The sequence below is a fragment of the Thermophilibacter sp. ZX-H3 genome, from assembly GCF_052599055.1.
This window is the reverse complement of sequence record NZ_JBQXES010000005.1, coordinates 1-91,515: the sequence shown is the minus strand read 5'-3', so window position 1 is coordinate 91,515 and position 91,515 is coordinate 1. Positions and strand designations below refer to the sequence as shown.

Below are 91,515 nucleotides of genomic sequence, written 5' to 3'. Positions count from 1 at the left end.
GGCGTGTAGTCCACGGCCTGGTGCTGGGTCGCCGCACTGATGGTCCAGCGCGGCGACGGGTCCCACACGCAGACGTCAGCGGCGGCGCCCACGGCCAAACGGCCGCGCTCCGGCCACAGGCCGAACGTGCGCGCCGGGCCCTCCGACAGCAGGCGGCAGAGCCCCTCGGGGCCGAGCTGGCCCTCGAAGGTCGTGGCCATCACGGCCGGGCGATGCTCGATGCCGGGGCCGCCGTTGGGGACCTTGGTGAAGTCGCCACCCTGGTCCGGCCGGCCGCGGTCCTTCTGGCCGCGCAGGTTGAACGAGCAGTGGTCCGTCGCGATGGAGTCCACCTCGCCGGCGAGAACCGCGCCGCGCAGGGCGCGCACGTCGGACGGCTTGCGCAGCGGCGGGCTCATCACGTACTTGGCGCCCGCGAAGCCGTCGTCACCGCCCTCGAGGTAGCGCGTGTCGTCCAGCGTGAGGTACTGCGGGCAGGTCTCCACGTAGATGCCCTTCTGGCCGCGCTCTCGGGCGGCGCGCACGGCGAGAAGGCCGAGCTCCGTGGACAGGTGCACCACGTTCACCTTGGCGCCTGCGATCTCAGCCAGGTAGAGCAGGCGGGAGACGGCGTCCGCCTCGGCCTCGGCCGGACGGGAGAGCGGATGCCCCTCCGGGCCCGTGATGCCGGCCGCAAGCACCTGGCGCTGCAGCTCGTTCACCACGTCGCCGTTCTCGCAGTGCACGCAGAGCACGGCGTCCAGGTCGCGCACGACCTCCAGGCAGCGGAGCGTCTCCGCGTCCGAGAGGCGCAGGTGGTCGTAGGCGAGGTAGGTCTTGAAGCTGCTCACGCCCGCCTCGCGCATGCGGCGCATCTGGGCGGGGCTGTCCTCGCCCCACTCGGCGATGGCCATGTGGAAGCCGTAGTTTGCCGTGCAGCCCGCGCCGCTCTCCGCGCGCCTGTGCCACTCGGCCAGCGCCTCGTCCATCGTCACGCCGCGGTCGGCCGTGGCATAGTCCACGATGCAGGTGGTGCCGCCGCAGGCTGCGGCGCGCGTGCCGGTCTCAAAGCTGTCGGCCGTCCAGTCCATGCCAGTCCAGCACTGCAGGTGGGTGTGCGCGTCGATGAAGCCGGGGAACACCCAGCAGCCGCTCACGTCCTCGACCTCGTCGCCGGGCGCGGGCTCGATGTGAGCCGCCAGGCCCACGATCTTGTCGCCCTCCAGCGCGAGGTCGCCGCGGCGCAGGCCCTCCGGCGTGACCAGCGTGCCGTTTGCCAGAATCCTCCTCATCGGCCCTCCTTCCTCGTGAGACAAAGGGGACAGGTTCTTTTGTCTCATTATTATTGAAATGAGACAAAAGAACCTGTCCCCTTTGTCTCACATTCCAGGCGCGCGAGGTCCTCGGGCGTGTCCACGTCGGCGAGCTCCCACTCGTCGGCGGCCTCTACCAGGCGCACGCGGTCCATGAGCTCGGCGTGGCCGTCGAGAAGGACGCGCCCTCCCGTGTCGCCCTCCAGCCTTGCCAGCGCGTCGAGCGTGTCGTTTGGCCAGAGCACCGGGTTCGCCGCCCTGCCCCGCCACGCCAGGCGCACGATCGCCGTGGGCTCGTGCGTGAGCGCCGCGACCATCGAGCGCACGCTCTTCTCGCCAAGGAGCGGCTGGTCGCCGGTCACGAAGAGGCAGCCGGCGCGATGCCCCAGCGCCTCCAGGCCCGCGCGCATCGTGTCGCTCTTGAGCGGGCCCGCCGCTCGCACGCAGCGCACTCCGAGCCGCCGGCACAACTCCTCGACCGCGTCCCAGCGCGTGACCACCACGACGTCCAGGAGGTCCGCCGGCAGCGCGGCGAGCGTGCGCTCGAGCACCGGCACGCCGGCCAGCGGAGCCACGAGCTTCTCGCCCGGCGCGCCGCCGAAGCGCGCGCCCTCGCCGGACGCCATGACCACGCAGCCCAGGCGCGGCACGTCGGCAAAGCCCGAGAAGCACGTCTCGTAGGACGCTGAGAGCGCCCAGCGGCTCGTGCGCTCGAACGCGCGGTAGCGCTCGATGAGCTCGCGCGCCTCGGCCGTGAGCTGGGACCCGCCTCCCCCGGATCCGCCCACGGTCCGCTCGGTGAGCGCAAAGCCGAAGGCGCGCTCCGCGTCGCGCACGAGGCGCGTGGCCTTGGTGTAGGCCATGCCCATCTCGATGGCCGCGGCGCGCAGGCTGCCCAGCTCGCCCACGCGCTCCAGCAGGTCGACGGGGCCGGGCCCGAAGACCCGGTGCCCGTCGTCACCCAGAAGATATGCCCTGAGGTCAGGCCTCATGCCCGCGCTTCACCGTCCTTCTCGCCGCGCCGTCGTTCTTCTCGCCGCGTCGTCTCTCGCCGCGCCGGCGTTCTTCTCGCTCATTTTCGCGCAGAATCCGCAATGCGCGAACATCTCAACTGCGGCTATACGATATTGAAGCGGATTCTCGCGATAATCGCGCACGGGCGAGAAGAACCCGAGCTCAGCGACCCTACCCACGTACGATGGTACCCGTCTTCCCGGCGATGCCGTCGGCCGCGCGCTCGAGGAGCGTAATCAGCGACGAGCGGCCGGGCCCGGACTGCGCAAAGGCGAGCGCGGCCTGGACCTTCGGCAGCATCGAGCCGGGCGCGAACTGGCCCTCCTCGATGTAGCGCGCGGCTGTCTCGGGCGTGAGCTCGTCGAGCCACTGCTGGTCGGGCTTGCCAAAGTTCACGGCGACCTTCTCCACGGCCGTGAGGATCACCAGGAAGTCGGCGTCAAGCTGCTCGGCCAGGCGCGCCGCCGCGAAGTCCTTGTCGATGACCGCCGCCGCGCCCTTGAGGTGGTTGCCCTCGGTCTTGAACACCGGGATGCCGCCACCGCCGCAGGCCACGACCACGTGGTTGGTCTCCACGAGCGAGCGAATGGTGTCCAGCTCGACGATGCCCACCGGCCGCGGCGAGGCCACCACGCGGCGGTACCCGCGCCCGGCGTCCTCCACCACCTCGTAGCCGCGCTCGGCGATCATGCGGTCGGCCTCCTCGCGCGTCATGAAGGCGCCGATCGGCTTGGTGGGGTTGGCGAAGGCCGGGTCCTCCGGGTCCACCTCCACCTGAGTGAGCACGGTGGCCGCGCCCACGTCGATCCCGCGGTCGAGCATCTCCTCGCGCAGCGCGTTCTGCAGGTCGTAGCCGATGTAGCCCTGGCTCATGGCCACGCACACGGAGAGCGGGCACGGGATGTACTTCTCGGGGTCGGAGCGCGTGAGCTGCGTCATGGCCTCCTGGATCATGCCCACCTGCGGGCCGTTGCCGTGGGCCACCACGACTTCGTTCCCCTGCTCGATGAGGTCCACGATCGCGCGCGCCGTGTGCTTGACCGCCTCCATCTGCTCGGGCAGGTTGTTGCCCAGGGCGTTGCCACCGAGGGCGATGACGATTCTCTTACCCATGGTTCCTCTCCTGAATAGAAAAGTTGCCTAAAAGGGGCCTGTCCCCTTTTAGGCAACTCTGGGGAATCGAGCGATTAGGCCTGGTTCCAGCGGGGCTTGCCGGCGGCCTCGAGCGCCGCGAGCGTGGCCACGGGGTCCTTGACCTTCTGGAGGAAGATCATGGCCGCGATGGCGTACGGCTTGTAGCTGGCCTCCTTGTACATGCCCACGCGGTGCATGTCAAAGACGTCGGCCATGACCTCGCCGTGCTCGCAGGAGACGCCGGAGATGTCGGCGGGCAGCGGGTGCATGTAGATGGTCTCGTCGCCGTGAGCGGTCTTGGCCATGAGCTCGCGCGTGGAGCACCAGTCCATGTGGGTGGCGTTCTGGGCGAGGAGCTCCTTCTCCAGGGCCTTGATGCCGGCGTCGTCGCCCTCGGCGTAGAGGTTGGTGCGCTTCTCCATGGCGGCATAGGGCGCCCAGCTCTTGGGGATGACGATGTCAGCGCCCTCGAAGGCCTCGGCCATGGTGTTCACCTGCTTGAAGGTGCAGCCGGACTCGGCGGCGTAGGCCTTGGCGGCCTCCACGCGGTCGCCCATGAGGTCGTAGCCCTCGGGGTGGGCCAGCGTGACGTCCATGCCAAAGCGCGGCAGCAGCGAGATGAGCGACTGCGGGCAGGAGAGCGGCTTGCCGTAGCTCGGGGAGTACGCCCAGGTCACGGCCACCTTCTTGCCGCGGAGGTTCTCCAGGCCGCCAAACTCCTCGATGAGATAGAGCATGTCGGCGGAGGACTGGGTCGGGTGGTCGGAGTCGGACTGCAGGGAGATGAGCGTGGGACGGTGGTCGAGCACGCCGTCCTTGTAGGCCTCGTCGACGGACTCGGCGACCTCGGCCATGTAGGCGTCGCCCTTGCCGATGTACATGTCGTCGCGGATGCCGATGACGTCGGCCATGAAGGAGATCATCGTGGCGGTCTCGCGGACGGTCTCGCCGTGGGCGATCTGGGACTTGCCCTCGTCGAGGTCCTGGAGCTGGAGGCCGAGCAGGTTCGTGGCCTTGGAGAACGAGAAGCGCGTGCGCGTGGAGTTGTCGCGGAAGAGCGAGACGGCGAGGCCAGAGTCAAAGATGCGCGAGGAGATGTTGCGCTCGCGGAGGTTGCGCAGGGCCGCGGCCACGGCGTAGAGCGCGCGCAGCTCGTCGGTGGTCTTGTCCCAGGTGTGCAGGAAGTCGGCGTTGTACATGCCGGAGAAGTCGTAGCCCTTGAGCTCGTCGAGAAGCGCGGAGAAGCCCTTGGCCATGTTCGTTTCCTTTCTTCGTGAGACAAAGGGGACAGGTTCTTTTGTCTCATCCTCTGTCAGTCTTACGGGCGAATGTGGCGGCCGTGGGGCAGATGAGACAAAAGAACCTGTCCCCTTTGTCTCACGGCCGCCGAGTGCCTACTTGATGTCGTTGTCGGTGGCGCCGGCGCGGAAGACGGTGACGTCGCCGGTCTTCTTGGACGGGTCGTAGAGGTTGAGCGCGGCGGTGTAGAGCGCGGCGCAGGTCACGAGGTCCTGCTTGTAGGTAACCTCGTTGGGCGCGTGCGCCTGGCTCTCGGCGCCGGGGCCAAAGCCCACGCACGGAATGCCATAGCGGCCCTGAATGGACACGCAGTTGGTCGAGAAGGTCCACTTGTCCGTGAGCGGACGGCCGGCGCGCTTGTCCATGGACGGCTCGCAGCCGATACGCTCGTCGCCGTACAGCGCGTGGTGCGCGTCAACGAGGGCCTGGACGTGAGCGGCGCTCTCGGCGTTGATCCACGTGGGGAAGTAGGCCTCGGTCTCGTATACGGTGCCCTTCCAGCTCGGGCGGTCGTACATGTACATGGAGACCTTGACGTCGTCACCGTACTTCTTGACGGACGGCAGGTCGCGAATCTCCTGAAGGCAGGAGTCCCAGGTCTCGCCGGCGGTCATGCGGCGGTCGATGGAGATCGCGCAGCTGTCGGCCACGGCGCAGCGGCTGGGCGAGGTGTAGAAGATCTGCGACACGGTGCAGGTGCCGCGGCCGAGGAACCGCGCGTCCTCGAAGTGCTCGGGGTTGTACTTGGGGTCGAGCATCTTGACGAGGCCCTTGATGGCGGTTGACTCGTCGCAGCCGTTGTTGTTGAGGGCGCGGACGTCGGCGATGATGTCGGCCATCTTGTAGATGGCGTTGTCGCCGCGGTCGGGCGCGGAACCGTGGCAGGAGACGCCGTGCACGTCAACGCGAATCTCCATGCGGCCGCGGTGGCCACGGTAGATGCCGCCGTCGGTGGGCTCGGTGGAGATCACGAACTCGATCTTCTCGCGCGCGTCCTCGGGACCGTCAAAGTACTTGTTGACGATGTACTGCCAGCACATGCCGTCGCAGTCCTCCTCCTGGACGGAGCCGACGACCATAATCTTGTAGCCCTCGGGGATGAGGCCCAGGTCCTTCATCATCTTGGCGGCGTAGGTGGCAGACGCCATGCCGCCCTCCTGGTCGGAGCCGCCGCGGCCGTAGATGAGCTCGTCGGTCTCGTAGCCCTCGTAGGGGTCGGCCTCCCAGTTGTCGCGGTTGCCGATGCCCACGGTGTCGATGTGGGAGTCGATGGCGATGATCTTGTCGCCCTCGCCCATCCAGCCGATGACGTTGCCCAGGCCGTCAACCTCGACCTTGTCAAAGCCGAGCTTCTCCATCTCGGCCTTGATGCAGGCCACGACCTCGCCCTCCTCGCAGGACTCGCTCGGGTGGGAGATCATGGCGCGGAGAAACGCGGTCATGTCCTTGCCGTACGCCTCCGCCGCGCTCTTGATCTGCTCGAAATCCAGTTCCTTGGCCATTTTGCTTACGTCCTTTCTGACGCCCTCGTTACCAGTCTTCTGCCGAGAAGAACGCGTTCTTCTCGCTCTCCCCTACTCGGCGGGGTACGCGCCGTCCCACACGACCTTGCGGTAGTTCACCGGGTCCGTGTCGCCCTCGGTCGAGAAGAGCAGCACGGAGCTCTCCGCGCTGAGCCCGATTGCCTCGCGGAGCTCGGCGTACTCGTCGGACTCCATGAGGGTCGTGATCAGGCCCGCTCCCACGGCGCCGGACTCGCCGGAGATGACGCGCGGGTCGCCCTTCCTGGGGGCGCCGAGCACGCGCATGCCCTTGGCGGCCACCCAGTTGGGGCAACTCACGAACACGGACACGTGGTTGCGCAGGATGTCCCAGCCCAGCGTGTTGGGCTCGCCGCAGGCCAGGCCCGCCATGATCGTGGGCATGTCGCCGTCCACGATGCGCGGGTCGCCGTCGCCGGCGAGGGCGCCCTTGTAGAGGCAGGCTGCGGTGTCGGCCTCCATCACCACGAAGGTGGGCGGGTTGTCGGGGAAGAGGTTGGTGAAGTAGCCCACCACGCCGCCGGCCAGGCTGCCGACGCCGGCCTGCACGAAGACGTGCGTCGGGCGCTCCACGCCGGCCGCCGCGTACTGCTCAGCCGCCTCGGAGGCCATGGTGCCGTAGCCCTCCATGATCCAGGACGGGATCTCCTCGTAGCCGTCCCAGGCGGTGTCCTGGACGATGACGCCGTTCTCGCAGGCCTCGGCCTCGGCGGCGGCCATGCGGACGCACTCGTCGTAGTTGACGTCCTCGATCGTGACCTCGGCGCCCTCGGCGGCGATGTTGTCAAAGCGGCTCTTCACGCTGCCCTTGGGCATGTGCACGACGGCCTTCTGGCCCAGCTTGTTGGCGGCCCAGGCCACGCCGCGGCCGTGGTTGCCGTCCGTGGCGGTGAAGAACGTGGCCTGGCCGAAGTCGCGCGCGAGCTCGTCGCTCGTGAGGTAGTCGTAGGTCATCTCGGAGACCGGGCGGCCGATCTTGCCCGCGATGTAGTTGGCCATGGCGAAGGAGCCGCCGAGCACCTTGAAGGCGTTGAGGCCAAAGCGGTAGGACTCGTCCTTCACGGCCAGGTTCTTGAGGCCGAGCTCGCCCGCCAGCACGTCGAGCTTGGCGAGCGGGGTGACGTCGTACTGCGGGAAGCTCTTGTGGAAGCTGCGCGCCGCCTCCACGTTCTCGAGGGACATGATGCCGAGGTGGCGGTCGTCGCTCTTAGGCATCTTGTTGGCGACCCACTTGATCTTCTCGCTCAACGCTTCCTCCTTGTGCTCTGGCGCTTGCCGTGCTTGCCAACTTTTTGTTTGCTTACCAAACTAAAAGTTTGTTAGCCCATATATTCCCACTTTTCAAGCGTGTTTCAAGAGGAAATTTTGCGATGTCGCAGACGGTACGTTTGCGGCTGCGAACGGCATGCCGAGAAGGACCACTCCACGACCATCACACGACTTTGCGCGCCCTCTCGTCTACACTCGTACGCGTTGTGTGAGAGAGCGCCAAACCGCTAGGGAGCCTGTCATGTCCACCCGCTCGATCGCCCGCTGCGGCGTCCTCGTTGCGCTCCTTGCCGCGAGCGCGTGGATCACCGTGCCGCTGGGGCCGGTCCCGTTTACCATGCAGACCTTTGTGCTGGCGCTTTTGCCCCAGGTCCTGGGCACGCGCGACGCATTATTCACCGTTGTAATCTACCTGCTGCTGGGTACGGTGGGCGTGCCGGTGTTCTCCGGCTTTCAGGGCGGGCTCGGCGTGCTCATGGGCCCCACGGGCGGATACCTCCTGGGCTTTGCGGCAGGCATGCCCGTGGCGGGCTTCGTTGCCCATGCGGACATGCTGCCGAGAAGGGCTCGCGGTGTGGCTGCCGGCATCGCGCTGCTGGCGGTGAGCTATGTGCTGGGGACGTTCCAGCTCATGAACGTCTACGGGATCGACGCGCCCGCGGCGCTGGCCGTGGCGGTGGCGCCGTTCGTGGTGCCTGACGTGGTGAAGGTTGTGGCGAGTGTGGGTGTGGCAGAGCGAATCAACCGCGTGCTGGGAGCGACGGCAGAGCGATAGCCGTATGCCCTACACGAACAGCTCGTCCAGCGCCACGAGCACACCGTCCTCGTCATTGGAGGGCACACGCGGTCGGCCGCGGCCTTCACGTCGTCGGGGGTGTCGTCCATCGCGTAGTCGATGCCGCATAAGCACAGCATCTCCACGTCGTTACCGCCGTCACCGAAGGCAACGCACTGCTCCGGGGAGATCCCCCAGCGCTCGGCCAGACGCGCCAGGCCCGAGGCCTTATGGCAGCCGGGCGTGATGAGGTCGATGGCACCATGTCCGCTCGTCGGGCACGCTGGCCGCAAACTTGAGGATCTGGTCGCCCGTGGTCTTGAAGTCGTCCACCCAGCTCAGGCGGCGGCAGTAGCGTTTCATCTCGGTGAAGAACTCGCGGTCACCGCGCCGCACTCGCAGTAGGCGCCCTCCATGCCTCAGAGCACGTTCCAGACCTCGTCGGCGTAGTCGCGACACAGTTTGACGACCGCGGAGACCGTCTCCTCCGGCATCGTGCGCACGTAGGCGAGCTCGCCGCGGTCCATGACGTAGGCTCCGTTCTCGGCGACGAAGCACAGCTCGTCCTCGTGCCCGGGGAAGTGGTCGCGCAGCTGCCAGTACTGGTTGCCGCTCGCCACCACAAAGTTGCAGCCCGCCTCTTGCATGCGCGCCAGGAGGCACTCGAAGCACGGGACGTCGTAGGTGTAGTTGGAGCGAATGAACGTGCCGTCGATGTCGACGGCCACAAGCTTGATGTCCGGCGTCATGGCGAGAAGAACCTCCCTGTGGGCGAGAAGAACGCGGGGTCGGGGGCTAGTCTAACAGGGGGCGAGGATGGGATTTGTTGCGTTGTTCTGCCGGGGGGGGGGATGATTGCTGTTGGGACAGACACCGACTTACTTTCCGCCATCCAAAAACATGCTGCACCTCATCTGCCGAGTTCCCCATGGATGCCAAGGCCATCCGATATGGCAATCGACAGTAGCTGTCCATGGATGTGGCGAGGCTCTTGCACGAAGGGGTTATGGCTTTAGTTGTTGGCCGCATCCCCGCCGTCTCGTAGAATACTCACTACCGATTTAGCCGAACAACCAGCCAAACAATGAGGGTCTATCACCGTCATCACTCTTTTGCTGGGCGGCTTGTTCAAGGGCCGGTAGCGCGTCGACTAGATTGCCTTGCAAGGGAACCTTGCCGTCCGTTGTTTGAAAAAGGTGATAGACCAAGTCCTTAGAGCCGGTCTGATAAATCAGGCCCGTTCCTTCGGCTAACATGAAACGCTGTATCCACTCCGTATGTGAATCATTCACTCTCCGCCCGCTGCAGTACAGCCTCTTGAACTCTCCGACTGGCATCTCCCTATCCCCGAGCATAAAGTACGTACACCCCATTGCTGCCATGGCGCGATCAATCCCAAGGGCGTTACAGAGATTGACGACCCTCTGAGCTTTCTGCTGCCAAGCACGATAATCTGTCAGCCACTTCTCAAACTGGGCGTCTTTCCTGCCGCCCATACGGTAGAGCTTATCCGCCTTGTCAACGAAGTCATCGCGATACGGCAGGCACCAGCCAGGTCGTCGCGCAACGAAGTCTAGGCTAAGCTTCCACGAGCGGTAATCATCGGGATAATCGAAAGTTGCAGACAAAGCTGCATTCTCAGCCTTATGAGCCATGCCCGCCTGAAAGTACTTCTCGCACTTTGCCCTGAGTGCCTCAATCGGGTCTGCCTCCTGTGCAGTGGACGCCTGGCCCTTCAGAGCTTTCCCTGTCACGTAGGCCTTACCGCAGTAGGGACAGATCCCCGCGTCAGTTTGAGGGTCGACGGGTATCGACATGCTGCACAACGGACATTTTCCTTCTACCATCGCTGTCCCAATCAAGTAGCGCGACCAAGCGGTTCCTGAACGCATTTCCGATACGAACTCCTAGGGTAATTGTAGCCCAGCAGGGCTGGTGCGCCTCGTGTAGGCCGCCCAGATCCTTGCTTGACCAACATCAGTCCGGGCCGTCTTTGGAATGCAGGCAACTGCCGTTTCGAGTGCCGTCCGTTCGAACTCCCGCCGCGCGGCGACAACGCTCTTCTCGACATCCTTCGCTGTGATGGCTCGAATTCCATACCGGCACGGACCTGCGCAGCACGCCAGACGTTGTAGCCCACTAGCTGAATGAGATAAGCGTATCCCGCAGTCGAGTCAGCGGCCATTGCGAGTGCGCCCTCGTCAATCCGGACGCCGTTCTTCTCGAACGTTGCCCAGAGCGCTGTCTTGACCTCGTCTACTGGAATGGTGTCCAGCTCTTCCGGGTACGCACGCCTCAAGAACGTAGGCCCGTCCTCCCCCAGCAGATTCATCACTCCCGCAGTCAGCCCAGCAAAGACAAAGGCGATGTTGCGACGCTCCCGGATAAGATGCTGAATCGCTACGGCAATCTCGCGAACGTCCCCAACGCAGGCGTCCTGAATCTCCTCAATCGTCACGAGCAGGCCTTTGCCCTTCTCGGTCATATTGCCGGCGACGCGCTCCAAGGCTTCATAGATGTCCTCGGGTCTGTGAGGCTCGTCCTTCTGGGCCTTCGCCTTTACGACCATGAGATCAAGCTCTACCGAGTAGTCAACGCTGTCCGTCTTCTCGAGGCAACGACGAATCAATTGGGGAAGGTGCTCCGCCGCCGTCACGTCCACAACGCGCCAGCCGCGCTGCCGGGCTATATCGCCCAGCTCAGTGAGAAGAACGGTCTTGCCCGAGCCCCTTGGGCCGGTAATGCGCATGAGCCTGCCGGGAGCGCCGACGCCCTCTTCCAGTCCAATCTCAAAGTCATCGAGAACCGCATCACGACCTGCTAAGACTGGGGACTCCGCACCCGCGGTCGGCTTGAACGGGTTGACCTTCCTCATGGCGACTCCTCGCGTCGAGGGCTCCGTTTTCGTTTTTTTATCCGTTTTCGTTTTTTATTATTTCTCGTTTTTGTATTTGAGATGAGAGGCAATCAGGAGCAGCCGGATTCCCGTCGGACGAGATAGACTTTCACTTCTCCCCCCTGCCGGGACGGACTCGTTTGCCCATGAGCCAGCTTGTGCTGTCCTAAAACATCGCAGAGGAACCTACCCTACCCTCACATACCGCTGGAACTTGCTCCTCGGGACGTCCGGCATAGTGAGCGCGAGCTTTCCCGCACGCACCAGCGGTAGGATGCGCGTGCGTCGAGCGGTCTCAACCTGAATCCCGAGCTCCTCCGCGATCTCCTCCCTGGACCGGGGCTCGCGACAGAACTCGAGGATTCGCTCCTCGTCGGCAACGACCCCATCGTTCTTCTCGGCACTCCCGCCATAGAGCGTGCATATGAACGTGCCCCTGCGCTCCGCGAACTCCGGCTCCCTGAGCCCCGCGGCGCGCATCGCATCGCGCATCGCGGGAATCCCCGAGTGCCGGTTCTCCACGTCATGCGTTATCTCGAGCAGGGAGATGAGCGTGGGGTTTCTCGTTGGGAGGCTCTCCCGGCCCAAAGCCTCCACGCTGTTTCCGCCGAAGATGCCGCCGGGATTGACGCACTCGATCCGGTTGGAGTACACAACCAGACGGACAGGAGTGCCTATCGCATAGGGGCCATAGTCCCTATGGACAAGGGCGTTCGCAATCATCTCCCTCACGGCGACCTCCGGGTACTCCGGGACGTTGTCGCGCTTGAGGCCCCTCACGACGGACGAGACACGAACATTGCGAGCAACGAATGCCCACGCGTCCTCCAGCATCTGTGGGATGGTACCCTCGATGGTCCGGTTATCCAGGAAGCGCTGGCCCTCCTCGCCGGTGCCCATATGCTCCCCCGCCACGGCGACCGCGGTGATGCAGCAGTTTCGGTAGAGCCTCTGGGGGTAATCGCCAAGCGTCATCATTCCCGCAAGCGTCGGGGCGTCATCGCGCAGGACCCCCGTGAGGCGGAGCACATCATCGTCGCTGCGACCCTCGAGGCGGGGACGATCCCTTCGGGCGTCGAGGATGTATCGGGCCGTGGAGTCGGCGTCGAACATGTCACGCGTGGCGTCGGGATGTACCGAGACATCGTCGGAGACACCCTTCTTGAAAGCGTCAATCTCGTACAGCTCGGCGTCGGTCATGCGCTCGTCAGCATCGCCAACGCGCACGTAGGACCCCTTGAGCATGCCCGACGTGCGCCGGTACGCAGGACGCTCCCCCATCATGAGACCGCGAATGTGAGCGACGACAATCGTCTTGCCGTCCAGCTCGCCAGTCTGAATGAACGGATGGATCTGCGGCTCCATCTCGCGACACTGTTCGACGACGCTCTTCTGCAGCGCCTGGGCGTCGTAAACACCGCACAGCTCAAAGCCATTCGCCTCGTCGATTCCAAAGACGATGGCGCCACCCTCTTCCTGGTTCGAGAACGAGGAGAGCGTGTCATATATACGCGGAGCGCCCTGTGCGGCAGCCTTCACCTCAATGGTCTGCGTCTCACAACGCATAGAGAGGACGTTTTGGATTAGCTGGTTAAGGGACTCCGGCATAGTGACCACCGCCAAGGTTGGTTATTTCTCGGTACCGTAAATATACCGTAAAACCGTATCTCTATACCGTTCTTTTACCTTCGATACCGTAATTTGGCTAAAAATACCGTTAACTATACCGAAAAATCTCGCTCAATACCGAAAAAGGCTGTCACACCTCGGTCCCTCGACGCAAGCAGCGCCTTGCGATTCCCAGCCAGAAGCCCCCCATAACCGAAATCGTGGTTTTATCCGCTTTCGTTATTTTATTTTTTCTCGTTTTTTTATTCGAGAAAAGCGGCTCACTGGGCGCGACCGAAAAGCGCCCGCCCTCAACACAAAACGGGCCCAAAAGCAACTCCCTGGCCCGTGAAGCCCAGCGCTACCGTGCGACTACCAATCATGAAAGTCGTCCACCAGCGACCACGTACCGGCCAGGAAGTCGACGGGCTCGGTCGTCTCCTCTATCCGCACGCCGATTCGCTCGAGGAAGCCCCGGTACTGCTCGTCCACGCCAAAGAACGGGTCCGTGTCCGCGCCGCTCGGGATCCCCTTCTCCAGGAGGGCGAGGCACAGCTCGCGCTCGTCCTCCCATCGCTTACCGCGCCGCCACACGTCATGGATGCGCGCGTCAGGACTCGGGAGGATCCAGACCGTCCTGTCCTTCCGGTTGTGGAACCCAGCGCACTCCGCGATGTCGACGACGTCGATGCGGACGATTCCGCGGCCGTCCCCGTTCTTCTCCTTGTCCGGCATGAACGAGGTATGGAACAGGCGCCCGCCGGCAGCGAACACGTCGCTCTTGACCGGATGCAGGTAATGGTGGCGCGCGACAAGAACCGACACGACCACTAGCACGGCAAACACGACGAACACGGAGCCGCCGATCGCGGCGAGCCACGTGACGTCCTGATTCCCGAACTCGCCATGCAAGACGCCGTCGACGAGCGTCACGATGACGATGGCGAAGACGATGAGGAAGACCAGGGCGAAGGCGGCCACCCCGAGCGCCGTGCTGTCGTGCGCGTAGGAGCGCCCGAACGTCTGGGCGGCCCTTGCCGCGGCCTTCTCGCCGTCGGTCGGCTCGACGATCTGCGCCAGACGCTGCCTCGACCGCTCTTGTCCCCTACTCATCTCCATAGCCTTTCCGAACGCGCCTACTCTCCCACCAGCGCAAGAAAGCCGTCCACTGAGAGCGCCGCCACAGGAGCGTGACGCAGGAGCGCCTCGTCGCTGGTCACGAGATAGTCGGCCTTCGCACGCTGGGCTGCCGCCAGCACCATGCAGTCCTCGAAGTCCGCGTGGATGCGCTGGTACTTTCGCGCGAGCCAGACATCTGAGGAATCGGCGCCCACGGCCGTCGCGATCTCGTCCATGTTGGTGACGCAAGCCGCGGCGTACGCGGCTATGGCGCGGGCCTGGCCCTCGGAGAGCGCCGTACCCGCTGTCCGTGCCTGACGCTTGAGCGAGGCGCCCACGAGGTAGAACACGTCCTTCGACGTGCCAACCGCGTAGAGCAGATCAATCCCCTTGCGCACGCAGACGTCGATCAGCTCGCTTGCCTCGCGGGAGCGCGGACGTGCCCCGTCGAACGCGTCGAGCCAGACGTTGGTATCGAGAAGAACGCGCGAAGGCTGTGACATCTACGCCTCCCTGTCCAGGCGCTCGTCATACCAGTCCTCGCGGAGGTCGTCCCAGGATGGGATGTCCGCCCCGTCGCTTCCGGGGATGCCGAGCTCGTGGGCCGTCTGTGCGTACAGGGAACGCAGGCTGGTAATCGCGGATGCCTTCCGAGCCGACTCGTCAGAGAGCGCAGAAGCCGCACCGGGCTCGATGACCTTGCGCACGGACGCGGCGTCATCCTGGTGGTCCACCACAAACTGCCAGAGCCCGCGCACCGCCGCGGACGGCGAGTAGCCAAGCCGTGCGAGCACGGCGTCCCCGGCCTCCTTGAGAGTCGCGTCTATGCGCGTGTTCATCTGCATCTGACGCGCCAACGGCGCTGCGGTTGTCCCTGGCATGTTCATCACCTCACATTTGTATAGCAGTATAGCAGAGGCCTAGCACACGATGACCTTTGCTCAGAAAAGTTGACTCAAAACTTTTGACTCAACTTTTCTGAGCAAAACAAAACAACCGAGCAAACACACGCATGTCGAAAAAAACAAGCACGTCTCTCAGAATAGGCACGCCTCAATGATGTCCTTGCCCCGCAGCTTGTTTAGCCACTCGGCAGGGATCCCCTCGACGCCGTAGACGATGCCCGCGAGTGCGCCGGCGACGGCGGCCGTGGTGTCCGTGTCGTCCCCGAGGTTCACCGCGGCGAGCGCGCACTCGGCGTAGCTCGTCGTGTTGGCCAGGCACCAGAGCGCCGCGTCGAAGGTGTGGCGCACGAAGCCGCCGGAGCGGATGTCGTCCACGGGACGCGCGGCGACGTCACCCGCCACGTCCGCCGGGCTCGCGCCAGCGGCGAGGTCCCGCGCGATATGCACCATGGCGACGCACGCCTCCGTGGACGTAGGGTGCGCGTGCGTGATCGCGGAGACGGCGCGCACCTCGTCGTCGGTGGCGTCGGTGAACGCGATCGGGACCGTGCGCATGAGCGAGCCGTTGCCGTTGTCCCACTCCCCCGCAAGGCCGTGCCCGCGCTCGAGCGCCTCGCGCGTGGCGTTGCCGATGTCGAAGAGCCCGTCGACCGTGTAGGCGCCCTCGCGATACCACCGCACGAAGCGCTCGCGGATGTCATCGACGTCAATGCGTCCCAGCTCGCGGTAGCTGTCGCAAATCGCGAGCGCCATCGATGTGTCGTCGCTCCACGTGCCCGCCGGCTGATTGTGGCTCCCGTGGCCAACCATATCCATGCAGCGGAACGAGCCCCGCGGACGGAACTCGTACGGCACGCCCAGGGCATCGGCCACCGCCTGGCCGTAGACGCAGTCGCGAAGTGTTGGCATGGTTGCCCCTCTCAAAACGGCACCTCAAACAATACGTCAAACGAGACAACTCACCCGCGCAGCTCCGCTTCAATCTCCTCGATGGTAAGAAGCGAGCCACGAAGTTCCTCCGGCATCAGCTTGGAGAGCTCGTACTCGGATATGCCGATCGGCTGGCTGGAGCCCTCCACCGCGTACTGTGCCAGCACATTGCCTTTGCCTTTGCAGATAAGAAGCCCGACCGTTGGCTGATCAATCTCGCTCTTCAGGATGTGGTTGACCGCCACGACGTAGGTCCCGAGCTGCCCCACGTACTCCGGCCTGAAGTCGGTGGCCTTAACCTCAATGACCACATAGCATTGAAGTGCGGCGTGGTAGAAAAGAAGGTCGATCCACTGTTCCGTCTTCCCCACCACCAGACGGTACTCCCGACCGAGGAGAGCGAAGCCCATTCCCAGCTCCATCAGGAACTGGGAGATATTGGTCATCAGGGCATCCTTGAGCTCACGCTCGTCGTAGTCGTCGCGAATGGCGAGAAAGTCGAACTGATAGGGGTCGCGTGTGATCTCCCGAGCGAGGTCGCCCTGCGGGGCGGGAAGCGCACTCGTAAAGTTGTTTACCGCCTTGCCCTGACGCTCATAGAGACCGCTGTCCAGATGGTTGAGCAATACGGCGCGTGACCAGCCGTTCTCCACGGTCTTGCGGATGTAGAACTCCGCTTTCTCGCGGTCGCCATGACACTTATCAATGATTGTTCTGATATGGCCCCATGGGATTGAGAACAGCCCCTCGCTGGGCGGCAATTCTGCCACAACTTGTGACAGAATTGCCGAGCCCACAGGAAACAGCTCGTAGAAACGCTTCATGTACCTAAGATTGCGTGGCGAGAAGCCCTTGGCATCCGGAATCTCCTTCTTAAGATCCCTGCTCAGCGTCTCGAAGAATCCCGAGCCCCACCGACTCTCGACATGCAACTCGGCAATGTCTTTTCCCAGCCGCCAGTAGAACAGCAGCATCTCGCGGTTTACCGAAACCGCAGCCTTAATCTGGTTGCATAATTGCATCATTTTCAAAGCAATTAAGTTAAAGATGACTATCAAAGCAATTCGCTGACGTAGTGTTCTACGCCATGTCAGCCGTTTTTAAAACGCCATCTATACCTCACTGTATTCGGCCGCAAGATAAAGTCGATCCAGCAAACTGTTTTCAACACATCTGATATGACGGACATAATGCCGGCACTACACCTCGTGCCTCGTCTTCATGGAGTTAAGCAGTTTCGCGCCGAGCTCCAGCGTCCAAATAATGGAGTCGAAAGAGTATTTATCAATATCTCCGTGTGCGGCCCCGTTAAGCGGTGGTATCAAGTCTCGAAGGAGCGAATACTCGTCTGTATTAATTAAATTGGTATTGTACAGAAGACTGGCAAGCTTGCCCAATCCATACCTGTTGAACTGAACATTGTTCTTTTCAGCAATTGCTCGTAGCGTTTTTTCAAGCTCTATACGTAGTGTAACTAGGGCAAGATTTGGATCGCTCTGGACAATATCATCCAATGATCCATCAGTCCTCTGAGCCGTCAGATTGTCCGCTTCAGCTGTCTCAAGATTTAAATTCTGTATATTTTCCTGCATTTTTTCATGTGTTTCCCTATCAATTAACTCAACTTTTCCGATACCGCTAATCTCCAAAGCCTTTATATAGGGAATTAACCACGGTATAAAGGCTATAATTATTAGAACGATGAATGTACTGTCAATGCTGGCCTTAGGGAAAACTACATGAAGAACAGCTAGGGCGACAAACAGAGCAGAGAGAATAACGCTTAGTGCAATCTTCAGCTTCTTCATATTAGTCATGAAACCCCGATTCCCGTCCCATTCATAAGCACCTGTATAGAGTATCAATTATCAGTCCTGAAAGGGTAATCGACTACGGAGCGTCAGGACCTTGAAATCACGCTCGGGCAGCCGCTCGGCGTGAGTGCAGGTGACGCTAGCGTCCCACACGTCTAGTTCTTATAGCTCCTTGGAGATTACCAGATAGTCCTGGTCAAAACCGCCCTTGAGATGCGCCTTCTTCTCCGCAAAGGGCGCGTCGGAGAGTTCAGAGTTGCACGCCGTGAGCGTGAGGTTGCCCAGCGTGTTGATGGACTCTTCATAGACGCGCTCGCGGTCATCCCCGAGCATCTCGCGCCACTCCGCACTGTTGAGCGCATTCTGCGGCATGATGTGCTCGATGGAGAAGCTGCCGCCTGAGAAGTCCAGCGGGTCCTTCGCGTGCCAGCTGTTCTCGAGCGTGGTGAGCAGGTAGAAGCCGCGCTTGAATGCGTAGCAGTCGCGCGTCCTGAGCGCCCGCTCGAACTCCGCGTCGCTCGGCATGCGTCGAGCCGTCCCCTCCTCTCCCAGGAGAATCGCCTCGTAGGCCTCGCGAACGTTGCCGCCGTCGTCCCGCACCGCGTTCAGCCGTGCGATTACGGACGAGAAGAACTTGTTCAGGCTGTTCGTCGCGACGTCACACACAGAGCGACGGAAGAGGTAGCTCTCCGTGGTCCTCAGCATGGAAGCGAAGTCATCATGCGAGAGGGAATCGCCAACATAGTCCTCGAAGAAGGACATGAGTAGCGGATTCACGACGGAGACGTCGAGAGCGTGGATGCGGGCGAGAAGAACGCGAAGCTCCTTGCTCAATCAAGGGCCGCCCCTTCTATGTTTAGGACCATAATCTCCTTGGCTTTGCACCCAGCGTGCATCAGGTTACGCCCGGAGTTCAGGCACCCTGTAAACAATAGCTCATGCTTAATCGTTAAGGGCATTATCGACTGATGTCACAAAACATTATGCTTCATGCCGCACAGCGGCCATTGCGGCAGCTCCTCAAGTAAAATGTCAAATCTAAGATCTATGAAGCAGCGTGTAAGGACTCGGCATTGGAAACTAGGGAAAAGACCTTAGAGACAATTGTCTCTCAATGGCTTGGCAAACAACCAGAATGGTACTCATATGCCCTGCATATTGCCCTGATGGGTGAGTTCTCGGAAGAAGACGTCAACGCTCTGGCACGAGAGGTATGCAAGACACACGACATTGAGCTTGATGTTGTGGCGAAATCCGAAGAGCTAAAGCCTTTCAGGACGACAGATCTCGCAAGTGCCGGGATTGTTCACCGTGAGATTACTTTGGAAGCCATCAAGGCGGTAAGCGGGGTCAACGCGATAGCACCTGGCTCAGAGCTTCGCTTGTCCCCGATCGGCATTACCGTTGTCTACGGCAACAACGGCTCTGGAAAGTCCGGATTCAGCAGAATCATCCGCAACGCAAGCACGTCGCGATCGGGTCCAGAAACCATTCTCTCCAATGTGTTCGATGCGAACGGAAAGACAGCCGTACTCATCGAGGCAACAATAGACGGGAGCAGGAGAAAGCTTTCCTGGACGGAAGGCGATGCCGAATACCCATCGCTTCCGGAAGTGGCTTTTTTTGACTCCGCATGCGCACTGCAAGAACTGAGCGGCAGGGACGGAGAGGTGCTGTATGCCCCACCGATCATTTCTGCGCTGGAGCGTTTTGCCCGGCTGATTACCGCCGTGTCTGTAAAAATCCAACAAGCCGCCAATGCCCTGGTCTTTGAGGTCAGCGAAACGAGCGTTCCTTCTGAGCTCAGGCGCGCCCCACAAATCACCGAAGTGCTTTCCTGCAACAAACAGGCAGACGCATTCAAACTCGTCGCGAAGGCAACGCTTAACGAGGAGGAATCGAAGCGGCTACAGTCTCTGCCCCAACTAATTGAAACCGATCCCACCAGAGAGATACCAAAGATTGAGCGGCGACTCGAGCAGCTCAAAGGAATGCGAAAAAGGCTGGCGAACCTGTATCTGTGCACCCAAGCCCCATATATTGATGAGCGCACCAATGCGACCAAGAAGCTGGCGGAGGCCGAAGAGGCGTCCAAGGCGGCAAGTTCGCTCGTTAAGCAGGACTCATGTTTGGAAGGCGTTGGCAGTGAAGCGTGGAAGGCTCTTTGGGAAGCGGCTCGCTACTACTCCAATGTTATCGCCTATCCCTTGACGAAATACCCCGAAATGCCTCCGGGCGCGCTTTGCCCACTATGCCACCAGCCGCTTGGTGAGACAGCGATGCACCGCCTACACTCGTTCGAGACATTCGTCACGGGAGCTGCGGAAAGGAATCTAAAAGAGAGCCAAGAGGTTCTCGAGGGCATACGCACTCGACTCTCAAGCGCCATCGCCGCGGTCAAGGGCGACGAGTCGGCCGTCGGCATCTTGTCAGAAACCGACGCTCGCGATGCCATGGACCAACTAATTAAATGCATCAAAGATTTAGCAGATAGTCCCGACGACCACACGCTGAGCAAAGTGTCCGATGCGGTCAGCCGTGCGGGAGGGTATGTCCGCAAGGAAATCGATAGCCTAGACAAGCGTTTAAGCATCGCCAAGGAGAATCTGGATCCAGGCAAGATCACACAGCAAAATGTAGAGCTCATCATGCTCAAAGCCAGATCATGGATAGCCCAAAACGCCATACCATTGCGGGCTGATGCCGAGAGGAGAGAGCGCAAGACCGCCTTGTCAGAAGCAGTAAAAGAATGCAGCTCCCGCTCGGTTTCCAATCTGGTTTCCACGGTTTCAAAGTTGGAAATCGTGGAGAAGATGCAGGAGCGATTCTCCTCTGAACTGGCTAGGCTAAAGGCCTCGAACCAGCGTGTATCCATCACCTCTCGCGTCAAGTCAGGAAGGGACTACCAGCAGATAGCCCTCGATGGCTCCAAAGAGAAGACGCGAAGTGTACTGAGCGAGGGTGAGCAGAAAATCGTCGCCCTAGCAAGTTTCTTCGCCCTCCTTGACGTTTTGCCGGGAAAGTCAACAGCCGTCCTCGACGACCCCGTGACGTCGCTCGACCACCAGTGGAGAGAAGTGGTCGCGTCCCGCATCGTCGAAGAGGCAAAATCCCGCCCCATTACCGTGTTTACCCACGACCCCTTCTTCTGCATGCTCCTATCTGAATGCGCCGACCGTACGGGAACGGCGATTGAATACAAAACTATCGACAAAAGGGGAAGCTTGTCCGGCATTGTTAGCGATGGACTTGAGTGGGGCGCCAGCAAAGTAAAAGAACGAGTATCAATTCTTCGAAATGACGCAGCGGAATTGAGACGAAAGCGCAAGGCGGATGCGTTCGAATCAGATGCCGAATTCGCTTGGGCAATAACCTCATGCTACAGCCGTTTGCGCGCGGCATGGGAGAGAGCCGTTGAGGAGGTTCTTCTGGCAGGCGTCGTCTCCAGAGCAGAAAGACCCGTTCATACTAACAGCCTCAGGCACCTAAACGACATAACGGATGAAGACATCTCGGTAGTCAACGAAAACATGTCGAAGTGCTCAAAGGTTACAGAGGCACATGACGACCCGCTCGCGGCGCCTTCAATGCTGCCAACAATCGAAGAATTTGAGACTGACGTCGAAACTCTTGCCACTTGGGTGAAGAGGATAAATAAACGTCGAGGCAGCTGATGGTGATCACGATAGGCGTAAGGCGTACGGCTAGCTCAACAAGTTCTGGATTGCGGCCTGAAAGAACGGCAGCATGACGCCAGCAAGCGTCGAGGCGCTCTTTGCTATGCTCGCGGCACGCTCGAGCTTCTCTGCGAAGCCCGTCTTGTCCTTTGACTTGGCAGCGCAATCAAGTTCCTTGAGTGCCGCCTCCGCCTCCTCTTTGAGGCTGTCCTCGATGTCCATGTCGATGAGCGCTTGAATCGTCATGCCCAAGGTGACGGTGGTGCTCGTCTCGGCTGTGGCGCTGGAGCTTGACATTGCGCTGGGCCCATAGTTCACGTTGTTGAACGTAGGATTGTTCTCAATCTTCACTGCTGCCTCCAAAGGAAAATCCCCTTCAACGTACTCTCGCCCCATATCCGTGATTTGGACGTGATAGGGCTTGTCATCCGCCCACATAACCTTTATCAGACCCTTTCTGCTAAGGGCTTGATAATCGCTCAGTCGATCTTCGTAGCACTCAGGTGGTATGTCGCCGCCGTCCCTGTCGCAATCGGAGACAAGGCGACCGATTAGCTCGTCCGCGGAATCTCGAAGGTGGGCGAAACCCTTTCGCTCTCTGCGAACGTTCTGGTAATGCTCACGCCCCCCGGGAAGGAGCCTCTGAACGAATGCCAAGGTGTGGCTCATGTCGGTCTGCATGTCAATCATTCCGCAATCGCGCAGCACGATGAGGTCGTTACTTATGTTCCAGGCGGTAAGGTCAGCTGGCAACGAGTCCTGCGCCATCCAAATGCGGGCGAGCGCGTTTTCTTGGCGATTGGTAAGTCCGTTCAAACTATGAACCTCCGCATATAGCTTCGTTTCGATCGATAATTCGTTAAGTATCTTCTTGGAATCTAGTTCAGGCGCCCCGTATCTTTCCTCCACAGATACGTGTCCCACAGATACTCGACGAGGGTGATGCTAGAACCAACCGCGAGCTTGGCGTGGCGCACGAAAAGTGGCTCGAAGTCAGAGGCCTTGCCGTGGCCGGATCCCCAGCTATTCCGATACTCCGCAATCCCTCCCACAAGCCCGGTGAGGCTCCCGAGAATTCTCTTAACCGTCTGGGCCTCGGGAAGATCGCTGGAAACGCTCTCGGTGTCTATGTCGAGTTTCTTCTTAGTTGCCTTAATCAGCTCATTCATATCCCAGCTGCTGGGAACCTCGACTCCGGTCTCCTTGAGGATGGTCTTGCAGCAACTCTCCACAAGCTCCTTGGCCTTCCCGATGGCCTCGGTCGGGTTTGTCTCGCGCATATTCATGAGGGAGTCGATCTGCGCAGTCATGTACTCGGAGGAGAACTGTTCCTTGAGGTACTCGGACGCCCCCTCAAACGGATTGCGCCCAGCGTTTTCCCGGTCGAGGATAGCGCGAGCCTTGCGATAATATCGGGCATGCTCAGCGGAGTAGCGAACGGAACTGTATGAGCCGCTTCCGTTCTCGTCAGGCCTGGTGTACTCGCCTTCATAGTGAAGCTCGTAGTATTCAAGCAGGTCGTTTAGTAGCTTGAGGGCATCTCCGTCCGGGCATTCGTTGAGATAGGCGGTGAGAGACTTCCCCTTGGACAGCTGGTAGCGTTCGCAGAGAGCGACCCCGACGCTCATAAGCGTGAAGTTGTCGAAGTCGTTGGTGGAGAAGTCGAGCACGTATCCACCCCTGTTGAACAGGGAAAGGAAGATGCCCTTTTCAAGCTGGTTTATCGCCAACAGTCCTCCCTGCCTATCCCAACATCTCCGACCCGAACTCCGCAAGCGTAAACGCGTTATCCGCATCCGGCGCCTCGTGCTCGAACACCATAAAGTACCGGAACCCGTCGCCGGCCTTGTCGGCCCATCTCGTGCCAAGCCTCAGCTTTCGCTTGGCATCTTCTCCAAGGTGCTCGCCCTTGGTCTCGATGGCCATGAGCGCTCCGTCGTACGTGAGCGCGAGGAAGTCCGGGTAGTGGTTGACGAACCCGTTGATGTAAAACTCGCCGGCCTTACGCTCCACCACGCGGTGCCACCACCTCACGCGCCGGCTGTTCGCGAGCAGGTCCACCATCTTTCGCTCAAGGCCGTCGACGCGCCCGTCCTCGGCCTCGTAGAGCGCCCCGTCGTAGCTGGTCATCGGGCTCGCCTGTACGAACGACTCGGGGAGCCGGTACGACGGCTCGAGCCGCACGTCGCCCCGCGAGAGGAGCTTGCCGAAGCGATCCTCGCAGAAGTCGTCGGCGAGCACGCGCACGGCGTCCATGACGGCGCGTGCGACGCCGCCCACGCTGTGGAGGCACGCGTCCACGACTGGCGACTCCATGTCGTCCACCACGCGGGCGATGTAGCCCGTGAGCTGGGCGCTCCCGAAGGTGTTCTTGAACTGTGACGACATCGCCTGAAGGACGAGCGCCTTCAGGCTCTCGCGCTTGCCCTCGTCGGACATGTTGGCGAAGAGCATCGCCATGTTCTTCCTGACGTCGTCCTCGAGCCAGCGGATGCGGTACTCGTCGGAGTCCGAGGCGAGGTCGACCTCGCGCGCCTCGGAGAACGTGCCGGGGTCGACCTTCACGTCCTCGATGCCGTACTTGGACAGCCTGAAGTCCGCGAGAAGGTCCTCGCGGTCGAGCGGCTTCCACGTCTCGTCGTCGGTGAACAGACCCCCGTCCACGCGAATCACGAACTGCGGGATGGTCAGTTCCCTCACCGAGTCAGCGACCGCCTCGCGCATGCGGTACACGTTGGATCCCCCTCCCAGGCCGCCGAGCAGGGTGCCGGCGCCATCCGAGCCGGCCTCCTCCTCGAAGCGCTCCTCGACGCGCTCGGAGGTGCCGATGATGTCGTCCACGGACGCGGGCCCGGTGGCGCCGCCAGCGCCATCGGGCACGGTCAGGTCGGGCCCCTCGAGGTCGAGGCCGTCTTCCTCGCCACCCTCGGAGCCGCTTGTCGGTTCGTCCGGGAAGTCGATCCGGTCTTGCTGCGCGGGCGTCGCAGGCGACGTCCCGGCGGTCTCCACGTCCTCGCGCGAGAAGCCCACGCCGTTGAGGCCGTCGACCACCTGCGTGAGGGTCGCGTCGAAGTCCGCGGACGCCGTGAGCACGTAGGCGATGTTGAGGCTGCGCGCCCCCGCGCGAGCCGCGTGGGGCTGCCTCAGCACGCGTCCCACGATCTGCTCCACGCTCACCTGCGAGCTCTTGTTGGCCACGGTGGCGAGCACGTAGGCGAAGGGGCAGTCCCAGCCCTCGGCGAGGGCCTCCACAGTGATGATGAAGCGTATCGGGCACTCGCGGCCCATGAGGTCGGCCCCGCCGATCTCGTCCACGTCGCCCGTCCGCACGGCTATCTGCTCAGGCGGTATGCCGCCCTCGACGAGCTTCTCCTTGAGCCTCTGGTAGGTCTCGGCTCCCTCGGCGCCGCGGCGCTCGGCCTGGAAGAGCACGATGGGGCGGATGTAGCGCCCGGTCCTCCTCTCGTCCTGCTCGGCGATGGCCTCCAGCCTGCGCTGGAGCGTGACGGCGTCGGCGATGGTCGTCCGCTTGTCGGGGCGGCGGTACACCACCACGGGGAGCTTCACCATCTCCTCGCGCTTGAGCTGGCGCGCGGTCGCCTGCGCGATCACGTTCGCGCCCCTGGCCGGCGTCGCCGTGAGCTCGAGCACGAAGCGCGGGTTTAGGTTGCGCAGCATGTCCAGCGAGAGCTTCGAGCGCGCGTGGTGGCTCTCGTCCACGATCACGATCGGGTTCGTGCCCGCGAGCGCGGTGATGAGCGCGGTGTCGTCGGCGCCCTCCACATCCACCGCCGTGCCGGCGTCTCGCTGGAACGCCGTGAGGCCGGCGAGCGCCGAGTTCTCCGCGTAGGCGCGCCGCCCGTCCTTGTTCTTGAACGAGTCGTAGGAGAGCACGAAGAGCGTGAGCTGCTCGCTGACGGTCGACGCGGTGAACGAGCGTCCGCGCAGGCCGTCCTCCTTGTCGAGCACCTCCACGCGCCCGCCGAAGTCGCGGTCGAGCGCCATGCGCAGGAAGTGCTCGGGGTTGCGGAAGTTCCTGAGCGTCTGCGACAGGATCTCGCGCCTCGGCACGAGCCACACCACGACGTTGGCGGCCGAGGGCAGCGCCTCGGTCAGAACGCGCACGGCGCTCGCGCCGATGAAGGTCTTGCCGCCGCCCGTGGGCACCTTTACGCACACCTTCGGCGCGCCGCTGAGGTCGTCGCGGTAGCGCTCGACCCCGCCCTGCCCGGGCGTGAGCCCTACCGCGTTCATGAAGACGCCGTAGGCCGTCGCCGCGTCCCTGGTCATCGCGTACGTCCTCGCGAAGCGCCCGACCTCTTTGAGGACTTCTTTCTGGTAATGCTTCAGCTCCATGGCTAGATCCTCGCTATCTGGTCGGGCACGCGCTTGAAGACGACGCCCATCTCGTCAAGGCGCTCGGGCGCGATGGCGCAGCGGTCCGCGTAGATCACGGTCGGCGTGCCCTTGTGCGGGAGGCCCCGTAGCAGATCGTAGGTGAGCGCGGTCTCCTCGCCGGGCTCCCAGGCGAGGTAGTAGACCGCCTGCGCGTGCTCGCCGAGGAGGTAGGGGTGCTCGTCCGTGAGGTCCTCGTAGGGTGCGCGCGTCTCGGTCGCCCACACGTAGCGGGCGAGGTCTGCGCGCGTGACGTCCGGGCTCAGCGTCCCGTCGCCCCGGAAGAGCGCAGGGCCGAGCTCGTAGTAGGAGAAGCCGGAGTCGATTCCCTCGACCGCGTTGCTCCCCTCGCCGTAGCCCGCGATGACGCGACGAATGCGCTCGGCGGTAGTCGTGTCCGCGTAGTCGCTCAGCTCAACGAGTATGAAGCGACGATGGCCGCCGTCCTCCTCGTTAAGTTTCATCAGCGCATGTGCAGTTGTGCCTGAACCAGCAAAGGAATCAAGCACGATCGAATTAGGCTTCGTGGCGAGCTGTAAGATGCGTTCAATTAAGCGCACAGGCTTCGGATAATCAAAGACGGCCTTCCCCAATATGACGGCAAGCTCTTGGGTGGCCTCTTGAGTATGCCCGACCTCTCCATTGGTCCACCAAGTCCAAGATGTCTTGCCAGGTTTGTCACATAGGTAATTCTTCTGCCTGGGAACGCCGTCGCCCGACTCTCCGAACCAAAGACGGCCTTCCGCCCGCAGCTCCTCGTAAACAGACTGCAGGTTCTTCCAGCATCGACCTTCCGGTGGGCCAATCAGCTTTCCGGAAGGAGTTTCAATCTGGTACATCTGGTTCGGTCTGAAACCCTGAGCGGTAAAATCGACAGAAACCCATGGCCCCTTAGGGTCATTGTCTGGATTCTTATATTTCCGAGCATCCTCCTCATCGAGAGGCATCAGGTTTAGAACGCGTGTGAGGTCGGTGGCATCCTTTGAGTACAGAAGGATGTATTCGTGCCCGTTGCTCATACGTTTTCTGGCATCAGGTGAGGTTCGCTTTTGCCAGATGATGTCCGCGATGAAGTTCCTCTGTCCAAACACTTCATCGCAAAGCATCTTGAGGTTTGCCTGCTCGTTGTCGTCAATACTGATGAAGATGGCACCAGTCGGAGCAAGCAACTTCCTCAGAAGCTGGAGCCTCGGGTACATCATGCACAGCCACTTGTCGTGGCGGGAGAAATCCTCACCCTCTTTACCTACGACCTCTCCGAACCACTTCTTTATTCGTGGATCGTTTACGTTGTCGTTGTATGCCCAGTTCTCGTTGCCGGTGTTGTACGGCGGATCGATGTAGATGCAGTCGACCTTCCCCTCGTACTCGGGCAGCAGGGCCTTCAGCGCCTCGAGGTTGTCGCCGTGGATGACCATGTTCCCGCAGTCCGAGCCTTGGCTGTCGAGCACGCCCTTCTCGGGCACGCGCTCGAGCACGCGATACGGGACGTCGCGGTGATGGTTGACCACCTTCTCCTTGCCCATCCAGTTGAGAGTCGGCATTGACGCACATCCAATCCGGCACAAGCCGTGACGGTTAACAACACAATGCAACCATTATCCCACAGGGACCAGACATGTTGAAAAGTCGGAGCTACACAAGACAAGAGAAAAAGCGGCTCGTCATCGAGCCTGATTCGAGCACCCCGTCGCTCCCGAGGCGCCTCTACCGCAACGCCAACCGCTCGTTTTTCAATCCGCTGTTACGACTCAACTCTGCCAGCTGCGTACGTTTCGTAAGAGCAGCACGGCATAATTCCATCACGATGTGGTCTTATCAGCATTACCTCTTATTCCAATGGGGAGATAACTCTCGCACTCCCCAATTTCGAAGGACTGCTCTGCTTCTTGCTTCAAAGCTTTTTGCGCCAACCGATATGCTTTTGGACTCGTCGCAGGTGTTCTCTTATATATTGACTCAAGTCTATCCTGCAGTCCTTTTCGATTCTCCCGAATAGATTCGGTATCCAAGTCGTCAAAATCAGTTAGCAGTGAAACATAATCTTGTAATACTGGCCACAATTCATCTGCCGCTGATCGATGCGCCTTAATCTCTGCTGCATAGTCTTTTCCCCTTGCGTACATATTCAACGCCAAAGATACGACCGAACACAGGCCCGCCAATACAGTTGCGACATGTTGATAACTTATCAACATGCTGATAAAGCCAATAGAAGATACCGAGGTCAAAACGATTTGAGCAACTGACAGCGCTTTGAATCCATCATCTTTCAAGTTGGCATCCTTGTGTTGAGCTGTATATGTATATAGCGCCTTGCAATATGCCTCTTTTATTTGAGAGCGTAGACGCTCTTTCTGCTCAGTGCTCGATTCCATCATTTCATCCCCTAATCTAGGACATATATTTCAGAACTTTACCGAGACACTCAACACTATTCGAAACATCAACTCTCTGGCCGCTACCCGGAGCGAGAAGCTCAAAGTTACAGTATCCAAATACTGACAGCGAATTGAACTCGTCAAGGAGTGCCTTCTCGTATGTCCCCTTCGGTGAAGTCGAAGGCCCGGACGCCCAGCACCAATTTCCAATAGTCTTGTAAACAAAGCTATCAATCACAATTCCCGAAAGCGTATAGCTGGAATAGCGCTCGTTATGCACTGCTCGAATATGCTTGCAGGTATCAAACAGCAGCCCATTAGATGCCTTGTTTTTTTCTTTCATCGCAAGTTGTTCAGCCTTTGGATTGGTTGAGCGCCAATTGCCTCCCATATTGCTATCTGGATATGAGTAAGTTTCGGCACCCCTCCAATCAACATCCATAAAGGCAGGAAGTATTTCGAATTTCATTCCATCGCTAAAATTCATCACAACTACTTGTCCGTCTGCACGAACGGAAGTTGAGGGCAAGGTCGATTGAATAGAGCTCTTTACCGCCTGAAGCAATCGTGACTGACCGTTTCCCCTATATGCGTCATAACGTTCATACTCGCTCTTTGGAAGAACGGTCAGAATATCAATGTCGCTGGCATCTGTAGCAGTTCCACGCCCGTAAGAACCCACATAGATGGAATGGGCTGTTTCGCTTTCACTCTGCCAGAATTCTCGATTTATCGCCTTAGTTACCCTCTTGTATCTCATGGAAATACAGCTTCTGAGCTCAGAACCAATAATCTCTGAATGATGAGAGACATAACAACTCATATCAGTATCCTTCGGCGATTGCCTACGTTTGACTTCTAATTCTAGCTTCTCACACTGACATCTTTGTTGTTGCGTATTCTTGCAAAGAGAATTGCAGAATAGTCAGCAGTGAAAGACCGCTTCACTTATCCCTAAACACCAGCATCCCACTGTAGTCCGTGTCGCGCGGGCGACGACGGTCGGGGTCGCGGAAGAAGTCCGCCGCTAGCCGACGGATCACAGGAGAGAGCGCGATCAGCGCGATGAGATTCGGGATCGCCATGAGGCCGTTGAAGCAGTCGGCGAACTCCCAGACCACGTCGAGGTTGGTCACGCAGCCGGCGAACACCATGGCGACGTAGGCAACCTGGTAGACGCGCACGGCCACGCGCTGGGCGCGGCTCTTGCGGAAGAGGTACTCCACGCACTTCTCGCCGTAGTAGTACCACGCGATGAGTGTGGCAAACGCGAAGAGCATGAGGCCCACGGTCACGATGTACTGGCCGCCGGGGATGCTCTGCCCAAAGGCCGCCGAGCTCATGGCACCCTCGGACATCATGGGGTCGGCGTGCCACAGCCCCGAGGTAATGATCACGAGGCCCGTGATCGTGCACATGACGATGGTGTCGAAGAACACCTCGAAGGTGCCCCACAGGCCCTGGCGGGCGGGGTGGTCGGTGTCGGCGGAGGCGTGCGCGATGGGCGCCGAGCCCATGCCCGCCTCGTGGGTGAACACGCCGCGCGACATGCCCACGCGGCACGCGTACATGACCGTGGCGCCCAGGAAGCCGCCCGTGGCGGCCGTGCCGGTGAAGGCGTCGCGGAAGATCTGCGCGATCGCGGCGGGGATCTGCCCGGCGTTGACCACGAGCACCGCCGCGGCGCCGAGCAGGTAGAAGATGGCCGCGAAGGGCACGAGCTTCTCGGTGATCTGCGCGATGCGGGTGATGCCGCCGATGAGGACCAGGCCCGCGAGCAGCGCCACGACGGCGCCGATGACGGGCAGCGGCACCCCGAAGGTGGCGTTCACGCTGCCGGCGAGGGAGTTGGCCTGCACACTCGCGCCGATGCCGAAGGACGCAAGAAAGCCGAAGGCGGCGAACAGCATCGCGAGCCAGGTCTTGCCCAAGCCGAGGGAGATGTAGTACATGGGGCCGCCCACGATCTCGCCGCGCTCGTTGCGCGTGCGGTAGGCCACCGAGAGCGTGACCTCGCAGAACTTGATGACCATGCCAGCCAGCGCGGAGAGCCACAGCCAGAAGATCGAGCCCGGGCCGCCCGTGGCCACCGCGAGCGCCACGCCCACGATGTTGCCGGTGCCGAGCGTCGCCGCGAGCGCGGTGCACACCGCCTGGAAGGGCGAGATGGTGCCCTCCCCCGCCTCGGACTTGTCCTGGCGCTGGAAGAGCGTCTTGGTGGTGTAGCGCATCACGACGTTGAAGTGCGAGAACACGACGCCGCGGGTGATGAAGAGCAGGAACACGCCGGTTCCGAGCATCAGCACGACCATGGGGACGCCCCACAGCACGTTGTCGTTCAGGGCGGTGATGGCGGACATGAAGAAGTCAAACATGGAGGGCCTCTCGACGGGGCGCGGGTAGTTTCAGCTACACAAAGGTTAACTTTGCCCTACCCGTGTTTCCGTGGCGTGACGGGAGCGTTGACAGATGGGCTGCCGGCCGCCCTCACGTCCTGCATCCCGCATTCCGTTTTACCGCCATTGGCGGTAAAATAATGGCGGTAAAAGGAGGTCGCATGGGATACGAGCCGCCCTTTGAGAGAACGCCGGAGATTGACAACCTCTGCATGGAGATCGCAGAGCTCGTGGGCATGCTGCACCCCGCCTCAGGCCTCGGCACAAGCCCGACCCTCCACCGCGAGCTGCGCATCCACACCATCCGCTCGTCTCTCATGATCGAGGGAAACACGCTCTCCGAGGAAGCCGTGACCGCCATCATGGACGGCAAGCGCGTCCTCGGACCCGCAAGGGACATCCTCGAGGTAGAGAATGCAAAGAGGGCTTACGAGCTCATCGACTCCCTCGACCCGCTGAGCCTGAACGACCTCCTGCGCGCTTATCGCGTCATGATGGACGGGCTTATCGAGCATGCTGGCTGCTTCCGCTCGGGTGACGTCGGGGTCTTTGACGGAGAAACCCTCATCCATGCCGGCACGCCGGCGAACTACGTTCCACAGGTCATGTCTGACCTCTTCGAGTGGCTCGCCGCAACCGATCTGCACCCACTTCTCGTCTCGTGCATCTTCCACTACGAATTCGAGTTCATCCATCCTTTCACAGACGGCAACGGACGTACGGGAAGGCTCTGGCATACGCTGCTGCTCTCGCGCTGGAGGCCCGCCCTCGCATGGCTTCCCGTCGAGAGCGTCATTCGCGAGCGGCAGCATGAGTACTATCGCGTGCTGGCGGAGTCCAACGCCGCAGGATCCTCAGAGCGCTTTGTCACGTTCATGCTGCAGGTCATTCGCGACGCTCTGCTGCCCTTCTCGCTGCCGGAAACTGAGGATGAAAGCCGCGCTCGACAAGCCCTCGCATACTTCTCGGCGAACCCCAAGGGGACGGTCGCGGAGCTCGCCAACCTTCTTGGCTGCTCAAAGCGCTCCGCAGAACGCCTGGTAGCGAGCCTTCGCAAGGAGGACAAGCTTCGCCGCGAGGGTGCCACCCGCGGCGGCACGTGGGTCGTTAGCCGGTAGCGAACCCTACCCCGAGTCGTCCACCAGCAGCACGTCACCCCGCGCGTCGGCAATCCGCCGCAGCTCATCTGTGAAGCCGCTCGCGCTGAAGATCGCGAAGGTGTCCACTCGCGCGTCCTTCTCCCACGGGACGCGTGCCACCTTCTCCTCCAGGGTTCGCAGGACATTCGCGCCGACGGGGTCCTTCCAGAACTTGCACTCGCCCCAGACGGCGCACTTCTCGCCCGCGCTCAGGCCAACAACATCAATCTCGTCGCTCCCCGACCACCAGCGGCCGACGCGCTCCGGCACAAAGCCCAGCTCGCCAGAATCCGTCAGTTCCCATAGGCACTCGCGGCAAACGTCCTCGTACACGTACGCCACGTGACCATCGATAAAGTGGTCTCGAATGCGCCTCTCTACCGCTGACGTGCGGCCCGTCTCCAGGTAGCTCAGGTTGGGCAGCACGAACCGGAACCAGAACTGGAGGAAGTTGTCCTTTATCCGATAGAGGCTCTTCTTGCTCTTGTTAGGGTTGCCCTCAGTGACGGGCACCTCGCGCTCAAGGACGTCAAGGTCGATGAGGGTCTTGAGGTACTTGCCCAGGCTCGTCTGCTTCAGGCCAAAGTCACGAGAGATCTCATTGGGACGGTGCGCTCCCCCAGCGATTGCGCGGATGAGGGCGAAATAGGTTCCCACGTCGGGAACTTCACGCTGCAGCAGGAAGTTCGGCTCGTCGTAGAGAAAGCCGCTGCGGTCGAGGACGTTTGAGGAGATTGCCGAGTAGACGTCCTTCTCGTCCTCAAAGAGCTCTATGTACTTGGGAACGCCCCCGGTCACGGCGTAGCGCTCCACGAGCTCGCGCGTCGAACGCCCCGGCAGAAACTCACGATAGTGCGAAAACGGAATCTGGCCCATCCTGATCTGAGCCGTGCGGCGACCATAGAGCGGGCTCTCCTCAGAGAGTACCTGGTCCCTCATGAGCGAGATGAGCGAGCCGCAGAGGATGAGCATGACGTTGGCGTCTTTGAGCATCGTGTCCCAGACGCGCTGGAAGATCGACGGGTAGGCGGGGTTTGCCCTGCCGAGGTACTGGAACTCGTCGATAACGATGACCGCGCGCTCACCTGCAGGGCCACACGCGCGAGCGATCTCGCGGAAGACGTCCTCCCACCGCGAGACGCGCGCTGTGCGGAGCAGGTCGCTTTGGAGGAAGTCGGCCGCCACGGACTGGAAGCTCTCGAGGTTCTGGAGCTCGGGTTCCTCCGTCGCCAGATAGTAGAGGGCACGCTTGTCGCGAATGAACTGGGAGATGAGCTCCGTCTTGCCCACGCGACGACGGCCGTAGACAACAACGAAGGAGGACCCCTCGCGCACATATTCGCGCTCGAGGGCTCGAAGCTCTGCGTCTCGATCTACGAAGATGCGCATGGTCGGCCCCCTTCTTGCCAAAGATTATTCTCTACAGAATTATTCTATTTAGAATAATCTTGGTGGCAAGGGACTTTACCGACAGTGGCGGTAAAGATTTGGCGGTAAAGTCGCAAACGGACGCAGCCTAAAGCGTCCGCTCGCAGACCACAATCTCCTCGCCCCAAGGGGCCTGCGCAGCCTCGCGCTCCTCGGAACCGCAGGCACGATAGAGGCCAAGGCTGTCGCGAGCAGAGGCGACGAACACGCTCCCATTCTCCGCCTCGTGTGCCAGCTCGCAGGAGCGGCTCACGACGGCCTTGGTAAGGCCGTGACCGCGCGCCTCCGGCCAGCAATACACGAAGCCGACCCATGGGCCGCGAGCGTCACCGAGAATCGCGCCCGCTGCGGCAAGCGTCGCAAACGCCTGGATCTCGCCGTCCACGATCGCAACAACGAGGCGGTCACCCGCCGAGAAGTGCCCGCCGTCCCGCAGCTCGAAAGCAAGATGAACGCCGGCATTCCACGGACAGGCGGCAATCCGATCGACCACCGCGGGGTCCACAGGACTCGCAAGGTCAAAGTCAATGATCTCGCAGCCCTCAAGGTTCTTCTCTGCCGCATGCGCTCCTTCCATGCATATGTATGAGCGGCGATCATATCAGCAGGCACCATCGCATTTCCTGACAACCGAATGACGCTTCCAGATCGGGCATTCGTGCCATCCCTCAACGAACCCCATGCGTCTCAGCTCATCGTCATTCAGGTTCTTCAGTAGCCTGAAGAGCCTCTCGCGCCAGGAAGTCTCCGGAGCGATCCTATCGAGCAGGTAGCTCAATATGGTCAGAATGCCAAACATGTTGTCCGACCGTACCTTGAACGGCTCGTGCCACTCAGGGTCCTTCTCCGCTGCAGGAATAATCGGCCTGGTACCAATGCCCCTGTTCCAGAGGCGGCCATGATGCGCGCAGATGTTTCGCACGGTGTTGATGGCAACAAGCCAGGACTTTAGGACCCGAGACGAGACGCCCAAATCACCGGATAGCTTGTTTCTGATTGCCGGTGAGGCCCCGTTATAGAGACGAAGCATCGTGCCAAAGTCCATCAAGTTCACGAGGATCCAATACGGAGGAAGACTGTGGACATCGCCGTACTGCTCTCTGAAGTGAACAGCAAAAGGCTCGCGAGATCGTTCGAACTCGCTCTCGCATCGCTCGAGAAACTCCTCGTAATCCTCCTGCGTCAGACGAGGAAGGTTCTTAGGATCCAGAAAGCCAAACGGCCCTGTTGCCCCGGCAAGTTCATACGCGAGTTGCGTGCGAAAATAAACCTCAATGCGTTCAATGGCATCGAGCACAACGAGCCTGAACTGTCGATCGAAGACGTAGAGCTTCCACACCTGCTCGAAGGTCGTCCCCTCGACAAACCGCTCGTCCTTCTCGCCATCCTCATCGGAAACAGGCTTGCGTTTGAAGTTGTACCAGTATCCGCTCAGTCGGTAATACCCAATATCAGCGAGATGAGCGATGAGGCGGTCACGGTCAGCGATGAGCCCTCGCTCATTAATCAGCAGGTCAGCCTGCTTCTCAAAGGTGAGCCAAGGCTTTGAATACTCCATCGCACCCCCGCATCGAGATAAAAGAAGACCCGCCAGTGTGCATCGTTGAGAGGCCAGACGGGTTTACTGGTTACATCCTACCACAGCTCAAGAGAGCCTATTCGCGCATCGCGCAAAACGAGGGCCCGCCGGGCATGGCAAACCGGCGGGCCCTCTGTGAGGGGCATGCGACGAGGCGGAGCATTCCTGGTCGCAGGGGTAGGTCGGGCGTGCCAAATAAACCTGACGTCAGTGGCACGAGTAGTAGGTGTTGCGGAGGGGGAGCTCGGTCTGGAGCTCGCCGGTGAGGGCGCGGTAGGCGTTCTGGACCGCGGGCGCGGTGGGAATCGTGGCGATCTCGCCGATGCCCTTGGCGCCGTAGCCCACGTCGAGCAGCTCGTCCTTCTCGACGTAGATGGCGTTGATGTAGGGGATGTCCGGCGCGCGGAAGAGGCCCAGCGTGCCAAACTTCACCTGCGGGACGCAGTCCTTGAGGTCAAAGCGCTCCGTGAGCGCGTAGCCCATGCCCATGAGCACGCCGCCCTCGATCTGGCCCTGGATGGCGATGGGGTTCACCACCTTGCCGGAGTCGTGCGCGGCGTGGACCTCGGTCACGCGGCCGTCGTCGTCCAGAATCACGACGTGCGTAGCGTAGCCGTAGGCCACGTGGCTCTTGGGGTTGGGCACGTCCGCGCCGAGCTTGTCGGTCTTCTCGAGGTACTCGTAGGAGAACTCGCGGCCCTCGAGCTTGGCCAGCGCGGCCACCGGGTCGGCCGCGTGGTAGCCGGCGCCCGGGCCCACGTAGGGCGTGCCGTCGGCGTACTCGACCACAAAGCCGTCGCCGTGGGCCACCACGGGCTCCGTGCCGGTCTCGGTGCCCTCCTCCACCGCGAGCATGGCGTCGCGCAGCAGGAACGCCGCACCGCGCACGGCCTCGCCGGTGATGAGGGTCTGGCGCGATCCGGAGGTGGTGCCGGAGTCGGGCGCGTTCTCGGTGGAGCACTCGCCGTTCACGATGTTTGCGAGCGGCAGGCCCGTAGCCTCGGCGACGTCCTGCAGGAAGACGGTGTTGCAGCCTTGGCCGATGTCGGAGGTGGCGGAGTAGACCACGGCGCGGCCGTCCTCCACGCGGATCTTGCAGCGGCCGGCGTCGGGCAGGCCCACGCCCACGCCCGCGTTCTTCATCGCGCACGCAAGGCCGGCGTGGCCGGGGTGCGCCTCGTAGACGTCCTTGACCGCGAGCAGGGTCTCCTTGAGGGCGGTGGAGCGGTCGGCGATCTGACCGTTGGGCAGGACCTTGCCCGGCTCGATGGCATTGCGGTACCGGATCTCCCACGGGGAGATGCCCACCTCGTCGGCGAGAAGGTCGATCAGGCTCTCGAGCGCAAACTCGCTCTGGCAGACGCCAAAGCCGCGGAACGCACCGGCGGGCGGGTTGTTGGTGTACCAGCCGTAGCCGCGGATGTCCGTGTTCTGGTAGCAGTACGGGCCCACGGAGTGCGTGCAGGCGCGCTCCAGGACCGGGCCGCACAGGCTCGCGTAGGCGCCGGTGTCGAAGTTGATCTCGCAGTCCAGGCCCACGAAGGTGCCATCCTCGTCGCAGCCGAGGGTGAAGGTGCCCTCCATGTAGTGGCGCTTGGGGTGGAAGTTGATGGACTCCTGGCGCGTGAGGCGCACCTTGACGGGACGGTCCACCGCGAGCGCAGCGAGCGCGGCCAGGTGCTGCACGGAGACGTCCTCCTTGCCGCCAAAGCCGCCGCCCACGAGCATGGTCTCCACGACGACCTTCTCGGGCGTGGCGTCCCAGCCCAGCATGTGGGCAATCTCCTTGCGGGAGTCGTAGGCGCCCTGGTCGGAGGAGCACACCTTGACGCCGCCCTTGTACGGGAAGGCGACGGCGCACTCGGGCTCGAGGAAGGCGTGCTCGGTGAACGGCGTCTTGAAGGTGCGCGTCACCTTGTGCGCGGCGCCCGCGAGCGCGGCGGCAGCGTCGCCGCGGACCACGTGGCGCTGCTGGCAGATGTTGTTCTCGGGCGTGACCCAGTTGCCAAAGGCGAGGTAGGGCTTGTGGAGCACGGGCGCGCCGGCGGCGCGGGCCTCCTCGATGGAGCGGACGGGCTCGAGGACCTCGTACTCCACCTTGACGGCCTTCTTGGCCTTCTCCAGCGTTGCCGCGTCCTCGGCCACCACCAGGGCAATCGCGTCGCCCACGCAGTGGGTGATGTCGCCCTCGGCCGTCATGACGTCCCAGTCGTAGAGCAGATGTCCCACCGCGTTCACGGGCACGTCGGCGGCCGTGAGCACGGCGAGGACGCCCGGCATGGCGCGGGCCTTCTCGGCGTCGATCTTGACCACGCGGGCGCGCGGGTACTTGGAGCGCACGGCGCTGGCGTAGGTGAGGTCGGGGAAGTCGCGCTCGTCGATGTCGTCGGGGTACTTGCCATAGCCGAGGACCTTGCGGCGCACGTCCACGCGGAAGGCGCGCTTGCCCACGCCGTAGTCGTCTCCGCGCTCAAGCTCGGGGTCGATGTCCTTCTCGCCCCTCAGGATTGCGGCGGCGAGCAGGATGCCTTCGATGATCTTCTTGTAGCCGGTGCAGCGGCAGACGTTGCCGCGGATGGCCACCTTGACCTGGTCCTCGGTAGGGTCGGGCACCTTGTGGATGAGGGCCGCGCCCGCCATGACCATGCCGGGGATGCAGAATCCGCACTGGACGGCGCCCACGGCGCCGAAGGCGTAGACGAAGGCCTCCTGCTCCTCGTGGGGCAGGCCCTCCACGGTCACGATGTCGCGGCCCGCGGCCAGGCGCGTGGTGAGGACGCACGCCTTGGTGGCGCGGTCGTCCACGAGCACGGTGCAGGTGCCGCACGCGCCCTCGGAGCAGCCGTCCTTGACGGAGGTGAGCTTGAGGTCGTCGCGCAGGTAGCGAAGGAGCGGCTTGTCGGTAGCGACGACCTGCTCCTCGCCGTTGACGGTAAAGCGGTACTCGGCGTTAGCTGCCATGTCCTTCTCCCCTACTCGAAAACTTGCCTAAAAGGGGCCTGGCCCCTTTTAGGCATGGCCCTTTTAGGCAAGGGCGTAGATGCCCAGCGTGTCGTGGATGACGCCCTTGCGGCACTTGGTGGCGCACATGCCGCACGCGATGCAGAGCGCGTAGTCGATGCGGGCCTGCTTGTCCTCCACGCGCATGGCGCCGGTGGGGCACGCGCGCTCGCAGAGGCGGCAGCCTATGCAGCCCTCGTCGGCGACCCAGATGCGCTTGAGCTCGTCGTCCATGTCTCTCCCCTCGTTGCGTGCAAAGGGGACAGTCACTTTTGCACGCATCCAGATTCCGAATCCGGCGAGTTCATGCGTGGCGTGCAAAAGTGACTGTCCCCTTTGCACGCCGCGGCTGGGTTACTTGGCCAGCAGGTAGGCGTAGGTGTCACGGACGGCGCAGATGGTGAGGCGCACGTCCTCGGGCAGGCCGCAGGTGGCGTCGTTCACGTCGTAGGTGCCGTCGGAGCCGGCCAGGCGCACGCGGACGCGTCCGTCGGGCAGCGGCACCCAGCCGCGGTTCTCGCTCGCGTCCATGTCCTCGGCGCTCCAGAAGAGCGTGAGCTTGTCCTTGTACGGGCGGCCGCTCCACGGGCAGAAGACGGCACAGTTGCCGCACTCGTTGCACATGCCGTCCACGTGGACGACCTGCTCCTGCGCGAGGCCCGGTACCTTGATCGCCACGTTGGCACGGTTGGGGCAGACGTCGCAGCAGACCTCGCAGACGGTGGCGCAGCCCAGACAGCGGCTGGAGGTGCAGCCGGCCACGTCGAGGCAGATGTCACCCTTGCGGCCCATGATCACGTCGTACTTGTCGGCGCGGACGTTCTGGGCGGAGTAGGCGTTGAAGTCGACGCCGGCCAGGTCGCGGGCGACGGCCTGCGCGTCGGCGATGGCCTCCACGAAGGTGGCAGGACCGCGGCGGCAGTCGCCGGCGGCCCAGACGTGGTCCACGCCGGTGGCGGTGCCGACCGGGCGGCCGCGGCGGTCGACCTCGACGCCGGCGCCCTCGTAGAGCCCGCGCTCGATCTGCTCGCCCACCGCGCAGATCACGGCCGTGGCCGGAACCTGCACGGTCTCGCCCGTGCCCTCCGGGCGGCGGCGACCGGACTCGTCCGGCTCGCCAAGGCGCATGACCTCGCAGGCCAGCTTGCCGTTTGCCACGCCGATCGGGGCGAGAAGCTCGCAGAGCTCGACGCCCTCCTCGAGCGCCAGCTGCAGCTCCTCCTCGTCGGCCGGCATCTCCTTCTTGGTGCGGCGGTAGACGATGCGCACGTTCTGCACGCCCTCGGCGCGCTTTGCCACGCGCGCGGCGTCCATGGCGGTGTTGCCGGCGCCCACGATCACGACGTCGGTGCCCAGCTCCATGGGCTCACCGGACTTGGCAGCCTCGAGGAACTCCAGGACGTCGATCTCCTCGCCGGCCTTGAGGCCCACCTTGCCCGGCGCCCACGCGCCCGTGGCAACCACGACGTCGGTGAAGCCCTCGTCGAAGAGCTCGGTCACGCTCGTGACCTCGCGCCCCATCTGGACCTGCGCGCCAAAGGCGAGGCAGAGGGCCACGTCCTTGTCGATGTCGTCGTGGGAGATGCGGAACTCGGGGATGACGTGGCGCGCCACGCCGCCGAGACTCCCCGTGCGCTCGATGATGGTGACCTTGGCGCCGGCGCGCGTCAGGAAGAACGCGGTGGCGAGACCAGCCGGGCCGCCGCCCACGACCGCCACGTTCTTATCGGCCGCAGAAGCCAGCCGAGAAGGACCGGCGGCGCGGAGCTTCTTCACGACCTCGTCGAAGCCGCCGCGCGCCGCTGCCAGCTTGGACTCGCGGATGCGCGCGCCCTCGGGCTCGTAGAAGCTGCGCTCGCACTTGGCGCCGCAGGGGTGCGGGCAGAGGTTGCCGGTGATGTGCGGCAGGGCGTTGCGCTCAATGACGATCTGGAGCGCCTCGGAGAACTTGCCCTCGTCCACGCGGGAGAGGTAGGCCGGGATGTCCTGCTGGATGGGGCAGCCGGTGCGGCACGGCGCCGTGAAGCAGCTCATGAGCGGGAGCTCGGCGTCGATCTTGTGCGGCTTGGCCGGCTTGATGGGCTTCTGGTAGTCCTTGCCGGAGGCCACGCGGGCCGCGAGCTCGGTCACGGCGTCGACGTCCACGTAGTCCAGGCGCTCGGCGCCGGCGAGAAGGCCGGCGATCTGGAAGAAGCGCTCGTAGCCGCCGGGCTTGAGGACGTTGGTGGCCATGGTGATCGGCCAGATGCCGGCCGCGTAGAGCTCGCAGATGTTGCGGGCGTCGGCGCCGCCGGAGTAGGAGATGCGCAGGCGACCGTCAAACTGGCGGGCGATGCGACGCGCCAGCTCGATCGTGAGCGGGAAGAGCGAGCGGCCGGACATGTACATCTCCTCGCTCGGCAGCTCGCCGCGGGTCACGTCCACCGGGAAGGTGTTCGTGAGCTTGACGCCAAACGCGAGGCCCTTCTCGTCGCAGAGCTCGATCAGGCGCTCGAACATGGGCACGGCGTCGACCCACTGCAGGTCCTCGCGGAAGTGCGTGTCGTCGAAGACGATGTAGTCGAAGCCGAGCTCGTTCAGGCGCTCGCGCGCGAAGTCGTAGCCCAGAAGCGTCGGGTTGCACTTGATGTAGGTGTTCACGCCCTTCTCGGTGATGAGGTAGGTGGCGATGCGCTCGATCTCGTCGGGCGGGCAGCCGTGGAGCGTGGACTCAGTGACGGAGTTGGAGACCTGCGGGGAGACGGCGTTGACGAAGTCGGCGTCGACGTTGTCAAAGCGGTCGAGGTTGGCGAGGGCCCAGTCGCGACACTCGGCCCAGACCTCGGTGCCGGAGGCGTCCTTCATGCCCTCGATGTACGTGTCGACCTTCTCGGACTTGATGCCCTCGAGGCTGTAGCCCACGGACATGTTGAAGACAAAGCCGTCCGGGTCGCCCAGGCCGTACTCGCGGGCGATGAGCTTGCAGGCCCACCACGCCTTGACGTACTCCGCAAAGGCGTCGGGCACCGTGAGCTCGGTGGACCACTCGCAGTTGTAGCACTCGTCCTCGGCCACGATGCAGGGCTTGTTCACGCAGGCGGAGAGCTCCTCGCCGTCCATGACCTGCACGGTCTTGAGCTCAAAGAAGCGCGAGCCCGCCACGTAGGAGGCGATGATGTTCTGCGCGAGCTGGGTGTTGGGGCCAGCGGCCGGGCCAAAGGGGGTCTCGATCTTCTCGGCAAAGATGGGCTCGGCGCCGCCCTCGTGGACGTAGGCCTTGCGCACGCCGAAGATGGCGCCTTGAGTCTCGTGCTCGGTCAGGACCCAGTCCATGACCTGCGCGAACGGGATCGGCCTCATGACGTCGCTCATTGTTGCTCCTCTCCGCGTGCAAAAGGGACAGTCACTTTTGCACGGTCATCACGATTGGTCGCGCCCCCCTGCGTGCAAAAGTGACTGTCCCTTTTTCCCGCCACGCGCCGACCGGTCCTAGTACGTGCGCTCGTTCAGGGTGCCCCAGAGCTTCTTGGACTGCTCGAGGGTCCAGGCGTTGATGCGCTCCTCGTCAAAGGCCACGAACTCGCGGTCCTTGTAGAGCACCTTGCCGTTGACGATGGTGGTGCGGCAGTTCTTGCCCATCATGCCGAAGAGCATGTGGCCGTCGATGTTCTCGTCCGAGAAGGGCGTGAAGACCGGGTAGTCCATCACGATGACGTCGGCCGCGGCGCCGGGCGCCAGGACGCCGATCTTGCGCCCGAAGTACTCGCTCGCCATGGCGGGGTTGTTCTGGAAGAGCATCGTCATGGCCTCGGCCCAGCCCACGTTGGGCATGGCCGCGTTGTGACGCTGGATGATGAGGAAGACCTTGAGGCTCTCGAGCATGTCGTGCGTGTAGGCGTCGGTGCCCATGTGCACCGGGATGCCGCGGCGGAAGAACTCGAGCACCGGCGCGCAGCCCACGGCGTTGCCCATGTTGGACTCGGGGTTGTTGACGATGTGGGTGCCGGTCTCCTTGATGATGTCCATCTCGGCGGGCGTGACGTGGATGCAGTGGCCGAGCATCGTGCGCGGGCCGAGAAGGTCGTGCTGCAGCAGGCGCTCGATCGGCGAGATGCCGCCGCGGTTCTTGCGGCTGTCCCAGACGTCGTTCATGCCCTCGCAGACGTGGATGTGGAAGCCGGTGAGGCCGGCGTTGGCCTCGGCCATCTTGTCCATCGTCTCGTCGGAGAGCGTGAAGGTGGCGTGCCCGCCGAACATCGCGGCGATCATGGAGTTGCCCTCGGCCTGGGCCTTGGCAGCCCACTGCGCGAACTCGGCGTTCTCGGCGATCGACTGGTCGCGCTTCTCGTCGCCGCGGCGGTCGGAGGTCTCGTAGCAGAGGCACGCGCGGATGCCGGTCTCCTCGCAGACGTCCTTGATCGCAAAGAGGGAGCCCGGGATCTCGCAGAAGCTCGCGTGGTGGTCGAAGATCGTGGTCACGCCGTCGCGCAGGCTGTCGAGCACGGTGGCGTAGGCGCTCGCGCGGGTGCCGTCGAGCGTGAGGTTGTCGTCGATCTTCCACCACTGCTGCTCGAGGTTCTCGAGGAAGTTGGTGGGGTTGCAGCCCTTGATGGCAAGGCCGCGCGCCAGGCCGGAGTAGATGTGGGTGTGACAGTTCACCAGGCCCGGCATGATGACGCCGCCGTGGGCATCCACGACCTCGGCCCCAGGGTACTTCTCGGCCAGCGCCGTGGCGTCGCCGACCTCGGCGATCTTCTCGCCATCGATGGCGACGGCGCCGTTCTCGAGGTAGGCGTTGTCAGCGTCGCGCGTGATGACGCGACCGTTGGTGACGAGCAGCATTTCGTCTCCTATCTGTCTGGCGAGAAGACCGTTCTTCTCGCCCCTCTTTCCTGCGGGGCGTGCAAAAGTGCCTGTCCCTTTTGCACGGCCTACTTCTCGGGCTTGGGGAGGATGAGGTTGAGGATGATGGCCATGATGGCGGCCGGGGTGATGGCGTTGGAGCCGATGACGGTGGTCACCCAGCTGGGCATGCCCTCGCCCGCGAGGCAGCCCGACGCCATCCAGATGCCGAGGCCAAAGACGACCGAGGTGCCCACGATCGTGGTGACGCGCGGGGTGAGGCCGTCCTTGGTGAACATGCGGACGCCGTTCATGGTGATGGTGCCGAAGACGCCCACCGTGGCGCCGCCGATGACCGGCTGCGGGATGGCCGTGAGCAGCGCGGAGAGCTGCGGCAGCAGGCCCGCCGCAGCGAAGACGGCCGCCACGATCACGAAGACCCACTTGTTGACGACCTTGTTGGAGCAGATGATGCCCACGTTCTGGCCAAGCGCGGAGGTGGGCAGGCCGCCGATGAAGGCGGAGACGAGCGAGGTCGCGCCCTGGGAGACGATGGCGCCGGAGAGCTCGCGCTCGGTGGGCATGCGGTCCATGGAGCCGAGGCAGGCGGCGGAGACGTCGCCGATGACCTGGATGGCGACCATCGGGTAGACCACGGCAAGCGTGATGCAGACCTCGGGATGGAACTCGAGCGCGTACGGCATGATCTTGGGGAACGCGAAGACGCCCGCGGAGCCCACGGCGGAGAAGTCGAGCATGCCAAAGGGCGCGGACACGATGATGCCGGCGATCATGCCGAAGAAGACGCTGCCCAGCTTGAGGGTGCCCTTGGCAAAGTTGTTGAGGCCAAAGACCACGGCAAACGTGACGAGCGCCACGCACCAGGCCTGCGGGGTGCCCCAGAGCGCAGTGCCCTCGCCGCCGGCCATGTACTTGATGGCCGTCGGGTAGAGCGAGACGCCGATCGTGAAGATCACCGTGCCCGTGACCACCGGCGGGAAGAACGCCTTGAGCTTGCCGTAGAAGATGCCGAAGAGGATGGCCGCGATGCCGCCCACGATCTCGCCGCCGAGCAGGGCGCCGAAGGAGAACGTGGCGCCCATGGCCTGCAGCGCCGGCAGGAACGCGAACGAGACGCCCATGACGATGGGCAGGTTGCCGCCGATGCGGCGGAACGGCGCGAAGGCCTGCAGCGCCGTGTCGATGGCGGAGAGGATCAGCGCGACCTGGATGATGTCGGTCTTCTGCTGCGCGGTGAAGTCGAACGTGGCGGCGATGAGGATCGCCGGGGTGATGATGCCGGCGAAGGAGGCCAGCACGTGCTGGAGGGCGCAGGGGATCATCTCGCCGACGGGCGGCATCCCCTCGCGCTGGAACAGGTAGTCGTGGGCGCTCTTGACCCCCGTCGCTTGCGTCTTAGCCATGATCGTCCTCTCCACGATGCTCCGACTATGTTTCGATAGTATTGCGAGAGGTGGCTAACAATTTGTCTGCTTTGATGAAAATCTGTTAGACGGTAGGTTGCGGGGCGTGAGCGGTCGGGACACGGCCCCGTCACAAGATTTTTTCCGTTATCTACGCCGCGATATAACGCCACGTCAAGGCCCGTTTTTCTCCCCAAGGCGAGCCGAGCCTTCGGGTTCGGGCACCTAACAAAAAGTTTGAAATCGCAGAGAATCGGCTAGTATGCTCTCATCGCACCGCCGATCGAGGAGGCCCCATGACCGAGGAGCAGCTCGACTTCTACAAGCGACTCGCCCACGCCCTTGCGCTGCAGTTCGGCAGCAGCTGCGAGGTCGTCGTGCACGACCTCGAGACGAAGGACCCCAGCCACTCCATCGTGGCCATCGAGAACGGCCATGTGACCGGCCGCAAGCTCGGCGACGGACCGAGCCACGTGGTGCTGGAGGCGCTGCACGCCGGCGACTCCAAGCTCGAGGACCGGCCCGCCTACCTCACCAAGACCGCGGACGGCAAGATCCTCAAGTCCTCGACCGTCTTCATCCGCGACGAGGCCGGGCATGCCGTGGGCATCTTCGCCATCAACTACGACATCACGATCCTGCGCGCGATGGGAGACACCATCGCCGAGGTCGTGGGCACCGAGCCGAGCGCCCCGCGCGAGCCCGAGCCCATCGTGCGCAGCGTGGCCGACCTCCTGGACGACCTCATCGAGCAGAGCGTGCAGCTCGTGGGCACGCCCGTGGCGCTCATGAGCAAGGAGGAGAAGGTCCGCGCGATCCGCTACCTCAACGACACCGGGGCCTTCCTCATCACCAAGAGCGGACCCAAGGTCTGCAAGTTCTTTGGCATCTCCAAGTACACCCTCTACAGCTACCTCGACGAGGCGCGCGCTGGCGAGAAGGACGCGTAGGTCGAGCGCTCAACCGGACGTTCTTCTCGCCCAGGCGAACATGCTTGCGCACGGATTGGCTGAGCATGCCTCTGCGCACACTTTCCGACCCGTAGGGGCCGATTCTGTGCGCTGGGGCATGCTCGCGCATTCTGTGCACCCAGGCATGCTCGGAGACGTCAGCGCAGGACGCGCGGGCGAGAAGGACGCGCCCGAGCATGCCTCCGCGCACGCAACTCGCTAGTTGACCCCGCGGAAGCCGCGGCCGATGATCTCCGAGCTGCTCGTGATGGTGATGAAGGCGCCCGGGTCCGTAGCGCGGACAAAGAGTCGCAGCTTCATGGCCTCGCGGCGCGAGAGCACGCTCGTGAGGATGGTCACGCGGCGGCCGGAGTAGGCGCCCCAGCCCTGCGTGACCGTGGCCGTGCGGCCGAGCTTCTTGACGATGAACTCCTCCACCTCGCGCGGGTGCGAGCAGATGACCTGGCAGACCTTGCGCTGACGGATGGACTCGATGAAGCCGTCCACCACGAAGGTCTTGCCGATGAGGGCGAGCACGCAGTAGAGGCCCACGCGCGGCCCATAGAGCCCGATAGCCGCCACGACCACGGCCACGTCAACCGCAAAGAGCGCCTTGCCGATCTCCAGGTCCGTGTGCTTGCGCAAGATCATGGCCAGGATGTCCGTGCCGCCGGTGGAGGCCCCGATGTCAAAGACGATGGCCGAGCCCACGGCCGGCAGGAGCACCGCAAAGCAGACGTCGAGCCAGAGGTCGCCGGTGATGGACTGGGTCACGGGGAAGAGCCACTCGAAGAGCGAGGTGTAGCCCGAGAGCGCAAACGACGCGAAGGCGCTCCAGAGCACCGCCTTGCGGTCCAGGAAGGCGAACCCCAGGCCCACGAGCACGGCGTTCAGGATCCACATGTAGATGGAGACGGGCAGCGCCGGGATGGCGGTGTTGAGCAGGATGGCAAAGCCCGTGGTGCCGCCGAAGGCCAGGTGGTTGGGCGTCTTGAAGAGCACGAGCGCGATCGCGGTGAGGATGAGGCCCACGTTGAGCAGGGCAAAGAACTGCGGGAAGCTGTAGGCCATACGCTTCTTGGAGAGCCTCTGGCCGCGCGCCTCCTCGTCCTCCGTCACGACCTCAGAGACCGGCTCCACCGCCGCCTCCAGCTGCTCGTCCACCGCACGCTCCCCTCCGCGCACGCCAAACGAACCCGGTTCGTTTGGCACGTCCTGTTGGCCTTCGGGGTCGGCAGTCTAGCAGGTTCCGCGCCGTGGCGCGCGCCTGTAGCGAGGATGCGCAGACTCGTTTTTCCAGAAATCCCAAGCTACGCATCATTTGATTTGATATTTTTCATACGTAAACCCAGAATCGTGGACATATTGACGCATTATTCCGCGTTACGTATTAAAAACTTGAAACCAAATGACGCGCAATCTCAAGAATCCGAAAAAGCCAGCTTACGCATGCTCAACGGAAAGAAGAACAATCGAGAAGAACCCCCACTCCGCCCTTACCCGGCGGTTTGCCTCGCGACGAACGAGAGGCCGTCCTTACCAACGGCAGAGGCCGCCGCTTCGTTGCGCAGGATCTTCCGCGTAGCGCAGTCCTGCGTACGAAGCGGCGGCCTCTGCCGTTGGTGAGGGCGTCTACCCCTCGAGCTTCTCGGCGAGCATCTTGTTGAAGGCCTTGGGGTTGCCGGAGCCCTTGGCCGCCTTCATGCACTGGCCCACGAGGAACCCGAGCACCTTCTTGTTGCCGTCGCGGTACTGCTGGACCTGGTCGGTGCAGCGCGCGAGCACCTCGTCCACAATCGCGCCGAGCGCATCCGCGTCGGTGGACTGGCGCATGCCGTGGGCGTCCACGTAGGCGGCCGGGTCCTCACCCCTGCCGTTGACCGCGTCGAGCACCTCGCGTGCCTGCGCAAACGTGATCGCGTCCTCGGCGAGAAGTGCCGACAGACTTGCGACCTGCGCCGGCGTGAGGGCGTCGTAGCTGGGGACGAGGTTCACCATGACCTTGGCCACGGTCTCCACGGCCTTGACGTTCTTCTCGCCAGCGCCCGCCGCGGCCAGCGTCTCCTCGAAGAAGGCCGCGACCGTCGGGTCGCCCGCGAGCTGGGCGGCGTCGGCGCGCTTGAGGCCAAAGTCGGCCATGTAGCGGTCGCGCTTGGCGTCCGGCAGCTCCGGGATGCGCGCACGGCAGCGGTCGATGAACTCGTCCGTGAGGTCGAAGGGCGCGAGGTCCGGGTCCGGGAAGAGGCGGTAGTCGTCCGCGGTCTCCTTGACGCGCATGACCACGGTGCGCCGGCGGCTCGGCTCCCAGTGGCGCGTCTCCTGGTAGACGATGCCGCCCTCCTCGAGCACCTCGGCCTGGCGGCAGATCTCGTACTCGAGCGCGTCGTGCAGGCTCTTGAACGAGTTGATGTTCTTCATCTCGGTCTTGGTGCCAAACTTGGTCTCCCCGCGGCGGCGCAGCGAGATGTTGCCGTCGCAGCGCATCGAGCCGCTCTCGAGTGAGCAGTCGGAGATGCCGAGCGTGAGGAAGGTCTGGCGCAGCTTCTCCATGAAGAGGCGCGCCTCCTCGGGCGTGCGCAGGTCGGGCTCGGTGACGAGCTCGATGAGCGGCGTGCCGCAGCGGTTGTAGTCGATGAGGGACTCCGCCGCGCCGCCGATGCGGCCTTCCTCGCCGCCCACGTGCACCATCTTGGCGGCGTCCTCCTCCATGTGGATGCGCAGGATGCGGATGGGCGCAACGTAGCCGCCGTCCGCGTCCTTCTCCACCGTGCCATCCGGCCGCTCCTTGGCGCCGGCGCCGCTGACCTCCAGGTCAAGCTGGCCGTGCATGCAGAACGCCACGGGACCCTGCGTGGTCTGGAAGTTCTTGGCCATGTCCGGGTAGAAGTAGTGCTTCCGGTAGAACATGGAGTGGCGCTGGATCTCACAGTTGGTGGCCAGGCCTGCCATGACGATCGACTCGATGGCCTTCTCGTTGGGCACGGGCAGCGCGCCCGGCATGCCCAGGCAGACGGGGCAGACGTTGGTGTTGGGCTCGTCGTCGTGGGAGAGGCGGCAGTTGCAGAACATCTTGGTCTCGAGCGTGGTGAGCTCGGTGTGGACCTCCAGGCCAATCACGGCCTCCCAGTCCTTGAGGACCTCGGCGAGCTTCTTCATGCGAGCTCACCTCCCTTCCCGGCAAACGCGGGCGCGACGGGTGCCCCGGTGCCAGACGGCGAGAAGGACCGCTCGATCGCGCGCGCGAACGTGAGCAGCGTGGCGTCGGCAAAGGCCGGGCCCTGGAGCTGCGCGGACACGGGCAGGCCGGAGGCGGCGCCCAGGCCCAGCGGCACGGAGACGCCGCCGTTGCCGACGATGTTGTTGGAGATCGTGAACATGTCCGACGCGTACATCTGCGTGGGGTCGCTCATCTCGCCGAACTTGAACGCCGTGCGCGGCGCGGCCGGCATGAGGATGACGTCGCACTTCTCGTACGCGCGGGCGTAGTCTGCCGTAATGAGGGTGCGGACCTGCTGCGCCGGGTAGTAGTACTTGTCGTAGGTGCCACTGGAGAGGAGGTAGGCGCCCAGCATCTGGCGGCGCTTGGCCTCCTCGCCAAAGCCGTGCGCGCGGGAGAGCGAGGTCTGCTCGGCAAGCGTTGCCTGGCCGGGCTCCTGATAGCCGTAGCGCACGCCGTCAAAGCGCGCGAGGTTGGAGAAGGCCTCGCACGGCGCGATCACGTAGTAGGCCGCGATGGCGGAGGCGATGTTGGGCAGCTCCACCTCCACGAGCTCGGCGCCCTGGTCCTGCAGCGCGCGGCCGGCGGCGGTGACGGCGTCGCGGACCTCGTCGGTGAGGCCGGCGGCCTCCATGAGGGCGGGCACGACGCCCACGCGGCGTCCCTCGATGGGGTCGTTCAGATGGGCGAGAAAATCGCATGTGACCGGCTGGCTCGTAGAGTCCCACGGGTCGCGACCGCCGGCAGTGAGCGCGTTCATGGCCAGGGCCACGTCCTCGACGCTGCGGCCGAAGGGGCCGACCTGGTCGAGCGAGGAGCCAAAGGCCACGACGCCGTAGCGGCTGACCGCGCCGTAGGTGGGCTTGAGGCCCACGACGCCGCAGAGCGAGGCCGGCTGGCGGATGGAGCCGCCGGTGTCGGAGCCCAGCGAGACCGTGACCTCGCCGGCGGCGACGGCCGCAGCCGAGCCGCCCGAGGAGCCGCCCGGGACGCGCCCCGTGTCCCACGGGTTGGCCGTGGGGTGGAAGGCGGAGGACTCGGTGGAGGAGCCAAAGGCGAACTCGTCCATGTTGGTCTTGCCCACGGGCGTGGCGCCGGCGTCGAGCATGCGCTGGACGCAGGTTGCCGTGAACGTGGACTCGTAGTTGGCGAGCATCTTGGAGGCGCAGGTGGTGCGGGTGCCCACGAGGTGCATGTTGTCCTTGAAGGCCACGGGAACGCCGGCGAGCGGACCGAGCTTCTCGCCCGCCGCGCGAGCCTTGTCCGTGGCCTCGGCAGCCGCGAGCGCGAGGTCAGCGGAGACCTGCAGGAACGCCTTGACCTCGCCGTCGCGGGCCTCCACGGCGTCGAGTGCGGCGCGGGCCACCTCGGTGGCGGTGAAGTCGCCGTTTGCGACGCCCGCCGCGATCTGGGCGGCAGAGAGCTGGTCGAGGTTTGCCATTAGCGGTCACCCCCCTGGTCGCCGAGGATGGACGGCACGCGGAAGCTGCGGTCGCGGAACGCGCCGGCGTTTGAGAGCGCCACGTCAACGGGCAGGTGGCGCACCTCGGTGTCCGGCACGTCGTCGGCCATCACGTTGGAGAGGTCGCCGATGGGGTGGAACGTGGGCTCCACGCCCTCGAGGTCGTACTGGCGGATGGGCTCCAGCAGGTCGATGGCATCGTTCATGTACGCGGTCATCTCGTCGAGCTCCTCGGGCGTGAGCGCGATTCGCGCGTAGTCCGCGATGCCCGCGACGTCTTCTCTGGTAAGGGGCATGGGTCCTCCTATCTACACTGCGCCCCATTCTACGACAGGGACCGCGCGCCCGGCCTCCGCCGAGACGCGGCCGCAACAATGCGGGGGCGGGCCCGCGGCCCTCTCCCGCGACCCCCTCGCGTCCCGCTCCGGGTACGTACACGCCCCTCCCGGGTACGTACGAGGTTTCAGAGCTGATGTTCTTCTCGCCACCGCGCCCACCTGCGGATTCTCCGGAACGTAAGGCGTATCAGACCTCTAATTGCGTACGTATCTGGGAGGAGGGTGTACGTACCCGGAGCGAGGGGCGCGCGCCATCCGAACCTTACGAAAGCGCAAGGCAGCAGTAAGTCGCATCGATGGCCCCGGGCAGCGTCGGGCAGGAGAATGGGCTCATCAGAGAGGGAGGTCATCATGAAGAAGATCATCTTCATCGCCGTCGTGGCCATCGCCGCGCTCGCCGTCATCCTCGACGACGGCCGCCCGCGCCCGCGCATGTACCGCCACCACTAGCACCTGGGGCATCCCGCGCCGCGTTGTGGAATCGGGGGTCGTGGCAATTGTGGAGCGCGAGGCGTTGGTGATTTTGGGGTCATGGCAGCATTCGCCCTGCCATGACCCCCGAAAGCACAGCGGGGCGAGAAGAACGTCCAGTTGGCGCGCTGAGCCCGCTGCCACAAGCCCCCGTTCGGCAACGCCGCGAACCGCCGGATTGCCACAACCCCGGAAACGGCAACGCCGTCGCGCCCGCCCCGCGCCCCGCGGGCAGCGGCGCTACTCGGCGGCCCGCCGGGCGCGCCGACGCAGGACGGTGCCGAAGCTCGCGGCGATGACCTGCTGGAAGAGCGTCCCTATGACCACCGGGAACATCACCTCGCCGGGAAAGTACTCCGCTGCGATGACCGCCCCGGCCGAGATGTTGCGCATGCCCACGAGATAGGTCATCGAGACCTCCCGCTCGCGGGGCTGCCGCATGAGGCGCGCGGCCGAGAGGCCGAGCGCGTAGCCCCCGACGGAGAAGGCGCAGATGAACGCCATCACGCCAACGAGCTGGGGCGTGAGCGCGCGCACGTAGGGCGCCACGCCCGTCGAGTTGCTGAGGATCACCAGCACGAGCGCGATCTTGCCCGCGGGCGAGAGCACCGGCGAGAGCTCGCGCGCCGCACGGCCGCGCGAGGCGTCGTTGAGCAGCGTCCCCGCGAGCGCCGGCAGCGCGATGGAGACCACCATCTCCCCCATCATCCGCGCGGCGTCCACCTCGACCGTCTGGCCCAGGAGCAGGTGCAGCGTGAGCGGAATCGTGAACGGAGCGGCCACCGTGGACACGAGGATGGTGGCAAGCGTGAGCGCCGGGTCCCCGCCGAGCATGTTGGTCCACATGGCCGACACCACGGCCACAGGCACGCTGCACTCCAACACGATCCCGCAGACGAGGTTGGGGCTCGTGCCGAAGAGCGCCGTCGCCAGCGCGCAGGCCACGCACGGCATGAGGACGGCGGCCAGAAGGAGCGTCACCACGAGCGGCGCCGGGCGGCGCACCGTCCGCGCGAGGTTGCCGAAGGTGTTGGAGAGCGAGCTCTGGAACGTCATGAACGCAAAGAGCGCGGTCACGGTCGGCTTGAGCACGGAGAGCTGGTCGGGGAAGAGCACGCCGAGCACCACGCACGTCGGGGAGACAAATGCCATGTGGCTCCCGATGAAGCCACCGAGCCGCTTCCACGCCTCCATGCCGAGAAGGACCTCCCATCGCCGACCGCCCGCCGTGTGCCATGGTACTTCTCGCCACGCGGTCCGCGAGCACGCGTAACGCGGCGGCAAACGGCGCCGCAGATGCCTAAAAGGGGACAGGCCCCTTTTAGGCAACAGACCCGCCGCCGCGCCGTCCTTAAATGCCTCTAAATAAGTAGGAATTGTTACGAAGGGGCGTTTTTCTCGCCCTGACCCCTTGCCTTTAATACCCCACTCATTACTATGAATTAGGCGAAATAAGGCGCGGGCCCGCGCGGCCCGCGAGGAGAAAGGCGGAACATGTCCACTCAGCTGCTCAACGTGAGCGCCCTCTCTGCGGGCACCGAGGACAAGCCCATCCTGCACGGCGTGGACCTCGCCGTGGGCGAGGGCGAGTGCCACGTCCTCATGGGCCCCAACGGCGCCGGCAAGTCCACGCTCGGCCACGTCATCATGGGCGACCCCGCCTATCGCGTGACCTCGGGCTCCATCAGCTTCGCGGGCGAGGACGTGACCGAGCTCAGCGCCGACAAGCGCTCGCTCGCCGGCATCTTCCTCTCCTACCAGGCGCCCGTGGAGGTGCCCGGCGTGCCGCTCTACAGCTTCCTGCGCTCGATCTGCCAGATGCGCCCTGAGCTCAAGACCACCGCGCGCAAGTTCCGCGAGCGCGTGGGTGCCATCGCCGACCAGCTGGAGCTCGACCAGGGCTTCCTCATGCGCGAGCTCAACGTGGGCTTCTCCGGCGGCGAGAAGAAGAAGATCGAGATGCTGCAGCTCCTGCTGCTCCAGCCCAAGCTGGCCATCCTCGACGAGACCGACTCCGGCCTTGACGTGGACGCGCTGGGCATCGTCTCCCGCGGCATCCAGGCCTACCGCGAGCAGGTGGGCGGCGCCCTCATCGTGATCACGCACAACACGCGCATCCTCGAGCGGCTTGACGTGGACCGCACGCACGTCATGGTCAAGGGCCGCATGGTGGCCGAGGGGCCCGCGGGGCTCATCGCGGACATCGATGCCCACGGCTTCGAGCGCTTCGAGCGCGGGGCCGGCCAGGACGACGCGGCCTGCGCGGACTGTCCGGGCTGCCCCATGGTCGGTGATGCCCGGTGAGCGAGGAGCGCAGCAAGAACCGCACGCAGGTCGCCGACGTCGATCGCTCCCTCTATGACTTCACCAAGTCCGAGGAGGGCTACGAGCGCTACGACGACGGCCTGACGCCCGAGATCGTCCGCGCGATCTCCGCCAAGAAGGACGAGCCCGAGTGGATGCTCGAGATGCGCCTGCGCGCGCTCGACCTCTACCACGCGCGCGAGATGGCGCCCAACTGGGGCCCGAGCATCGAAGGCCTGGACCTGGACCACATCTCCACGTACGTCTCGCCCAAGACCAAGCAGGCCAAGAGCTGGGACGACGTGCCCGAGGACATCAAGGACACCTTCGAGCGCCTGGGCATCCCCGAGGCGGAGCGCGAGAGCCTCGCCGGCGTGGGCGCCCAGTACGACTCGGAGATCGTCTATCACAACATGCGCGAGGAGGTGGCCGAGCAGGGCGTCATCTACACCACGATCGAGGACGCCCTCCACGACCCCCAGTGGGAGCCCGTGGTGCATGAGTACTTCGGCACGCTGATCCCGCCCACCGACCACAAGTTCGCCGCGCTGCACTACGCCGTGTGGTCGGGCGGATCGTTCGTCTACGTGCCCGCCGGCGTGACGCTGCCCTACCCGCTGCAGAGCTACTTCCGCCTCAACGCCGCGGGCGCGGGCCAGTTCGAGCACACGCTCATCATCGTGGAGCCGGGCGCTGACCTGCACTTCATCGAGGGCTGCTCCGCGCCCAAGTACTACGAGGCGAACCTGCACGCCGGGGCCGTGGAGCTCTTCGTGAAGGACGGCGCGCGCCTGCGCTACTCCACGATCGAGAACTGGTCCAAGAACATGTACAACCTCAACACCAAGCGCGCCACCATCGGCGCCGACGCCAAGATGGAGTGGGTCTCCGGCAGCTTTGGCAGCCACGTGAGCTACCTCTATCCCTCCACCATCATGGCGGGTGACCGCGGCACCTGCGAGTTCACCGGCATCACGTTCGCCGGCGCCACGCAGGACCTGGACACCGGCTGCAAGGTGATCATGAACGGCGCGGACACGACGGCGTCCGTAAGCACCAAGTCCATCTCCAAGGACGGCGGCGTGAACACGTTCCGCAGCTCCGTGGTGATCGGCCGGCACGCGGACCGCGCGCGCTGCAGCGTGAGCTGCCAGAGCCTCATGCTCGACGACATCTCCCGCTCCGACACCATCCCCGCGATGGACGTGCGCAACGCCACCGCTCAGGTGGGCCACGAGGCCACGATCGGCCGCATCTCGGACGATACGGTGCTCTACCTCATGAGCCGCGGCTGCTCCGAGGCCGAGGCGCGCACGCTCGTGGTCAACGGCTTTGCCAACCCCGTCTCCAAGGAGCTCCCGATGGAGTACGCCGTGGAGATGAACAACCTCATCAAGCTCGAGATGGAAGGGGCCATAGGATGATGGCCGAGAAGAACCTGGCGCCCGAGGCCGGCGCCGAGGGCGAGCTCACCCTCGAGCGCGTCAACGTTACCCCCGCGCAGACGTGGAACCGCCTGCGCACGAACGACATCACGCTCACGGTGCCCCTGCGAGGCCGCAAGGGCGACGTGTACTTCTCGCTGCCGCGCCTCTTCGAGGGCGTGGAGTGCGGGATGGGCCGCAAGGTCACCGACTGGGTGGAGTCCCAGGCTCGCGGCGCGCGCTACGTGGAGGTCCCGCGCGACGAGAGGCGCGAGGAGCCGATCGTGGTTGCCGTGGGCGCCGGCGACGTCGCCGACACGGGCGTGATGGTCCGCGCAGGAGCCGAGGCCACCATCGTCGTGGCCGCGGGTGAGACATTGGGGACAGGTTCGTTTGTCTCATCCGCAGACAACGCCACCTCCCCCGACGCGCCCGCCACGGATGAGACAAACGAACCTGTCCCCAATGTCTCATCCGCGTCGCTGCTGCGCGTGATCGTCGAGGCCGGGGCGCGCGTGCACCTGCACGAGTACGTGGGCGTGGGCGCGACCCAGCAGCACCTCGAGAGCGTGGGCATCTCCGCGGCGCGCGACGCCCGCGTGGACGTGCACCAGTACCTGCTCGGCGGCGGCACCGTCGCGCTGGGCCTCGCCTGCGACCTCGCCGGCGAGCGCGCGCGCGTGGACCTGGGCTGCCGCTACCACGCCGGCGGCACGGAGGTCCTGGACGTCAACGAGGTCGTGCGCCAGCGCGGCCGCAGCACGCGCTCCGAGCTCGCCTACAACGGCGTGCTCGAGGACGCGGCCAAGAAGGGCCTGCGCACCACGATCGACCTCGTCCACGGCGCCAAGGGCGCGCAGGGCAACGAGGCGGAGACCGTGCTCGTGCTGGGCGACGACGTGGTCAACAAGACGCTGCCCACGATCCTCTGCGACGAGGACGACGTCGCCGGCAACCACGGCGCCACGATCGGCTCGGTGAGCCCCGAGCAGCTGGCCTACCTCGCCGACCGCGGCCTCTCCCGCGCCGACGCCGAGCGCCTCTTCGTGAGCGCCCTCTACGAGGACGCTCTCATGCACGCCCCCTGCCCCGAGGCCCGCGCCGTCGTCGAGGCGAGCGCCGTGCAAAAGGGACAGGCACTTTTGCACACCGAGGAGGCGTGATGATCGACATCCGTCAGAACCCGTACCGCGCGGACTTCCCGCTGCTGGCCGGCCACCCCGAGATCGCGTTTCTCGACAGCGCGGCCACCGCACAGCGCCCCGCCTGCGCGCTCGACGCCCAGCGCCGCTTCTACGAGACCATGAACGCCAACCCGCTGCGCGGCCTCTACAGCCTCTCCGTGGCGGCCACCGCAGCCATCGCCGATGTCCGCGCGCAGGTGGCGGCCCTCATCGGGGCCCCCGACGCGCGCGACGTGGTCTTCACGCGCAACACGAGCGAGAGCCTGAACCTCGTGGCCAAGTCCTTCTCGCCCCGCGTCCTGGGCCCCGGCGACGAGGTTGCCATCACCATCATGGAGCACCACTCCAACCTCATCCCGTGGCAGGAGGCCTGCCGCGCCGCCGGCGCGCGCCTCGTCTACCTCTACCCCGAGAAGGACGGCACGCTCACGGACGCGGAGATTGCCGAGAAGATCGGGCCGCGCACCAAGATCGTCTCCGCCGCGCACGTCTCCAACGTCATGGGCTGCGAGCTGCCCGTCCGCAGGCTCGCGGACGCCGCGCACGCCGTGGGCGCCGTGATGGTCGTGGACGCCGCGCAGTCCGTTCCGCACCTGCGCGTGAGCGTGGACGAGCTGGGCGCGGACTTCCTCGCGTTCTCCGGCCACAAGGCGCTGGGGCCGATGGGCGTGGGCGTGCTCTGGGGCCGCCACGAGCTTCTGGAGGCCATGCCGCCGATGCTCACCGGCGGCGAGATGATCGACTCCGTGCGCGAGCAGGACGCCACGTGGGCGCCCGTGCCCGAGAAGTTCGAGGCCGGCACGCAGGACGCCGCCGGCATCTACGCCACCGGCGCCGCGCTTACCTACCTCACCGAGGCCGTGGGTCTTGACGCGGTGGCCGAGCGCGAGGCGGCGCTTGTGGCCTACGCGTTCGAGCGCCTGGCGGAGCTGGACTTCGTCGACCTTATCGGCCCTGCGGAGGCCGCCCGGCACCACGGCGTCATCAGCTTCAACGTGCGTGGCGTACACCCGCACGACGTCGCGAGCATCCTCGACGCCTCCGGCGTGTGCATCCGCGCCGGCCACCACTGCGCGCAGCCGCTGCTCGCGTGGCTCGGCGTGGAGAACCTCGCCTGCTGCCGCGCGAGCCTCGCGTTCTACAACGACGCCGCCGACGTGGACCGCCTCGTCGACGGCCTGAGCCAAGTCTGGGGGATCTTCCATGGCAGTGACTGACCTCTACAACGCGGCCTTTATGGACCACGTCTCGCACCCCGACTACAAGTACCAGCTCGAGGACGCCGACTGCAGCCACGAGGGCGTGAACCCCTCCTGCGGCGACGAGCTCACGTTCTCGGTGCGCTTCGCTGACGACGGCACCATCGAGGAGGCAGCCTTCACCGGCCACGGCTGCGCCATCTCCCAGGCGAGCGCCGACATCATGAGCGACCTCATGATCGACAAGACGCCCGAGGAGGCCCGCGAGCTCTGCGCCCTGTTCATGCGCATGGTCCGCGGCGAGGAGACCGACGAGGCCGCGCTCGAGGCGCTCGAGGACGGCGTGCTGCTGCGCGACATCGCGCACATGCCCGCGCGCGTGAAGTGCGCCGAGCTGGCCTGGCGCACGCTCGACGAGATGCTCGAGGCACGGGGCCGCTAACCCAAGGAAAAGGGGACGTGTTTTTTCTCTCAGGAAGAAATAACCCGTCCCCAATTAACAGAGAGAAAAAACACGTCCCCAATTTACAGACGGAGGTGACGAGATGGCTGGAATGTTCTCGACCAAGGGGATGTACGCGCTGCGCGCGATGGCGGACCTCGCCTGCCACGAGGGCTGGGTCTCGCTCGGCGACGTCTCGCGCCGGCAGGGCATCTCGCGCAAGTACCTCGAGCAGGTCATCTCGCTCATGCACAAGGCCGGCTACGTGCGCAGCCAGCGCGGCAAGGGCGGCGGCTACCAGCTCACGCGCAAGCCGGAGGACTACACCCTCGGCGAGCTTCTTCGCGCCGCGGAGGGATCCCTCGCGCCGGTGAGCTGCCTCGACTGCACCAACGAGGAGCTCTGCCCGCAGCGAGACACCTGCACCACCGTGGGCGTCTGGCGCGACCTCGGCCGCGTGACGTCCTCCTACCTGGACAGCCGAACGCTCGCCGACCTCGTGCGCCCCGACGACGCGGGCCCCTGCACCGCCAAGCCCATCTAGCGCCGCGACCCCGGGCCCCGCTCCCGGCACGCCCCGCACGGACGTCGCCCCAGGGGACGGGCGGCGCCCAGGGCGTCGATGCCGGCCGCTACTCCAGCGCGTCGTTCAGGCGCACCATGTGGACGTGGTCCTCCCAGACCCCGTTGATGCGCAGGTAGCGCGGCGAGAGCCCCTCGTTGGCAAAGCCACACTTCTCAAGCACCCTGAGCGAGCGGGCGTTGCGGGGCATGACGTTGGCCTCCACCCGATGGAGCCCCAGCTCGCCGAAGGCCCAGTCCACCACGAGGCGCGTCGCGCGCGTGGCGTACCCGCGGCCCCCGCGCGCGCCGTCCATGCGGATGCCCAGGTGGGCGCTCAGGAAGGCGCCGCGCACCACGTTGTTCAGGGCAACGCTGCCGATGAGCAGGCCGCCCTCGGCCACGAGCCGCACGTAGAGCCGATACCCACGGTCTTCTCGCCAGGCGGCGAGCTCGGCCTCGAGCAGCTCCCGCTGCGCCCCCTCGGTGTAGTAGCCGTCCTCGCGGGCGGGCTCGAACTCCCGCAGGAACGCGCGGTTGCGCGTCACGTAGTCGAGCAGCTCGGCCGGCCGCACCTGGTCGGGAGACACCAGGCGCACTACGCCGTCATCGAGCGTCACCGGCATTTCTGGCGCCACCGGCACCACCGGCGCCACCGGCACCTCTGGCATCGCGCCCCCTCCCCATCGCCCGGGCCATTCCCGAAAGGCCGCCAAGGCCTCCCACGAGAAGAAGGATACAGCAGGCGAGAAGGACGAGCGTCTGGTCCGGGTAGTAGGCGGCGAAGTCGCGCCAGCGCATGCCCGTGAGGAGCGGCGGGGCGCCCAGCAGGTAGACCGGCGCCGCCATGTGCAGCAGCAGGAACGGCAGCGCCCGAGGCGCCCGCCGGGACCCGCGGAGCCGCCGCACCGCCCCCCACGCGAGCGGCAGCGCGCTGAGCAGGACGACAAGCGCGTAGAGCGCGTCGTAGCGCGCGTGCTCGCCCGGGCGCGCCGCCGCGTCCGCGGGGTCGGCGCGCCCGCCCACGGCGATGGCCGTCACCCCGTCCGCCAGCGAGAAGAACGCCTCGTTGCCGCCGAACTCGTCGCTGCCGTCCGCGAGCACCACGATCGCGAGGTCGCGGCCGGGAATCGCGCACATGCGCGCCACGTAGTTCTCCACCTGGCCGTCGTGCGACATCACGAGCTCGCCGTCGCCCCAGGAGTAGGTGGTCCAGCCCATGCCGTAGTAGGTGTCCCCGTCGGGGTCGGGCACGCGCGAGAAGATCATCCGGTGGACGGCGCGGGACGAGAGCACGCGCGCGCCGCCGGGCGCCACCTCCCCGCTGTTGAGATACATCCGCAGGTACGCCGCCATGTCCGAGACGCTCGCGCGGACGTATCCCGAGGCCGGGCCGCCCCAGGCGTCGTCTCCCTCCCGATGCTCGAAGCCGTCCGCCGCCCACATGCCGAACCACGACCGGTGCCCCTCTGCCCGGGGGGCGCGCTCGGGCTCGCCGCCAGCGGAGGCGTCGCCCATCCCGAGCGGGGTGAAGACAAACTCGCGCAGGTACGCCCCCAGCGGCATCCCGCTCGCGCACTCCACGATGCGCCCGAGCAGGTCGTAGTTGGCGTTGGCGTACGAGAAGGACCCGGCGGCCTCGCCCGACCGCGCGCCCGAGAGCGGCTCGAAGTACCCAAATCCGCTCGTCTGGTTGAGCAGGTCGCGCACCGTCACCGACGCGGGGACGCCATAGCCCGGGGCATACGCCGCGGCGGGCGTGTCCAGGTCGACGGCCCCCTCGTCCACGAGCTGCATCACGGCCGCCGCCGTCATGGACTTGGAGAGCGAGCCTATGAGGAAGGTCTCGTCCGGTCCCGTGACGTCGCCGAGGCAGCGCAGGTAGCGCACCCCGCCGGCATCCACCACGGCCACGGCGGCACCCGGCATGCCGCAGGCGGGGAACGCCTCGTCGAGGTAGTCGTCGAGCCGGGACGCGAGCTCGTCTCCCCGCGGCTCGTCGCCGGGGCGCGCCGCACCGTCCTCGGTGGGGTCGAGCTCCGGCTCCGTGATGCGGGCCACCTCCTCGGCCGAGAGGCCCGGCTCGCCGAGGTCGTCCTCACCGGGCAGGAGCGCCTCGTCGGCCCGGGCCGCCGCGGGCGTCAGCGCGAGCGCGCACGCGAGAAGGACGGCGACGGCGCGCGCCCTCCCGGGGGCCGCCCCGCTCGCCCCGCTCATGGCGCGGTCACGAAGTCGTAGAAGGCCCGCTCGATCCTGACCCAGCCCACCCAGCCGGGATGGACCGTGTCGCAGAGGAAGTACGGCTCGTACTCGCAGCCGGAGAAGTCGGCATAGGCCGCCCCCGCGTCGTCGCAGATCTTCCGCACCCGCGCGTAGTAGGCCTCGCGCTCCTCCTGGGAGACGTCGGCGAGGTCGTACCAGCGCCCGTGGACCGGCAGGATGCACACCAGCGGCTCCAGGCCCGCCTCGCGGCAGACCTCGAGCAGGCACGCGAGGTCCGCGTACTCGTCGTCGGCCTCGTGGAAGTTCTCGAAGAGCTCGGGCATGAACGTGTGGTTCTTCTCCCAGTAGGCGTCGTAGACGCAGAAGTCGTTCGTCGTGCAGGCGGCCGCCCCCTCGGCGCGGGCCTCGTCGAGCAGGGCGTCCCAGTCGGGCTCCCCGGTGGGGACGCCGGCCGTGCGCGCGGGGCTCTTCGAGGGCGAGATGGCCACGATCCCCGGGACCCGGGAGCGCAGGCGCCACGCGTCCGCGAGGTCGTGGAACCAGCCGTTCACCGCATCCGCCGGCGAGGCGCCGGGGTCCGCGGCGTCGAGCTCGGCCGCCGGGACGCCGAGCGCCTCGCAGCGGGCGCGTACGTACTCCTTCGTCTCGTCCGAGATGTCGGGGTTCTGCGCGAAGGCGCGATAGAGGGAGTAGGAGAAGCGCCCCTCGAACTTGTCCTGGTCGCCGTTCCCCTTGAAGAACCACTGCGGGGAGACCACGATCATGACCTTGCGGTTGCGCACGCGCCCGCCGTAGGCGCCGGCCGCTATCGCCTGCCAGAGGCTCTGGTCGTAGCCCTGGCCCACGAAGGTCATGTCCACGCCGGCCACGCTCTCGCCGAAGACCGCCTGCGGGCACATGCTCACCAGGTCCTTGGAGATGGCGAACTCCGAGGAGCCGAAGCAGAGGTAGCCGTCGTCGGACATGTTGGCCAGCGTGAAGTCCTCGTTCTCCGACTTGCCGTCCGCATAGACGTAGTCGTAGATCCTCGTGGGGTCGGCGGGGCCGTTCGAGGGCAGGGCGCACCACAGCCCGGCGAGCGTCCCGACGCAGAGCGCGAGCGCCCCCGTCACGGCCACGAGGCGCCGGACGCCCGCCGACGGGCGGGCGCCGGGCCGCCGCGCGTGGCGCCTCATGCTAGAGGCGCCTCTCGACCTGCGCCGCGATGGTGCGGGCGGAGTTCATCTCCGAGCGCTCGACCTCGGTCGGGGCGATTGTGACGCCAAACTCGTCCTCGAGCCCCACCAGGAGCTCGATTGCCGCCATGGAGTCAAGCAGCCCCAGCTCAAAGAGGTCGTCATCGGGGTGCTCGCGCGCGGCGTCGTCACCGCAGACGTCCGCCAGAAGGTCGAGCACGCGTCCCATGACCTCGTCATGTCCCATCTTTGCCATGTCGTTCTCCTTTGATCGTCAGCCCTGTCCCATCCGTCGGCCACGCGTCGGGCGCGGCCGCTCAGGCGGCGCCCCCGGGCGGGACGCCCGTGTCCACGACGCCCTCGGTGAACCACCGGTAGATGCACCGGGAGTAGTAGGCGCTCCCGAGCGCCGAGGGGTGCGAGGCGTCCCGGCAGAAGAGGAGGTCGTCGTCATAGGCCGAGAAGTCCGCGACCTCCACGCCCGCGTCGGCGCACATGGCCTCCACCCGGTCGCGGAAGCCCTCCCGGACGGGCCCGTCGTAGGCCGTCTGGTCGTATGCCCAGCCCTTGTTGGCCTGGATCACCACGAGCGGCCGGAGCCCCGCCTCCTGGCAGACGTCGAGCAGCAGCTGGAAGTCGCCGAACTCCTGCTCGCTGAAGAGGCCGCCGCCGGGAAACGGCCTCCAGCGGCGCGACGCGGCGAGGAAGCGGTCGTACTCCCCCGAGGTCCAGACGGCGTCCGCGTAGCCCGCTTCGTTGCTCGTCGAGTCGGCCTCGGCGAGCGCGCGGCCCTCGGATATGAGCGCGTCCCAGTTGGGCTCGGCGTCCCCGCCGTCCCCGGCCGCGGCCGTGACCTCGGCGTCCGTCTGCCCCGCCATGCCGTTGGACGGCCCTCCCGAGGCCAGCTCGAGCGCGAGCCGGACGCGTCCCTGCGCCCCGCGCGCGGCGCCGTCGACGGCGGAGGCCGCCTCGAACACGGGGTTGTCCTCCCCCTCCGCGATGGTCCCATAGGCGGCCAGGCGGGCGCGGACGCGGGCCTTGACCTCGTCCGATATGGTGTCGCTCGCCATGAGCGCGTCCAGGGCGCCCTGCGAGAAGGACGTGGAGAGGTCCGCCGCCGTGTTGCGGCTGGGCATGAACCACTGCATGCTCAGGAAGACCACCACGCGGTCGTCCCCCGTCGCGAGGACGTCGGGCGCGAGCGCACCGAGCTCGACCGCCTGCCAGAGGCTCTCGCAGTAGGCGCGGCCCACGGGCATCACGTCGATGCCGTGGGCGCGCCCCCGCAGGAGCGCGACCGGGTGCGCGGGGCCCTTCCCGCCCGGGTAGAGCTCGGAGGTGCCAAACACGAGGCGCGTGTCGTTGCCGAGGGCGCGCCGGCCCGCGAGCGACGCGCGGACGAACTCCAGGCTCGCCACCTCCCGGGTGGAGAGGTAGTCGACGTAGGGCGCGGACGCGGCGAGCGTGCCGACGTAGGAGCCGGACCACGCCCAGAGGCCCGCGAGGGCCGCGAGGGCCAGGCACGGCACGGCGAGAAGCGCGCAGAGCCGACGACGCATCACGACACCTCCCTAGAATCCCGCATAGACCGGCTGCGCGGGGACCCCGAACGGCGAGACGAGGAAGAACCACGCGAGCACGCCCACGCACGCGACCGCCACCGCGGCCCACGCGAGCGCGGCGGACCAGCTGTCCCCGAAGAACCACGCGACCAGGCGGGCACGCCGGGCGGCGAGGGTGGGCCGCACGTCCTTCTCGCCCGCCGCGTCCTTCTCGCCCGCCGCGTCCTTCCTTCCCAGCGCGTCCCTCTTTCCCGCGGCGTCAGCCGACGGGCCCCTCCCGACGTCACAGGCCATTGACGATCCTCCCCACGATCGAGCTCAGCTGCCCCGAGAAGATGGCGAATCCGATGATGACGAGCTGCATCGTCACGAACCAGGAGCACACGCGGTACCACCGCCTCTGGTGGTTCCTCCGATAGAACGCCGACTTCTTCTGCCAGACCTCGAGCCCCGCGAGCAGCACGCCGTGGTAGAGGCCGTAGAGCAGGTAGTCGGCCGTGAGGCCGTGCCAGGCGCCCATGACGAGCATGTTGACGACGTAGCCCGCGCAGGCGCGCTGGAGGCGCGAGGAGAGGAGCTTCCGGCGCGTGAGCGAGCGCACGAGCCGCATGAACACGAAGTCGCGCAGCCAGGTGGAGAGCGTGATGTGCCAGCGGTTCCAGAAGTCCTTGAGGTCCACCGCGCGATAGGGCGCGTCGAAGTTCCTCGGGCAGCGGATCCCCAGGCAGTAGCTCACGCCCATGGCCATGAGGCTGTAGCCGGCGAAGTCGAAGAAGAGGTAGATGCCGTAGAGGTAGGCGTTTGCCACCTGCCGGGCCACGCCGTAGGCGAGCCCCGCCGAGACGAGCGGCCGGTCGGGCTGGTAGTAGCGCAGCGCGATCGTGGCGATGACGAGCTGGCCCACCGCGCCGAGAAGGACGAGCAGGACCCCGCGAGAGAGCAGGTCGGCGTACTCGTCCCGGCCGAGCGGCGCGTTGGCGTCCGCGAGGAAGCGCCGGCTGCGGTCGATGGGGCCCGAGGTGATGGTGGCGAAGAACGTGAGGAAGTAGAGGTAGTCGCCCACCGTGAGCTCGGTGATGAGCCCGTCTCTGATCTCTATGAGCACCTGCACCGCGCGGAAGGTCACGTACGAGATGCCCGCGAAGCCCACGAGGTCGGCGACGCCGGAGCCCGCGCCGGAGGCGAGCTTGTACGCGACGAGCGGGGCGAGCGTCGCCGCGAGGCACGCGCGGTAGAGCGCGACTGACCCCTCCCCGCCCCGCCAGCTCCTGAGCGTGAGGCGCATGGCCGCGGTGGAGACGAGCACGAAGGCGAGAAACGCCACGAGCTGCGCCGCGCTCCCCGAGAAGAGCAGGGCGAGCATCACGGCGGAGGCCGCCATGCCGTAGCGCTTGATCGGCCGGCCGGAGAGGCCGAGCGCGGCGGCGGGGATGACGAGCGCGACGAGCGCGACGAAGAACGCCGGCGAGGCGTAGAACGTCATGCGGCGCCCCCTCCCACGCCGCGGCGCCCGCGTGCCCCGCGCCGCGGGAGCTCCTCGACGAGCGCGTGGCGGTCGACCTTCCCGTTGGGGGTCACGGGGAGCGCGTCGTCGAAGACGATGCGCCGCGGGATCATGTAGTGCGGGAGGCTGGAGCGCAGGCGGGCCTTGACGTCGCGCGCGAGCTCGAAGTCCGAGGAGGGCCGCTCGCCCTCCCAGACCACGTGGGCCACGAGGTGGTCCGCCCGGCCGTCGCGCGTGGCGGCCACCACGGCCGCCGCCTTGACGCCCGGGACCTGCGCGAGGTGGGACTCCACGTCGCCGAGCTCGATGCGGTAGCCGTTGAGCTTGACCTGGAGGTCGATCCGACCGTGGTAGTGGAGCATGCCCCCCTCGTCGAGCCAGCCCTCGTCGCCCGTGCGGTAGGTGCGAACCGGGCGCCCGCCCAGGGTCGCGGACCCAAACCGCGTGGCGGTGAGCGCGGGCTGCCCGAGGTAGCCGAGCGCCACCGTGTCCCCCTCGATGACGACCTCGCCGAGGGCGCCCGTCGCCACGTCCGCGCCCCGCTCGTCGACGACCCTGATCCGCGTGCCCGGCCGCGGCGCGCCCACGGGCAGCGGGTCGGGGGCGGCCGCCATCGAGGGGGTCACCTCCACGGCGCTCACCGCGACCGTCGACTCCGTGGGCCCGTACGAGTTGACCACGCGCGCCGCGGGGAAGCGCTCCTGGAGCCTGCGCGCGCAGGCGTTGGTGAGCGTCTCGCCGCAGAAGAGGAAGGTCTCGACCCGGGGCATGAGGGACGCCGAGAAGGACGGGTCGGCGAGGCACATCTCGGCGAACGAGGGCGTGGACACCCAGATGGAGACCCCGGACGCGCCGAGCGCCGCCAGCTGGTCGCGCATGCTGGACTGCGTCGCGTGCGTGAGCGAGAAGAGCGCCCCTCCCGTGGCGAGCGCGCCCACGAGCTCGAAGACCGAGAGGTCGAAGGAGAAGGGCGCCTGGTCGAGGAAGCGGCGCGGGGCGCCCGCCGCGACGCCCGGCCCCATGATCGAGACGCACCAGGGCATGAAGCGGTCCACGCACGCGGCGGTGACCTCGACGCCCTTGGGGGCGCCGGTCGAGCCCGAGGTGAAGAGCACGTACGCCAGCTCGTCGCCCGAGACGGCGAGGCCGGCGTCGGGCCGCTCGCTCAGCGCGGCGGCCCGCGCGACCTTCTCGGCGTCCCAGACGTCGGCGGCGAGGGCGCCGCCCTCCCCGTCGGCAAGCGCCTCCGGCGGCAGGGGCTCCACGGCGAGCAGCACGGGCGAGCCGAGCTGGGCGGCTATGGCGCGGACGCGGACGGGCGGCACGCTGTGGCAGTCGCACGGCACGTAGGGGCGCCCGGAGCGCAGGCACGCGAGCAGGCAGGCCAGCATGAGCGGGGACTTGTGCCCGTAGACCATCACCGGCTCGTGCGCGGGGCGGCCGTCGCGGGCGGCCTCCCTCGCGAGCAGGGCCGCCACGCCGCCCGAGGCCGACCAGAGCTCGCCGTAGCCCATGCGGGCGCCGTCGGAGGTGACGAGCGCCTCCGCCTCGGGGTGCTCCCGCGCGTGCCTCTCCACGAGGTCAAGAAACTCCATGGCATCCATCCTCTCCTCGGGCGTCGCACCCGACGACCGGAGTAGGTACCCCTCCGGCGGCGCGCGATACGCCCCTGTGCGACGCGGCGCCAATCGACACCGACAACGCACAAAAGATAGGGGAAGCTTGAATGCCGCGGCATTACGGCAACGTGACAGATCTGACACGTGACCCCTAGCGGAACCAGCGGGTTTGCGGTTCTGGGCCGCGCGGCACAGGAAGGCGGCCAGCCCCCCCCGACGTGGGAACAGGCGCCGAAATCACCCCAATGGCGGGCGTTCCTCTCGCCGTTCTTCTCGCTTACGCCCAGCCCTTGCCCGTGGAGCCGAACTCCTCCATGAGCTCCTTGGTGCGCTCGACGATGGCGTCGCGGCCGGGCTTGAGGAGCTTGCGCGGGTCGTAGCCCTTGCCCTGCTGGTCCTTGCCCTCCTCGATGTACTTGCGGGTGGCCTCGGCAAAGACGACCTGGAGGTCGGTGTTGACGTTGATCTTGGAGATGCCGAGGGAGATGGCCTTCTGGATCTGGTCGACGGGGATGCCGGTGCCGCCGTGGAGGACGAGCGGCAGGTCGCCGGTCAGGGCCTTGATCTCACCGAGGCGGTCGAAGGACAGGCCGGCCCAGTTCTCGGGGTAGATGCCGTGGATGTTGCCGATGCCGCAGGCGAGGAAGTCAACGCCGAGGTCGGCGATGGCCTTGCACTGCTCGGGGTCGGCGAGCTCGCCGTTGGAGGCGACGCCGTCCTCGACGCCACCGATGCCACCGACCTCGGCCTCGACGGAGATGCCCTTGGCGTGGGCGGCCTTGACGACCTCGGCGGTGCGCTGGAGGTTGAGGTCGAAGGTCTCCTCGTGGGAGCCGTCATACATGACGGAGGTGAAGCCGGCCTCGATGCACTTGAAGACATCCTCGTAGGTGCCGTGATCGAGGTGGAGGGCCACCGGCACGGTGATGCCCTTGTCCTCGACGAGCTGCTTCACGATGTCGGCGACGACCTTGTAGCTGGTCTGCCACTTGGCGGCGCCGGAGGTGCACTGGATGATGACCGGGGACTGGAGCTCCTCGGCGGCGTCGAGGATCGAGGACGCCCACTCGAGGTTGTTGGTGTTGAACGCGCCGACGGCGTAGTGGCCCTTCTCTGCGGCCTGAAGCATGGCAGTAGCGTTGACGAGCATGTTGACCTCCATACGTTGGTGTAACCCGGAAGGACAGTACGGGTAAATGATACCCCGACACGCAGCGGAAATCGGTCTCACAGCCACATTTTGGGGGAACGGTTTTGTTAGGTCTTCGTGATGCCGCACGTCACGGGCGACAATTGGGGAGCCAGGGAGAACGTCGAGGGAGGGCGCATGGCCGATAAGAACGAGCGACGCGGAGGCATCCTCGGGGACTTCTCCCTCTCGCAGATCGTGGCGACGGGCCTCGCGGCGGCCACGTCCTTCGCGCTCTCGGCGCAGATCGGCATCGCCGGGTCGATCATCGGCGCGGTCATCGGCGCGGTGGCGTCGAGCGTGGCGACGCAGGTCTACCGCAACCTCATCAACGCCTCCGCCGAGAAGCTCCGCTCGCTCGGCCCCGACCCCGCGGGAGGGGGCGCGACGCCGGCCGCCGGCGCGACCCGCGTCATGCCCGCGAGCGCCCCCGCGCCCGCCCCCGCCGAGGGCGCGCGCGTCGCCGCCTCCGGGACGCCCATCGCCCCGCCCGAGGTCATCGACGCCGCCCGCGAGCGCCAGCGCACGCGCCTGCACCGCCGCGTCGCCGTCATCGCCACGGTCGCGGCCATCGCCGTCGTGCTGGCGTACGCCCTCGTGGTGAGCCTCGCCACGCAGGGAGCCGGCATCGGGCCGTCCTTCTCGCCCGCCGCGCCGGCCGCGGAACAGGGCGGGGCCGCGGCCGAGGAAGCGCCGCAGGCATCCGAGCCGCCGACCGGGGGGACCGCTGCGGAGACGGTCGGCGAGCAGGGCGGCGAGCCTGCGGACTCCCCCGCCGAGGGCGACGCCGGCACGGGCGACCAGGGGTCCGGGGCGCAGGGCGGCGCGGGCGCGTCGGACGAGGGCGGCGCGCAGCCCGGGACGGGGTCGGGCGCAGGTGCGGGCTCCGGGACCGACGCGGGCGCGGGAACGGGTGCGGGCTCCGGCTCCGACGCGCAGGGCGGCACCGGCTCCGACGCCGGCGGCGATGCGGGCACAGGCGCCGGGACCGGCGGGTCGACGAGTGCCGGCGGCTCCACGGGGACCGCGGACCCGGCCGGCCGGCCGTAGGCGCGGGCGCGCTGCGGAAATCGGCCCCGTGGCACTTTTTCGCGAGCGGGCGTTGTCCAAAGAGGGGTTATGGCAGGCGCGGATCAGCGAATCCTGCGGTTCTTCTCGCCCCTGTTCTTGAATCGGGGGTTGTGGCAGCCCCCGCGCTGCCACAACCCCCTTCCCCGCAACGCGCACCCGCCCCGCGCTGCCACGACCCCAGATTCCACAACGCCTCCCTGGCCCGCGCCGGCGGGCTGGTCTAGAATCGTGAGCCGATTTGCGTATCTCCGAGGAAGGGAGTCCCATGGACCGTCCGAACGCATGGAAGGAATACACCGAGGAGCAGCTCGACCAGCTGCACTACCTCTGCGAGGGCTACAAGGCCTTCATCTCCGAGAACAAGACCGAGCGCGAGTGCTGCGCCGCCGCCGTGGCCATGGCCGAGGAGGCCGGCTACGTGAGCCTGGAGAGCCGCATCGAGGCCGGCGAGCGCCTCGTGCCCGGCGACAAGGTCTACGCCGTCAACCGCGACAAGACCCTCATGCTGCTCCAGCTGGGCACCGAGCCCCTCGAGGCGGGCGTGAACATCCTGGGCGCGCACGTCGACTCGCCGCGCCTCGACGTCAAGCAGGACCCCGTGGACGAGAAGAACGAGCTCGTGACGCTCGACACGCACTACTACGGCGGCGTCAAGAAGTACCAGTGGGTAGCCATGCCGCTCGCCATCCACGGCGTGGTGGCCAAGAAGGACGGCACCGTCGTCTCCGTGGTCATCGGCGAGGATGACGACGACCCGGTCTTCTGCATCACCGACCTCCTCCCCCACCTCGCGAGCGAGCAGATGGGCAAGAAGGCCACCGAGGTCATCGAGGGCGAGATGCTCGACGTCCTGGTGGGCAACCGCCCGGTCGTCGTCAAGGAGGGCGAGAAGGACGACGACGCCGAGAAGAACCCGGTCAAGGCCGGCGTGCTCGGCATCCTGCGCGACCTGCTCGACATCGAGGAGGAGGACCTGCTCTCCGCCGAGCTCGAGGTCGTGCCCGCGGGCGCTGCCCGCGACCTGGGCCTCGACCGCTCGATGATCCTCGGCTACGGCCAGGACGACCGCGTGTGCGCCTACACGAGCCTCGTGGCGCAGCTCGACGCCGAGGCGCCGGCGCGCACCGCCGTCACCCTGCTCGTCGACAAGGAGGAGATCGGCTCGGTGGGCGCCACCGGCATGACGAGCCACTTCTTCGAGAACACGATGGCCGAGGTGCTCGAGCTCGCCGGCGAGACCGGCCCGCTCGCGCTGCGTCGCTGCCTCGCGAACTCCAACATGCTCTCGAGCGACGTCTCGGCCGGCTTCGACCCCACGTTCGCGAGCGTCTTCGAGCCGAAGAACAGCTGCTACCTGGGCCACGGCCTCACGTTCAACAAGTACACCGGCAGCCGCGGCAAGTCCGGCTCCAACGACGCCGACGCCGAGTACCTGGCCATCATCCGCCGCGTGATGGACGAGGGCGGCGTGCACTTCCAGACCGCCGAGCTCGGCAAGGTGGACGCAGGCGGCGGCGGCACGATCGCCTACATCCTGGCGACCTACGGCATGAGCGTCGTCGACTGCGGCGTGCCGGTGCTCTCGATGCACGCGCCCTGGGAGGCCACGAGCAAGGCCGACGTGTACGAGGCGTATCGCGGCTACCAGGAGTTCCTCAAGCTCGCGTAGCAGACTGACTCGCAGCCACGACGGCCGCCCCTCCGACCTGCACGCAGAACTGCGCTTCGCGGAAGATTCTGCTTAGCAGGTCGGAGGGGCGGCCTCTTGCGTGAGCGGTTGACTGCGACGGCACGTGGGGAACTCCTGGCGGCCGTCGCTCAGGGCCTCCACCTTCTGGAGGGCGCGGGGAGGGTCACTCGATGGCGAGCGTCACCTGGGTGTTGGGGAGGCCGGTCACGGTGGCGGTGGTGCGGTCGCGGTCCCAGCTGAGGAACGTATCGCCGTTGATCCGGAACTCCCACTCCTTGCCGGCCTCGTCGACGCCACGGAGGTAGTACGTCGCGCCGCTCTCGCCGCTCACGTCCCTCGTCTCGACATCGTGCAGCTCGACGCGCACGGGATCGAAGAGGTACGGAATGTCCAGCAGCGGCTGCCCCACGAAGACGTAGCAGGTACACACCATGAGCGCGATGATGACCGCCCCGAAGATGCGCTCGCCCACGCCCTTGAAGTCGTCGCGCAGCTGCCGCGCCACCGCCACGACGCCAAAGGAGAAGATGGCAAGCCAGCCTGGAACGCCCACGAGCCGATACGCCACCGCAATCGGCCCCTCGTCCGTCTTGCCCAAGGTAAAAAGGCCGATGAGCCCCCACGCGACATAGCTGACCACAGCCAGGGGAACAATCACAATCAAGGCAATCGCCAGATAGCGGCGCCGGCGGTCACGGGCGGACTCCACGGGGGACTCGCTCGCCTCCGCCTCCTCCATCGCCGCCTTGAGCCTCGCGTACGTATCGTCCTCGTGCGCTTCCATATACCCCCTCTGCTCTCAGGACAACGTTAGCCTGACGCAAGGGGAAATGTTGGCTTGGCCGGCATCCCTTGCGCAACGCTTACGTCGCAGGCTAGGGCGGCCGGGCAGGACCCTTCGCAGAGATCTCGGGTTGCGCATGGCGAGAAGAACGCGTAGCTCGGGATTTTGCGGCCAAGCGGCCACGTTTCCCGAGCTACGCGTTCGGTAGTTCAACTTCTATCACGCGCAAACGCGGATGTTGGAAATCCCGGGTTGCGCGTGGGCCCCGGGGCCGAGGTCCTTCTCGCCCGCCCCTACAGGTCGGCCATCGTCTTGCCGGCGCCGACGAGGCCCTCGAAGTCGGCGGTGAAGGCGTCCACCGCGGCGTCTATGGCGGCGTTCTTGACCAGGCCCTCGATCACGGAGGAAGCGGCTGTCACGGCACCCACGCCGTAGCGGGCGAGCTCGAGGATCTGCTGGGAGTTCTTGAAGCTCGCAGCGAGCACCTCGCAGGGGAGGTCGTTGGCACGGAAGATGTCGTGGATCTCCATGGCCACGCCCACGCCGTCATAGCCCATGTTGTCGATGCGGTTGATGTAGGGCGCGGCGTAGGAGGCGCCGGCCTTGGCGGCGAGGAACGCCTGCATGGGGGTGTAGATCGCCGTGGCGGTGGTGCGGATGCCCTCCGCGGCGAGCATGCGGATGGCCTTGAAGCCCTCGGGGACGCTCGGAACCTTGGGGAAGGTGTTGGCGCCGAGCTCGTCCACGATGCGCTTGCCATCGGCGACCATGCCCTCGGCGTCGCGGGCCACGACCTGCGCGTGGAGCTCCATCTCGGGCCCGATGATGTCGCGGATCTCGTGCAGGACCTCGAAGGGCGCGCGGCCGGAGGCGGCGAGGATCGACGGGTTGGTTGTCACGCCGTCAACGGGGTAGTACTCCACCAGGCGCTTGATGGCGTTGACGTCGGCGTCGTCGATGATGAGCTTCATGAGGTCATTCCTTTCGCTAGCTTGTTGGCGTGCAAAAGTGCCTGTCCCTTTTCCACGCTTTTCCACTTTTCCGCAATTTGGGACATGTTACAGGGTCTGCTCGGTGCGGGCGATGATGTCGTCCTGGGTGGCGCGGCTGAGCACGTTGAAGAACGCGGAGTAGCCGGCCACGCGCACGATGAGGTCCTTGTGGCGCTCGGGGTGCTCCTGCGCGTCGATGAGGGTGGCGCGGTCCACGACGTTGTACTGCACGTGATAGCCATGCAGGCGGTCGAAGAAGGCGGAGATGAGCATCTCGAGCTTCTGCTTGTTGCGCTCGGTGGCCAGCGTCGCGGGCGTGACCTTCTGGTTGAGCAGCACGCCGCCGGTGATCTTCTCCGTGGGGAGCTTGGAGACGGACTTGAAGACGGCGGTGGGGCCGTGGGTGTCCGCGTTGTGCGCGGGGCTGCAGCCCTCTGCCAGCGGCTCGTGGGCGTGACGGCCGTCGGGCGTGGCCATGGTGCCCATGCCCTGGCCCACGTTGGCGCTGATCGAGGAGGTGCCGGCGTAGCGGATGCCGCCGATGGGGCCGCGGCCGTGGCGCGTGTTGGGGTACTTGGCGATCTCGTCGATGTAGGACTGGTAGGCGTCCACCACGAGCTGGTCCACGGAGTCGTCGTCGTTGCCGTACTTGGGGGCGTCGTTCACGAGCATCTGGCGGATGCGCTCGCCCTGCTCGCCCGCGAAGTCGCTCTCCAGCGCGTCGGCAAGCTCTGCCGGGGTGATGCGGCCCTCGTCAAAGACGAGCTTCTTGATGGCCGCAAGGGAGTCGGCCATGTTGGCGATGCCCACCTGCAGGCCGGAGATGAAGTCGTAGACCGCACCGCCCTCCTTGATGGTCTTGCCGCGGCCGATGCAGTCGTCCGTGAGCGCGGAGCAGAGGATGTCGGGCACGTCGCGCTCGGACGCCTTGTCGATGGCGTTCTCCACGATGACGCTCGCGCGGGTGACCTCGCGCACGGTCTTGTCCCAGGCCTCCATGAGCTCGTCGTAGCTCTTCATGTCACGGAAGTAGCCGTAGCCGTGGGCAAAGCGCTTGCCGGAGGTGACGTCCACGCCGTTGTTCATGGCCACGAGCAGCATGCGCGGGAAGTTCACGTAGCTCATGCCCGTGCAGCGATAGCCCCACTTGCCCGGGACGGCCGTCTCCACGCAGCCGATGGCGGAGTAGTTGTAGGCGTCCTCCTCGGCCACGCCCCAGTTGATGAAGGACGGGATGATGACCTCGTCGTTGTTGAGGGCGGGCATGCCAAAGCCGAGCTTCATGACCTCGATGCACTCGTCGTAGAACTTCTTGTTGAGCCCCGCGTGGTAGCGCACCGTGAGGTTGGGCTGGGTGAGGCGGGTCTGCGCCACGGACTGCAGCACGAGGAAGGAGAGGTCGTTGACCGCATCGGTCTTGTCTGCGGTCTGGCCGCCGATGGTGACGTTCTGGTACATGGGGCTGCCGGCCGAGGAGAAGGTGTGGGGCTGGCTGCGGACCTTGTTGACGGAGAGCGTCTTGATCCACAGGCAGGTGAGAAGCTCGAGCGCCTCGTCGCGCGTGATGGCGCCGGACTCGACGTCCGCCTGGTAGTACGGGAACATGTACTGGTCGAAGCGGCCGTACGAGAGGCTGTGGCCGTTGGACTCGATCTGCAGGATGAGCTGGATGAACCAGACGGACTGCACGGCCTCGCGGAAGGAGCGGGCGGGCTCGTAGGGCACGCGGTCGCAGGTCTCGGCGATCCGGCGCAGCTCGGCGGCACGCGCCTCGTCCTTCTCGGAGGCGGCCATCTCGCGGGCGAGCGCGGCGTAGCGCGCGGCGAAGCGGCGCACCGCGGCGATCACCACGAGGACGGCCTTGTAGAAGACGTTCTTGTCGATGGCGTCAGGGTCGGTGAGGTCGAGGGCGGCCCGGCACGCGCGGACGCGCTCCTCGTAGCCGGCAAGGCCGTCCGAGAGCACGCGAGCGTAGTTCACGGCCAGGTGGGCGTCGCCCGCGTTGAGCTTGCCCTCCATGCCGAAGAGCCCGGTCTCCATGTAGACCTGGACCTCGTCGGGCAAGAGGGCCTCGCCTCGGGCGCGCAGGTTGTTGTTCTCCCAGAAGGGCGCGAGGTCGCGAAGCTGCTGCTTGGTCTGCTCCGTGATGTAGAAGACGTCGCCGTCGCGCTTCTCGAAGGTGTCGAGCTCGTCGATCACGAACTCCATCGTGTACTCGGGGAAGATTGGGGCGTTCCTGTTCTTGGTGGCCTGGTTGCCCACGATGAGGGTCTTGTCCTCGATGTAGATCGTCATGTTGTCGAGGATCTTCTCGAGCATGAGCGCGCGCTTCATCACGCTGGGCTGGTTCTGGTGGGCCCGGTAGGCCTCCGTCGCCAGCACCGCGCGCTCGGCGTCGATGTAGGGCTTCTCGTCGAGCATCTCCTCGCGAAACGCCTTCATGCGGGACGTGAGCTCGCCGAAGTGGCTCTCGTTTGCCTGGGACATCTGGGACTTCCCTTCTCGTGGGACGCCTTCTGGCTACAGCATACTTATAGCAGCCGGCGGGTGCAGTGTCAACGTTCGGAATGAGATTTACTTTCGTTCGTAAGTACTTTAGAATGATAGCGAGGAGAGGGACGGAGGCACGGGGAGGGACCATGCAGACAGCGACCGTATTCAACGTGCAGAAGTTCAGCCTCGACGATGGGCCCGGCATTCGCACCGTGGTCTTCCTCAAGGGCTGCCCGCTGCGCTGCTACTGGTGCTCCAACCCGGAGAGCCAGCTGCGCCGCCCGCAGCTCGAGTGGAACGCCCGGAGCTGCGTCGGCTGCCGGGCGTGCCTGGCGGCGTGCCCGGGCGTCGCGGCGGCGGGGCCAGAGGACAGGCGCCACGTGGACGTGCGCGCGGTGGACGCCGCGTCGCCGGAGGCGGCGGCCGCCGTCGCGGGCTGCCCGGGGCGCGCGCTCACGGTTGCCGGGCGCACCCGCACCACAGAGGACGTCTTCGAGGAGTGCATGCAGGACGAGCCCTTCTACCTGCAGAGCGGGGGCGGCGTCACGCTCTCGGGCGGCGAGCCCCTCACCTGGCCGGACTTCTGCGTGGAGCTCCTCGGCCTCCTGTGCGAGGCGGGCGTGGACACCAACGTGGAGACCACGGCCTACGTGCCCGCGCGCGACTTCGACCGCGTGGCCGGGCTGCTCAGCCACGCCTACATCGACATGAAGCACTGGGACGCCGCGGCGCACCGCGAGGGCACGGGCGTGGACAACGCCCTCATCCTCGCCAACACGCGCGCTGCCATCGAGCGCGGCGTCGACGTGCTCGTGCGCACGCCCGTCATCCCCGGCTTCAATGACGGACCCGAGGACGCCCGGCGCTTTGCGGAGCGCCTCCACGAGGTCGGCGCCTCGCGCGTGCAGCTCCTCCCCTTCCACAACTTCGGCGAGAACAAGTACGACCTGCTCGGCCGCGACTACCGCCTCCATGGCCTCGCCAACCTCCACGAGGAGGACCTCGAGGGGTTCCGGCAGGTCTACGTGGACGCCGGGATTGACGCATTCTTCTGAGGGCTACTTCCCCGGAGTGTACATATGCCCCTGTTTTTGCGCCTTAAGGGTCAAAAAACACCGCATGTGTACAGTCGCACGAGCTATCGATTCTTTGAGAGCTTCGTTCGTAAGCGCATTATGCAATACTCCTTACGAATAGGCATTCAAAGGAGAACGTCATGCCCTCACGCACCAACCGGATTCTCGAGATCCTCACCGAGCGCACGCGCGTCGAGGTCTCGGCGCTCGCCGAGGAGCTCGGCGTGTCGCAGGTCACCATGCGCAAGGACCTCACGGAGCTCGAGCGGCGCCACCTCATCCGCCGCGAGCACGGCTATGCGGTGCTGCGCAGCACGGACAACGTGGAGGGACGCCTCGCCTACCACTACGAGGAGAAGCGTGCCATCGCCCGGCGCGGCGCGCAGCTCGTGCACGACGGCGACACGATCATGGTGGAGAGCGGCAGCTGCTGCGCGCTGCTCGTGGCTCAGCTCGCCGCGGATGGACGCGAGGTCACCGTCATCACCAACAGCGCCTTCATCGCCTCGTCCGTGCGCGACGACCCCACGGTGAAGGTCGTGCTCATCGGCGGCATCTACCAGAAGGACTCGCAGGTCATGGTGGGACCCATGGTGCGCGCGTGCGTCGAGGGGTTCTACGTGGACCAGCTCTTCGCCGGCACGGACGGGTTCTCCGCGCGCACCGGCTTCACCAACAGCGACCAGATGCGCGCCCAGGCCGTGCGCGACATGGCCGAGCACGCCGAGCGCGTGGTGGTGCTCACGGAGAGCGAGAAGTTCAGCCGCCGCGGAACCGTGCCGCTTGCGCTAGGCGAGAAGGACGTCAGCGTGATCACCGACTCCCACGTGAGCGACGAGGCGCGCACCGAGCTCGCCGCGGCCGGCGTGGGGCTCGTCTGCGCGTAGCGCGGAGCCGTGCCGCCGACTATTCCATCGCGCCGCCCTCGCCGTCGCGGTTCATCCGCTCGGCATAGGCGCGAGCGCGCTCGAGCTGGCTATTGAGCACGTCAATGGTCTTGGAGAAGGACTCGTTTGCCTGCTCGCGGAACTTGTCGATGCTGTCAAGCGTGGAGAAGACCGCATCGTAGGCACGTCGCAGGGTCTCGGGAGAGACACCGCTCGAGACCGCCTGCCGCTGCGTGCGCAGGGAGTTCTCCTGCAGGAGCTTGCTCGTGCGGTCAATCATGGCGTCCGTGGTCTTGTTGACCGCGTCGATCTGGTCGAGCACGAGCTTCTGGTTCTCGAGCGACTGCGCCACGATCACGGCCGTGCGCAGCGCGGTCACCGTGGTGGTCTTGGCGCGCTCGACGCCACGCACGAGCTGGTCGTTGTTCTGCTGGATGATGCCCATCGAGAGGTAGGCCTGGATGGTCACGGCGGCCTGCGTCTGCACGTCCTGGCGACGCTGGCGCACCGCGAACAGGGCGTCTCTCTCGAGCGATGCCGCCAGCTCGGCGTTGCCCGCCGCACGCTCCCGGTCGATGCGCGCCACGAGCTCGCCATCGATGCTCGTAAGCAGCTCGTAGGCGCGCTTGAGGGTGCCCAGGTTGCCCCAGAGGCTGCGGCGCTCCACGTTGAGGGCGGCGTTGTCCCTGCGCAGCAGGTCCTGACCCTTGCCGAGCGACAGCAGGATGGCGTTGAGCTGCTGCTGGTTTGACTCATAGCGCTTGAAGTAGCGCTTCACGCGATTGGCGAAGGGCAGAGCCCCCAGCAGGCGGTCGGCGAAGGTGTCCTCCCCTGGCGCGAGCTCGTCGACCTCGTTGCGCAGGTCCACGAGGCTCCTGGAGACCTGCTCCTGGGCGCCTCCGCTCTTCGACGTTGCCAGAGACTGCTCAAGAAAGCGGCTCGAGGTGCTGGCCGTCTCCAGAAAGGCGTCGGACCCCACCTCGAAGATCGCGTCGACCTCCTGCTTGAACTCCAGGCTCTGGGGCGGCAGGGCGGCCACCTTGGCAACCCAGGAGCTGGCGTTGCCGCTCAGGCGCAGGAGCTCCTCGGGGCTCGGCGCGGGCACCTGCGCGAGGGCGCCCTCGGTCTTGACGGGCTCCGGCGCCGGCGTCACCTCCAGGTCAAAGCTGTCGTCGGGCGCGTCGAGAAGGTCGTGTGCCATGATGGCTCCTCTCCAAGTGTCAGATCCAAGTGTCGAATCGTTCCGTCGGCTACGGGAGGTCATCGGGCGGCTCCCCCAAGGAGAGCTCGGGCGACCGATGGCCGAGACGCTGGCGCAAGTAGTCGGAACCCGTCTCGATCTTCGCGGAGGCCCCGTCGACGATGTTGGTCCGTATGCGGTCGAGCGCGCCGGCAACATGCGCGCACTGCTCGTCGAGCGCGGTCACGTTCCGCCTGGCGCGCGAGCTCGCCCGACCGCCAAACCCCAGGTAGCGGACGTTGGTCACGAGCTGGTCCCAGGCGCCCGGCAGCCACGTGGTGGCAAGCGAAAGGACGAGGTGGCGGTCCTCCTCCGCCCCGGCCGTGGCAAACTCGGGCAGCTCCACGAGCTCCGCCATGGAGGACACGAGGGCCCGCAGCCGCTCGGACTCCGCCGCGATGCCGCGGGGGCTGTCCGCGGCGCACGCCTCGTCGATGCGGCCCGCCATGCCACTCACGGCCTCGGCGGACTCCTTGAGCGTGGGATCGGCCCCGACGAGTGCGTCCAGGTCTATCGCCGCCACGTGGCGAGGCATGTTGAGCGAGGTGAGCAGCAGCCATGAGCCTGCGGACATGAGGGCGCCGACGACCACGAGCGCCACCTGAGCGGCGAGCCCCGAGGCAAGAAGGGCGGAGACGCAGAACACGACGAAGACCGCCGCCGACATCCCGAGCACGAGACCCCGTTCCCCTGGCATCGAACCTCCCATCCGTGGCGACGTGGCGGGCGCCCCCAACCTGTCCCGTTTTCTCTGAGAGAACAAACCCGTCCCCAATTTACAGATAGCCGCGTATCTCCTTGAAGGCGGCGGTGAGGTCGCCGTCCGCGGCGTCAAAGGCGCGCCCGCCCGTCAGCTGGGTGAGCTGCTCCATCTCCGCCCTGCTGGTCTCGCCGAAGAGAATCGCGTAGACGGGGATGCCCTGGACCTCGGGCGTGGCCTCGTACCAGAAGGAGAACTCGTCGATGCCCGGGTAGTCGGTGTTCTCCCCGTCCGAGAAGAGCACGACCGACGTCACGTTGTCGTCCGAGCGGCTCTGCGCCGCCAGCTCAAGGGAGTGCTGCAGGGTGCCGTAGATTGCCGTGTTGCCCGCCGCGCGAAGCCCCTCCACGTAGGCGCGCACGTCGGAGAGGTCGCCGTCCTCCGCCACCTCGAGGTCCTTCTCGCTCTTGATCTCCGAGCCAAACTCGACGAAGTGCACCGTCTCTCGCGGCTGGAACGTGAGGAGCGAGGTCGTGCCGTCCGCTCCGGTGTCCGTGAGGGAGACGAGCGCAGCCTTGAGCGCGTCGAGGCGCGCGCCCTCCATGGAGCCCGAGGTGTCGATCTGAAAGACCATGTTGGCGGGCTTGCGCACGTCGGCGACCCAGCTGGAGAGCAGGGCGCGCACCGTCTCGAGACGGTTGGGGAAGGGAATCTCAAAGACCATCCGCGCGTCATCGGGCGTCGTCGCGGCCGTGCGGCGGAGCGTCTCGTCCGCGATGCGCCGCTGCACGTCATCGCGACGCAGGTAGTCCACGAGCGCCCGATACGCCGCCTCGGCGTCCTCCCCGCGGCCGGAGAGCAGCGTGAGCGGGTAGTCCGCGGTGATGACGCCGTCCTGCGGGATCACCTCCACGAGCCCCTCGTCCTGCAGGATGAGCGACTCGTAGTTGAAGATGCCGTCGACGGCGGACGCGTCCTTGTCGTAGGCCTCCATGAGCCAGCCCGAAGAGCCGCTCGTGAGCGCCTGCCCCTGGGCAAAGCGCGTGAGGTCAGCCGCCACGGCCGTGACATCGTCCTCCGTGATGGCGGCGCCCGTGCCGGAGAGCGCCGTCGCGAGCTCCACCAGCGCGGAGAAGCCGCTGTTGGACGAGACCGGGCTGGACATGCCATAGGAGAACTCGCCCGAGGCGGCGGCGTCCACGACCTCGGCCCACGTGGGGCTCTCCTCGTCCCAGCCGAGCTCGACAGCGCGATCTGCCCTCACGCCGAGCACCACCGGCGTCCGCATGATCGAGGTCTCCTGCGAGACGAGCGAGCCCTTCTCGTCAAAGAGGCTCATGTAGGCGTTGGACGGAAACCACGTGGCGTCGTAGTCCCCCTCGCCCGCCATGACCGCCTCCGTGCCGTCGAGCGTTCCCATGTACTCAAGCTCCACCGAGATCCCCAGCTCCGCTTCGGCGTCCTCCAGGATGGGCAGCATGTCCTGGACCTCCGAGCCCGCGAGCACGCGCAGCGTCGTGCCCGAGACGTCGACCGCGGGCTCGGAGTCGACGTCCTCGCTGGCGGGCCGTCCCTGGGGCTCGCCCTGCGCGGGCCCGCCGCCCGTGCAGGCGGGCAGGGCGGCCACGCAGCCAAGCGCGCACCCCAGGGCGAGAAGAACGGCGAGCCAGCGGCGGCGTGTGACGGGTGCGTTCAGCATGGTCCCTCTCCTCCCCGGCGCTAGTACAGCGCCTCGATGGTCTGGAGCATGGCGTCCGCCACCTCGTAGCTGGGAGCCTGGGCGGCGTCGATAAACGTGCCGTCCGCGGCGTATCCAGTGAGTCCGGCCTCCCCTACCTGCTCGGAGAAGACGCCCGAGTTGGAGCCGTTGAGGCGAAACCCGTGCCGGGCGATGACGCGCGCCATGTCAGGGTCGTTGTCCAGCACGTCCTGGACCTGCTGCCCCGCCTCGGAGAAGGCCACGACCACGTGGTCCGAGAAGATGGTGGGCGCGGGGTAGCAGATGCGCATCTCGTCGGTCACGCGCGTGGGCTCGTTCATCTGCGCCTCGAGGTACTGGCTCTCGTAGATGAGCGTGAGCGGCTGGTTCATGGGCCCCTTGGAGAGGAAGGACTCCCACGGCCCCGCGGAGGAGGACTGCGAGTAGCCCTGGTCGAGGAAGAGGCGGGCCAGGGAGTCCGTGGCCTGCTGGCGCGCCGCGTCCTCGCTCGTGACCACGGCGTTGCCGTTGAGGACGTAGCTCGCGAGGCTGAGGTACATGAGCGCGGAGTTGGAGGAGCGCACGTCGGTGGTGGTGATCATGACGTTTCTGCTCGAGGGGTAGGCCTCGGAGCCCGCGAGGTCCGTCCAGCGCCTGCCGTTGGCGACGGCATCGAGGTAGGCGGCCATGTCGAGATACCAGACGCCGTCACGCTGTTCGGCGAGGCCGTTCTGCCCGAGAACGGCGAGGACCGTCTCGCCGGTGGCTATGGCAAGCGGCGAGTAGAAGGGACGCGTGGTGGAGAGGACGGCGTCGCCGTGGACGTCCTCGATGTGCGCGGCCGCGATCTCAGAGGAGGGCGAGGCGAAGTCCGACCCCTCGATACCCCCGCGCTCCGCCATGGCCCAGGAGCCCGACGTCGTGACCTGAACGTCGAGCCCGTAGCGAGCGAAGATCTCCTTGGCCTCGGGGTCCGCGAAAAGCGACTCCTTCTCGGAGCCGATGACGCCGCGGACCACCGTGAGCGACTGCTCGGCAGGCGCGTCCCCGGATGCCTCGCTGGGGCCCTGCCCGGGCACCGCACCGTTGGAGAAGAGCGCAATCCCCACAGCGAGCGCCGCCGCCACCACGATGAGCGCGACTCCGGCGACGAGGGTCCTGGTCCTTGCTCCCACGAAGCTCCCTTCAGACGTATCGATGCCCTAACGATACGTCCGGGGGAAGACCTTTTACGGATCGTTCCCCTCCCCTTGCGCGAGCCTTACACCGCCGTTATTCCTTGCTTACGATGCGCGGGGTCTCTCGGCCATTCGTTCTTCTCGCCCACTCGCCCGCTCACCCTTCTCGCCCACGCGCCCTTCTCGCCTACAACATAAATTCTGGCCGCGGCTTTTTGGCGCTTTTTGCCCTCCCAAGGGGGACGAAAGCGCCAAAAAGCCGCGGCCAGATTTGATATGGGCACATTGAGCCACCGAGAAGGGCCTCGGGTCGGCGGCGGTTACCCCAGAAGCGCCATGACCTGGCGCTTGGCGGCGAGGTACTCGTCGGTGAGCTCGAAGTGCTCGCTGGCCACGCGGTCCACGGGCACGATGCCCGCCACGTGGCTGGGCTCGCCCGCGGCCGGCGCGCCCGCGAGCACGTAGATCCGGCTCGCCATGGAGACGGCCTCGTCCACGTCATGCGTGATCACGAGCGCGGAGAGCCCGAGCTCTGCCGCCACGCCCACGAACCAGCGGCGCACGTCCGTGCGCGTGAGGGCGTCGAGCGCCGAGAAGGGCTCGTCCAAGAGCGTCACGTCCGCGCCCATGAGGTAGGTGCGCAGGAACGCCGCGCGCTGGCGCATGCCGCCGGAGAGCTCGCTCGGCCACTTGCGCTCGCAGCCCGCGAGGCCGAAGCGCTCGAAGAGCGGGGCGGCCTTGGCACGGGCGTCGGTCTTCTTCATGCCCGCGAGCACGAGCGGCAGGCACACGTTGTCGATGATGCGGCGGCTCGGCAGCAGCAGGTCCTTCTGCAGCATGTAGCTCACGCGGCCCGGCCGGCCGGTCACGTCCTCGCCATGCAGGAGGACGCGACCGGACACAGGCGTCGTGAGGCCGGCGAGCGCGTGCAGGATCGTGGTCTTGCCGCAGCCGGAGCGGCCCACGAGGCAGCAGACCTCGCCGGGCGCCACGCTCACGTCGACGTCGCGCACGATGACGTGCTCGCCGTCCCACGAGAGGGTGAGCCCCTCGGCCGCGAGCGCGGGAGTCGCCTGCGCGCCCGCGGCCACGGGGGGCTCGTTCTTCTCGCCAGCGCCCACGCCTACTCCAGGAAGGAGAGGTCGTAGCCGGCGTTGACGTCGAGCTGGTTGTTCACGAGGTCGTTGTCGTTCAGCCACTGGTAGAAGGCGGCCCAGCGCTCGGGGTCGATGACGCCCCAGGCCTCGGCGTCGGCGACGTACTGGTCGGCGAGGTAGGTCTGGCTCTGGTGGACGAGCGCGGAGTCGAGCTCGGGCACCTGCTCGCAGAGGATGTCCGCCGCGGCGTCGGGGTTCTCCACGGCGTACTCGTAGCCCCTCTTGGCCGCGCGCAGGAACGCCCTCACGGCCTCGGGGTTCTCCTTGGCGAAGTCATCGTTGGCGGCGATGACCGGCGTGTAGTAGTCAAAGACCGGGTCCACCGAGATGAAGCTGAAGTAGTTGTACGGGAAGTCCTGCACCACGGCGTTCTGGACGGCCCAGGCCTCGTAGACCCACACGGTGTCGAACATGTTGGCGCGCAGGCCGCTGACCTCGTCGTCCACCTCGTACGGCACGAGCTCGACCTTGGACCAGTCGCCGCCGTCGGCCTCCACGCAGTGGCGCACGGTTGCCTGCTCGACGGGCATGTCCCACGTGGCGTAGGTGTGGCCCTCCATGGCGGCGGGATGCGTGACGCCGTCCTCCTGGCGGCTCATGATGCCGGAGGTGTTGTGCTGGATGATCGCGGCCACGGCGGAGTAGGGCATCGGCTGGTCGGAGGCCAGGTTGTTGGCGATGTAGTCCTGGTAGGAGACGCCCATCTGCGCGCCGCCGGCACCGATGAGGGCATCCGCGCCGTCCGCGGGCGGCTGGACGATCTCGACCTCGAGGCCCTCCTCGTCGAAGTAGCCCTCGGCGAGCGCCACGTAGATGCCGGTGTGGTTGGTGTTGGGGGTGTAGTCCAGGACGAAGGAGACCTTGGTCTTCCCGCCGTCCGCGGAGCCGGAGGCGTCGTCATCGGCGGGGGCCTGCGCGCCGTCGCAGGCCGCGAGGGCCGCGGTCGTCGCGGCGGCGCCCGCGGCGGCGACGAACTGGCGGCGGCTGAGGTTCCTGGCGAGGTTCTTATCGCTCATTGCTGTTCCTTTCTGCCCGCTTCCAGGGCATGCACGTGCGCTGGGCGAGCTCCACGAGCTTCATGAGGGCGAGCGACAGCGCGGAGATGACGATGATCGAGGCAAACATGCGGTCATACGAGAAGGACTTGCGCACGCGCGTCATGTAGACGCCGAGGCCCACGTTGCCGCCGAGCCACTCGGCGATGACCGCGCCGACGATGGCGTAGGTGGCGGAGATCTTGAGGCCGCTGAAGAACTGCTCCGTCGCGGCGGGCAGCTTGGCGTACCAGAAGATCTGCCAGCGCGAGGCGTTCATCGTGCGCATGAGGTCGATGACGTCCGGGTCGACCGAGCGGAACCCCGAGGCCAGAGACACCGTGATCGGGAAGAACGTCGAGATGATCACAAGCACGACCTTGGGCAGAGCGCCGTAGCCGAGCCACAGCACCAGAAGCGGGGCTATGGCCACGGTGGGTATGGTCTGCGAGATGGTCATGAGCGGCTCGAAGGCCAGGTAGAAGCCCTCGAAGCGATCCATGAGCACCGCAAAGACAAAGCCCAGCGCAACGCCTGCCGCAAGGCCGGCCGCGGCCTCGGCAAGCGTGGTCACGCAGTGGCTCGCGAGCAGCGGGGCGTCCTCCACGAGGGACTGGACCACCTGCACCGGCGTGGGCAGCAGGAAGTTGGGGACGAGCCCCACCCCCACGACGGCCTGCCACAGGGCGAGGAGCGCCGCGACGGTCAGAAGCGGCGTAAGCACGCGGCGCGCGCGGGTGGGCTCGGGACGGGCCGCCATGCTAGGCCGCCGCGCCCGCGGCCTTGGGGGCAAACTCCGGGTCGCCGGGGTGGTACTTGCCGATCTTGCGGTCGGTGGACATGACGTCGCCCTCGGGCCGGAAGTTGATCTTGGCGTAGGTCATCATGTGCCTGCATCCCGCCTTGGCGCCCACGAGCTGGCAGTTCTTGAGGATCTCCATGCAGGTCTCGTAGTCGCCCTCGATCGCCGTCTCAAAGGGGCCGACAAAGTAGTCCACCCCCGTGGAGTCGATGTAGGCGATGACGGCATCCACCGCGTCGCACGTGGCGTCGTCCGTGGTGGCGTCCATGGGCAGGAACTGAATCGCAACCGAGCAGTTCACGCGCCCTCCCTTCCGGGTGCCCCAGGGCACCCCGTCTCTCGTAGGTGCCTCGTTGCGCGCGAAGCTCTTCCCTACGCCGGCATTACCCGGATCAGGTTCCTGGGTCAGGGCCGCGATCCTGGGCCCAATCTCAGCCGGCATGCGCCAGCCCCCCGTTGTCGTAAGGTAGTGTAGCACGCGCGCAGGCGAGAAGGACGGAGGGCACGTGACGGGAAGGACGCACCTCGCGGTGGGCGTCGCGGCGGCGCTGCTCGCGGCGGGGCCGGCGGCAGGCCTCACCGGCCTCGCGGTCGCGGCCGCCGGGGGCGCGGTCGGTGCCGTCCTGCCGGATCTGGACGTCCGTGACACGGCTCACCCCTGGAGAGAGCGGCTCACGCGCGCCGGGGCCGCGGCGCTGCTCGCGGGCGCGCTCGTCGCCGACGCCGCGGCGGGCTGGCCCCTCGTGGGCCGCGCGGCGGAAACGGGACTTGAGTCGGTGGCGCTCGGGCTTGCCGGCCTCGTCGCGCTCTGCTGCGCGGCACGGCTCTCGGCGCACCGGTCCTTCTCGCACTCCCTGCTCGCGCTCGCGGGGTTTGCGGCGGCGACCCATCTCGTCTGCGCGCCGCTCGCGCCGTACGTGGCGCTCGGTTTTGCCACGCACCTCGTGCTCGACCTGCTCACCTACCGGGGGCTGCGCCTCCTCTGGCCCGCGCGGCGCGGCCTCAGCCTCGGCCTCTGCCACACGGGCGGCGTCGTGGACGCGTGCTGCCTCGCCGCGGCGCTCGTCATAGCCGCGGCCTCGCTCTGGCAGGCCCTCCCCTAGCTAGTCCTCCGCGCGGATGCCGAGCTCGCGGCAGAGGATCCGCGCCGCGGCGCCGGCCGCGAGCGAGCAGTGGTACTGGCACTGGGAGACGCGCTCCTCGCCCCACCAGTCCATCCCGCGCGTGAGCACGCGGCAGCAGGTCACGTGCTTGGTGGTGCCGTCGCGGAAGGCGTCGTGCAGCTCGGCCGCGAGCGGCTTGGCGCGCTCCTTGGTCCCCACCATGAGGCCGAGAAACGCCACGGCGCCGGCAAGCGCGCCGCAGATGCACCCCGACCCGCCGATGCCCGCCCCCATGCCGGCGCCCATCGCCACGACCGAGCGCGGGAAGTCGGGCTCGAAGGCGTCCCAGAGCGCCGCGATCACGGACTCGCCGCAGTTCATGTGGTCCGGGCCGGGCGTGTTGTTGGCGCGCGCCGCGGCCTCCACGGCCTCGATGCTCACGCTATCCGTCATGTCTCCCCCTCCGTCGAAGTCTCGCCAATTCTAGCAGCGGAACCGCTAGCATAGGGCCATCCGACCACGGGAGGCCCCATGAGAATCTTCGCCTACGCCCTGCGCCCCTACGACGAGCTGCCCTGCCTCGAGGCGCTGAGCCGCGAGCTGGGCTTTGACTTCGGCTGGACGGCCGACTACCCCACGCTGGAGAACGCGGGCCTCGCGGCCGGCGCGGACGGCATCTGCATCATCACCAACCCCATGTCGCGCGAGCTCCTCGCGGCCTACCGCGAGCTTGGTGTCCGCGGACTCGCCACGCGGTCGATCGGCTATGAGCACATCGACCTTGCCGCGGCGCGCGAGCTGGGCATCCGCGTGGGGCACGCGTCCTACCCGCCCGAGGGCGTGGCGGACTACGCCATCATGCTGATGCTCATGGCGCTACGCAAGCTCAAGCTCGTCTGCCGCCACGCCGCGGCGCAGGACTTCACCCTCGAGGGCAAGCTCGGTCGGGCGCTCTCCAGCTGTACCGTGGGCGTGGTGGGGACGGGCGCGATCGGCTCCTGCGTGGTGCGCGAGCTCAGGGGCTTCGGGTGCCGCGTGCTCGCGTACGACCCGTTCCCGCGCGCCGAGCTCGCGGACCTCGCCACCTACACGAGCCTGCCCGAACTTCTCGCCTCCTCCGACGTGGTGACCCTGCACGCGCCGGGCCTGCCCGAGAACCACCACATGATCGGCGCCGAGGAGCTCGCGCTCATGAAGACGGACGCCGTGCTCGTGAATGCCGCGCGCGGCAGCCTCGTGGACACGGCCGCGCTCGTCGAAGCGCTCGAGTCCGGGCGGATAGGCGGGGCGGCGCTCGACACCATCGAGCACGAGGCCGGCCTCTACTACCTCGACCGCAGCCGCGACGCCCTCCCCAACCGGGACCGCGCCGCGCTCATGGCGCTGCCCAACGCCATCGTGACCCCGCACATGGCGTTCTACACCGCCGAGGACGTGGAGGGCATGGTCCGCAGCAACGTCGAGGCGCTGCTCGCCTTCGCCGCAGGCGTCGAGACGCCGCACGAGGTTCGCTGATCCCGGGGCGGTCCCCTTCCGCCGCCGTCGCCGCCGTCGCCGTCCTGCCCCGCCTCGCCTCTCGTCCCCCCCCTTAGGTGAGCATATTAGTTGAACTATCTTGCACGGTTTTCTTAGGTGAGTAGCGTTTTCGCAGGTCGCAGGAAGCTGCCTCCCTTAGGTGAGCAGCGATGGTTCAACTAATTTGCTCACCTAAGCGGCGGGACGCGGGCGGCGGGCGCAGGGACGCGGACGGCGGGCGCAGGGGCGGCAGGAGCGGGCGCAGGGGCGGCAGAGGCAGGAGACGGCGGAGGCGAGAGGGGGCGCGGAGAGGAAGAAAAAGCCGGGTCGCGGCAAAGAAAGGCCGCGCGGCGAGAAGGACCGCGCGGCCGAAACGGGTGACTGAGCGGAGTCGCTACTCCTCCGGCTCCTCGTCCTTCTCGTCCTTCTTTGCGGGGGTTGCGCGACGGCTGCGCTGCTCGATCTCCTCGGGCGTGAGCACGTCCTCGATGCGCAGGTTGACGCCGGCAACCTCGAGGCCCGTCATGCCCGTGACCTGCTTGACCACGGCGCGCTTGACGTCCTCGAAGACCTGCGGCGCGTACGCGCCGTACTCGATGAGCACGGAGATGTTCACGCGCACGGCGCTCTCGGGCGTGACCTCGACGGTGACGCCCTTCGTGGAGTCGCTCGCGCCGAAGGCGTCCTGCACGCGGTTGAACCAGCTGCCCTTCATGCCCACGACGCCTGGGACCTCGCGCATCGCGATGGCCACGATCTTCTCGATGACGCCGTTCGAGAAGGTGAGGGAGTCCTCGGAGTCCGTGTCCTCGTCACCCTCCGTGGAGAGGTCGATGTCCTGGCCCTCCTCGGGAAGCTCGGCGAGGGCGTCCTCAGCGGGCTCCGGCCCCTCCTCGACGGCCTCCTCGACCGCCGTCTCCTCGACGACCTCGGGCTCCGGCTCGGCGACCGGCTCGTTGGTCCTGATGCTGCTCGGCTTGCTCATGTCTGCTCCTCGCTGCCGGGGGGGGGCGCCGCCCACGTCTGCACTACTCGTTATGCCCGTCACTGGTTGCGTGAGAAGAGGCTGCGGATGAGGTTCCAGATCTTGGGGTCCCCGTCAACGGCCTGGCCGACGGCCACGCCCACGAGAACGAAGGCGGCGATGACCGCGGTGTACCAGACGCCCAGGACCAGGAAGGCAATGGCCGCCACGAGGCCCACGACGCCGCCCCAGAAGGCTCCCTCGCCGCCCGGGAAGGTGCGGCGCACCCAGTCGCGCACGCAGCCCAGGCCGTCGCGCGCGGGCTCGCCGGAGGCGGCCCCGTCGTCGGGGACGTCGGCGGACGGCCGCTGCCCCGCGTCCTTCTCGCCCGCGTCCTCGAGCTCCACCTTGAACTCAACCCTGGGCTTGGCGCCCCTCTCGTCTGCCATGGCTCCTACGCCTCCCTCTCGGACTCGCGCGCGGCGCCCATCGACACCGTGATCTCACTCGTGGAGTCGGGCTCGGCCGGCGCGAGGCCGCCGTCGTCGACCGGCTCGTCGACCTCCGCCAGCGAGACCGTGACCGACTCGGGCTCCACGAACTCCAGGCTCACGTCCTCGACCTTGTCGCCGCAGACCTTGGCGAGCCCGTGCAGGAGGTCCTCGTGCAGCTCGGCGCCCTTGGCCACCACGTCCACGCTCTCGTGCGGGAGCACGCGCACGTGGACGCGCACGTGACCGCGGGCCCTGGCGTCAACGATGACGCGCGCCGCCGAGCACGTGCCGTCGGCCTCCACGATGTGGGAGGCCTGGGCGGCGATGGCGTCGCGCGTGACGGAGATGACGCCGCCGTCGACGGAGGCCACCTCGATCGTGCGGACCTTGCGGACCACGAGCGCGCGGACGAGAAGGACCACGAGGCCGAAGGCGCTCACGGCGAGGCACGCCAGGATGGCGATGGAATACGGCTCGAGGTTGAGCAGCGCCGACGCCTCCGACGTCCACGGGCCGTACCACGTGAGCGCGAGGGCCGCCAGGACGAAGAGGTTCGCCAGCGTGAAGAGGACCATGCAGAGGCGCTTGAAACCGTTCATGCGAGACTCCTAACGGGTGCGAGCGTGCGCATGCACCCTAGGATACCCCTTGCCCCGGACGGTTTGCCCCGCGAGGGCGAGACTTCCGCCCATGCCCGCCGCCGCGCCCGCGAACGGCCAGCCGCACGAAGGCGTAGCCGAGAAGGGCGGAGGTCACCGAGCCCAGCAGGATGGCGCACTTGGCCGCGACGGCGTCGGCCGGGTCCGCGAAGGCCAGGCCGGAGATGAGGATGGACATGGTGAAGCCCACGCCGCCGAGGATGCCCACGGCCACGACCTGGCCCCAGTCCATCCCGCGCGGCAGCCGCGAGAAGCCGAGGCGCACGAGCAGGGCGGTCACGAGGATGATGCCCACGGGCTTGCCGACGACGGCGCCGAGATAGGTGCCGAGCGCCGCGGGGTTGGAGAGGATGGCGCCGAAGTTCTCCCCCACGAGGTGCAGCTCCGCGTTCACGAAGGCGAAGAGCGGCAGCACGAGGAAGTTCACGAAGACGGACACGTAGCGCTCCATGCGCTGCAGCGGCGGGGTCACGTGGTGCATGACGCGCTCCACGCGCCAGGCGCCCTCGGTGAAGTCGTGCTGGCCGAGGACGTGGTGCTCGTCGTCGTAGGCGTCGTCGAGGTCGTGGGCCCGGTGCGCGAGCCAGTCGGAGAGCTCGGGGAGGCGCACGTCCGAGCGGCTCGGCAGCGCGAAGGCGAGGATGACGCCCGCGAGCGTGGCATGGACGCCCGAGTTGAACATGCACGCCCAGAGCACGAGGCCCACGGCCACGTACGGGGCCACCGAGTAGACCCGCGCCCGGTTGAGCGCCACGAGGCCCAGGACGGCCACGAGCGAGGCGGCGCACCAGCCGAGGTCCGGCACCTGCCCGTAGAAGAGGGCGATGACGACGATGGCGAGGATGTCGTCGGCGATGGCGAGCGTCTGGAAGAAGACCTTGGCCTCGGGTGAGATGCGGTCGCCGAGGAGCGACACCACGCCGAGCGCGAAGGCGATGTCGGTGGCGATGGGGACCGCCCAGCCGCTCGCGGTGGGCTGGCCGGCGTTGACGGCGAGGTAGATGAGGGCGGGCGCGGTGACGCCGCCCACCGCCGCGAGCATGGGGAGGATGGCCTGGCGCGGGCGGCGAAGCTGCCCCACCGTGGTCTCGTACTTGAGCTCGATGCCCACGAGCAGGAAGAAGACCGCCATGAGGAAGTCGTTCACGAAGGCCTCGACGGTGAGCGAGACCTCGAACGGGCCCACGCCCACCTCGAGCGGCAGCGCGAGCACCCACTCCACGCCCTCGTAGAGCGGGGTGTTGGCGATCACGAGCGCGAGGAGGGCCGCGGCCACCATGACGCCCGCGGCGACGGTGCCGTTCCCGGTCACCGTGGCGAGCGCGCCGCGCCGCTCGAGGCGGCGCACGACGGCAGGCTCGCCGTAGATGCTCTTGGCCATGCCTCACGCCCCCTGCTCGCCGAGGAGGAGCACCTGCTCCACCGCGACCTTGTCCGCCAGGGCGTCCATGGCGGCCTGGAGCAGCCACGCGAGCCCCGTCTCGGCCGGGCAGCCGTCCTTGTCGAGAAGAACGAGCGCGCCCTCCTGGCAGGTCTGCTCGCCGCCAGGCGAGAAGCGCCGCGCGAGCGCCGCCTCGAGCGCCGCGCACGAGCTGTCGTAGAGCGCCTCGAGGTCGAGCTCGGAGGACCAGATGAGGGCTGCGAGCTGGCTCACCTGCGAGATGGAGAACACGCGCTTCAGGGCGCACACGAAGAGCAGCGACGCCACGTGCCGGCGCGTGTAGCGCTTCTTGCGCGGCGCGGGGATCACGCCCTGCTTGACGTAGTTGTTGACCATGGAGCCCGTGACGAGGGTTTCGCCCGGGACCTGCATGAACTCGAGCTCCTGCGAGACGAGCGTGAGCAGCTGGTCGAGGTAGAGCTCGATGCGCGGCATCTCGCGGATGCGCGAGATGTGCACGGAGCGCATCCGCTCCCCGAGCGACCTGAGGTCGTCCTCGCTTGCCGACGCGGCGCGGAGCTCACGGTTCTTCTCGCCCATGGCACTCCTTTGTTTTTCTCGTAAACAGATAATCTAGTATTCAAGACCATGTGAAAGGGATATAGTCTAGCTAGCATCATACCGGCCAGCGGGGACCTCGTCACGCATCAGGGAGAGAAACCATGAACGAGCAGCGCATCGCCGTCATCACCGACTCCGGGACCGACACGCCGGCCGACTTCGTGGCCGCCCACGACGTGCGCGTCATCCCGCTGCGCATCAACTACTCCGACGGGTCGAGCTACGAGAACGGCGTCGACATCACCACGGAGGACGTGGTCCGCCGCTTTGACGAGGAGATCCCCTCGACCTCGCTTCCCTCGCCCATGAAGATCCGCGACACCTTCGAGCAGGCGCGGCGCGACGGGTATGTCGGCGCCGTCGTGGTGACCATCTCCTCGGGGCTCTCCGCCACCAACGAGACCATGAACATGGTCGCGCGCCAGATGGAGGACTTCCCCGTCGTGGTGGTGGACACCAAGAGCATCGGCGTCGCCGCGGGCCTCGTCGTCATGGAGGCCGTGCGGCAGGTCGAGGCCGGCATGCCGCTCGACAGGATCGGCAGCGTGCTGGGCGCGCTCTCCGAGCGCACGCGCGTGTACTTCTCCGTCCAGAAGCTCGACTTCCTGCGCAAGGGCGGCCGCATCAGCGAGGCCGTCTACCGCGTGGGGTCCGTCCTCAACATCAAGCCCGTCCTCATGTGCGACGAGCGCGAGGGCAAGTACGTCATCGCCAAGAAGGCCCGCGGCTGGCAGCGCGCGCTCGACGCGCAGGTCAAGCTGCTCGTTGAGAACGCCGCGCGATGGGGCCGCGTGCGCCTTGCGGTCTGCACGTTCGACCCCGCGCTGCGCGGCGAGCTCGTGGCGCGCGTGCGCGAGCGCGTGGGCGCCGTGGCGGAGATCGTCGAGTTTGTGAGCTGCGGCATCTCCGCCGACCTGCTCGTCCACACCGGCCCCACCCTCGTGGGCATGGCAGTCCAGGGAGTCTAGGCGCGCCACCGCGTGGCATGCCACTGGCGTCAGGTTTATTTGGCACATTTGGCACACGCGCCATCACGCGCAGCCATGGTTTTTCAGACATCCCGGTTTACGCGTGCCGAGAAGGACGCGTAAACCGGGATTCTGGTTGATTCTGACGCGAGATCCCAAGCTACGCATCCGAAGGTTTCACCTTTTGCACGCGTAAACCGGGATGTGCGGAAATCTCCGCATGTGGCCCCTAACGAGAAGCATAGCCCCTGAGTTTCTGTCCGGTCGCCGGCGTACGCTCGCAGCGAGGGGCACGACGGCGTAGGGAGGTCGCGATGGCGAGCATGACGGGCAGGGACGTGGCGGCG

The 91,515-nt window shown here is 66.0% G+C and carries 81 protein-coding genes and 1 pseudogene; 17 read left to right on the top strand and 65 right to left on the bottom strand.

Features of this window, described 5'->3' with window-relative positions; translation table 11 throughout:
• The 6 genes from hydA to dpaL all read right to left on the bottom strand — a co-directional run.
• The coding region (hydA, locus tag ACULPM_RS03430; RefSeq protein WP_445332315.1) for a dihydropyrimidinase at window positions 1-1,271 on the bottom strand (1,271 nt) is incomplete at its 3' end.
• A gap of 50 nt (window positions 1,272-1,321) precedes the next feature.
• Window positions 1,322-2,284, bottom strand: coding sequence for an NTP transferase domain-containing protein (locus tag ACULPM_RS03425; RefSeq protein ID WP_445331079.1), 963 nt, complete (start codon window positions 2,282-2,284; stop codon window positions 1,322-1,324).
• Between the two features lie 193 nt (window positions 2,285-2,477).
• Window positions 2,478-3,419, bottom strand: coding sequence for a carbamate kinase (gene arcC / locus ACULPM_RS03420; RefSeq protein WP_445331080.1), 942 nt, complete (start codon window positions 3,417-3,419; stop codon window positions 2,478-2,480).
• A 74-nt stretch (window positions 3,420-3,493) separates the two neighbouring features.
• The gene (gene ygeW / locus ACULPM_RS03415; protein WP_445331081.1) at window positions 3,494-4,696 is read right to left on the bottom strand and encodes a knotted carbamoyltransferase YgeW; all 1,203 of its coding nucleotides are present in this window, start codon (window positions 4,694-4,696) and stop codon (window positions 3,494-3,496) included.
• A gap of 138 nt (window positions 4,697-4,834) precedes the next feature.
• A complete protein-coding gene (locus ACULPM_RS03410; RefSeq protein ID WP_445331082.1) occupies window positions 4,835-6,241 on the bottom strand; it encodes a YgeY family selenium metabolism-linked hydrolase in 1,407 nt (468 codons plus the stop codon).
• Window positions 6,242-6,313: 72 nt separating this feature from the next.
• A complete protein-coding gene (gene dpaL, locus ACULPM_RS03405) occupies window positions 6,314-7,528 on the bottom strand; it encodes a diaminopropionate ammonia-lyase (RefSeq protein WP_445331083.1) in 1,215 nt (404 codons plus the stop codon).
• Between the two features lie 262 nt (window positions 7,529-7,790).
• On the opposite strand from dpaL, the gene ACULPM_RS03400 reads away from it, so the two are divergent.
• Window positions 7,791-8,324 carry a biotin transporter BioY gene (locus ACULPM_RS03400; protein ID WP_445331084.1) on the top strand — a complete coding sequence of 178 codons (534 nt, stop codon included), beginning with the start codon at window positions 7,791-7,793 and terminating at the stop codon, window positions 8,322-8,324.
• Between the two features lie 119 nt (window positions 8,325-8,443).
• Here ACULPM_RS03400 and ACULPM_RS03395 read toward each other — a convergent pair.
• The 13 genes and pseudogenes from ACULPM_RS03395 to ACULPM_RS03335 form a co-directional block, all read right to left on the bottom strand.
• A pseudogene (locus ACULPM_RS03395) lies at window positions 8,444-8,617 on the bottom strand (HAD hydrolase family protein); the annotation flags it as partial.
• Window positions 8,553-8,720 (bottom strand): hypothetical protein, encoded by a 168-nt coding sequence (locus tag ACULPM_RS03390; protein WP_445331152.1) that lies wholly within the window; start codon window positions 8,718-8,720, stop codon window positions 8,553-8,555. The pseudogene ACULPM_RS03395 and the gene ACULPM_RS03390, both read right to left, overlap by 65 nt.
• A gap of 23 nt (window positions 8,721-8,743) precedes the next feature.
• Window positions 8,744-9,073, bottom strand: a complete 330-nt coding sequence (locus ACULPM_RS03385; RefSeq protein WP_445331085.1) for an HAD hydrolase family protein — start codon at window positions 9,071-9,073, stop codon at window positions 8,744-8,746.
• A gap of 312 nt (window positions 9,074-9,385) precedes the next feature.
• Window positions 9,386-10,150 (bottom strand): hypothetical protein, encoded by a 765-nt coding sequence (locus tag ACULPM_RS03380; RefSeq protein WP_445332314.1) that lies wholly within the window; start codon window positions 10,148-10,150, stop codon window positions 9,386-9,388.
• Window positions 10,151-10,182: 32 nt separating this feature from the next.
• Window positions 10,183-11,199 carry an ATP-binding protein gene (locus ACULPM_RS03375; RefSeq protein WP_445331087.1) on the bottom strand — a complete coding sequence of 339 codons (1,017 nt, stop codon included), beginning with the start codon at window positions 11,197-11,199 and terminating at the stop codon, window positions 10,183-10,185.
• 207 nt (window positions 11,200-11,406) lie between these two features.
• Window positions 11,407-12,828 carry an ATP-binding protein gene (locus ACULPM_RS03370; RefSeq protein ID WP_445331088.1) on the bottom strand — a complete coding sequence of 474 codons (1,422 nt, stop codon included), beginning with the start codon at window positions 12,826-12,828 and terminating at the stop codon, window positions 11,407-11,409.
• 372 nt (window positions 12,829-13,200) lie between these two features.
• Window positions 13,201-13,941, bottom strand: a complete 741-nt coding sequence (locus ACULPM_RS03365) for a hypothetical protein (RefSeq protein ID WP_445331089.1) — start codon at window positions 13,939-13,941, stop codon at window positions 13,201-13,203.
• A 23-nt stretch (window positions 13,942-13,964) separates the two neighbouring features.
• On the bottom strand, window positions 13,965-14,450 hold the full coding sequence (locus ACULPM_RS03360) for a type II toxin-antitoxin system VapC family toxin (protein WP_445331090.1): 486 nt from the start codon (window positions 14,448-14,450) through the stop codon (window positions 13,965-13,967).
• Entirely contained in the window at window positions 14,451-14,828 is a 378-nt protein-coding gene (locus ACULPM_RS03355) for a hypothetical protein (protein ID WP_445331091.1), read from the bottom strand. It lies immediately after the preceding gene.
• Window positions 14,829-14,984: 156 nt separating this feature from the next.
• The gene (locus tag ACULPM_RS03350) at window positions 14,985-15,761 is read right to left on the bottom strand and encodes an ADP-ribosylglycohydrolase family protein (RefSeq protein ID WP_445331092.1); all 777 of its coding nucleotides are present in this window, start codon (window positions 15,759-15,761) and stop codon (window positions 14,985-14,987) included.
• Window positions 15,762-15,811: 50 nt separating this feature from the next.
• Window positions 15,812-16,840 (bottom strand): PDDEXK nuclease domain-containing protein, encoded by a 1,029-nt coding sequence (locus ACULPM_RS03345; RefSeq protein WP_445331093.1) that lies wholly within the window; start codon window positions 16,838-16,840, stop codon window positions 15,812-15,814.
• Window positions 16,841-16,981: 141 nt separating this feature from the next.
• Entirely contained in the window at window positions 16,982-17,590 is a 609-nt protein-coding gene (locus ACULPM_RS03340; protein ID WP_445331094.1) for a hypothetical protein, read from the bottom strand.
• Window positions 17,591-17,758: 168 nt separating this feature from the next.
• Entirely contained in the window at window positions 17,759-18,430 is a 672-nt protein-coding gene (locus ACULPM_RS03335) for an HNH endonuclease family protein (protein WP_445331095.1), read from the bottom strand.
• A gap of 239 nt (window positions 18,431-18,669) precedes the next feature.
• Between ACULPM_RS03335 and ACULPM_RS03330 the strand changes: the two genes are divergently transcribed.
• Entirely contained in the window at window positions 18,670-21,270 is a 2,601-nt protein-coding gene (locus ACULPM_RS03330; protein WP_445331096.1) for an AAA family ATPase, read from the top strand.
• A gap of 30 nt (window positions 21,271-21,300) precedes the next feature.
• On the opposite strand, the gene ACULPM_RS03325 is transcribed toward ACULPM_RS03330, so the two are convergent.
• From ACULPM_RS03325 to ACULPM_RS03295, 7 genes are all read right to left on the bottom strand, one after another.
• Window positions 21,301-21,954: a hypothetical protein gene (locus ACULPM_RS03325; protein WP_445331097.1), complete on the bottom strand. Its 654-nt coding sequence runs from the start codon at window positions 21,952-21,954 to the stop codon at window positions 21,301-21,303.
• Between the two features lie 197 nt (window positions 21,955-22,151).
• Window positions 22,152-23,003 carry an abortive infection family protein gene (locus tag ACULPM_RS03320; protein ID WP_445331098.1) on the bottom strand — a complete coding sequence of 284 codons (852 nt, stop codon included), beginning with the start codon at window positions 23,001-23,003 and terminating at the stop codon, window positions 22,152-22,154.
• 13 nt (window positions 23,004-23,016) lie between these two features.
• Window positions 23,017-25,629 carry a DEAD/DEAH box helicase gene (locus ACULPM_RS03315; protein WP_445331099.1) on the bottom strand — a complete coding sequence of 871 codons (2,613 nt, stop codon included), beginning with the start codon at window positions 25,627-25,629 and terminating at the stop codon, window positions 23,017-23,019.
• A 2-nt stretch (window positions 25,630-25,631) separates the two neighbouring features.
• The gene (locus ACULPM_RS03310) at window positions 25,632-27,212 is read right to left on the bottom strand and encodes a site-specific DNA-methyltransferase (RefSeq protein WP_445331100.1); all 1,581 of its coding nucleotides are present in this window, start codon (window positions 27,210-27,212) and stop codon (window positions 25,632-25,634) included.
• Window positions 27,213-27,470: 258 nt separating this feature from the next.
• Window positions 27,471-28,049, bottom strand: a complete 579-nt coding sequence (locus ACULPM_RS03305) for an SLATT domain-containing protein (protein WP_445331101.1) — start codon at window positions 28,047-28,049, stop codon at window positions 27,471-27,473.
• A 13-nt stretch (window positions 28,050-28,062) separates the two neighbouring features.
• Window positions 28,063-28,872: an SMODS domain-containing nucleotidyltransferase gene (locus ACULPM_RS03300; protein ID WP_445331102.1), complete on the bottom strand. Its 810-nt coding sequence runs from the start codon at window positions 28,870-28,872 to the stop codon at window positions 28,063-28,065.
• A 121-nt stretch (window positions 28,873-28,993) separates the two neighbouring features.
• The gene (locus ACULPM_RS03295; protein WP_445331103.1) at window positions 28,994-30,424 is read right to left on the bottom strand and encodes an alanine/glycine:cation symporter family protein; all 1,431 of its coding nucleotides are present in this window, start codon (window positions 30,422-30,424) and stop codon (window positions 28,994-28,996) included.
• A 182-nt stretch (window positions 30,425-30,606) separates the two neighbouring features.
• On the opposite strand from ACULPM_RS03295, the gene ACULPM_RS03290 reads away from it, so the two are divergent.
• Entirely contained in the window at window positions 30,607-31,563 is a 957-nt protein-coding gene (locus tag ACULPM_RS03290) for a Fic family protein (protein WP_445331104.1), read from the top strand.
• Window positions 31,564-31,569: 6 nt separating this feature from the next.
• Here the strand turns inward: ACULPM_RS03290 and ACULPM_RS03285 are convergent, their stop codons facing one another.
• From ACULPM_RS03285 to ACULPM_RS03250, 8 genes are all read right to left on the bottom strand, one after another.
• Window positions 31,570-32,973 (bottom strand): ATP-binding protein, encoded by a 1,404-nt coding sequence (locus ACULPM_RS03285; RefSeq protein WP_445331105.1) that lies wholly within the window; start codon window positions 32,971-32,973, stop codon window positions 31,570-31,572.
• Between the two features lie 127 nt (window positions 32,974-33,100).
• On the bottom strand, window positions 33,101-33,589 hold the full coding sequence (locus ACULPM_RS03280) for a GNAT family N-acetyltransferase (protein WP_445331106.1): 489 nt from the start codon (window positions 33,587-33,589) through the stop codon (window positions 33,101-33,103).
• Window positions 33,590-33,613: 24 nt separating this feature from the next.
• Window positions 33,614-34,570 (bottom strand): Abi family protein, encoded by a 957-nt coding sequence (locus ACULPM_RS03275; protein ID WP_445331107.1) that lies wholly within the window; start codon window positions 34,568-34,570, stop codon window positions 33,614-33,616.
• A gap of 228 nt (window positions 34,571-34,798) precedes the next feature.
• A complete protein-coding gene (xdh, locus tag ACULPM_RS03270) occupies window positions 34,799-37,552 on the bottom strand; it encodes a selenium-dependent xanthine dehydrogenase (protein ID WP_445331108.1) in 2,754 nt (917 codons plus the stop codon).
• 63 nt (window positions 37,553-37,615) lie between these two features.
• Window positions 37,616-37,825, bottom strand: coding sequence for a 4Fe-4S binding protein (locus ACULPM_RS03265; RefSeq protein WP_445331109.1), 210 nt, complete (start codon window positions 37,823-37,825; stop codon window positions 37,616-37,618).
• Between the two features lie 120 nt (window positions 37,826-37,945).
• A complete protein-coding gene (gene ygfK / locus ACULPM_RS03260) occupies window positions 37,946-40,942 on the bottom strand; it encodes a putative selenate reductase subunit YgfK (protein WP_445331110.1) in 2,997 nt (998 codons plus the stop codon).
• A 117-nt stretch (window positions 40,943-41,059) separates the two neighbouring features.
• Complete coding sequence (gene ssnA / locus ACULPM_RS03255) at window positions 41,060-42,412, bottom strand: putative aminohydrolase SsnA (protein WP_445331111.1); 1,353 nt, start codon at window positions 42,410-42,412, stop codon at window positions 41,060-41,062.
• Window positions 42,413-42,501: 89 nt separating this feature from the next.
• Window positions 42,502-43,836, bottom strand: coding sequence for a uracil-xanthine permease family protein (locus tag ACULPM_RS03250; protein WP_167930907.1), 1,335 nt, complete (start codon window positions 43,834-43,836; stop codon window positions 42,502-42,504).
• Between the two features lie 296 nt (window positions 43,837-44,132).
• On the opposite strand from ACULPM_RS03250, the gene ACULPM_RS03245 reads away from it, so the two are divergent.
• Window positions 44,133-44,786: a helix-turn-helix transcriptional regulator gene (locus ACULPM_RS03245; RefSeq protein ID WP_445331112.1), complete on the top strand. Its 654-nt coding sequence runs from the start codon at window positions 44,133-44,135 to the stop codon at window positions 44,784-44,786.
• 219 nt (window positions 44,787-45,005) lie between these two features.
• Here ACULPM_RS03245 and ACULPM_RS03240 read toward each other — a convergent pair whose 3' ends face one another.
• From ACULPM_RS03240 to ACULPM_RS03220, 5 genes are all read right to left on the bottom strand, one after another.
• Entirely contained in the window at window positions 45,006-45,950 is a 945-nt protein-coding gene (locus tag ACULPM_RS03240; protein WP_445331113.1) for a YitT family protein, read from the bottom strand.
• 468 nt (window positions 45,951-46,418) lie between these two features.
• Window positions 46,419-47,942 carry an Asp-tRNA(Asn)/Glu-tRNA(Gln) amidotransferase subunit GatB gene (gene gatB / locus ACULPM_RS03235; RefSeq protein ID WP_445331114.1) on the bottom strand — a complete coding sequence of 508 codons (1,524 nt, stop codon included), beginning with the start codon at window positions 47,940-47,942 and terminating at the stop codon, window positions 46,419-46,421.
• Window positions 47,939-49,444: an Asp-tRNA(Asn)/Glu-tRNA(Gln) amidotransferase subunit GatA gene (gene gatA / locus ACULPM_RS03230; RefSeq protein ID WP_445331115.1), complete on the bottom strand. Its 1,506-nt coding sequence runs from the start codon at window positions 49,442-49,444 to the stop codon at window positions 47,939-47,941. The genes gatB and gatA overlap by 4 nt, the downstream gene beginning before the upstream one ends.
• The gene (gatC, locus tag ACULPM_RS03225) at window positions 49,444-49,761 is read right to left on the bottom strand and encodes an Asp-tRNA(Asn)/Glu-tRNA(Gln) amidotransferase subunit GatC (protein ID WP_445331116.1); all 318 of its coding nucleotides are present in this window, start codon (window positions 49,759-49,761) and stop codon (window positions 49,444-49,446) included. Before gatC ends, gatA begins: the two co-directional genes overlap by 1 nt.
• A 753-nt stretch (window positions 49,762-50,514) precedes the next feature.
• Window positions 50,515-51,468: a bile acid:sodium symporter family protein gene (locus ACULPM_RS03220; RefSeq protein ID WP_445331117.1), complete on the bottom strand. Its 954-nt coding sequence runs from the start codon at window positions 51,466-51,468 to the stop codon at window positions 50,515-50,517.
• 300 nt (window positions 51,469-51,768) lie between these two features.
• Here ACULPM_RS03220 and sufC point away from each other — a divergent pair, with 300 nt between their 5' ends.
• The 6 genes from sufC (at window position 51,769) to ACULPM_RS03190 (ending at window position 57,371) form a co-directional block, all read left to right on the top strand.
• Window positions 51,769-52,578, top strand: coding sequence for a Fe-S cluster assembly ATPase SufC (gene sufC / locus ACULPM_RS03215; RefSeq protein ID WP_445331118.1), 810 nt, complete (start codon window positions 51,769-51,771; stop codon window positions 52,576-52,578).
• Window positions 52,575-54,002, top strand: a complete 1,428-nt coding sequence (sufB, locus tag ACULPM_RS03210) for a Fe-S cluster assembly protein SufB (RefSeq protein WP_445331119.1) — start codon at window positions 52,575-52,577, stop codon at window positions 54,000-54,002. Before sufC ends, sufB begins: the two co-directional genes overlap by 4 nt.
• The gene (locus tag ACULPM_RS03205; RefSeq protein ID WP_445331120.1) at window positions 54,002-55,165 is read left to right on the top strand and encodes a SufB/SufD family protein; all 1,164 of its coding nucleotides are present in this window, start codon (window positions 54,002-54,004) and stop codon (window positions 55,163-55,165) included. Before sufB ends, ACULPM_RS03205 begins: the two co-directional genes overlap by 1 nt.
• On the top strand, window positions 55,165-56,403 hold the full coding sequence (locus tag ACULPM_RS03200) for an aminotransferase class V-fold PLP-dependent enzyme (protein WP_445331121.1): 1,239 nt from the start codon (window positions 55,165-55,167) through the stop codon (window positions 56,401-56,403). Before ACULPM_RS03205 ends, ACULPM_RS03200 begins: the two co-directional genes overlap by 1 nt.
• Window positions 56,390-56,827: a Fe-S cluster assembly sulfur transfer protein SufU gene (gene sufU, locus ACULPM_RS03195; RefSeq protein WP_167930897.1), complete on the top strand. Its 438-nt coding sequence runs from the start codon at window positions 56,390-56,392 to the stop codon at window positions 56,825-56,827. The genes ACULPM_RS03200 and sufU overlap by 14 nt, the downstream gene beginning before the upstream one ends.
• Before the next feature lie 103 nt (window positions 56,828-56,930).
• A complete protein-coding gene (locus ACULPM_RS03190) occupies window positions 56,931-57,371 on the top strand; it encodes an RrF2 family transcriptional regulator (RefSeq protein ID WP_167930896.1) in 441 nt (146 codons plus the stop codon).
• 88 nt (window positions 57,372-57,459) lie between these two features.
• Here ACULPM_RS03190 and ACULPM_RS03185 read toward each other — a convergent pair whose 3' ends face one another.
• From ACULPM_RS03185 to fba, 9 genes are all read right to left on the bottom strand, one after another.
• Window positions 57,460-58,059 (bottom strand): GNAT family N-acetyltransferase, encoded by a 600-nt coding sequence (locus ACULPM_RS03185; protein WP_445331122.1) that lies wholly within the window; start codon window positions 58,057-58,059, stop codon window positions 57,460-57,462.
• Window positions 57,995-59,605 (bottom strand): serine hydrolase domain-containing protein, encoded by a 1,611-nt coding sequence (locus ACULPM_RS03180; protein ID WP_445331123.1) that lies wholly within the window; start codon window positions 59,603-59,605, stop codon window positions 57,995-57,997. Before ACULPM_RS03180 ends, ACULPM_RS03185 begins: the two co-directional genes overlap by 65 nt.
• Window positions 59,602-60,786 carry a D-alanyl-lipoteichoic acid biosynthesis protein DltD gene (dltD, locus tag ACULPM_RS03175; protein WP_445331124.1) on the bottom strand — a complete coding sequence of 395 codons (1,185 nt, stop codon included), beginning with the start codon at window positions 60,784-60,786 and terminating at the stop codon, window positions 59,602-59,604. Before dltD ends, ACULPM_RS03180 begins: the two co-directional genes overlap by 4 nt.
• Window position 60,787: 1 nt before the next feature.
• A complete protein-coding gene (gene dltC, locus ACULPM_RS03170) occupies window positions 60,788-61,042 on the bottom strand; it encodes a D-alanine--poly(phosphoribitol) ligase subunit DltC (RefSeq protein ID WP_167930892.1) in 255 nt (84 codons plus the stop codon).
• A gap of 61 nt (window positions 61,043-61,103) precedes the next feature.
• Window positions 61,104-62,345 carry a D-alanyl-lipoteichoic acid biosynthesis protein DltD gene (locus tag ACULPM_RS03165; protein ID WP_445331151.1) on the bottom strand — a complete coding sequence of 414 codons (1,242 nt, stop codon included), beginning with the start codon at window positions 62,343-62,345 and terminating at the stop codon, window positions 61,104-61,106.
• 12 nt (window positions 62,346-62,357) lie between these two features.
• Window positions 62,358-62,642, bottom strand: coding sequence for a hypothetical protein (locus ACULPM_RS03160; RefSeq protein WP_445331125.1), 285 nt, complete (start codon window positions 62,640-62,642; stop codon window positions 62,358-62,360).
• The gene (gene dltB / locus ACULPM_RS03155; RefSeq protein WP_445331126.1) at window positions 62,632-63,831 is read right to left on the bottom strand and encodes a D-alanyl-lipoteichoic acid biosynthesis protein DltB; all 1,200 of its coding nucleotides are present in this window, start codon (window positions 63,829-63,831) and stop codon (window positions 62,632-62,634) included. The genes ACULPM_RS03160 and dltB overlap by 11 nt, the downstream gene beginning before the upstream one ends.
• Window positions 63,828-65,447 carry a D-alanine--poly(phosphoribitol) ligase subunit DltA gene (gene dltA / locus ACULPM_RS03150; protein ID WP_445331127.1) on the bottom strand — a complete coding sequence of 540 codons (1,620 nt, stop codon included), beginning with the start codon at window positions 65,445-65,447 and terminating at the stop codon, window positions 63,828-63,830. The genes dltB and dltA overlap by 4 nt, the downstream gene beginning before the upstream one ends.
• A gap of 301 nt (window positions 65,448-65,748) precedes the next feature.
• Window positions 65,749-66,621, bottom strand: a complete 873-nt coding sequence (fba, locus tag ACULPM_RS03145) for a class II fructose-1,6-bisphosphate aldolase (RefSeq protein ID WP_167930887.1) — start codon at window positions 66,619-66,621, stop codon at window positions 65,749-65,751.
• Window positions 66,622-66,798: 177 nt separating this feature from the next.
• On the opposite strand from fba, the gene ACULPM_RS03140 reads away from it, so the two are divergent.
• On the top strand, window positions 66,799-67,710 hold the full coding sequence (locus ACULPM_RS03140; RefSeq protein ID WP_445331128.1) for a hypothetical protein: 912 nt from the start codon (window positions 66,799-66,801) through the stop codon (window positions 67,708-67,710).
• A gap of 286 nt (window positions 67,711-67,996) precedes the next feature.
• Window positions 67,997-69,400, top strand: a complete 1,404-nt coding sequence (locus tag ACULPM_RS03135) for an aminopeptidase (RefSeq protein WP_445331129.1) — start codon at window positions 67,997-67,999, stop codon at window positions 69,398-69,400.
• 184 nt (window positions 69,401-69,584) lie between these two features.
• On the opposite strand, the gene ACULPM_RS03130 is transcribed toward ACULPM_RS03135, so the two are convergent.
• The 3 genes from ACULPM_RS03130 to ACULPM_RS03120 form a co-directional block, all read right to left on the bottom strand.
• Window positions 69,585-70,205, bottom strand: a complete 621-nt coding sequence (locus ACULPM_RS03130) for a hypothetical protein (protein ID WP_445331130.1) — start codon at window positions 70,203-70,205, stop codon at window positions 69,585-69,587.
• A gap of 293 nt (window positions 70,206-70,498) precedes the next feature.
• Complete coding sequence (locus ACULPM_RS03125; protein ID WP_445331131.1) at window positions 70,499-71,176, bottom strand: transaldolase family protein; 678 nt, start codon at window positions 71,174-71,176, stop codon at window positions 70,499-70,501.
• A gap of 87 nt (window positions 71,177-71,263) precedes the next feature.
• Complete coding sequence (locus ACULPM_RS03120; RefSeq protein ID WP_445331132.1) at window positions 71,264-73,684, bottom strand: glycyl radical protein; 2,421 nt, start codon at window positions 73,682-73,684, stop codon at window positions 71,264-71,266.
• A gap of 152 nt (window positions 73,685-73,836) precedes the next feature.
• On the opposite strand from ACULPM_RS03120, the gene ACULPM_RS03115 reads away from it, so the two are divergent.
• Both ACULPM_RS03115 and ACULPM_RS03110 read left to right on the top strand, forming a co-directional pair.
• Window positions 73,837-74,745 (top strand): glycyl-radical enzyme activating protein, encoded by a 909-nt coding sequence (locus ACULPM_RS03115; protein WP_445331133.1) that lies wholly within the window; start codon window positions 73,837-73,839, stop codon window positions 74,743-74,745.
• Between the two features lie 161 nt (window positions 74,746-74,906).
• Window positions 74,907-75,653, top strand: a complete 747-nt coding sequence (locus ACULPM_RS03110) for a DeoR/GlpR family DNA-binding transcription regulator (protein ID WP_445331134.1) — start codon at window positions 74,907-74,909, stop codon at window positions 75,651-75,653.
• Between the two features lie 19 nt (window positions 75,654-75,672).
• Here the strand turns inward: ACULPM_RS03110 and ACULPM_RS03105 are convergent, their stop codons facing one another.
• From ACULPM_RS03105 to ACULPM_RS03070, 8 genes are all read right to left on the bottom strand, one after another.
• A complete protein-coding gene (locus tag ACULPM_RS03105) occupies window positions 75,673-76,854 on the bottom strand; it encodes a toxic anion resistance protein (protein WP_445331135.1) in 1,182 nt (393 codons plus the stop codon).
• Between the two features lie 49 nt (window positions 76,855-76,903).
• On the bottom strand, window positions 76,904-77,590 hold the full coding sequence (locus tag ACULPM_RS03100) for a hypothetical protein (protein ID WP_167930878.1): 687 nt from the start codon (window positions 77,588-77,590) through the stop codon (window positions 76,904-76,906).
• A 79-nt stretch (window positions 77,591-77,669) separates the two neighbouring features.
• Window positions 77,670-79,292 (bottom strand): VWA domain-containing protein, encoded by a 1,623-nt coding sequence (locus ACULPM_RS03095; protein WP_445331136.1) that lies wholly within the window; start codon window positions 79,290-79,292, stop codon window positions 77,670-77,672.
• A gap of 20 nt (window positions 79,293-79,312) precedes the next feature.
• Window positions 79,313-80,467, bottom strand: a complete 1,155-nt coding sequence (locus tag ACULPM_RS03090; protein WP_445331137.1) for a hypothetical protein — start codon at window positions 80,465-80,467, stop codon at window positions 79,313-79,315.
• Between the two features lie 323 nt (window positions 80,468-80,790).
• Window positions 80,791-81,591 (bottom strand): ABC transporter ATP-binding protein, encoded by an 801-nt coding sequence (locus tag ACULPM_RS03085; protein WP_445331138.1) that lies wholly within the window; start codon window positions 81,589-81,591, stop codon window positions 80,791-80,793.
• A 2-nt stretch (window positions 81,592-81,593) separates the two neighbouring features.
• Entirely contained in the window at window positions 81,594-82,643 is a 1,050-nt protein-coding gene (locus tag ACULPM_RS03080) for an ABC transporter substrate-binding protein (RefSeq protein WP_445331139.1), read from the bottom strand.
• Window positions 82,633-83,421, bottom strand: a complete 789-nt coding sequence (locus ACULPM_RS03075) for an ABC transporter permease (RefSeq protein WP_445331140.1) — start codon at window positions 83,419-83,421, stop codon at window positions 82,633-82,635. The genes ACULPM_RS03080 and ACULPM_RS03075 overlap by 11 nt, the downstream gene beginning before the upstream one ends.
• A 1-nt stretch (window position 83,422) precedes the next feature.
• Window positions 83,423-83,764, bottom strand: a complete 342-nt coding sequence (locus tag ACULPM_RS03070) for a thiamine-binding protein (protein ID WP_445331141.1) — start codon at window positions 83,762-83,764, stop codon at window positions 83,423-83,425.
• 205 nt (window positions 83,765-83,969) lie between these two features.
• Between ACULPM_RS03070 and ACULPM_RS03065 the strand changes: the two genes are divergently transcribed.
• The gene (locus ACULPM_RS03065; RefSeq protein WP_445331142.1) at window positions 83,970-84,566 is read left to right on the top strand and encodes a metal-dependent hydrolase; all 597 of its coding nucleotides are present in this window, start codon (window positions 83,970-83,972) and stop codon (window positions 84,564-84,566) included.
• Here ACULPM_RS03065 and ACULPM_RS03060 read toward each other — a convergent pair whose 3' ends face one another.
• Window positions 84,567-85,019, bottom strand: a complete 453-nt coding sequence (locus ACULPM_RS03060; RefSeq protein WP_445331143.1) for a C-GCAxxG-C-C family (seleno)protein — start codon at window positions 85,017-85,019, stop codon at window positions 84,567-84,569.
• Between the two features lie 78 nt (window positions 85,020-85,097).
• Here ACULPM_RS03060 and ACULPM_RS03055 point away from each other — a divergent pair, with 78 nt between their 5' ends.
• Entirely contained in the window at window positions 85,098-86,081 is a 984-nt protein-coding gene (locus tag ACULPM_RS03055) for a D-isomer specific 2-hydroxyacid dehydrogenase family protein (RefSeq protein WP_445331144.1), read from the top strand.
• Window positions 86,082-86,475: 394 nt separating this feature from the next.
• On the opposite strand, the gene ACULPM_RS03050 is transcribed toward ACULPM_RS03055, so the two are convergent.
• The 5 genes from ACULPM_RS03050 to ACULPM_RS03030 are packed head-to-tail and all read right to left on the bottom strand — an operon-like array spanning window position 86,476 to window position 90,179.
• Entirely contained in the window at window positions 86,476-87,066 is a 591-nt protein-coding gene (locus ACULPM_RS03050) for an Asp23/Gls24 family envelope stress response protein (RefSeq protein ID WP_445331145.1), read from the bottom strand.
• Window positions 87,067-87,125: 59 nt separating this feature from the next.
• Window positions 87,126-87,494 carry a DUF2273 domain-containing protein gene (locus tag ACULPM_RS03045; RefSeq protein ID WP_445332313.1) on the bottom strand — a complete coding sequence of 123 codons (369 nt, stop codon included), beginning with the start codon at window positions 87,492-87,494 and terminating at the stop codon, window positions 87,126-87,128.
• A 5-nt stretch (window positions 87,495-87,499) separates the two neighbouring features.
• Complete coding sequence (gene amaP / locus ACULPM_RS03040; RefSeq protein ID WP_445331147.1) at window positions 87,500-88,138, bottom strand: alkaline shock response membrane anchor protein AmaP; 639 nt, start codon at window positions 88,136-88,138, stop codon at window positions 87,500-87,502.
• A gap of 37 nt (window positions 88,139-88,175) precedes the next feature.
• Window positions 88,176-89,579: a Na+/H+ antiporter NhaA gene (gene nhaA, locus ACULPM_RS03035; RefSeq protein ID WP_445331148.1), complete on the bottom strand. Its 1,404-nt coding sequence runs from the start codon at window positions 89,577-89,579 to the stop codon at window positions 88,176-88,178.
• Window positions 89,580-89,582: 3 nt separating this feature from the next.
• A complete protein-coding gene (locus tag ACULPM_RS03030) occupies window positions 89,583-90,179 on the bottom strand; it encodes a DUF1836 domain-containing protein (protein ID WP_445331149.1) in 597 nt (198 codons plus the stop codon).
• Between the two features lie 122 nt (window positions 90,180-90,301).
• Between ACULPM_RS03030 and ACULPM_RS03025 the strand changes: the two genes are divergently transcribed.
• Window positions 90,302-91,168, top strand: coding sequence for a DegV family protein (locus ACULPM_RS03025; protein ID WP_445331150.1), 867 nt, complete (start codon window positions 90,302-90,304; stop codon window positions 91,166-91,168).
• Window positions 91,169-91,515 lie beyond the last annotated feature (347 nt).

Bases quoted from the DNA above. Each gene is read 5' to 3' on its own strand.
- ACULPM_RS03280 (WP_445331106.1), bottom strand. From the start codon at position 33,589: ATGGAAGGAGCGCATGCGGCAGAGAAGAACCTTGAGGGCTGCGAGATC.
- ACULPM_RS03165 (WP_445331151.1), bottom strand. From the start codon at position 62,345: ATGCGTCGTCGGCTCTGCGCGCTTCTCGCCGTGCCGTGCCTGGCCCTC.
- ACULPM_RS03375 (WP_445331087.1), bottom strand. From the start codon at position 11,199: ATGAGGAAGGTCAACCCGTTCAAGCCGACCGCGGGTGCGGAGTCCCCA.
- ACULPM_RS03080 (WP_445331139.1), bottom strand. From the start codon at position 82,643: ATGAGCGATAAGAACCTCGCCAGGAACCTCAGCCGCCGCCAGTTCGTC.
- ACULPM_RS03045 (WP_445332313.1), bottom strand. From the start codon at position 87,494: ATGGCAGACGAGAGGGGCGCCAAGCCCAGGGTTGAGTTCAAGGTGGAG.
- sufU (WP_167930897.1), top strand. From the start codon at position 56,390: ATGGCAGTGACTGACCTCTACAACGCGGCCTTTATGGACCACGTCTCG.
- ACULPM_RS03025 (WP_445331150.1), top strand. From the start codon at position 90,302: ATGAACGAGCAGCGCATCGCCGTCATCACCGACTCCGGGACCGACACG.
- dltB (WP_445331126.1), bottom strand. From the start codon at position 63,831: ATGACGTTCTACGCCTCGCCGGCGTTCTTCGTCGCGCTCGTCGCGCTC.
- ACULPM_RS03385 (WP_445331085.1), bottom strand. From the start codon at position 9,073: ATGACGCCGGACATCAAGCTTGTGGCCGTCGACATCGACGGCACGTTC.
- dltA (WP_445331127.1), bottom strand. From the start codon at position 65,447: ATGGAGTTTCTTGACCTCGTGGAGAGGCACGCGCGGGAGCACCCCGAG.
- ACULPM_RS03135 (WP_445331129.1), top strand. From the start codon at position 67,997: ATGGACCGTCCGAACGCATGGAAGGAATACACCGAGGAGCAGCTCGAC.
- gatC (WP_445331116.1), bottom strand. From the start codon at position 49,761: ATGCCCCTTACCAGAGAAGACGTCGCGGGCATCGCGGACTACGCGCGA.
- ACULPM_RS03285 (WP_445331105.1), bottom strand. From the start codon at position 32,973: ATGCGCATCTTCGTAGATCGAGACGCAGAGCTTCGAGCCCTCGAGCGC.
- ACULPM_RS03190 (WP_167930896.1), top strand. From the start codon at position 56,931: ATGGCTGGAATGTTCTCGACCAAGGGGATGTACGCGCTGCGCGCGATG.
- ACULPM_RS03290 (WP_445331104.1), top strand. From the start codon at position 30,607: ATGGGATACGAGCCGCCCTTTGAGAGAACGCCGGAGATTGACAACCTC.
- ACULPM_RS03315 (WP_445331099.1), bottom strand. From the start codon at position 25,629: ATGGAGCTGAAGCATTACCAGAAAGAAGTCCTCAAAGAGGTCGGGCGC.
- ACULPM_RS03360 (WP_445331090.1), bottom strand. From the start codon at position 14,450: ATGTCACAGCCTTCGCGCGTTCTTCTCGATACCAACGTCTGGCTCGAC.
- nhaA (WP_445331148.1), bottom strand. From the start codon at position 89,579: ATGGCCAAGAGCATCTACGGCGAGCCTGCCGTCGTGCGCCGCCTCGAG.
- xdh (WP_445331108.1), bottom strand. From the start codon at position 37,552: ATGGCAGCTAACGCCGAGTACCGCTTTACCGTCAACGGCGAGGAGCAG.
- ssnA (WP_445331111.1), bottom strand. From the start codon at position 42,412: ATGCTGCTCGTCACCAACGGTCGCGTCATCACGCGCGACGCTGACAAC.
- ACULPM_RS03295 (WP_445331103.1), bottom strand. From the start codon at position 30,424: ATGTTTGACTTCTTCATGTCCGCCATCACCGCCCTGAACGACAACGTG.
- ACULPM_RS03120 (WP_445331132.1), bottom strand. From the start codon at position 73,684: ATGTCCCAGGCAAACGAGAGCCACTTCGGCGAGCTCACGTCCCGCATG.
- ACULPM_RS03095 (WP_445331136.1), bottom strand. From the start codon at position 79,292: ATGCTGAACGCACCCGTCACACGCCGCCGCTGGCTCGCCGTTCTTCTC.
- ACULPM_RS03205 (WP_445331120.1), top strand. From the start codon at position 54,002: ATGGCCGAGAAGAACCTGGCGCCCGAGGCCGGCGCCGAGGGCGAGCTC.
- ACULPM_RS03130 (WP_445331130.1), bottom strand. From the start codon at position 70,205: ATGGAAGCGCACGAGGACGATACGTACGCGAGGCTCAAGGCGGCGATG.
- ygfK (WP_445331110.1), bottom strand. From the start codon at position 40,942: ATGAGCGACGTCATGAGGCCGATCCCGTTCGCGCAGGTCATGGACTGG.
- ACULPM_RS03300 (WP_445331102.1), bottom strand. From the start codon at position 28,872: ATGAGTTGTTATGTCTCTCATCATTCAGAGATTATTGGTTCTGAGCTC.
- amaP (WP_445331147.1), bottom strand. From the start codon at position 88,138: ATGAACGGTTTCAAGCGCCTCTGCATGGTCCTCTTCACGCTGGCGAAC.
- ACULPM_RS03265 (WP_445331109.1), bottom strand. From the start codon at position 37,825: ATGGACGACGAGCTCAAGCGCATCTGGGTCGCCGACGAGGGCTGCATA.
- ACULPM_RS03110 (WP_445331134.1), top strand. From the start codon at position 74,907: ATGCCCTCACGCACCAACCGGATTCTCGAGATCCTCACCGAGCGCACG.
- ACULPM_RS03350 (WP_445331092.1), bottom strand. From the start codon at position 15,761: ATGCCAACACTTCGCGACTGCGTCTACGGCCAGGCGGTGGCCGATGCC.
- ACULPM_RS03140 (WP_445331128.1), top strand. From the start codon at position 66,799: ATGGCCGATAAGAACGAGCGACGCGGAGGCATCCTCGGGGACTTCTCC.
- fba (WP_167930887.1), bottom strand. From the start codon at position 66,621: ATGCTCGTCAACGCTACTGCCATGCTTCAGGCCGCAGAGAAGGGCCAC.
- ACULPM_RS03185 (WP_445331122.1), bottom strand. From the start codon at position 58,059: ATGCCAGAGGTGCCGGTGGCGCCGGTGGTGCCGGTGGCGCCAGAAATG.
- ACULPM_RS03100 (WP_167930878.1), bottom strand. From the start codon at position 77,590: ATGCCAGGGGAACGGGGTCTCGTGCTCGGGATGTCGGCGGCGGTCTTC.
- ACULPM_RS03305 (WP_445331101.1), bottom strand. From the start codon at position 28,049: ATGATGGAATCGAGCACTGAGCAGAAAGAGCGTCTACGCTCTCAAATA.
- dltD (WP_445331124.1), bottom strand. From the start codon at position 60,786: ATGAGGCGCCACGCGCGGCGGCCCGGCGCCCGCCCGTCGGCGGGCGTC.
- ACULPM_RS03180 (WP_445331123.1), bottom strand. From the start codon at position 59,605: ATGAGCGGGGCGAGCGGGGCGGCCCCCGGGAGGGCGCGCGCCGTCGCC.
- ACULPM_RS03125 (WP_445331131.1), bottom strand. From the start codon at position 71,176: ATGAAGCTCATCATCGACGACGCCGACGTCAACGCCATCAAGCGCCTG.
- ACULPM_RS03220 (WP_445331117.1), bottom strand. From the start codon at position 51,468: ATGGAGGCGTGGAAGCGGCTCGGTGGCTTCATCGGGAGCCACATGGCA.
- ACULPM_RS03115 (WP_445331133.1), top strand. From the start codon at position 73,837: ATGCAGACAGCGACCGTATTCAACGTGCAGAAGTTCAGCCTCGACGAT.
- ACULPM_RS03030 (WP_445331149.1), bottom strand. From the start codon at position 90,179: ATGGGCGAGAAGAACCGTGAGCTCCGCGCCGCGTCGGCAAGCGAGGAC.
- ACULPM_RS03310 (WP_445331100.1), bottom strand. From the start codon at position 27,212: ATGCCGACTCTCAACTGGATGGGCAAGGAGAAGGTGGTCAACCATCAC.
- ACULPM_RS03355 (WP_445331091.1), bottom strand. From the start codon at position 14,828: ATGCCAGGGACAACCGCAGCGCCGTTGGCGCGTCAGATGCAGATGAAC.
- ACULPM_RS03400 (WP_445331084.1), top strand. From the start codon at position 7,791: ATGTCCACCCGCTCGATCGCCCGCTGCGGCGTCCTCGTTGCGCTCCTT.
- ACULPM_RS03425 (WP_445331079.1), bottom strand. From the start codon at position 2,284: ATGAGGCCTGACCTCAGGGCATATCTTCTGGGTGACGACGGGCACCGG.
- gatA (WP_445331115.1), bottom strand. From the start codon at position 49,444: ATGGCAAACCTCGACCAGCTCTCTGCCGCCCAGATCGCGGCGGGCGTC.
- ACULPM_RS03075 (WP_445331140.1), bottom strand. From the start codon at position 83,421: ATGGCGGCCCGTCCCGAGCCCACCCGCGCGCGCCGCGTGCTTACGCCG.
- ACULPM_RS03160 (WP_445331125.1), bottom strand. From the start codon at position 62,642: ATGGCCTGTGACGTCGGGAGGGGCCCGTCGGCTGACGCCGCGGGAAAG.
- ACULPM_RS03050 (WP_445331145.1), bottom strand. From the start codon at position 87,066: ATGAGCAAGCCGAGCAGCATCAGGACCAACGAGCCGGTCGCCGAGCCG.
- ACULPM_RS03200 (WP_445331121.1), top strand. From the start codon at position 55,165: ATGATCGACATCCGTCAGAACCCGTACCGCGCGGACTTCCCGCTGCTG.
- ACULPM_RS03275 (WP_445331107.1), bottom strand. From the start codon at position 34,570: ATGGAGTATTCAAAGCCTTGGCTCACCTTTGAGAAGCAGGCTGACCTG.
- ACULPM_RS03105 (WP_445331135.1), bottom strand. From the start codon at position 76,854: ATGGCACACGACCTTCTCGACGCGCCCGACGACAGCTTTGACCTGGAG.
- ACULPM_RS03370 (WP_445331088.1), bottom strand. From the start codon at position 12,828: ATGCCGGAGTCCCTTAACCAGCTAATCCAAAACGTCCTCTCTATGCGT.
- ACULPM_RS03055 (WP_445331144.1), top strand. From the start codon at position 85,098: ATGAGAATCTTCGCCTACGCCCTGCGCCCCTACGACGAGCTGCCCTGC.
- ACULPM_RS03250 (WP_167930907.1), bottom strand. From the start codon at position 43,836: ATGGCTAAGACGCAAGCGACGGGGGTCAAGAGCGCCCACGACTACCTG.
- ACULPM_RS03325 (WP_445331097.1), bottom strand. From the start codon at position 21,954: ATGCAGACCGACATGAGCCACACCTTGGCATTCGTTCAGAGGCTCCTT.
- ACULPM_RS03365 (WP_445331089.1), bottom strand. From the start codon at position 13,941: ATGAGTAGGGGACAAGAGCGGTCGAGGCAGCGTCTGGCGCAGATCGTC.
- ACULPM_RS03340 (WP_445331094.1), bottom strand. From the start codon at position 17,590: ATGAAGAAGCTGAAGATTGCACTAAGCGTTATTCTCTCTGCTCTGTTT.
- sufC (WP_445331118.1), top strand. From the start codon at position 51,769: ATGTCCACTCAGCTGCTCAACGTGAGCGCCCTCTCTGCGGGCACCGAG.
- ACULPM_RS03060 (WP_445331143.1), bottom strand. From the start codon at position 85,019: ATGACGGATAGCGTGAGCATCGAGGCCGTGGAGGCCGCGGCGCGCGCC.
- gatB (WP_445331114.1), bottom strand. From the start codon at position 47,942: ATGAAGAAGCTCGCCGAGGTCCTCAAGGACTGGGAGGCCGTGATTGGC.
- arcC (WP_445331080.1), bottom strand. From the start codon at position 3,419: ATGGGTAAGAGAATCGTCATCGCCCTCGGTGGCAACGCCCTGGGCAAC.
- ACULPM_RS03410 (WP_445331082.1), bottom strand. From the start codon at position 6,241: ATGGCCAAGGAACTGGATTTCGAGCAGATCAAGAGCGCGGCGGAGGCG.
- ygeW (WP_445331081.1), bottom strand. From the start codon at position 4,696: ATGGCCAAGGGCTTCTCCGCGCTTCTCGACGAGCTCAAGGGCTACGAC.
- dltC (WP_167930892.1), bottom strand. From the start codon at position 61,042: ATGGCAAAGATGGGACATGACGAGGTCATGGGACGCGTGCTCGACCTT.
- ACULPM_RS03245 (WP_445331112.1), top strand. From the start codon at position 44,133: ATGACCGAGGAGCAGCTCGACTTCTACAAGCGACTCGCCCACGCCCTT.